Annotated in this window: 115 protein-coding genes (2 of these 115 cut by a window edge); 64 read left to right on the top strand and 51 right to left on the bottom strand. The window is 70.1% G+C overall.

Going from position 1 to position 108,719, the window contains the following annotated elements:
* Positions 1–132, bottom strand: partial view of a type I glutamate--ammonia ligase gene (gene glnA / locus ABDZ89_RS00860; protein ID WP_343775663.1) — the 5' end (the start) only. 1,239 nt of this gene lie to the left of the window's left edge; only the first 132 of its 1,371 coding nucleotides appear in the window; it begins with the start codon at positions 130–132; its stop codon lies off the left edge, out of view.
* 126 nt (positions 133–258) lie between these two features.
* On the opposite strand from glnA, the gene lrp reads away from it, so the two are divergent.
* On the top strand, positions 259–717 hold the full coding sequence (lrp, locus tag ABDZ89_RS00855; RefSeq protein ID WP_343775660.1) for an HTH-type transcriptional regulator Lrp: 459 nt from the start codon (positions 259–261) through the stop codon (positions 715–717).
* A 19-nt stretch (positions 718–736) separates the two neighbouring features.
* Here the strand turns inward: lrp and ABDZ89_RS00850 are convergent, their stop codons facing one another.
* Together ABDZ89_RS00850 and gap are read right to left on the bottom strand one after the other, a co-directional pair.
* Complete coding sequence (locus ABDZ89_RS00850) at positions 737–1,963, bottom strand: phosphoglycerate kinase (protein WP_343775658.1); 1,227 nt, start codon at positions 1,961–1,963, stop codon at positions 737–739.
* Positions 1,964–2,084: 121 nt separating this feature from the next.
* Entirely contained in the window at positions 2,085–3,137 is a 1,053-nt protein-coding gene (gene gap, locus ABDZ89_RS00845) for a type I glyceraldehyde-3-phosphate dehydrogenase (RefSeq protein WP_343775656.1), read from the bottom strand.
* 196 nt (positions 3,138–3,333) lie between these two features.
* On the opposite strand from gap, the gene ABDZ89_RS00840 reads away from it, so the two are divergent.
* Complete coding sequence (locus tag ABDZ89_RS00840; protein ID WP_343775653.1) at positions 3,334–3,714, top strand: Hsp20/alpha crystallin family protein; 381 nt, start codon at positions 3,334–3,336, stop codon at positions 3,712–3,714.
* A gap of 46 nt (positions 3,715–3,760) precedes the next feature.
* Here the strand turns inward: ABDZ89_RS00840 and ABDZ89_RS00835 are convergent, their stop codons facing one another.
* Positions 3,761–4,687, bottom strand: coding sequence for an ATP-grasp domain-containing protein (locus tag ABDZ89_RS00835; RefSeq protein WP_343775650.1), 927 nt, complete (start codon positions 4,685–4,687; stop codon positions 3,761–3,763).
* 101 nt (positions 4,688–4,788) lie between these two features.
* A complete protein-coding gene (gene eif1A, locus ABDZ89_RS00830) occupies positions 4,789–5,079 on the bottom strand; it encodes a translation initiation factor eIF-1A (RefSeq protein ID WP_343775647.1) in 291 nt (96 codons plus the stop codon).
* Between the two features lie 138 nt (positions 5,080–5,217).
* On the opposite strand from eif1A, the gene ABDZ89_RS00825 reads away from it, so the two are divergent.
* Both ABDZ89_RS00825 and ABDZ89_RS00820 read left to right on the top strand, forming a co-directional pair.
* Positions 5,218–5,397, top strand: a complete 180-nt coding sequence (locus ABDZ89_RS00825; RefSeq protein WP_343775645.1) for a DUF7470 family protein — start codon at positions 5,218–5,220, stop codon at positions 5,395–5,397.
* A gap of 96 nt (positions 5,398–5,493) precedes the next feature.
* The gene (locus ABDZ89_RS00820; protein ID WP_343775642.1) at positions 5,494–5,739 is read left to right on the top strand and encodes a DUF8151 family protein; all 246 of its coding nucleotides are present in this window, start codon (positions 5,494–5,496) and stop codon (positions 5,737–5,739) included.
* 28 nt (positions 5,740–5,767) lie between these two features.
* Here the strand turns inward: ABDZ89_RS00820 and ABDZ89_RS00815 are convergent, their stop codons facing one another.
* Positions 5,768–7,465: a cryptochrome/photolyase family protein gene (locus tag ABDZ89_RS00815; protein ID WP_343775639.1), complete on the bottom strand. Its 1,698-nt coding sequence runs from the start codon at positions 7,463–7,465 to the stop codon at positions 5,768–5,770.
* An 86-nt stretch (positions 7,466–7,551) separates the two neighbouring features.
* On the opposite strand from ABDZ89_RS00815, the gene ABDZ89_RS00810 reads away from it, so the two are divergent.
* From ABDZ89_RS00810 to ABDZ89_RS00795, 4 genes are all read left to right on the top strand, one after another.
* On the top strand, positions 7,552–7,749 hold the full coding sequence (locus ABDZ89_RS00810; protein WP_343775636.1) for a hypothetical protein: 198 nt from the start codon (positions 7,552–7,554) through the stop codon (positions 7,747–7,749).
* 117 nt (positions 7,750–7,866) lie between these two features.
* Complete coding sequence (locus ABDZ89_RS00805; RefSeq protein ID WP_343775633.1) at positions 7,867–8,844, top strand: aldo/keto reductase; 978 nt, start codon at positions 7,867–7,869, stop codon at positions 8,842–8,844.
* Between the two features lie 96 nt (positions 8,845–8,940).
* Entirely contained in the window at positions 8,941–9,096 is a 156-nt protein-coding gene (locus ABDZ89_RS00800) for a hypothetical protein (protein WP_343775630.1), read from the top strand.
* A 101-nt stretch (positions 9,097–9,197) separates the two neighbouring features.
* Positions 9,198–9,644: a hypothetical protein gene (locus tag ABDZ89_RS00795; RefSeq protein WP_343775627.1), complete on the top strand. Its 447-nt coding sequence runs from the start codon at positions 9,198–9,200 to the stop codon at positions 9,642–9,644.
* 137 nt (positions 9,645–9,781) lie between these two features.
* On the opposite strand, the gene ABDZ89_RS00790 is transcribed toward ABDZ89_RS00795, so the two are convergent.
* Positions 9,782–12,946 (bottom strand): adenosylcobalamin-dependent ribonucleoside-diphosphate reductase, encoded by a 3,165-nt coding sequence (locus ABDZ89_RS00790; protein ID WP_343775622.1) that lies wholly within the window; start codon positions 12,944–12,946, stop codon positions 9,782–9,784.
* Between the two features lie 425 nt (positions 12,947–13,371).
* On the opposite strand from ABDZ89_RS00790, the gene ABDZ89_RS00785 reads away from it, so the two are divergent.
* On the top strand, positions 13,372–13,614 hold the full coding sequence (locus ABDZ89_RS00785) for a DUF8029 family protein (RefSeq protein WP_343775620.1): 243 nt from the start codon (positions 13,372–13,374) through the stop codon (positions 13,612–13,614).
* Between the two features lie 30 nt (positions 13,615–13,644).
* Here the strand turns inward: ABDZ89_RS00785 and ABDZ89_RS00780 are convergent, their stop codons facing one another.
* Positions 13,645–15,912: a CDC48 family AAA ATPase gene (locus tag ABDZ89_RS00780; protein ID WP_343775617.1), complete on the bottom strand. Its 2,268-nt coding sequence runs from the start codon at positions 15,910–15,912 to the stop codon at positions 13,645–13,647.
* Complete coding sequence (locus ABDZ89_RS00775) at positions 15,909–16,160, bottom strand: Hsp20/alpha crystallin family protein (RefSeq protein WP_343775615.1); 252 nt, start codon at positions 16,158–16,160, stop codon at positions 15,909–15,911. The genes ABDZ89_RS00780 and ABDZ89_RS00775 overlap by 4 nt, the downstream gene beginning before the upstream one ends.
* Positions 16,161–16,364: 204 nt before the next feature.
* On the opposite strand from ABDZ89_RS00775, the gene ABDZ89_RS00770 reads away from it, so the two are divergent.
* The 4 genes from ABDZ89_RS00770 (at position 16,365) to ABDZ89_RS00755 (ending at position 20,105) form a co-directional block, all read left to right on the top strand.
* On the top strand, positions 16,365–17,135 hold the full coding sequence (locus tag ABDZ89_RS00770; RefSeq protein WP_343775612.1) for an alpha/beta fold hydrolase: 771 nt from the start codon (positions 16,365–16,367) through the stop codon (positions 17,133–17,135).
* 84 nt (positions 17,136–17,219) lie between these two features.
* A complete protein-coding gene (locus ABDZ89_RS00765) occupies positions 17,220–17,906 on the top strand; it encodes a DUF2391 family protein (RefSeq protein WP_343775609.1) in 687 nt (228 codons plus the stop codon).
* A gap of 147 nt (positions 17,907–18,053) precedes the next feature.
* On the top strand, positions 18,054–18,428 hold the full coding sequence (locus tag ABDZ89_RS00760) for an Hsp20/alpha crystallin family protein (protein WP_343775606.1): 375 nt from the start codon (positions 18,054–18,056) through the stop codon (positions 18,426–18,428).
* A 3-nt stretch (positions 18,429–18,431) separates the two neighbouring features.
* On the top strand, positions 18,432–20,105 hold the full coding sequence (locus tag ABDZ89_RS00755) for an ABC1 kinase family protein (RefSeq protein WP_343775603.1): 1,674 nt from the start codon (positions 18,432–18,434) through the stop codon (positions 20,103–20,105).
* Position 20,106: 1 nt separating this feature from the next.
* On the opposite strand, the gene ABDZ89_RS00750 is transcribed toward ABDZ89_RS00755, so the two are convergent.
* From ABDZ89_RS00750 to ABDZ89_RS00735, 4 genes are all read right to left on the bottom strand, one after another.
* Positions 20,107–21,012 carry an FkbM family methyltransferase gene (locus tag ABDZ89_RS00750; RefSeq protein ID WP_343775600.1) on the bottom strand — a complete coding sequence of 302 codons (906 nt, stop codon included), beginning with the start codon at positions 21,010–21,012 and terminating at the stop codon, positions 20,107–20,109.
* A gap of 25 nt (positions 21,013–21,037) precedes the next feature.
* Positions 21,038–22,186: a site-2 protease family protein gene (locus ABDZ89_RS00745; RefSeq protein ID WP_343775597.1), complete on the bottom strand. Its 1,149-nt coding sequence runs from the start codon at positions 22,184–22,186 to the stop codon at positions 21,038–21,040.
* Between the two features lie 197 nt (positions 22,187–22,383).
* Complete coding sequence (locus ABDZ89_RS00740) at positions 22,384–22,644, bottom strand: DUF7123 family protein (protein WP_343775594.1); 261 nt, start codon at positions 22,642–22,644, stop codon at positions 22,384–22,386.
* Between the two features lie 360 nt (positions 22,645–23,004).
* Positions 23,005–23,829, bottom strand: coding sequence for a molybdopterin synthase (locus ABDZ89_RS00735; protein ID WP_343775591.1), 825 nt, complete (start codon positions 23,827–23,829; stop codon positions 23,005–23,007).
* A gap of 132 nt (positions 23,830–23,961) precedes the next feature.
* Between ABDZ89_RS00735 and pyrH the strand changes: the two genes are divergently transcribed.
* From pyrH to ABDZ89_RS00715, 4 genes are all read left to right on the top strand, one after another.
* On the top strand, positions 23,962–24,681 hold the full coding sequence (pyrH, locus tag ABDZ89_RS00730; protein WP_343775589.1) for a UMP kinase: 720 nt from the start codon (positions 23,962–23,964) through the stop codon (positions 24,679–24,681).
* Entirely contained in the window at positions 24,678–26,393 is a 1,716-nt protein-coding gene (lysS, locus tag ABDZ89_RS00725) for a lysine--tRNA ligase (protein WP_343775587.1), read from the top strand. Before pyrH ends, lysS begins: the two co-directional genes overlap by 4 nt.
* Positions 26,394–26,645, top strand: coding sequence for a DUF7573 domain-containing protein (locus ABDZ89_RS00720; protein ID WP_343775584.1), 252 nt, complete (start codon positions 26,394–26,396; stop codon positions 26,643–26,645). It abuts the gene before it with no gap.
* 111 nt (positions 26,646–26,756) lie between these two features.
* A complete protein-coding gene (locus ABDZ89_RS00715) occupies positions 26,757–27,668 on the top strand; it encodes a sensor histidine kinase (protein WP_343775581.1) in 912 nt (303 codons plus the stop codon).
* On the opposite strand, the gene ABDZ89_RS00710 is transcribed toward ABDZ89_RS00715, so the two are convergent.
* The 4 genes from ABDZ89_RS00710 to ABDZ89_RS00695 all read right to left on the bottom strand — a co-directional run bounded on the left by ABDZ89_RS00710 (position 27,652) and on the right by ABDZ89_RS00695 (position 30,337).
* A complete protein-coding gene (locus ABDZ89_RS00710; RefSeq protein WP_343775579.1) occupies positions 27,652–27,786 on the bottom strand; it encodes a hypothetical protein in 135 nt (44 codons plus the stop codon). The genes ABDZ89_RS00715 and ABDZ89_RS00710 overlap by 17 nt on opposite strands.
* 105 nt (positions 27,787–27,891) lie before the next feature.
* The gene (locus ABDZ89_RS00705) at positions 27,892–28,185 is read right to left on the bottom strand and encodes a DUF5808 domain-containing protein (RefSeq protein ID WP_343775576.1); all 294 of its coding nucleotides are present in this window, start codon (positions 28,183–28,185) and stop codon (positions 27,892–27,894) included.
* A gap of 97 nt (positions 28,186–28,282) precedes the next feature.
* The gene (locus tag ABDZ89_RS00700) at positions 28,283–30,022 is read right to left on the bottom strand and encodes a bifunctional N(6)-L-threonylcarbamoyladenine synthase/serine/threonine protein kinase (RefSeq protein ID WP_343775574.1); all 1,740 of its coding nucleotides are present in this window, start codon (positions 30,020–30,022) and stop codon (positions 28,283–28,285) included.
* 9 nt (positions 30,023–30,031) lie between these two features.
* Positions 30,032–30,337 (bottom strand): 30S ribosomal protein S24e, encoded by a 306-nt coding sequence (locus tag ABDZ89_RS00695; RefSeq protein ID WP_343775572.1) that lies wholly within the window; start codon positions 30,335–30,337, stop codon positions 30,032–30,034.
* 149 nt (positions 30,338–30,486) lie between these two features.
* Between ABDZ89_RS00695 and ABDZ89_RS00690 the strand changes: the two genes are divergently transcribed.
* Positions 30,487–31,071, top strand: a complete 585-nt coding sequence (locus ABDZ89_RS00690) for a hypothetical protein (RefSeq protein ID WP_343775570.1) — start codon at positions 30,487–30,489, stop codon at positions 31,069–31,071.
* A 42-nt stretch (positions 31,072–31,113) separates the two neighbouring features.
* Here the strand turns inward: ABDZ89_RS00690 and ABDZ89_RS00685 are convergent, their stop codons facing one another.
* From ABDZ89_RS00685 to ABDZ89_RS00665, 5 genes are read right to left on the bottom strand one after another with little or no spacing between them, the layout of a single operon-like run.
* Positions 31,114–31,728, bottom strand: a complete 615-nt coding sequence (locus ABDZ89_RS00685; protein WP_343775568.1) for a GTP-dependent dephospho-CoA kinase family protein — start codon at positions 31,726–31,728, stop codon at positions 31,114–31,116.
* A 25-nt stretch (positions 31,729–31,753) separates the two neighbouring features.
* Positions 31,754–31,951 carry a transcription elongation factor subunit Spt4 gene (gene spt4 / locus ABDZ89_RS00680; RefSeq protein ID WP_343775566.1) on the bottom strand — a complete coding sequence of 66 codons (198 nt, stop codon included), beginning with the start codon at positions 31,949–31,951 and terminating at the stop codon, positions 31,754–31,756.
* Positions 31,951–32,526, bottom strand: coding sequence for a DNA-directed RNA polymerase (locus tag ABDZ89_RS00675; RefSeq protein WP_050026201.1), 576 nt, complete (start codon positions 32,524–32,526; stop codon positions 31,951–31,953). Before ABDZ89_RS00675 ends, spt4 begins: the two co-directional genes overlap by 1 nt.
* Positions 32,527–32,547: 21 nt before the next feature.
* The gene (locus tag ABDZ89_RS00670) at positions 32,548–33,018 is read right to left on the bottom strand and encodes a type II toxin-antitoxin system VapC family toxin (protein WP_343775563.1); all 471 of its coding nucleotides are present in this window, start codon (positions 33,016–33,018) and stop codon (positions 32,548–32,550) included.
* Position 33,019: 1 nt separating this feature from the next.
* Positions 33,020–34,264 carry a translation initiation factor IF-2 subunit gamma gene (locus ABDZ89_RS00665; protein ID WP_343775561.1) on the bottom strand — a complete coding sequence of 415 codons (1,245 nt, stop codon included), beginning with the start codon at positions 34,262–34,264 and terminating at the stop codon, positions 33,020–33,022.
* 161 nt (positions 34,265–34,425) lie between these two features.
* Between ABDZ89_RS00665 and ABDZ89_RS00660 the strand changes: the two genes are divergently transcribed.
* Positions 34,426–34,899, top strand: coding sequence for a DUF5810 domain-containing protein (locus ABDZ89_RS00660; RefSeq protein ID WP_343775558.1), 474 nt, complete (start codon positions 34,426–34,428; stop codon positions 34,897–34,899).
* 36 nt (positions 34,900–34,935) lie between these two features.
* On the top strand, positions 34,936–35,373 hold the full coding sequence (locus tag ABDZ89_RS00655; protein ID WP_343775555.1) for a DUF5809 family protein: 438 nt from the start codon (positions 34,936–34,938) through the stop codon (positions 35,371–35,373).
* 150 nt (positions 35,374–35,523) lie between these two features.
* On the opposite strand, the gene ABDZ89_RS00650 is transcribed toward ABDZ89_RS00655, so the two are convergent.
* The 9 genes from ABDZ89_RS00650 to ABDZ89_RS00610 form a co-directional block, all read right to left on the bottom strand.
* On the bottom strand, positions 35,524–35,790 hold the full coding sequence (locus tag ABDZ89_RS00650; RefSeq protein WP_343775552.1) for an elongation factor 1-beta: 267 nt from the start codon (positions 35,788–35,790) through the stop codon (positions 35,524–35,526).
* A gap of 1 nt (position 35,791) precedes the next feature.
* On the bottom strand, positions 35,792–35,971 hold the full coding sequence (locus ABDZ89_RS00645; protein ID WP_343775550.1) for an HVO_2753 family zinc finger protein: 180 nt from the start codon (positions 35,969–35,971) through the stop codon (positions 35,792–35,794).
* A gap of 111 nt (positions 35,972–36,082) precedes the next feature.
* The gene (locus tag ABDZ89_RS00640; protein ID WP_343775548.1) at positions 36,083–37,318 is read right to left on the bottom strand and encodes a tripartite tricarboxylate transporter permease; all 1,236 of its coding nucleotides are present in this window, start codon (positions 37,316–37,318) and stop codon (positions 36,083–36,085) included.
* Between the two features lie 164 nt (positions 37,319–37,482).
* Positions 37,483–37,677 carry a 30S ribosomal protein S17e gene (locus ABDZ89_RS00635; protein WP_006630244.1) on the bottom strand — a complete coding sequence of 65 codons (195 nt, stop codon included), beginning with the start codon at positions 37,675–37,677 and terminating at the stop codon, positions 37,483–37,485.
* Positions 37,678–37,771: 94 nt separating this feature from the next.
* On the bottom strand, positions 37,772–38,494 hold the full coding sequence (locus ABDZ89_RS00630) for a DUF447 domain-containing protein (RefSeq protein ID WP_343775544.1): 723 nt from the start codon (positions 38,492–38,494) through the stop codon (positions 37,772–37,774).
* A complete protein-coding gene (locus ABDZ89_RS00625; protein WP_343775541.1) occupies positions 38,491–39,486 on the bottom strand; it encodes a triphosphoribosyl-dephospho-CoA synthase in 996 nt (331 codons plus the stop codon). Before ABDZ89_RS00625 ends, ABDZ89_RS00630 begins: the two co-directional genes overlap by 4 nt.
* Positions 39,483–40,301, bottom strand: a complete 819-nt coding sequence (locus tag ABDZ89_RS00620) for a beta/alpha barrel domain-containing protein (protein WP_343775538.1) — start codon at positions 40,299–40,301, stop codon at positions 39,483–39,485. The genes ABDZ89_RS00625 and ABDZ89_RS00620 overlap by 4 nt, the downstream gene beginning before the upstream one ends.
* Entirely contained in the window at positions 40,298–41,350 is a 1,053-nt protein-coding gene (gene cofD / locus ABDZ89_RS00615) for a 2-phospho-L-lactate transferase (RefSeq protein WP_343775535.1), read from the bottom strand. The genes ABDZ89_RS00620 and cofD overlap by 4 nt, the downstream gene beginning before the upstream one ends.
* Positions 41,351–41,457: 107 nt before the next feature.
* Positions 41,458–42,351, bottom strand: a complete 894-nt coding sequence (locus ABDZ89_RS00610) for an isoaspartyl peptidase/L-asparaginase (protein ID WP_343775533.1) — start codon at positions 42,349–42,351, stop codon at positions 41,458–41,460.
* A gap of 128 nt (positions 42,352–42,479) precedes the next feature.
* Between ABDZ89_RS00610 and ABDZ89_RS00605 the strand changes: the two genes are divergently transcribed.
* From ABDZ89_RS00605 to ABDZ89_RS00580, 6 genes are all read left to right on the top strand, one after another.
* Positions 42,480–44,036 carry an HTTM domain-containing protein gene (locus ABDZ89_RS00605; RefSeq protein ID WP_343775531.1) on the top strand — a complete coding sequence of 519 codons (1,557 nt, stop codon included), beginning with the start codon at positions 42,480–42,482 and terminating at the stop codon, positions 44,034–44,036.
* Between the two features lie 54 nt (positions 44,037–44,090).
* Positions 44,091–45,107, top strand: a complete 1,017-nt coding sequence (locus tag ABDZ89_RS00600; protein ID WP_343775530.1) for a glycosyltransferase family 2 protein — start codon at positions 44,091–44,093, stop codon at positions 45,105–45,107.
* Positions 45,108–45,230: 123 nt separating this feature from the next.
* Positions 45,231–46,493, top strand: a complete 1,263-nt coding sequence (gene icd, locus ABDZ89_RS00595) for an isocitrate dehydrogenase (NADP(+)) (RefSeq protein ID WP_343775527.1) — start codon at positions 45,231–45,233, stop codon at positions 46,491–46,493.
* 315 nt (positions 46,494–46,808) lie between these two features.
* A complete protein-coding gene (locus tag ABDZ89_RS00590) occupies positions 46,809–47,792 on the top strand; it encodes a TAXI family TRAP transporter solute-binding subunit (protein ID WP_343775525.1) in 984 nt (327 codons plus the stop codon).
* 89 nt (positions 47,793–47,881) lie between these two features.
* A complete protein-coding gene (locus tag ABDZ89_RS00585) occupies positions 47,882–48,373 on the top strand; it encodes a DUF1850 domain-containing protein (protein WP_343775523.1) in 492 nt (163 codons plus the stop codon).
* Complete coding sequence (locus ABDZ89_RS00580) at positions 48,370–51,219, top strand: TRAP transporter permease (RefSeq protein ID WP_343775521.1); 2,850 nt, start codon at positions 48,370–48,372, stop codon at positions 51,217–51,219. Before ABDZ89_RS00585 ends, ABDZ89_RS00580 begins: the two co-directional genes overlap by 4 nt.
* A gap of 82 nt (positions 51,220–51,301) precedes the next feature.
* Here the strand turns inward: ABDZ89_RS00580 and ABDZ89_RS00575 are convergent, their stop codons facing one another.
* The gene (locus ABDZ89_RS00575) at positions 51,302–51,715 is read right to left on the bottom strand and encodes an Lrp/AsnC family transcriptional regulator (RefSeq protein ID WP_343775519.1); all 414 of its coding nucleotides are present in this window, start codon (positions 51,713–51,715) and stop codon (positions 51,302–51,304) included.
* A 96-nt stretch (positions 51,716–51,811) separates the two neighbouring features.
* On the opposite strand from ABDZ89_RS00575, the gene carA reads away from it, so the two are divergent.
* Together carA and surE are read left to right on the top strand one after the other, a co-directional pair.
* Positions 51,812–52,873: a glutamine-hydrolyzing carbamoyl-phosphate synthase small subunit gene (carA, locus tag ABDZ89_RS00570; protein WP_343775516.1), complete on the top strand. Its 1,062-nt coding sequence runs from the start codon at positions 51,812–51,814 to the stop codon at positions 52,871–52,873.
* Between the two features lie 184 nt (positions 52,874–53,057).
* Positions 53,058–53,927 carry a 5'/3'-nucleotidase SurE gene (surE, locus tag ABDZ89_RS00565; protein ID WP_343775514.1) on the top strand — a complete coding sequence of 290 codons (870 nt, stop codon included), beginning with the start codon at positions 53,058–53,060 and terminating at the stop codon, positions 53,925–53,927.
* A gap of 33 nt (positions 53,928–53,960) precedes the next feature.
* On the opposite strand, the gene ABDZ89_RS00560 is transcribed toward surE, so the two are convergent.
* Complete coding sequence (locus ABDZ89_RS00560) at positions 53,961–54,200, bottom strand: hypothetical protein (protein ID WP_343775510.1); 240 nt, start codon at positions 54,198–54,200, stop codon at positions 53,961–53,963.
* A gap of 354 nt (positions 54,201–54,554) precedes the next feature.
* Between ABDZ89_RS00560 and ABDZ89_RS00555 the strand changes: the two genes are divergently transcribed.
* A complete protein-coding gene (locus ABDZ89_RS00555) occupies positions 54,555–56,327 on the top strand; it encodes a glutamate--tRNA ligase (protein WP_343775508.1) in 1,773 nt (590 codons plus the stop codon).
* Between the two features lie 77 nt (positions 56,328–56,404).
* A complete protein-coding gene (locus tag ABDZ89_RS00550; protein ID WP_343775506.1) occupies positions 56,405–56,734 on the top strand; it encodes a 4Fe-4S dicluster domain-containing protein in 330 nt (109 codons plus the stop codon).
* Positions 56,735–57,160: 426 nt separating this feature from the next.
* Here the strand turns inward: ABDZ89_RS00550 and tmcA are convergent, their stop codons facing one another.
* Positions 57,161–59,470, bottom strand: coding sequence for a tRNA(Met) cytidine acetyltransferase TmcA (gene tmcA, locus ABDZ89_RS00545; RefSeq protein ID WP_343775504.1), 2,310 nt, complete (start codon positions 59,468–59,470; stop codon positions 57,161–57,163).
* 141 nt (positions 59,471–59,611) lie between these two features.
* Between tmcA and ABDZ89_RS00540 the strand changes: the two genes are divergently transcribed.
* Positions 59,612–60,058, top strand: a complete 447-nt coding sequence (locus ABDZ89_RS00540) for a UPF0179 family protein (protein WP_343775501.1) — start codon at positions 59,612–59,614, stop codon at positions 60,056–60,058.
* Positions 60,059–60,085: 27 nt separating this feature from the next.
* On the opposite strand, the gene ABDZ89_RS00535 is transcribed toward ABDZ89_RS00540, so the two are convergent.
* Positions 60,086–60,811, bottom strand: coding sequence for a guanosine phosphorylase (locus ABDZ89_RS00535; protein WP_343775499.1), 726 nt, complete (start codon positions 60,809–60,811; stop codon positions 60,086–60,088).
* Between the two features lie 186 nt (positions 60,812–60,997).
* Between ABDZ89_RS00535 and ABDZ89_RS00530 the strand changes: the two genes are divergently transcribed.
* The 5 genes from ABDZ89_RS00530 (at position 60,998) to ABDZ89_RS00510 (ending at position 65,864) form a co-directional block, all read left to right on the top strand.
* Positions 60,998–61,186 carry a hypothetical protein gene (locus tag ABDZ89_RS00530; RefSeq protein WP_343775497.1) on the top strand — a complete coding sequence of 63 codons (189 nt, stop codon included), beginning with the start codon at positions 60,998–61,000 and terminating at the stop codon, positions 61,184–61,186.
* Between the two features lie 98 nt (positions 61,187–61,284).
* Complete coding sequence (locus ABDZ89_RS00525; protein ID WP_343775494.1) at positions 61,285–62,769, top strand: PKD domain-containing protein; 1,485 nt, start codon at positions 61,285–61,287, stop codon at positions 62,767–62,769.
* Positions 62,770–63,116: 347 nt separating this feature from the next.
* Positions 63,117–64,460, top strand: a complete 1,344-nt coding sequence (gene hmgB, locus ABDZ89_RS00520) for a hydroxymethylglutaryl-CoA synthase (protein ID WP_343775491.1) — start codon at positions 63,117–63,119, stop codon at positions 64,458–64,460.
* 146 nt (positions 64,461–64,606) lie between these two features.
* Complete coding sequence (locus ABDZ89_RS00515) at positions 64,607–65,062, top strand: 30S ribosomal protein S19e (protein ID WP_343775489.1); 456 nt, start codon at positions 64,607–64,609, stop codon at positions 65,060–65,062.
* Positions 65,063–65,420: 358 nt separating this feature from the next.
* Positions 65,421–65,864, top strand: coding sequence for an MOSC domain-containing protein (locus tag ABDZ89_RS00510; protein WP_343776231.1), 444 nt, complete (start codon positions 65,421–65,423; stop codon positions 65,862–65,864).
* Between the two features lie 79 nt (positions 65,865–65,943).
* Here ABDZ89_RS00510 and ppc read toward each other — a convergent pair whose 3' ends face one another.
* Positions 65,944–68,646 carry a phosphoenolpyruvate carboxylase gene (gene ppc / locus ABDZ89_RS00505; protein ID WP_343775487.1) on the bottom strand — a complete coding sequence of 901 codons (2,703 nt, stop codon included), beginning with the start codon at positions 68,644–68,646 and terminating at the stop codon, positions 65,944–65,946.
* A 226-nt stretch (positions 68,647–68,872) separates the two neighbouring features.
* On the opposite strand from ppc, the gene ABDZ89_RS00500 reads away from it, so the two are divergent.
* Positions 68,873–69,712: a ubiquinol-cytochrome c reductase iron-sulfur subunit gene (locus ABDZ89_RS00500; protein ID WP_343775484.1), complete on the top strand. Its 840-nt coding sequence runs from the start codon at positions 68,873–68,875 to the stop codon at positions 69,710–69,712.
* Between the two features lie 144 nt (positions 69,713–69,856).
* Positions 69,857–70,189: a DUF8113 family protein gene (locus ABDZ89_RS00495; RefSeq protein ID WP_343775482.1), complete on the top strand. Its 333-nt coding sequence runs from the start codon at positions 69,857–69,859 to the stop codon at positions 70,187–70,189.
* 23 nt (positions 70,190–70,212) lie between these two features.
* On the opposite strand, the gene ABDZ89_RS00490 is transcribed toward ABDZ89_RS00495, so the two are convergent.
* The 4 genes from ABDZ89_RS00490 to ABDZ89_RS00475 all read right to left on the bottom strand — a co-directional run bounded on the left by ABDZ89_RS00490 (position 70,213) and on the right by ABDZ89_RS00475 (position 73,688).
* Positions 70,213–70,662 (bottom strand): DUF8060 family membrane protein, encoded by a 450-nt coding sequence (locus ABDZ89_RS00490; protein ID WP_343775480.1) that lies wholly within the window; start codon positions 70,660–70,662, stop codon positions 70,213–70,215.
* Positions 70,659–71,675, bottom strand: a complete 1,017-nt coding sequence (locus ABDZ89_RS00485; protein ID WP_343775477.1) for a DUF7490 domain-containing protein — start codon at positions 71,673–71,675, stop codon at positions 70,659–70,661. Before ABDZ89_RS00485 ends, ABDZ89_RS00490 begins: the two co-directional genes overlap by 4 nt.
* Before the next feature lie 69 nt (positions 71,676–71,744).
* Entirely contained in the window at positions 71,745–72,275 is a 531-nt protein-coding gene (locus ABDZ89_RS00480) for a DUF5817 domain-containing protein (RefSeq protein ID WP_343775474.1), read from the bottom strand.
* A 540-nt stretch (positions 72,276–72,815) separates the two neighbouring features.
* Positions 72,816–73,688, bottom strand: coding sequence for an inositol monophosphatase family protein (locus ABDZ89_RS00475; protein WP_343775472.1), 873 nt, complete (start codon positions 73,686–73,688; stop codon positions 72,816–72,818).
* A gap of 117 nt (positions 73,689–73,805) precedes the next feature.
* On the opposite strand from ABDZ89_RS00475, the gene ABDZ89_RS00470 reads away from it, so the two are divergent.
* Positions 73,806–74,063 (top strand): hypothetical protein, encoded by a 258-nt coding sequence (locus ABDZ89_RS00470; protein WP_343775470.1) that lies wholly within the window; start codon positions 73,806–73,808, stop codon positions 74,061–74,063.
* Positions 74,064–74,199: 136 nt separating this feature from the next.
* On the opposite strand, the gene ABDZ89_RS00465 is transcribed toward ABDZ89_RS00470, so the two are convergent.
* The 4 genes from ABDZ89_RS00465 to priS are packed head-to-tail and all read right to left on the bottom strand — an operon-like array spanning position 74,200 to position 78,503.
* Complete coding sequence (locus tag ABDZ89_RS00465) at positions 74,200–75,450, bottom strand: MBL fold metallo-hydrolase (protein WP_343775467.1); 1,251 nt, start codon at positions 75,448–75,450, stop codon at positions 74,200–74,202.
* Between the two features lie 25 nt (positions 75,451–75,475).
* On the bottom strand, positions 75,476–76,165 hold the full coding sequence (locus ABDZ89_RS00460) for a DUF998 domain-containing protein (RefSeq protein WP_343775465.1): 690 nt from the start codon (positions 76,163–76,165) through the stop codon (positions 75,476–75,478).
* A 9-nt stretch (positions 76,166–76,174) separates the two neighbouring features.
* Complete coding sequence (locus ABDZ89_RS00455; RefSeq protein WP_343775463.1) at positions 76,175–77,332, bottom strand: DNA replication complex subunit Gins51; 1,158 nt, start codon at positions 77,330–77,332, stop codon at positions 76,175–76,177.
* A 7-nt stretch (positions 77,333–77,339) separates the two neighbouring features.
* Entirely contained in the window at positions 77,340–78,503 is a 1,164-nt protein-coding gene (gene priS / locus ABDZ89_RS00450; RefSeq protein ID WP_343775461.1) for a DNA primase small subunit PriS, read from the bottom strand.
* A 105-nt stretch (positions 78,504–78,608) separates the two neighbouring features.
* Between priS and ABDZ89_RS00445 the strand changes: the two genes are divergently transcribed.
* The 8 genes from ABDZ89_RS00445 to ABDZ89_RS00410 all read left to right on the top strand — a co-directional run bounded on the left by ABDZ89_RS00445 (position 78,609) and on the right by ABDZ89_RS00410 (position 83,901).
* Complete coding sequence (locus tag ABDZ89_RS00445; RefSeq protein ID WP_343775458.1) at positions 78,609–78,833, top strand: hypothetical protein; 225 nt, start codon at positions 78,609–78,611, stop codon at positions 78,831–78,833.
* A gap of 62 nt (positions 78,834–78,895) precedes the next feature.
* A complete protein-coding gene (locus ABDZ89_RS00440) occupies positions 78,896–79,042 on the top strand; it encodes a hypothetical protein (RefSeq protein ID WP_343775456.1) in 147 nt (48 codons plus the stop codon).
* 426 nt (positions 79,043–79,468) lie between these two features.
* Positions 79,469–79,744, top strand: coding sequence for a PadR family transcriptional regulator (locus tag ABDZ89_RS00435; protein WP_004597247.1), 276 nt, complete (start codon positions 79,469–79,471; stop codon positions 79,742–79,744).
* Between the two features lie 188 nt (positions 79,745–79,932).
* A complete protein-coding gene (gene gatD / locus ABDZ89_RS00430; RefSeq protein WP_343775453.1) occupies positions 79,933–81,258 on the top strand; it encodes a Glu-tRNA(Gln) amidotransferase subunit GatD in 1,326 nt (441 codons plus the stop codon).
* Positions 81,255–82,364: a GNAT family N-acetyltransferase gene (locus ABDZ89_RS00425; protein ID WP_343775450.1), complete on the top strand. Its 1,110-nt coding sequence runs from the start codon at positions 81,255–81,257 to the stop codon at positions 82,362–82,364. The genes gatD and ABDZ89_RS00425 overlap by 4 nt, the downstream gene beginning before the upstream one ends.
* 55 nt (positions 82,365–82,419) lie before the next feature.
* Positions 82,420–82,632 (top strand): hypothetical protein, encoded by a 213-nt coding sequence (locus tag ABDZ89_RS00420; RefSeq protein ID WP_343775447.1) that lies wholly within the window; start codon positions 82,420–82,422, stop codon positions 82,630–82,632.
* Positions 82,633–82,705: 73 nt separating this feature from the next.
* Entirely contained in the window at positions 82,706–83,557 is an 852-nt protein-coding gene (locus ABDZ89_RS00415) for an SDR family oxidoreductase (protein WP_343775445.1), read from the top strand.
* Positions 83,558–83,634: 77 nt separating this feature from the next.
* Complete coding sequence (locus tag ABDZ89_RS00410) at positions 83,635–83,901, top strand: hypothetical protein (RefSeq protein ID WP_343775443.1); 267 nt, start codon at positions 83,635–83,637, stop codon at positions 83,899–83,901.
* A gap of 64 nt (positions 83,902–83,965) precedes the next feature.
* On the opposite strand, the gene ABDZ89_RS00405 is transcribed toward ABDZ89_RS00410, so the two are convergent.
* On the bottom strand, positions 83,966–84,166 hold the full coding sequence (locus ABDZ89_RS00405) for a hypothetical protein (RefSeq protein WP_343775441.1): 201 nt from the start codon (positions 84,164–84,166) through the stop codon (positions 83,966–83,968).
* 103 nt (positions 84,167–84,269) lie between these two features.
* On the opposite strand from ABDZ89_RS00405, the gene ABDZ89_RS00400 reads away from it, so the two are divergent.
* Positions 84,270–85,559, top strand: a complete 1,290-nt coding sequence (locus ABDZ89_RS00400) for a DUF6498-containing protein (RefSeq protein WP_343775439.1) — start codon at positions 84,270–84,272, stop codon at positions 85,557–85,559.
* Between the two features lie 6 nt (positions 85,560–85,565).
* Here the strand turns inward: ABDZ89_RS00400 and ABDZ89_RS00395 are convergent, their stop codons facing one another.
* Positions 85,566–86,093: an HPP family protein gene (locus tag ABDZ89_RS00395; RefSeq protein WP_343775437.1), complete on the bottom strand. Its 528-nt coding sequence runs from the start codon at positions 86,091–86,093 to the stop codon at positions 85,566–85,568.
* Between the two features lie 112 nt (positions 86,094–86,205).
* Between ABDZ89_RS00395 and ABDZ89_RS00390 the strand changes: the two genes are divergently transcribed.
* Positions 86,206–87,216, top strand: coding sequence for an A24 family peptidase (locus ABDZ89_RS00390; protein WP_343775435.1), 1,011 nt, complete (start codon positions 86,206–86,208; stop codon positions 87,214–87,216).
* 39 nt (positions 87,217–87,255) lie between these two features.
* Here ABDZ89_RS00390 and dnaG read toward each other — a convergent pair whose 3' ends face one another.
* The gene (gene dnaG / locus ABDZ89_RS00385; RefSeq protein WP_343775433.1) at positions 87,256–88,845 is read right to left on the bottom strand and encodes a DNA primase DnaG; all 1,590 of its coding nucleotides are present in this window, start codon (positions 88,843–88,845) and stop codon (positions 87,256–87,258) included.
* Between the two features lie 176 nt (positions 88,846–89,021).
* Here dnaG and ABDZ89_RS00380 point away from each other — a divergent pair, with 176 nt between their 5' ends.
* The 5 genes from ABDZ89_RS00380 (at position 89,022) to ABDZ89_RS00360 (ending at position 92,934) form a co-directional block, all read left to right on the top strand.
* Complete coding sequence (locus ABDZ89_RS00380) at positions 89,022–89,276, top strand: DUF3311 domain-containing protein (protein WP_343775431.1); 255 nt, start codon at positions 89,022–89,024, stop codon at positions 89,274–89,276.
* Positions 89,273–90,757: a sodium:solute symporter family protein gene (locus ABDZ89_RS00375; RefSeq protein WP_343775429.1), complete on the top strand. Its 1,485-nt coding sequence runs from the start codon at positions 89,273–89,275 to the stop codon at positions 90,755–90,757. The genes ABDZ89_RS00380 and ABDZ89_RS00375 overlap by 4 nt, the downstream gene beginning before the upstream one ends.
* Before the next feature lie 99 nt (positions 90,758–90,856).
* Complete coding sequence (locus ABDZ89_RS00370) at positions 90,857–91,321, top strand: hypothetical protein (RefSeq protein ID WP_343775427.1); 465 nt, start codon at positions 90,857–90,859, stop codon at positions 91,319–91,321.
* 211 nt (positions 91,322–91,532) lie between these two features.
* Positions 91,533–92,390 (top strand): YqcI/YcgG family protein, encoded by an 858-nt coding sequence (locus tag ABDZ89_RS00365; protein WP_343775424.1) that lies wholly within the window; start codon positions 91,533–91,535, stop codon positions 92,388–92,390.
* Positions 92,383–92,934 carry a cysteine hydrolase family protein gene (locus ABDZ89_RS00360; protein WP_343775421.1) on the top strand — a complete coding sequence of 184 codons (552 nt, stop codon included), beginning with the start codon at positions 92,383–92,385 and terminating at the stop codon, positions 92,932–92,934. The genes ABDZ89_RS00365 and ABDZ89_RS00360 overlap by 8 nt, the downstream gene beginning before the upstream one ends.
* A gap of 34 nt (positions 92,935–92,968) precedes the next feature.
* Here the strand turns inward: ABDZ89_RS00360 and ABDZ89_RS00355 are convergent, their stop codons facing one another.
* Complete coding sequence (locus ABDZ89_RS00355) at positions 92,969–94,444, bottom strand: MATE family efflux transporter (protein ID WP_343775418.1); 1,476 nt, start codon at positions 94,442–94,444, stop codon at positions 92,969–92,971.
* Between the two features lie 248 nt (positions 94,445–94,692).
* Here ABDZ89_RS00355 and ABDZ89_RS00350 point away from each other — a divergent pair, with 248 nt between their 5' ends.
* Both ABDZ89_RS00350 and ABDZ89_RS00345 read left to right on the top strand, forming a co-directional pair.
* On the top strand, positions 94,693–96,162 hold the full coding sequence (locus ABDZ89_RS00350; RefSeq protein WP_343775416.1) for a HEAT repeat domain-containing protein: 1,470 nt from the start codon (positions 94,693–94,695) through the stop codon (positions 96,160–96,162).
* Between the two features lie 85 nt (positions 96,163–96,247).
* A complete protein-coding gene (locus ABDZ89_RS00345; protein WP_343775414.1) occupies positions 96,248–97,984 on the top strand; it encodes a phospholipase D-like domain-containing protein in 1,737 nt (578 codons plus the stop codon).
* 24 nt (positions 97,985–98,008) lie between these two features.
* Here ABDZ89_RS00345 and han read toward each other — a convergent pair whose 3' ends face one another.
* Positions 98,009–99,949, bottom strand: coding sequence for a Hef-associated nuclease (gene han / locus ABDZ89_RS00340; protein ID WP_343775412.1), 1,941 nt, complete (start codon positions 99,947–99,949; stop codon positions 98,009–98,011).
* Between the two features lie 164 nt (positions 99,950–100,113).
* Between han and ABDZ89_RS00335 the strand changes: the two genes are divergently transcribed.
* The 5 genes from ABDZ89_RS00335 (at position 100,114) to ABDZ89_RS00315 (ending at position 104,029) form a co-directional block, all read left to right on the top strand.
* A complete protein-coding gene (locus ABDZ89_RS00335; RefSeq protein ID WP_343775410.1) occupies positions 100,114–100,629 on the top strand; it encodes a Mov34/MPN/PAD-1 family protein in 516 nt (171 codons plus the stop codon).
* Positions 100,626–101,078 carry an FAD synthase family protein gene (locus tag ABDZ89_RS00330; protein WP_343775408.1) on the top strand — a complete coding sequence of 151 codons (453 nt, stop codon included), beginning with the start codon at positions 100,626–100,628 and terminating at the stop codon, positions 101,076–101,078. The genes ABDZ89_RS00335 and ABDZ89_RS00330 overlap by 4 nt, the downstream gene beginning before the upstream one ends.
* 78 nt (positions 101,079–101,156) lie before the next feature.
* Positions 101,157–102,560, top strand: a complete 1,404-nt coding sequence (locus ABDZ89_RS00325) for a heme o synthase (protein ID WP_343775406.1) — start codon at positions 101,157–101,159, stop codon at positions 102,558–102,560.
* Positions 102,561–102,649: 89 nt separating this feature from the next.
* Complete coding sequence (locus tag ABDZ89_RS00320) at positions 102,650–103,729, top strand: sensor histidine kinase (protein WP_343775403.1); 1,080 nt, start codon at positions 102,650–102,652, stop codon at positions 103,727–103,729.
* A 57-nt stretch (positions 103,730–103,786) separates the two neighbouring features.
* Complete coding sequence (locus tag ABDZ89_RS00315) at positions 103,787–104,029, top strand: Rdx family protein (RefSeq protein ID WP_343775401.1); 243 nt, start codon at positions 103,787–103,789, stop codon at positions 104,027–104,029.
* Positions 104,030–104,342: 313 nt separating this feature from the next.
* Here ABDZ89_RS00315 and ABDZ89_RS00310 read toward each other — a convergent pair whose 3' ends face one another.
* Positions 104,343–106,826: a heavy metal translocating P-type ATPase gene (locus tag ABDZ89_RS00310; protein WP_343775399.1), complete on the bottom strand. Its 2,484-nt coding sequence runs from the start codon at positions 106,824–106,826 to the stop codon at positions 104,343–104,345.
* Positions 106,827–106,900: 74 nt separating this feature from the next.
* Positions 106,901–107,101 (bottom strand): DUF8131 family protein, encoded by a 201-nt coding sequence (locus tag ABDZ89_RS00305; RefSeq protein ID WP_343775396.1) that lies wholly within the window; start codon positions 107,099–107,101, stop codon positions 106,901–106,903.
* Between the two features lie 97 nt (positions 107,102–107,198).
* Between ABDZ89_RS00305 and ABDZ89_RS00300 the strand changes: the two genes are divergently transcribed.
* The 3 genes in view from ABDZ89_RS00300 to ABDZ89_RS00290 are tightly spaced (at most 6 nt apart) and all read left to right on the top strand, a layout consistent with a single transcriptional unit that may run on beyond the window.
* Positions 107,199–107,375 (top strand): hypothetical protein, encoded by a 177-nt coding sequence (locus ABDZ89_RS00300; RefSeq protein ID WP_343775394.1) that lies wholly within the window; start codon positions 107,199–107,201, stop codon positions 107,373–107,375.
* Positions 107,376–107,381: 6 nt separating this feature from the next.
* Complete coding sequence (locus ABDZ89_RS00295; protein WP_343775392.1) at positions 107,382–107,891, top strand: cytochrome c oxidase subunit II; 510 nt, start codon at positions 107,382–107,384, stop codon at positions 107,889–107,891.
* Positions 107,888–108,719 carry the 5' portion of a b(o/a)3-type cytochrome-c oxidase subunit 1 gene (locus ABDZ89_RS00290; protein WP_343775389.1) on the top strand. It continues 959 nt past the right edge of the window, so 832 of the gene's 1,791 nt are visible here — the first part of the coding sequence; the start codon lies at positions 107,888–107,890; the stop codon falls past the right edge of the window. Before ABDZ89_RS00295 ends, ABDZ89_RS00290 begins: the two co-directional genes overlap by 4 nt.

Genomic DNA, 108,719 nt, shown 5'->3' with positions numbered 1-108,719 from the left:
GTTCTTTACGACGCCGAGGATGTCGGTGAACTGGAGCCGCAGGAAATCGACGTTCTGCTCCTCTATCTCGTCGAGTACCGCCTGTTCTTCGGCCGTGAGGCCGCCGTCCGGTTTCGCGTGTTCGTCCGTCATGTTTTGGACGTTTGATTCGTTATCTCCCAGTATAAAGGCCTTATCGCTTGGCGCATGAACCGCCAGACTCGCAAAACTGCTGGACGTTCGTAAAATTCTAAACCCCTGGTGACGTGGTTTGGTGTGATGACGTACGAAAACCTCGATGCGAAGCTCATTAACTCCCTGCTCAGTAACGGACGCGCGAGCCTTCGGAGTCTCGGCGACGAGCTCGACGTCTCGGTGACGACGGTCTCGAACCATCTCCGCGACCTCGAAGAAGAGGGCGTGATTCGGGGGTACACGCCGATCGTCGATTACGACAAGATCGGCTACGACGTGACGGCCGTCCTCCAGCTCAAGGTGGAAGGCAGCGCTCTGCCGGACGTCACGGAGAAGCTGCGGCAAGAAAAACAGATGGTGAGCGTCTACGAGGTCACGGGCGATTACGACGTGATCGCGATCGGCAAGTTTACCGACACTGACGGAATGAACGATCAGATCAAGTCGATTCTCACGGACGCCGACATCCGCGAGTCGAACACGAGCGTCGTATTGAACGCGGTCACGGAAAACGAGCAGTTCGACCTCGACGTCGAGGAGTAGCGCTACCGAACCGGCGGTCCTACTCGTTCCGCTCCGCCGCCGCTTCGAGTACCTCTACCGCCGGGAGCGGCTCGCCGGTCAGGGCGCGAATGTACGCCCCGCCCGCGATCGAGACGTGCGAGAAGTCGTCCTCGCTCAGGCCGTACATCTCGATGGCCCGCGAGGTGTCGCCGCCGCCGACGACGGAGAAGCAGTCGGTGTCCGCTATCGCTTCGAGGACGCCGACGGTACCGTCCGCGAACCGCTCGTCCTCGAAGACGCCGAGCGCGCCCTTCACGAAGACGGCGTCGGACTCGCGGAGCGGCGGCTCGTAGTCGGCGACCGTCTCCGAGCCCACGTCGAGGTATCCCTCGGTCTTCTCGTCGATTTCGCTTACCGCGATCTCCGCGCGGTCGCCGTCGTCGTCCGGGTACGCGAGGTCGCTCGCGAGGTGGATCGCGTCGCCGCGCTCGTCGAGGACCGACTCGATCAGCTCGCGGTTGGCCTCCCACTGTTCGTCGAACAGCTCCGTGCCGCCCACGTCGTGGCCGACGGGGCGGCCCGCGGCGCGCAGGAACAGCTCGCCCGCGACGCCGCCGAGGAGGAACCGGTCCACCCGGTCGTCGAGGGCGTCCATCACGCCGATCACGTCCGTCGCCTTCGTCCCGCCGACGACCATCGTGACGGGGCCGTCGAACTCCCGGGTCGCGATGGCGGTGTTCGCCTCGTACTCCGTCTCCATCACGCGGCCCGCGTACGCCGGGAGGACCAGCGGGAAGCCGACCAGCGAGGCGTGTAACCGATGCGCCGCCGAGTAGGCGTCGTTGACGTACGCGTCGACGTGTGACGCGAGCGTCCGGACGAACTCCGTCTCGGCCTTCTCCTCGGGCGATTCCTCGGGCAACTCGTCGTCGCACATCCGGGTGTTCTCCAAGAGGAGCACCTCGCCCGCCCCGAGCGCGTCGATCGCGTCCAGCGCCTCGTCGCCGTACGTGTCGGCCACGAAGGCAACGTCGCGGCCGACGTGGTCGGCGAGGATCGCCGCGTGACCGGCGAGCGAGGTGAAGTCGTCGCGGCCGGGTCGCCCCTGATGGGCGAGGCACACGACGCGATGACCGGCGGCGGCCAGCTCGCGAATCGTCTCCGCGTGGCGCTCGAACCGGCGGTTGTCCTGCGGTTCACCCTCCTCGATCGGGGAGTTCAGGTCCAGTCGGACGAGGACGCGCGAGTCTGCCGGGAGGTCGTCGATGGTGTCGAAGGCGGGCATGGGTGATCGGTCGTCGATGAGGTACTTAACAAGTGGTTCTCCGGTGGCGCGCCGCCGGGCGGTCGGCCTGCTCGACGGACGGCCGCGGCCGGCCGGCTGCGATTCAGCCGCGGTCGACCGGTTACGCCTCGTCGTGGACGTACGCGGCCATGTCGAGCATCCGGTTCGAGAAGCCGTACTCGTTGTCGTACCAGGTGAGAATCTTCAGGAGCTTCCCGCCGGCGACGACGTTCGTCGACTGGAGGTCGACGTAGCTGGAGAAGGGAAGGCCGACGATGTCCGAGGAGACGACCTCGTCGTCGGTGTAGCCGAGGACGCCCGCGAGCGGGCCGGAGTCGGCGGCGTCGCGGAAGGCGTCGTTGACCTCCTCCTCGGTGACGGTCTCGTCGAGGCTGACGACGAACTCGGTGAGGGAGCCGTTCGGGACCGGGACGCGCATCGCCATTCCGTCGATTTTCCCCTCCAACTCGGGCAGGACCTTCTGGGCGGCGCCCGCGGCGCCGGTCGAGGTGGGGACGATGTTCTCGGCGGCCGCGCGACCGCGGCGGGTCTTCGCCTTCGGGCCGTCGATCAGGCTCTGGGAGCCGGTGTACGCGTGGACGGTGGTGAGGGTGCCGGCGTCGATGCCGAACTCCGCGTCGAGCACCTTCGCGACGGGCGTGATGGAGTTCGTCGTACAGGAGGCGTTCGAGATCACGTCGTCGCCGTCGTACTCGTCGTGATTGACGCCGTACACGAGCTGTTTGACCGGCTCGTCGCCCTTCGGGGGCGCCGAGATGACCACGGTGTCGGCGCCGCCGTCGAGGTGCGCGCTCGCGTCCTCGCGGGTGCGGAAGACGCCCGTACACTCCAGTGCGACCTCGACGTCGAGGTCGTCCCACGGGAGGTCTGCGGGGTCCTGAACGTTGAACAGCGGGACCGACGTGTCGCCGATCGTCAGGGTGTCGCCGTCGCGCTCGACGCCGTCGAGCCGGCCCATGACGGTGTCGTACTTCGCGAGATACGCCATGTCGTCGAAGTCCATCACGTCGTTGATGCCGACGAGCTCGATCCGCGGGTGCTCTAACACCGCACGGAACACGTTACGTCCGATGCGACCGAAGCCGTTGAGCCCCACTCGAACGACCTCGTCGTCGCTCACGTCGTCGCCGGCAGCTAGGTGCGATTTACTCATGTTCGAAAAAGCCGCGACCCAACTACTTAAATCTCGCTCAGTCGTCCAGAGATCGTCATAATCGTTCGAATTTGTTACGATCGGCCGAGTCGACCGGCGGCGACGGCGGGCGAACTCGTCGCCCCGCGCGAGACGAATTGCGGCCGAAACGGTGACCGACAGAAGGCTTATCGGGGTCAGCGACTTCACGTCCGGTATGGACAGAGACGACCGCGACGATCCGTTCGGAGACTTCTTCGAGGAGATCGAGCGGATGATGAACGACATGGCCAACGCGAACGGGCCGTCGGCCGACGACGCCGGGTTCGGCTCCGACACCCACGTCGACGCGTACACCACCGAGGAGTCGGTGCGTCTCATCGCCGACCTCCCCGCCGTCTCGAAAGACGACCTCTCCCTGCGATGCGACGGCGACGCGCTCACTATCTCCGCGGTCTCCGACCGGCGCGAGTACGACGAGACCGTCGAACTGCCCGCTCCCGTCGACGAACACTCGGCCGACGCGACGTTCAACAACGGCGTCCTGGAGGTCTCGTTCGACCGCGACGACGACAGCGCCTCGATCGATCTGGTCTGAACGGCGCCGCGTTCCGTTCTCCGCCCGTCGCTCCCTCCTGCCCCCGCTACACCCCGTTCGCCCGATTACTCTCGTCCGCAGTTCGCCGGATCAGCGCCGCGAGCCGGTCGTAGAAGTCCGGTTCGTACTTCGTCGCCACGTCGACCGTCGGCCGGGCGTTGGTCTCGTTGACGACGAGTCGGTCGTCCGTCGCGAGCAGGTCGACGCCGAGGTAGTCGATCCCGAGCGTGTCGGCCGCGCGCTCCGCGAGGTCGCGCGCCTCCGGGTCGAGGTCGACGCCGCGAGCCGTCGCACCCCTGTGGACGTTGTGTTTCCAGCGGCCGGCCGCGAGCGCGTCCGCGTCGAGTTCGCGCCGCACGGCCCCCGCGTATCCGCCGTCGACGACCATCGCGCGGTAGTCGCGCGCGTCGGGAAGGAACTCCTGTACCAGGTACGACTTATCGCCCGTGGCCCGGTAGTCGTGGATCAGGTTCAGGTAGTCGACGACGCCCAGAAGCGAGTCGAGGTCGCTCGCGGTCGCGACGCCCACGCCGCGAGTGGCGGAGTTCGGCTTGACGATGACCGGATACGAGAAGCCGCTAACGGCGTCGACGACGACCGACTCGTCGACGGGGTTCGACACCATGGCCGTCCGCGGCGTCGGGAGGCCGGCGGCGTCGAGCGCGGCGAGGACGCCCGCCTTGTTCCGCGAGGTCACGACCGCGTCCCGGCCGTTCACCCACGGAACGCCGAGCCGCTCGGCGACCACGGCGCCCTCCATGAGCCGAGTGGGGTAGACGAGTCCGACGTCGAACCCGTCGAACTCGCCGGGGCCGCTCGCGCTCACGGACACCGATCCGCGCTCTGCCCCCCCGGAGACGCGCAGCGCCCGCTCCTTCGCTCGGACGTGGGCGACCTCGATGCCGCGCTCCGCGAGGGGCTCGCGCACCCGTTCGAACGTCTCCGCGTCGGTCGTCACCGCGAGCCGGAGCATACGCTCGTTGCGGCCCGTGCGGACTTAAAAACGACGTGCGCGGCGAGACGGCGGCCGGTGCGCGGGCGGTCACCGCCGCCGCGGGCCCGAGGCCCGCCGACTCACTGGAGGTGGCCTTCCTCGCGGAGCTGTTCGGCCTCGCTCTTCTCGTAGCGCCACGAGATGTCCGCCTTCTCGTCTTGCCAGTCCCACGGCTCGACGAGGACGATGTCGTCTTCGCGGATCCACACGCGCTTTTGCATCCGCCCGGGGATGCGCGCGGTCCGCTCGTTCCCGTCCGCACAGCGCACCTTGACGCGGTTCGCCCCGAGCATCTCGACGACCTCCGCGAACACCTCGTCGTCGTCGGGCATCCGGAGGTCGTTTCGACCGCCACCGTCTCCGTTGCTCATGCGTACGCGGTGATACGCGCTCGCCGAAATAAAAGGGCCGCTCTCCGTCGCCGCGGTGCCGACGCGTTCCCGTCCACGTCGGCTCCGCCGCCGTCGAGAACAGTCCGATTTAAGAACGCTCGAGGGCGACGCGACGACATGCGAGACAAACTCGGCCTCGAAGGCATCGTCGGTCTCCTCCTCGTCGTCGCCGCGGTCGGTATCATCACCTACCGCGACCCGGTCATCGCCGGCGCGATGATGGTGCTCCTCGCCGGCTTGGCGCTGATCGCGAAGGGGCTCGCGGACACCGTCATGCGGTCGTTCGGACTGAAGTGACCCCCCGCGAGGGGGTCGGCGCCGGCGACCCGGTCGGCGAGACGCGGTCCACCGTTCTCCCGAAAGAGTCATAATCCGCGACCGCCCCTCTCGGCTATGGTCGAAGTACCTGCGGTCGCGGTCGAACTCGTCGAACTCCTCGCCGTCACGGTCGGCGCCGGCGCGGCGGCCGCGATCGGCGTCGTGCTCGAACAGTTCGGTCTCTCCGCGGTCTCCGGCGGCGACCTCGTGCTCGGCGCCTGGGCCGTCGTCATGGGACTGCTCGCGCTGTACGTCGGAGTCGTCGGGCTCGGGTACGAGCAGGCGCTCCCGCGGCTGCGCCGCCTCGCCGGCGGCGAGTAGTCGGTCGTCCGGCCGCGCCGCCCGACCCTTACAGCTCTCCGTCGCGCGCTCGCTCTCGCACCCGGTCTGCGCGCTCGCGGATCTCCGCCCACTCCGCGTCGTCTTTGCCGTCCACGTGGGAGTACATCAGTCCCATCCGTCCGGTACCACGAAGCGTCTCCTCGTTTTCCTTCAGGAAGTCCCAGTAGAGCGCGTTGAACGGGCAGGCGCCCTCGCCCGTGGTCCGCGAGACGGCGTACGGACAGTCGGCGCAGTGGTCGCTCATTCGGTTCACGTAGCTCCCCGAGGAGGCGTACGGCTTCGAGGAGAGCACGTCGGTGCCGAACGACCCCATCGCGACGACGTTCGGCGTCGTCACCCAGTGGTAGGCGTCGACGAACCCGAGGTGGAACCACTCGTTCAACTCGGCCGGGTCGGCGCCGTACACCAGCGCGAAGTTCGACAGCACCATCAGCCGCTCGATGTGGTGGGCGTAGCCGAACTCGCGCACGTGCTCGACCGCCTCCGAGAGACACTCCATGTCGGTCTCGCCGTCCCAGTAGGCGGGCGGCAGCTCCCGCTCCTGTGACAGCCGGTTCGCGTCGGCCAGCTCCGGCATCGCCTCGCGGTAGACGTGGCGCATGAACTCCCGCCATCCGATCACCTGCCTGATGAACCCCTCGACGGCGTTGAGCGGGACGGGGGCGGGCGCCTCGTCCGCCGCCGCCCCGTCACCGCCGGCCCCGCCGCCGCCGAACTCGTCGAGCGAGGTCGCCGCGGCGCCCCCGCCGTGTTCGGCCGGGTCGTACTCGCCCGGCTCGACTCCGCGCTCCGCGTACGCGCGCTCGACCGCTCGGACAGGCTCGCGCGGGTCCAGCAGCCCGAGGTTGATGGCGGGCGAGAGCAGCGAGTGCGAGAGGAACGGCTCCCCGCCGACCATCGCGTCCTGATACCGCCCGAACGCCGGGAGCCCCTCGCGGACGAACCGATCGAGCGCCTCGCGCGCCTCGGCGCGGGTGACCGGCCACGCGAACCCGTCGAGCGAGTCGTTCCCCCACGTGTCGAACCGCTCCCGAACCCACGCGTGGGTCTCGCGGGTCAGGTCGTCGGGTTCGAACGTCGGCCGGGCCGGGGGTTCCCACTCGTCCGGCGGGGTCTCCTGGTTCGCGTCGTCGTAGTTCCACTCCCCGCCGACGGGGTCGCCGTCGTCCATCAGCACGCCCGTCTCCCGGCGCACGTGTCGGTACCAGTTCTCCTGCCGGTAGGTGCGTTCTGCGGCGCCGTCGGGACCGATATCGGTCTCCTCCCCCCCGGCCCACTCGCGCCAGTCGGCCGGCGTCGTCCAGAACAGCTCGTTGTCGACGAGTTCCAGCGTGCCGCCGCGCTCGGCGACGAGGTCCCGGAGCCGCTCGCCGGCGCCGTGACTCGCCGGGCGCATGAGCCGCAGTTGCGGGCCGTCACCCCCGTCGCGGTCGGCCGCTCGTCGCTCGCGCTCCGCGAAGAACTCGTCGAGCCCCTCGCCGAACGACTCCGCCCGCACGTACGTCACGTCGAGGCCGCGATCGCGGAGCCGGTCGCGGAAGTGCCGCATCGCCGAGAACACGAGCGTCAGCTTGTGGGCGTGGTACGGTTTCCGGTCGGCGAACCCATGCGCCTCGATCATCAGCACGTCGTCGGCGTCGTCGAGGGCGTCGAGGTCGGGGTTGAGCTGGTCGCCGAGCAGCCAGCAGGTCGTCCGGTCGCTCACGCCGATCGATACGGGAGCCAGCGGTATAGCTCCGGTGGCGCCGCGTCATCCGCGGCTTTTTGTTAGCGCCTCGTCTCGGGCGACGCATGGACAACGTCCTCACGAACTGGCTGCTCGGCCTGATCGCCGCCCTCCTCGCCGTCCTAGTACTCGCTTCGACCGGACAGTCCTTCCTCGTCGCGCTCGCGCCGATCGCGAACGTGCTCGCGCTCGTGACCTTCCTCGCGTTCGTCATCCTCACGGGCGCGTTCCTCGTGTACACGGCGTCGTTTCGGGACCTGTAGCTCCGGAACCGGCACCGTCCGAAACGCCCGGCACGTGCCGCCGCGCCCGACGCGTCGATTACCGACGAGCGTCGCCCCCGCGCGTAGCTTTTTATTTCGGCTCGGAGTGATCGCGGTATGGAGTACACGACGCTCGGCGACACCGGCACGACCGTCTCGAAGATCTGTCTCGGCTGTATGAGCTTCGGGGACTCCGACTGGCGCGAGTGGGTCCTCGACGAGGAAGAAGGCAAAGAGCTGGTCGAACGCTCCATCGACCTCGGCGTGAACTTCTTCGACACCGCCAACATGTACTCGAACGGCGAGAGCGAGCGCGTCCTCGGCGAGGCGCTCGACGGGTACGACCGCGACGAGTTCGTCGTGGCCACGAAGGGGTACTTCCAGATGGACGAGTCGAACCCGAACTCGGGCGGCCTCTCCCGGAAGGCGATCGAACAGGAGCTGTCTAACAGCCTCGACCGACTGGGGATGGACACGATCGACCTCTATCAGATCCACCGCTGGGACTACGAGACCCCGGTCGAGGAGACGCTGGCGGCGCTCGACGACGCCGTGCGGCGCGGCGACGTGCGGTACGTCGGGGCCTCCTCGATGTGGGCCCACCAGTTCGCGGACGCCTTGCACACCAGCGAGCGCGAGGGGTACGAGCGGTTCGCCACGATGCAGAACCACTACAACCTCGCGTACCGCGAGGAGGAGCGCGAGATGCTCCCCCTCTGTCAGGAAGCGGGGATCGGCGTGATGCCGTGGAGCCCGCTCGCGCGCGGCTACCTGGCGCGCCCGCACGAGGAGGTGGACGCGACGCTCCGCGGCGAGACCGAAGACCACCTCTACGCGCACCCCTACCGCGAGGGGGGCGGGCCGGCGGTCAACGAGCGCGTCGGGGAACTCGCCGACGAGAAGGGCGTCAAGATGGCGCAGATCGCGCTCGCGTGGCTGTTCCACAAAGAGAGCGTCGACACGCCCATCGTCGGCACGACGAGCGTCGGACACCTCGAAGACGCGGTCGAGGCGCTCGACATCGACCTCTCGACGTCCGACCTCGAATGGCTCGAGGAACCGTACGAGCCGGTCCGCGTCTCCGGCCACGAGTGAGGGCGGCGCGCGCGGACGCCGCGCGCTCGTCGGCCTAAATCGTGTTTTAGGGATATGTCGACAACGTATTTTTATGAGAACCAGTAACACGCGTCTATGGCCGACGACGCAGACAGATCCTCCGTCCGATCGAGCACGGAGTACGCTCGCGCCCGGACGCGGTGTCCGAACTGCGGCGACCGCGTGCCCGCGGCCGGCCGGAACACGGAGGCGACGGAGTGCCCGAACTGCCACCGCATGGTTCGGACCTGACGCGGGCGGGCCGTCCGCGCCGCCGCTCGCCCCCGACTTATAAGCGCACCGTCGCGGACGCCACGGCAACCCTTTTCGGCCGCGCCGACGAACGCTCGCCCATGGCAGACGACGACGCGACCGACCCCGAGAACGGCGCGGCCGGCGAACAGGGCGACGCCCCCGAGGGCGACGACGGCGAGGAGAAGTCCTTCCGCGAGCGCGTCGAGGAGATCCGCGAGCGACGCGAGGAGGAGCGCGAGGAGGGCGACCGGCCCGACCCCGAGGAGATGATGGGCGGCGGCGGCCCGCCGGGGATGGGCGGTGGCGGCGGCGGGAACCCCTTCGCGCAGATGATGTCCGGCATGATGGGCGGCGGCGGCGGCACCGGCGGCGCGGGCGGCCCCCCCGGCATGGGCGGCGGTCCCGGCGCGCAGGGCGAGCGCGGCGGCCGCGGCGACGACGGCGGCAACGAAGAGCTCGTCCGCGAAGTGCGCCAGCTCCGCGACGAGGTCCGCGACGCGACGCGACAGCTCCAGCGCATCGCGCAGGCGCTCGAAGACGACTGACCCGGTGCGGTAGCGGTTCCTCTTAGTTCTCGCCCCCAGAGAGCGTCGCGTTCGCCTCTAGACCGACGAAGCCGCCGCTGACGGAATCCGGCGTTCAATAAAAGGAACGGCGTCGTCGGCCGCTCGTTACCGCCCGCTCAACACTCCGACCAGCCGCACGACTCGCACGTCTTGCAGCCCTCGGAGTAGTAGAGGTTCATGCCGCCGCACTCGGGGCACTCGGGCGACTCGCCCGCCGCGATGAGCTCCTGCATCGCGTCGTCCGCGCCCGCCGCGTCGTCCGTCTCGGCCGCCTCGGGCGCGTCGAGTGCGCCCTTGTCGGCCGCCGCGTCGGCGGCCGCGCCGCCGTCGGTCTGGCCCGGTCGGCCGGCCGACTCGCTCACCGCGCTCCCCTCGACGTCGTCGAGGCTCTGCTGTTGGGGGATCCCCTTGTCGACGTCGTCGTCGAGGTAGCGGCGCAGGGCGGTGCCGATCGCGTCCGGGATCGACTGGATCTGCTCGCCTTTGTCCCACGCGACCTTCGGGCTCCGGGTGCCCTGTAGCTCGTCGACGATCTCCTCGGGGTCGACGCCCGAGCGGAGCGCCGTCGAGATCACCTTCGCGAGCGCCTCGGTGAAGGAGTTCGTGTAGCCGCCGGAGTGGCCGATGTTCGCGAACAGCTCGAAGGGGCGGCCGTTCTCGTCTTCGTTGATGGTGACGTACAGCTTGCCGTACCCGGTCTCGACGCGCTGGGTGACGCCCGACAGGGAGTCGGGGCGCGGGCTGCGTTCGCTGTAGTCGATCTGCGGCTGCTCCGTCGCTTCGAGCAGGTCCGCGATCTCCGTGTCGATGGCCGCCTGGACGTCCTCGTTGTCGAGGAACGCCTCGATACCGCCGAACACCTCGCCGATCTGTTCGACGATCGTCTCCGCGGCCTCGCTCTCGTCGGCGAACTCGGTGTTCTGTGCGCGCGTCGTGAGCACCTGCTTCGAGCGGGTGCCGTCGCGGTAGTAGGTGACGCCCTTCCCGCCGTTCTCGTAGATGTACTCGAAGACCTCCTTGGCGTCGCCGAGCGTGGAGTCGTTCGGCGCGTTGACGGTCTTCGAGATGGCGGAGTCGACGCCCTTCTGGCAGGCAACCTGAACCCCGGCGTGGTCCTTCGCCGAGAGGTCGCCGGTGACGACGAACAGCTCGCCGATGGCGTCCGGAACCGTCTCCAGCCCGTCGACGCCGTCGAACTCGTTTTCTGCCATCTGCGTCTGCGCCTCCTCCTTGACGGCCTCGACGTCGACGTCGTTGGCCTCCAGGGTGCGCAGGAAGTAGTCGTCGAACTCGACGAGCATCTCGTCGCCCTGAACGTCGTCGGAGACGTTCTTGTAGTAGGCGACGTTGTAGATGGGCTCACAGCCGCCCGTCGTGTTGCCGATCATCGACGTCGTCCCCGTGGGGGCGATCGTCGTCGTGTTGTGGTTGCGGATCGGGAAGCCGTCCGCCCACTCGTCGGCGTCGAGCCCGGTGTAGTGTTCGAACCAGTCGCCGTACTCCGTCGGGTTCGCGTACTTCGAGTCCTCCCAGTCGTTGAACGTCCCGCGCTCCTCGGCGAGCTCGTGGGAGGCCAGCTTCGACTCGTGGTTGATGTGGGTCATCAGCTGGCGGGCGATCTCGTTGCCCTCCTCGGAGCCGTAGCGGACGCCGAGCTGGATGTACAGCTGCGCCAGCCCCATGATGCCGAGTCCGATCTTCCGCATGTCGCGGACCTTCTCTTCGATCTCGTCGACCGGGAAGTCGGACATCGTGACGACGTTCTCTAAGAATCGCGTGCCGTACGCGATCCGGTCGTCGAACTCCTCGAAGTCGATTGCCTCCTCGAGGAAGGCGTCGATCGCGGCCGCCTCGGAGTCGTACTCGTCGGCGTGCTCGTCGGACCAGACGCGCCAGTCCGGCGCGTCGAGGTCCGCGAGCGTCGAGAGGTTGATGTGACCGAGGTTACAGGCCTCGTACTCCTCGAGGGGCTGCTCGCCGCAGGGGTTCGTCGCGAGGATCCGGTGGTCCGGGTTCTCCTCGACGTCGAAGGAGTGCTCTTTGTTGATCCGCTCGAGGTAGACGACGCCCGGCTCGCCGTTCTCGTGGGCGCCCTCGATCATGTCGTCCCAGATCTCGGCGGCCGGGATCGAGAGCTCCTCGCCGACTTCGACGTGCTCGCCGAGCCCGAACATGTCGTAGAGCTCCTTCGTCTCCGGCGTCGCGACGTGGGCCTCTCCGGTGCGGGGGTTGGTGAAGGTGAACTCCTCGTCGTTCCGCAGGGCGTCCATGAAGTCGTCGGTGACGCCGACGCTGATGTTGAAGTTCGAGAGGTGGCCCTCGACGGCGTTCCGGAGGTGTTCCGGCACCTTGCCGTCGTCGTCGATAAGTTCGCGCGCCTCCTCTAAGGCGTCCGCGAAGGAGTTGTGCGTGAAGTCGTCGGGGTCGTTGAGCCGCAGCGAGTGGGCCAGCGAGACGTCTTTGTTCTTCGCGTGGATGAACTGGATGACGTCGGGGTGCGAGATGCGCATGACGCCCATCTGGGCGCCGCGGCGCGCGCCGCCCTGCGCGATCGTCTCGCACATCTGGTCGAACGTCCGCATGAACGTGATCGGCCCGGAGGCGATGCCGCCGGTGGAGCCGACCGCGTCGCCGTAGGGCCGAAGCTGCCAGAAGGCGTACCCCATGCCGCCGCCCGACTGGAACACCTCGGCCGCCTCCTTGGCGGTCTGGTGGATGTCGGTGATGTCGTCGCCCGGGGAGTCGACGAAGCAGGCGGAGAGCTGCTGGAGCTCGTCGCCCGCGTTCATCAGCGTGGGCGAGTTCGGCATGAAGGAGAGCGACTCCATCCCGTCGCGGAACGTCTCCGCGGTCGACTCGACGTGGTCGCGCACGTCGTCGGGCAGCTCGGGAACGACGGTGTCGTACGCGAACTTATTGACGTTGTCCTCCGTCAGCGTCGTCTCGACGTCGTCGCCGGCCGTGGTCCCCGTTCCGAACACTTCGGCCGCGAGCTCGTCGCGCCGGGGGTGGTCGGGCTTCAGCTGGTCGGGCGTGACCGTGACGTCGACGCCCTGCCGTCCGGCTTCGAAGACGGCCTCCGCGAGCGCGACGTTGCGCGCGACGCGGTCGAACAGCTCCTCTTGGTCCTCGTCCGGTTCGCCGTCGGCGTTCTTCCGGAGGTAGCGCGCGGGCAGGATGTTGTGATAGGCGTTGCCCGTGAGGCGCTCTTCCATCGTGTCGCCGGTGGTGCGTTTGATCGGCAGTTCGAGGTCGTCGGCGGTGACACCGTCGCTGCTCATTCGACGGTCACCCCGCTGGACTGGCGTGGGATCTGAATCATTTGTAGTGTTGGTGTACTGGCGAGGCGGGCCCTTGTAGGTTCGGATGTTCGGACCCGATCGGCGCGTATATGTCCGATTCGCTATGTAACGTCTGTGCCGCGCGTCTGACGCTAACTCCGGTACGTCACCAAGGGACGGGTTCCGGACACATAAGCGTAGCCAGACCGGAGTGAAACTGAACGGTACTCGGGGAAACCGCACGGAGGAAGGGGTCTCCCACCGGAAGAAAAGGGGGGTCGCCGCCGGCGTTTCCCGCGGTGTAGACGGACGTTGCCGTCGTCGTACCCGCCGTGTCGGCGCGTGTACGTCCGGATTTCCCGCAGATCTTGCCACGAACCTATCAGATTTCCATAACTGTCCCCGCGGTCCGGTCCCACAAGCTTATGCCCGGCGTCGCCGTGGGCCCGCACATGACCGCATCATCGCTCGCGCTCGCCGGGCTACTCGCGCCGGCACAGGCCGCGCTGCTCGGCAGTCAATTCGGCCAACTGCTCGTCGCGCTCGTCGCCGTCGCGCTCGTCATCGTCGTCGGAAAGTTCGTCCTGAAGCTGGCGTGGCGGCTCGTGACGATCGGGATCGTCGTCGTCGCCGCGTTCTACCTGCTGTCGGCGATCGGACTGATCTAAAAAACGCGGCCGCGAAGTCGGGAGCGCGCCTTACTGGAACGCCGCGCCCGGTTCGGCCTCGTCGCGGTTGACCTCCGACCGCTGGAACTGCTTTTCTATCTCCTCGTACCGCTCGCGCGTCTCGGGGGTGACGCTCGGGTTCACCTCGTTCAGCGCGTCCTCGAAGTGCGCCATCGTCACGCGGACGTTGCCGACGGACTCGCCGACCTCCTCCCGCGTGACGCTGCCGATGAACTCCCGGGAGGCGTTCATCGACGCCTCGCGAGCGACCGCCTCGATGTCGGCGCCGACGTACCCCTCTGTCTTGCGGGCCAGCGCGTCGAGGTCGACGTCGTCGGCCAGCGGCTTGCTGCGCGTGTGGACCTCGAAGATCCGGCGGCGCGCCTCCTCGTCGGGGACGGGCACGTGGACGTGCCGGTCCAAGCGACCGGGGCGCAGCAGCGCGGAGTCGATGAGGTCCGGACGGTTCGTCGTCGCGATGACGACCACGTCCTCCAGCGATTCGAGGCCGTCCAGCTCCGTCAGCAGCTGGGAGACGACGCGCTCGCCGACGCCGGAGTCGCCGGAGTTCTTGCCGCGCTCGGTCGCGATCGAGTCGATCTCGTCGAAGAACACGATGGTCGGCGCGTTCTCGCGGGCCTTGCTGAACACCTCGCGGACGCCCTTCTCGGACTCGCCCACGTACTTGTTCAACAGCTCGGGCCCCTTGATCGAGATGAAGTTCGACTCGCTCTCGTTGGCGACGGCCTTCGCGAGCAGGGTCTTCCCCGTGCCCGGCGGGCCGTACATGAGGACGCCCTTGGCGGCCTGCATGTCGAGCTCCTCGAACACCTCGGGGTACTCGAGCGGCCACTGGATCGTCTCGCGGAGCCGCTCTTTGGTGCCCTCGAGGCCACCGACCTGGTCCCAGCTGACGTCCGGAACCTCGACGAACACCTCGCGCAGCGCCGAGGGCTCGATGCCCTTTATCGCCTGCTTGAAGTCGTCCTCGGTGACCTGAATGCTGTTCAGCACGTCGGCGTCGATCTCGTCCGATTCGAGGTCGATCTCGGGGCGGATGCGCCGCAGCGCGTGCATCGCGGACTCCTTCGCGAGCGACTCGAGGTCGGCCCCGACGAAGCCGTGCGTGTTCTCAGCGTACTCGTCTAAGTCGATCCCGTCGGTCAGCGGCATGTTCCGCGTGTGGACCTGGAGGATCTCCTTGCGACCGTCGCGGTCGGGCACGCCGACCTCGATCTCGCGGTCGAAGCGACCGCCCCGTCGGAGCGCCTGGTCGATGGCGTCGACGCGGTTCGTCGCCCCGATGACGACGACCTCGCCGCGCTCCTCGAGCCCGTCCATCAGCGAGAGGAGCTGGGCCACGACGCGGCGTTCCACGTCGCCGCCGGCCTCCTCGCGTTTGGGCGCGATCGAGTCAAGCTCGTCCATGAAGATGATCGAGGGCGCCTCCTCAGCGGCCTCCTCGAACACGTCACGGAGCTGCTCTTCGCTCTCGCCGTAGTACTTCGACATGATCTCCGGGCCGGAGATGGTGTGGAAGTTGGCGTCGATCTCGTTGGCGACCGCCTTCGCGATCAGCGTCTTCCCGGTGCCCGGCGGCCCGTGGAGCAGGACGCCCTTCGGCGGGTCGATGCCGAGGCGCTTGAACAGCTCCGGGTGCCGCATCGGCAGCTCGATCATCTCGCGGACCTGTTCGAGCTCGTCGTCGAGCCCGCCGATGTCCTCGTAGGTGACGTCGGGCCCCTCGCCGGTCCCGCTCCCGGCCTCGCCGCGGTCGGCGATCTCCTCGGCGGAGATCTCGGAGATGCTGATCTCCGTCTCGTCGGTGATGACCACCGTGCCGCCCGGGCTCGTCTCGGCGATCTTCATCGGAACGGCCTGCGACTGGCCGCCCATCAGGCCGAAGCCCATCGACGTGCGGATCGTCTGTCCTTCGGTGACGGGCTGTCCGGAGAGCTTGTCGCGGATGAACGGAGCGATCTGGCCCCGCACCCGCAGCTGGCTGGGGAAGGCGATCGTGACCGCGTCCGCCCGCGAGACGTCGACGTCCTCGACGGTCACGCGGTCGTCGATCCCCACGTCGGCCTCCTGTCGGAGGCGGCCGTCGATGCGGATCACGCCGGTCCCGTCGTCCTCGGGGTAGCCGGGCCAGACGCGCGCGATCGCGGCGCCCTCGCCACCCTCGACGCGGACGATGTCCCCGCCGGAGAGCCCGAGCTCGTCGGCCGCGACGCGGTCGATCGCCGCGAGCCGTCGGCCGGCGTCCTTCTGTTTCAGGGGCTTGACGGTGAGCTTCATCGCTCGCCCTCCACGGTGAGCACCCCGTTCGTGACGCTCGCGGACGTGGCCGTCCCGGGCAGCTCGAACTCAGATTCGACCGGCTCGTCCGGTCCCTCAACGACGACGATCGCCGTCGTGCCGACGGTGTCGACGGTGACGGCCTCGTCGTCGACGCCGAGATCGGCGGCGACGATCCAGCCGTCGTCGTACTCGTACCGGCGGAGCAACGCGCCGTCGCCGGTCGATCGAGTTTGTATGTGATTCATCCTAACTACGAGTTAGTGGTGTAGATATTTAAAGCTGTCGCTCAAAACCGCAAGACGTGGCGCTATTCACTCGCTTCGGTAGTGTAGCGGTTCGGGGTCGAAATACGCCACACCCGGCCGCCGCCGGGGCGTTCGGTTCACCGATCTCGCTGCGGCCCCGGCTCCCTCCGGCGTTTATACCGCTCGGCGTCGAACCGTCTCGACATGGAACGGGTCACCCACGACGGTCGCGCGACGGCGTACCGCCGCTTCGACCGCGGCGGCGAGGGGCCGACGGTCTGTTTCGTTCACGGGAGCGGCGGCACGAAGGACGTCTGGAAGTCGCAGGCACGGCTCGCGGACCGATACCCCGGCGTCGCCGTCGATCTCTCCGGGCACGGCGACAGCGACGACGTCGGGACCGCGGCGGGCCCGGAGACGCTCGACGCGTACGCGGACGACGTCGTCGCGGTCATGGAGGCGACGGACGCGACCGCGCTCTGTGGCAACTCGCTCGGCGGCGCGGTCGCGCTCCGGATCGCTCTCGACCGCGACCTCGGGCTCGACGGGCTCGTCCTCGCCGGCACGGGCGCGAAGCTCGGCGTGGCCGACCCCCTCCGCGACGCGCTCGCGAACGACTTCGAGCGGGCCGTCTCGCTGCTTCACGCGCCGGGCCGACTGTTCCACGACGCGCCCGCCGAGTACGTCGACCTCTCCGAGGCGGCCATGCGTGCGTGCGGGCGAGAGGTCACGGAACGGGACTTCCTGACCTGCCACGCCTTCGACGTGCGGGACCGCCTCGACGGGATCGGCGTCCCGACGCTCGCGGTCGTCGGCGAACACGACGAACTGACCCCGCCGGCGTACCACGAGTACCTCGCCGACAACGTCCCCCGCGCCGAGTGGACGACGGTCCCGGACGCCGCGCACCTCGCGATGATCGAGCGTCCGGCCGCGTTCAACGACGCCCTGTCGGGCTTTCTCGACTCGCTTTGAGCGAGAGCGGCGCCGCTCTCGTACCGAGGCGCGCGAGCCCGCTCGTCAGTACCCTTTTGGCGCCCTCGCGCGTCCCGGCGACATATGGTCGACAGCGACGAGCGAGACCCCGACGCCGGTGAGGCGGAGCCGCAACCCCACGTCGACCACGGCCCCGCCGAACCCGACATCGACGACCTGCTCGCGAACCTCGACTCGCTCAGCGACACCGTCGACGACCCGCGCGAGCGCGAGAAGGTCAAACAGACCATCTCGCTCGTCGAGCGGATGCCCGGTCGCTCGGTGCTCACCGAGCGGATCACCAAGTACACCTCGCGGGACCTGGCCGAGTCGTTCGTGGGGGCGGTGCTGTTCGCGCTCCCCCTCCTCGTCGAGGGTGGCGTCTTCGAGATCGCGGCGTGGTTCGCCGCGACGACCGTCCGGGGGGTCCCCGTCCTCCTCTTCGTCCACGTCGGGTTCGTGCTCGCCGCCGTCGCCGGGCTCCTCTACTTCGCGGACTTCCGGCAGATCACGATCCGCCACCCGATATTCGGGCTCATTCCCCGTCGGTACGCCGGCGTTCTCCTCGTGTCGCTGACCACCTCGGCGGTGATGCTCCTGTTCTGGGGACGGCTCCACGAGGGCGACCCGACCGCGGCGGAGCGCGCGGGGCGGATCGCGGTCGTCTGGGCCGCCGCCGCGTTCGGCGCGGGGCTCGGCGACATCCTCCCCGGCGAATCGCAGGGCGAGGACCTCGGGAAGTTCGACCTCGACATCGGCGACGACGACTGACGACGACTGACGAGGGTCACAGGGGCCCTCGAGGCGGCCTGACGAACGCGCGGACGGCCGGCGGCGTCGCCATCGTCGGTGCGAGGTCACGCGGCCGGAACCCGCCCTTTCCACAGCTTTTTCGCCGCGGCGACCCTACCATCGTCCATGTCAGCGCTACGCGACGCGCTCCGGGACCTCCCGGACGCGGTGTTTGCGGATCTCCTCGAATCCGACGAGGGGTACGTGCTCGTCGTCGACCTCCCCGGCGCGACCGCCGAGACCACCGAGGTCCTCGTCGAGGACGGACGGATCGATATCGAGGGACGCCGCGACAAGGCCGTCCCCGACGGGTTCGAGTACGTCCGTGAGGACCGCCCGCTGTTCCTCGACGCCGAACTCCCCCTCCCCACCGACGCCGACGGCGCCGGAGCCGACGCCGAGATCGACCGGGGCGTCCTCGAGATCTCCCTCCCCAAGCGAGAGCGCGAGGTCTCTCGGAGCATCCCCGTCGACGACGCGGACGACGAGGGCGACGCCTGACGGGTGGTCACGCTGGTCAACCTTCGCGCGTACTGGCGGTTCGTCGTCGTTCTGCGGCAGTTCTCGCCGCTCATCATCACCTACTGGCGTGACAGTCGGCGGTACTTCCTGTTCGGCGGGAGCCGCGAGGTCGACGCCGAGACCCAGCGCGAGCGGGCCGCGGTCCTGCTCGACATCCTGCTCACGCTCGGCCCGACGTTCATCAAGCTCGGACAGATCCTCTCGACCCGGCCCGACATCCTGCCGCCGGCGTACATCGAGGTGTTAGAGGGGCTCCAAGACGACGTGCCGCCCGCCCCGTGGGAAGAGTCGAAGGTCGTCCTCGAAGACGAGTTCGGCCCCGTCGACGAGACGTTCGACGACTTCGACCGCGACCCGATAAGCGGCGCGAGCCTCGGACAGGTGTACACGGCTCAGTACGAGGGGAACTCGGTCGCCGTGAAGGTCCGCCGGCCCGGGATCGAGTCGCTCGTCGAGGCCGACCTCCGGACGATCCGCTGGTCGATCCCGCTGATCAAGCGGTTCACCGGCGCCGGCCGAGCGTTCTCGCTGGAGAACCTCGCGGACGAGTTCGCCAAGACGATCCGCGAGGAGATGGACTACGACCGCGAGCGGACGATGCTCGAAGAGATCCGCGGCAACTTCGCCGACAACGACCAGATCCGCATCCCGGAGACGTACGAGGCCGTCTCCGGGCCGCGGGTGCTCACGATGGAGTACGTCCCGGGCACGAAGATCAGCGACATCGACGGGCTCGACGAGGCGGGCCACGACCGGACGGCCATCGCGGAGACGCTCCAGGAGGTGTACCTCCAGATGATCATCGAAGACGGCGTGTTCCACGCCGACCCCCACCCCGGGAACCTCGCGGTCGCGGACGACGGCGCCGTGATCTTCTACGACTTCGGGATGGCGGGCCGCGTCGACCCGTTCATCCAGGAGAAGATCGTCGACTTCTACGTCGCGGTCGCCAGACAGGACATCGACGCCATCCTCGACACGCTGATCTCGATGGGCACGCTCTCGCCGGAGGCGGACCGCGAGGTGATGGGCAACGTGATGGAGCTGGCCATCGCCGACGCCAGCGGCGAGGACATCGAGCAGTACCAGGTGAACCAGATCATCGAACAGGTGGAGTCGACCATCTACGAGTTCCCGCTGCGGCTCCCGCCGAACCTCGCCTTGGTCCTCCGGGTCGCGACCGTCGTGGAGGGGGTCTGCGTCACGCTCGACCCCGACTTCGACTTCATCTCGACGGCGACCGACTACCTCCGCGACGAGGGGTACTACGAGCAGACCGCCCGCGACCTCGCCGAGGACGCCGGCAGGCAGGTCCAGCGGACCACCGAGGCGCTGTTCACGGTCCCGCCGAAGGCCGACGAGTTCCTCGACCGCGCCAACCGCGACGACCTGACCGTCAACGTCGTCTTGGAGGACGACACGAAGGTCTTAGAGAAGCTGGCGATGCGGATCGCCTACTCGGTGCTGCTCGCTGTCGGCGTCCTCTCGGCGACGATCCTCTACTCGTTCGCGGAGAACTGGCGGCTCGCGGCGGTCGTCCTCGCGCTGGCCGCACCGCTCGCGATCGCGCTGTACCGGTCGTTCCGGAGCAAGCGCGGCCTCCGCGCCACCCCGCAGTTCACCCGGCAGGGAATGAAGAAGCGCCGGGAGGACTGACTCACGCCTCCCCGTTCGGCTCTCTCGTCGGCCGACAGACCCACACGTCTCCCGCCTCCTCGACCGCGTAGCCCCGCGTCTCGAGCCACGTCAGGAGAGCCGCCGCGTCGGACTCCGCCGGCCCGGTCGCGGCTCGTGTCGACTCGTCGCCCGCCGGTTCGCCGTGGACTTCGACGACCACGAGCGGGCGACACGCCGCGATCGTCGCCGCCGCGCCCCGGAGCACCGCGGCCTCGCGGCCCTCCACGTCGACCTTGATCGCGTCCGGCCGCGGGACCGAGTCGAGTGGCTCGGCGCCCTCCGTATCGCCGGTGCTGCCCGGCTCGTCGGCCTCGTCGGCGCCGTCCGTCTCTTCACCCTCGCCCGCTCCGTCGCCGTCACCCACTCGCTCGACGAGGTCGTCGAGCCGGCGGATCGGCACTCGCTCGGTGCCCGCGACGCTCGCGCCCCACCTCGTCGCGAGGTCGCGGTCGAACGCGGAACACTTCGAGAACGTCGACCGATAGAAGGTCAGCGTCGCGTTCGCGTCCCCGAGGCCGGCCCGCCTGAGGTCGATCCGCTCCCCGAGCCCGTTCCGTTCGACGTTTCGAGCCAGCCGGTCAGCGCTCTCGCCGTTGGGCTCGAACGCGACCACGCGCCGGTCGGTACCGCGCGCTAGCGGGATGGCGTGCTCGCCGACGTGCGCGCCCACGTCGAGGATCACCGCGTCGTCGGGGAGTCGGTCGAGCGCCGCGAGCCCGGGGTCGTCGCCGTGCGGGTTCGTCGGCTCGTAGCTCCAGTACCCCCCGGCGACCGTGCGCTTCGGGGTGGCGACGCCGAGAGCGTACGTCAGGTCGGCGAGCCGGTACAGCGTCCGGAAGCCGAGCCGCTCGACGCCAGTTCGCAGCCGGGAGAGAACGGCGGTCACGGCGTCGATATCACCCGTTTCGCCGTCATGCGCCGACGACCTGGATCGGAACGAGGAGGAAACAGAGCGCGCCGACGGCGAACGTGGCGACACCGACCGCGAGCCGGGCGAGTCCCAGCCCTCCCTCGTCCGTCGGGTTCGCCGGACCGTTGAACGCGATCACCGCCGCGAACACGCCCCAGAACGCCCACAGCCCGACGGACTCGTTCAGCCCGAGGCCCCGCCAGAAGTGGAGGTACGCGGCGATCCCGAACAGGACGCCGGGGACGAGCGCCGCCACCGTCTCCTGCCGCGGGCCGACCATCGCCCGGACCATGTGGCCGCCGTCGAGCTGCCCGACCGGCAGGAGGTTCAGGAGGGTGAAGAACATCCCCACCCATCCGCCGATCACGACCGGATGCGCGGTGAGTTGCGGGTCCGCGTAGCTCGTCGGCCGGCCGAGGAGATCGGAGATGAGGCCCAAAAGCGGCGGGTTGTTGAACCGGATCATCGTCTCCGACGCGTTCGCGAGCTCCGCGGGCACCCGAATCGGGTCGAGCGACAGCCCGATCGCGGTCACCGTCACCGTCGCGACCAACCCCGCGATCGGCCCGGCCGCGCCGATGTCGAAGAGCACCTTCCGCGAGGGCATCCGTCCGCGGATACGGATGACGGCGCCGAGCGTCCCGAACGGGAAGACGAACGGGATGACGTACGGAAGCGAGACGGGGACGCCGTGATAGCGGCCGGCGGCGTAGTGGCCGAGCTCGTGCGTCATCAGCACCCCGAGGACGGCGGCGGTGAACGGCCACGCCTGAAGCAGGGTGAGCGGGTTCGATTGGATCTCCGCGAGCGGAACGTAGTACCAGCCGTACGCGCCCACGAACAGGGTCGACAGCACCGTGGCCGCGAACATGGCGAGGTTCACCCAGGGGATCCCGTCTCGCCCGCGGTCGAACGGCGTGGCGACGACGACGTGACCGCCCTCGACCGCCTCGACGTCGACCTCGTAGCCCGCCTCGCGGAAGTGGGGGGTCAGCTTCCGCAACAGCGTCCGCTCCGGGACGTACGACTCGCCGCGGTACCGCACGCGGCCGTCCTCCTGCCGGACCTCGTCGATCCGGAAGAACGTCCGGAGCGGTTCGGGACGCGGCGCGCCGTCAGCGGCCGTCGCCGCGTCCTCGTGTTCTGGCATCGTCACGTCGTAACTCGTCGGCGAGTATAAACCCCGCGTCGGCGGGTACGGGAACCGGAACCGGCCGGTCGAACCGGTCGGTGGCGGGGTCAAGCGGGCGGTCGGTCAGTCCGAAAAGCGCGTTACGGGGACCACGCCGCGGACCGAGCGCGGCGGGGATCAAGCGGGGTACGGTTCGTTCGCGGCCCGAGACCGATTCAGGCGGGCTCGACGCGCCACGTCGTCGCGCCCGTGTACGACCACTTCTCGACGGTGAGCTCCGTCGCGGAGTCGCGGAGCTTCACCATCAGGGCCCCGATCTCTTTCGGCGAGAGGTCGACATCCTCGGAGATGAACTTCCCTTTGAAGTACATCTCACCGTCCTGTGCGCGGTCGATCAGGTACCGCTTCAGCCGCTCTTCCTTACTGCGGTCATCGTTCGCGCTCGCGTTCGTGGAGGGGTTCGTCGTCGCGCTCATAGTACATCCCACGCTTGCCGCCGAAGGGTGTTATAAAGGTGACACCGTTGGGCGACGTTCAGGGGGTTTCACCGCGTTTCATCGAAACTCGCGGGCTAAAACGTGTCTGACGGACTCTTCAGAAACGTTTCAAAGCGCTTTAGAAATTTTATGCTCTGTTCTAAGGGCGTTTCCTCGAACGGAAACCAGACCACCGAGTCGCTCACCGATACCCCGCTCGCTCGCCAACTGCCAGCAAAAACAGCCGCATGCTGCTCCCTCCGAGGCGCCGACGCGGCCGCCGCGCGCTCGGTCGGGCGCTCCGACGCGGCCGGATCTGAAGCGACGGGTCGGGTGGGTCGGACCGATTAGCCCCTCCGTTCAGTCGCGGCGGTGTACCCAGAACGTCTCCGACTCCGTCGCCTCCTTCTTGAAGATCGGAACCTCGTCTTTCAGCCGGTCGATCCCGTCTTCGACCGTCCGGAACGCCTCACCCCGATGACCGGCGAGCACCACGACGAAGACGATGTCCTCGCCCGCCTCGATCACGCCGGTCCGGTGGTGCATCCGCACGTCGAAGACGCCGTCCCGGGCCGCGAGTTCGTCGGCGATGGCGTCCATCCGCTCTCCGGCGACCCCCTCGTACTTCTCGAACGCGAGGTGAGTCGTCCGGTCGTCGTCCGGGCCGTCGCGGGCGCGGACGCGCCCGGTGAACGTCGCGATCGCGCCCGATCGGTCGGCGTCCGCAGACGCCTCGACGCGCCGCACCAGCGCCTCCCGGGTGATCCACGGCTCCGCCTCGTCGAGGTCGGCGACGAGGGCGTCGAGGTCGACGTCGTCGGGTTCGGCCGCGGTCGCGAGGACCGTCCCCGGAACGCCCTCGGGGTCCGGGTTCGGACCGAGGAGGACCGCGGGCACGCGCAGCCGCGACGCGCCGACCGCGAGCAGGTAGTCGTGGTCGGGCGCGAGGCCGTCGAGGAGGTCGTCGAACCCCTCGACCGTCCCCCGACCGCTCCAGTTCCCGTCCCCGTCGAACGCGATCGCGGTGTCCGCTCCGGACGCGTCGTCGCTCGGCTCCGGTTCGGACCGGGGCGTCTCGTCCGGGTCGCCGTCGCGTTCCACGACCGCGACCCGCCCGTCGAGCCGCGCCGCCAGCCGCCGCGCCAGCGCCGACGCCCCGTCACCGACGATCGATATCGGTCGCATACCCGAGGGCGGGCCGCGACCGGCTTAGGCGTTTCCCGGTCGGCTCGACCGCTCCGAGAGTACCGCCCGTCCGCTTCCCGCCGCGTCCGGGCTTGACAATCCTTAAGACCGCGACAGGGGTAGTCGTCGCCAATGAGAGTCGTCGTTTCTATCGGCGGGAGCGTGCTCGCGCCGGACCTCGACCCCGAGCGCGTGGCCGCGTACGCCGAGGCGATCGAACGGCTGGTCACCGACGGCTGCGAGGTCGGGGTCGTCGTCGGCGGCGGGGGCGTCGCCCGCGAGTACATCGAAACGGCCCGCGACCTGGGCGCCAACGAGGTCGAACTCGACCGGCTCGGTATCGGCACGACCCGCCTCAACGCCCGGCTCCTGATCGCCGCCCTCGGTGACCGCGCGAACCTCGCGCCGGCGACCGACTACGAGGAGGCGGGCGCGGCGCTCCGCCGCGACGAGGTGGCGGTGATGGGCGGCGTCACGCCCGGGCAGACGACGGACGCGGTCGCCGCCGCGTTCGCCGAGTCGGTCGACGCCGACCTGCTCGTGTACGCCACGAGCGCCGACGGCGTGTACGACGCCGACCCCAACGCCGACCCGGACGCGACGCAGTTCGCGACCCTGTCGCCGGCCGAACTCGTCGAGGTGGTCCTCCCGATGAGCCGCGACGCGGGCGCGTCCGCCCCCGTGGACCTGCTCGCGGCGAAGCTGATCGACCGGGCGGGGATCCGCTCGGTCGTTCTCGACGGGACCGACCCGACCGCCGTCGTCGACGCGGTCCTCCGCGGTGACCACACCGGGACCGACGTCGTCCCGGTCGACGCCGACGAACCGAGCCGCTGGGCGGGGAACAGATGAGCGCGGACGACGCCGCTCCCCCCGAAGGCGACGACTCCCCACACATTCTCTCGGGGGGGTCCGCGCTCGACGACGGGGACTCCGCCGACGGAAGCGACGAGGCGTACCACGCCTTCTGGGCCGACGTGGTCGCCGACGAGGTCGAAGCGCGCGACCCCGACGAGCCGATCGTCATCAAAGGCGGCGTCTCGCCGTCCGGGGTCGCCCACCTCGGCAACTTCAACGAGATCATGCGCGGCTACTTCGTCGCCGAGGTGCTGCGCGACCGCGGCCACGAGGTCCGGCAGGTGTTCACCTCCGACGACAAGGACCCGCTGCGGAAGGTGCCGCGCAAGCTGGCGAACGCGGACGGCGACATCGTCGGGCTCGGCGAGGTCGACGCGGGCGCGCTCGGCCGCAACCTCGGGAAGCCGTACACCGCGATCCCGGACCCGTTCGGCGAGGCGGAGTCGTACGCGGCCCACTTCGCCGGGCTGCTCAAGGCCGACGCGGACCGGCTGAACGTCCCCGTCGAGATGCTCTCGAACACGGCGCTGTACGCCGAAGGCGACTTCGACGACGCGGTCCGAACCGTCCTCTCCGACGCGGACCGCGTCCGCGAGGTGCTCTCCCCGTACCAGGACAAGGTCGACGACGAGTACGTCCCGTTCAACCCGATCTGTGCGGAGTGCGGGAAGGTGACGGAGACGGTGACGGCGATCGATCTCGACCGCGAGACCGTCGAGTACGTCTGTACGGACATGGACGCCGGCGGCAACACCATCGAGGGCTGCGGCCACGAGGGCACCGCGACGTTCCGCGAGGGGAAGCTCCCGTGGCGGCTTGAGTGGCCCGCCCAGTGGGGGGTCCTCGGCGTCGACTTCGAGCCGTTCGGGAAGGACCACGCCGAGGGTTCGTGGCCCTCCGGCGTCGACGTGGCGCGAAACGTCTTCGGCGAGGAGCCGCCCGTGCCGATGGTGTACGAGTGGTTCACGCTCAACGGCGAGGCGTTCTCCTCTTCGGAGGGGAACGTCGTCACGGTACAGGAGCTGTTGGAGCTGCTCGAACCCGAGGTGCTGCGCTTCTTCTTCGCGCTCCACCCGAAGAAGGCCCGCGACCTCGACATCGGGCGGCTCGACCAACTCGTCGACCGCTTCGACCGGTTCGAACGCGCCTACTTCGGCGAGGTCGACGACGAGGACCTCACAGCGTTCGCCGAGCGCGCGTACCCGTTCGTCGTCGGTCGAGCGGACGACCCGCCGACGGAGAAACCCCTCAGGCTCCCGTACACGTTCGCGGCGGTCCTCGGGATGGTCGACGACCCCGACTTCCGCGAGCGCCTCGCCCGCGACGAGGGGCACGTCCCCCCCGACGCGGACGCCGACGCCGTCGACGCCGCGCTCGCCAGGGTCGAAAACGCGCGGAACTGGGCCGAGCGGACCGAAAACGAGTACGACTACCTACTCCAGACCGACCTCCCCGCGGTCGAGTTCGACGACGCGGTCGCGGCCGCGCTCGACGACCTCGCCGACTTCGTCGCCGCCGGCCACGACGGCGAGGAGATTCAGGCGGCGATGTACGAGACCGCTCGCGACCACGACGTCGAGGTCAGCGACTTCTTCGCGGCGGGGTACCGCCTGTTCTTCGACGACACGCAGGGCCCCCGGCTCGGCGAGTTCCTCGGCGAACTGGAGCGCGACTACGTCGTCGACCGCCTCCGGCGGGAGGCGTAGATGTCCGAGGACCGGTCGCTCGACGACTTCGCTCCGGACGCCGGCACCGAGGCCGGAGCCGACGGCTCGGAGGCTGCCGTTGACGACGGCTCGAACGCGGCCGTCGACGGCGACGTCGACCGCGTCGACCCCGCGAGCCCCACCTCGACGTGGCACGCCGACGGCGCGGACTGCGACCGGTGCGGCGAGCGGGTCGAACGATGCTGGCGCGACGGTGACGCCCTCGTCTGTGCGGACTGCGCGCCGTGGTGAACCCGGTCGCCGTCGCTGGCGGTCCGGGCGGGTCGCCGGTGAAAACTTAAGCCGTCGGCCGTCGAGATGTTTCCTGCGAAGAAAATCCACCGGGTGTAAAACTAAATATAAATGAAATATACCTCGGAACACCTCTTCGGGCGGTCGGCGACGGTTCTCACCGCCGTGTACCTCTGTGGCGGAGCGCTGTTCGCGCTCGCGGTCGACGTCGCGGTCGCGTCCGTGAGCGGGTCCGCGGTCGGGTGGACGCCCGCGCGCCTCGCGGGTGACTGGCTGCTGGTCGCCGGCTCGGGTGCGATCCTCTACGGTGCCGTCACCCACCATCGGCGGCGGGCGGAGGCCGCCAACCGGGAGCTCGAAACCTCGAACCAGCAGCTACAGGTTCTGAGTCGGGTCTTTCGGCACAACATCCGCAACGACCTCAACGTGATCCGCGGCTACACCGACCTGCTGGCGGACCGGATCGACGACGACCGGAGCCAGCAGTGTCTGGAGACGATCCGACAGACGACCGACGACGTCGTCGCCATCAGCGAGAAGCTCCGAGCGATCGAGGACGCGTCCCCCGACCACCCCGAGGGCCGCGTCGACCTCGTCGACGCGGTCGACGAGGCGGTCGGCGTCGTCGACGCCGGGAGCGCCTCGGTCAGCGTCGAGGCACCCTCCGAGGCGTGGATCCGCGCCGACGACTCCGTCGCGTACCCGATCCGCGAGGTGTTCGAGAACGCGGTGACGCACAACGACGGCGCGACGCGCCGCGTGGAGGCGACGGTCCGCGAGAACGGGACGACCACCTGCCTCGAAGTCACCGACAACGGGCCGGGGATCCCGCCGGACGAGCGCGCGGTGTTACAGGCCGAAGAGGAGACGCCCCTCTCGCACGCGAGCAGTATCGGACTGTGGCTCGTCAAGTGGCTGTGTGAGACGCAGGGCGGCACCGTCCGGTTCGCCGCGGACGACGACGGCACCACGGTCCGCCTCCGGTTCGAGTCGGCGTCCGAGCCCGCTAGTCCAACTCGGTGATCGTCACGGCGTACACCGCGCCGCAGTTCCCGCATTCGACGTGGACCCCGCGGCTGGTCTGACCCCGAGTGAACTCGGAGATCTCCTCCGAACACGAGCATTCGAACTCTACTTTCATTACCCGAAATACAGTCTACTCGTATTTAAAAGAAACCGATGCGGAATCAACGTTGAGACCGCCGACCACGACGCGGACGAGGCCGGCACCCCCTCGCGGTTAAGATCAGTCGTCGTCGACGATCACTTCGACGGGCCCGTCGTCGTCCCCGTCCGCGGACTCGTCGACGGCGGCCGCTCCGCCCGACTGTTGCTGCTGGTAGTAGAGCCCGCCGGCGACCGCGAGGACGATCCACGAGCGCCAGTTGGCGAGGTTCAGCGTGTACCCGATACCGAACGGCTTCTCGACGAGCATTCCCTTGTCGGGCTGCCAGTACGACGAGAGCAGCCGCCCGAGGCTCGGACGCTCGAAGTTGTACGGGATCCCGAGAACCTCTCCGGACGACGGTTTGTCTGCCATATCCGTACGTCTATCCGCCGGCACCATAAATCGTGGCGCCACCGATCGGCGATCGAACCGCGGACGTCCACACGACCGATCGGCCGATCCCCCGCCGTCAGCGGTAGCGACCACGGTTCGCCACGTCCCGAAGTCGGTCGAGGACTTCGCCGTCGCCGGTTGCCTCGTACCCGGCTTCGAACGCCGCGATCAGGGGCTCGGGATCCGTCGCCGTCGCGCGGACGGACCCCTCGAACACGTGGAGGTCCATCGCGTGGTCCTCGACGTGGCCGGTGTGGAAGCCGAGTCCGAAGTCGATGAGATACGTCCGCGACGCGGCGTCCGGCCTCGCGCTCGGTCCCGCGTCCGCGGCGTCGCTCGACTCGCCGTCCGTCTCCGCGTCCCCCGCGCCGCTCGACCCCACTCGCACGTTCCGGGTCGTCGGGTCGCCGTGGACGATGCCGGCGCCGTGAAGCCGTCCGAGGTGGCGGCCGACCGCCTCGGTCCATCGCTCGTCGAGCGCGGCCGCGAGGTCGCGCTCGCCGACGTGCTGAAGGGTCAGCGTTCCGGCCGGGAGATCGACCTCGTACACGAGCGGCGTCGGGACCCCCGCGCGGCGCGCTTCGCTCGTCAGCCGGGCCTCAGCGACGGTCCGGTCGCGTCTGAGCGTGCGGTCTAACTCGGGGTGCCGGTACGACTTCGGGACGCGGCGCTTGATCACGCGACTGTCGCCGCCGTCCCCGTCGACCGTGACGGTCGCCTCCGCGCCGCGGTGATCGGCCGTCGGCGCGCCTCCCGAGTTTGCTCCGGTATCCCCGGGGACCCGTGCGACCGACTCCCCCGACCGCCACGTCACCGGCACCTGGTCCGGTCGGAAGTTCGGGTCGACCGCGGACTCGGCGATCGGGAGCGTGTCGCCGGCCGCGGCCATCTTCGCGCCCAACACGGCGATCATCCCGGCGTTGTCGCGGAGGAATCTCGGCTCCGGCGCGTGGAAGTCGGCGTCGCGAGCGTCACACATCGCGGCCAGCATCTCCCGCAGCCGGTCGTTCTGGGCGACGCCGCCGCCCAAGACGAGTTCGTCGGCGCCGGTCAGCGACAGAGCGCGCTCCGCCACCTCGGTGAGCATCGCGAACACGTGCTCTTGGAGCGAAAAGCAGATCTCGCCGGTCGGGACGCCGGCGTCCGCGGCGTCGTTGGCGGCCGAGCTGATCCCGGAAAACGAGAAGTCCATCCCCTTGACGACGTAGGGCAGATCGAGGAGATCAGCTCCATCAGCGTCCGCTTCCGCCTCGGAGGTGTACTCCGCGGCCGCCGCCTCGACCTTCGGCCCGCCGGGGTGGCTCCAGCCGACGTGCCGGGTGAACTTGTCTATCGCGTTGCCGACGCCCGCGTCCATCGTCTCGCCGAGGACGCGGTACCGCCCGTCGTGGAAACCGAGCAGGTGCGCGTTCGCCCCCGAGGCGTTCAGACAGACGGGGTTATCGAAGCCGGAGCGGTGGCGACCGATCTCCAGGTGCGCCACCATGTGGTTGACCCCGACGAGCGGCACGTCGAGCGTCCCGGCGAGCGACCGCGCCGCGGTCCCGACGATCCGGAGACAGGGGCCCAGCCCGGGACCTCGCGAGAACGCGACCGCGTCGACGGCGTCCGGGCCGTGTTCCGCCTCGGCCGCGGTCAACACCCGGTCGACGACCTCGGGGATCGCCTCGGACATGTGTTCGGCGGCCTCGCGCGGGTGAATGCCGCCGCTGTCCGGTTCGTAGGGGTCGGATTCGATGAGAACTGAGTCGGTCTCGGCGTCGTACAGCGCGGCGCTCGCACACCACGCGGTACCTTCGATGCCGAGAACCCGCATCCGGCGGCGTTACGCTTCCTCGGCGTCCGCGTCCTCGTCGCCGATCTTGTTGCGTTCGAGCATGTGGTCCTGTTCGACGTCTAACGCGTCGGCCGCGGAGTCGTACACCTTCGCGTAGCCGACCGTCTTGCGCATGCCGAACTTCGTGTCGAGCTCGTGGACGACGACCTCCTCGGAGTCCTTGTCGAGCTTGGCCGCGAGCGAGTCGCGGACCGAGAGCCGCGAGGGAGTCGCTTCCTCGTGGGTCGTCTCGAAGCGGATATCGGTACGGTGCAGCATCGGATTCTCGTCCTCGGAGATGATATCGACGTCCATGGTTCAGTTAAGCGTATATCCCCTCGAAAGCTGTAAAAGGATTTCGAAGCGGGGGTGTCGCCGCCGAACTGCTCGCCGGCGGTCGACCGACCGTGCGGTTCGGCGTCAGGGTTTCACCGCTCCGGACCGTGATTCACGTTATCACACGGATGCCCGACGACGACACCCGATTCGATCCGGCCGACCGATCGCGATACGAACTCAAGCGGGCGGCGAACATCGTCGTCCCGATGTCCCCGATCCGGAAGGCACGGATCTGCGGCGGCCTCGCGCTGATCGCCGCGCTCGCAGCCCCGCTCGTCGCGACGCTGCCGGCGCCCGTCCGGGAGGCGGCCTTCACCGGCCCACCGGCGTCGACCTCGCTCGGCGTCGCGGCGGTCGCCCTGTTCGGCACGGTCGCGGCCGCCGGCGCCGGTCTCGGCCTCGTCACGCTCCAGCGCCGCCTCGCCCGCGGTCCGGAGCCGAGCGACGACGACATCTGGACCCTCCTCGCCGCGGAGGACGCGCTCACGGGCGTCGGCTTCGTCACCGGCGGCCTCGGCGTCGTCGGCGGCGTCTCGCTCTTGGCGAGCGGTCACTGGGGGCTCGAAGCGCTCGACGGCCTCCGGCGCAACGGGATCGAACCGTACCTCTCGCTCTCGGCGGCTCCCGTGACGCCGTGGCTGGTGAGCGCGGTCGGCCTCGTCGCCGGGCTGGCCGTCCTCGGCGCGAGCGTCGTCGTCGAGCGCGACTGAGGTCGCTCGACAGAACGAAATGGTTCGTCGCCGTCCCGGCCGCTAGGCCGACTCTCCTTCGTCGAACCCGCTCGGATCGACCCGGAGCGCGTCGCACGCGGCCGCCGTGTCGCCCGACAGCCCCTCGAACAGCTCCCGTGCCTCCCTCCGGGCCTCGGGCGTGATCGCGACGCGGACCATCCCCTCACCGGGCTGGCCGTAGACGACGGTCGATCCGACCGGCGCCGCGAGCATCGCCGGCAGCGCCGCCAGGTCCTCCTCGCCGGTCACCTCGATCGTCACCGGCTCCCCGGCCGCGAGCGCCTCGGCGAGCGCGTCGAGCAGCGCCGTCGACAGCCCGGCAGCCGGATTCTCGACCGCGATCCGTCGCTCCTCCGTGGCCGCGAGCGCGGTCTCTATCTCCGTGCGGACCGCCTCGCGCTCCGTCTTCCCGTCGACGAACGCCACGTCCGGAACGCGACCCGCCTCTCGGAGGTGGTAGGTGACCACGTCGCCGACCGCGATCAGCGGTGCGGGGTCTCCGGCGGTCGAGCCGTACCGCTCTCGGGTCTCGTCGACGGCGTCCAGAAGGGCGGCGACGTCGGTCGTCGCCGGCCCCAGCGGCTCCTTGAACGCGTCGCGAAGGGACTCGGGCAGCGTGAGAAGCGGCTCCGTCATCGGTCTCTTCCCCGAACGCGGACGGTTACCGGACCTTGAGCGCGTACGCGCCCGACTCGGTGACGTTCATCTCCTCGGCGATCTGGCTGTCGGCGGGCTTGGTAATGATGACGTATCCCGCCCAGTCCTCAGTCAACGACGACGACCCGCAGTGTTCGCAGGTCTGGGCGTCGGGGTCGTTGACGTGGTGGCACTCCCGACACGCCAGGCGGTCCTCTGCCATCAGTCGGCCTCCTCACCGGTCTGCTCGCGGTGAAGCCGTTGGCCCTCCAGCCACTCGTGTTTGCCGAGGCCGGGCTGTTTCGCCGTGAGCCCGATCTTCGAGTCGCGAGGGTTGCGCTCGTCGATGCTCTTCGTCACGACGCGGACGCGCACGGCGTCGTCGACGCCGAGCGTCTTGTCGGAGTCGGACGAGGCGAGCTGCTGGTTCGCGCCGTCGAACGTGAGGTACTCGTCGGTGATCTGCGAGACGTGGAGCAGGCCGTCCACCGGACCGATCCCGACGAACGCGCCGAACTCGACCGTCTCGACGACGGTACCGTCGGCGACCTCCTGCATGTCGGGGTCGTAGGTGAGCGCGTCGAACTCCGCCTCGTAGTAGACGCCCGGCCGGTTGTGTAACACCGCCCCGTCGCCGATGTCGTGAACCTCGATGACGCTCACGACGCTGCCGACGTCCTCGTCCATCCGTCCTTCCAGCTTGTCTTGGAGCAGAGCTTTCACCCGCTCGTCGGTGACGTCCGCCAGGTGCTTCGGCGGGACCTCGACCGTGTCCTTGAGTCGAACTCGTTTGTACATGTTGTTGGTTGTCCGCGGCCGCTAGGGTTCCGTTATCGCCAGTGTGTTCCGACCCCTTAAACCGATTACTGGTGCGTCCGCGGCCAGTACCCGGTTCGCGAGGGGTCGATCGTTGGTGACGACGGCGTCGACCCGGCCGGCCGCGGCCAGGGCGACGAGCGCGTCGTCGGCGTACGATTCGTCCGTCTCGACCGTCTCCGCCCGCTCGGCGAGGTCCGCACCGACGCTCGCTGCGGTCGCCTCCGCGCCGTTGCCGCTCTGGAGGTCGGCGAGTTCCGCGACCACCGGCGCCGGAACCACCGTCTCGTACCCCCCGAGGAGCCGATCGAGCTCCTCGAACAGCCGCAGGCCGGCCTCGACCGGCGCCATCAGGGCGCTCGCGTCGAGTGCGACGACCGGGACGCCGTCCGACTCGTCTCCGGCGAGGTCCTCGGCCCGGGCGTCGCCCGCGGCGGTCGACTCCGGACCGTCCGCGCGGGCGTCGTCGGCCACGCTACGCGAGCGTCCCGACGCCGATGAGCCGCCAGCGCGCGCCGACGCGTCGGTTGATCGCGATCTGTGCGCCCTCGTCGGCGCAGACGGGTCGCTTGAGGCTCACCTCGCACTCGCCGTCGCGCGCGCTCGTCACGGCGCCGACCGTCGTCGCCGTGCCGACCGTGAGCATCAACGGCTCGCCGGTGCTGATATCCTCGATGTCGCTCTCGCCGCTCTCGTCGTCCTCCTTCCCGACGACGCGGTCGAGCAGGTCGACCGTCATCTCGAACTCCTCGCGGGTCGGGGGGAGCGTCCCCGGCTCGCCCGCGACCTGCCCGGCGAGCGCGTCGCCCTTCGTCAGGCTCGGGTCGAGTCCCGTGCCGACGCCGAGGAGCCCGCCGGGGTGGGCGGTCTCGACGTCGCGGTTGCCGGCCTGTAGCGAACGGACGGTCGTCTCCAGCGGCCGCCACTCGGTCTGTCCCTCCTCGTCGACCTCGCGGCCGGGGCGGATCTCCAGCCCGTCGCCGACCGACAGCTCGCCGCTGACGAGCGACCCGCCCACGACGCCGCCCTTGAGGTCCTCTGCGGTCGCGCCCGGACGGTTGATGTCGAACGAGCGGGCCGCGTACATCCGGGCGCTCTCGCCCGGGTCGCGGTCCGGCGTCGGGATCTCCGTTTCGATCGCGTCGATGAGCAGGTCGAGGTTGACCTCCTGTTGGGCCGAGACGGGGACGATCGGCGCGTCCTCGGCGACCGTGCCCTCGACGAACTCCTGGATCTGCCGGTAGTTGTCGACGGCGCGGTCGCGGTCGACCAGGTCGACCTTGTTCTGTGCGATGACGATGTTCTCGATCCCGATGAGATCGAGCGCCATCAGGTGCTCTTCCGTCTGGGCCTGGGGGACGTCCTCGGTCGCGCTCACGACGAGGACCGCCCCGTCCATGATCGAGGCGCCAGAGAGCATCGTCGCCATCAGCGTCTCGTGGCCCGGCGCGTCGACGAACGAGACCGTTCGGATCGGCTCGCTCGCGGACCCGTCCTCGCACTCCTCGTCGACGGTGTAACACTCGGGCTCGTCGACGCCGGGACAGCGGCGGAACGTCGCGTCCGCGTACCCCAGCCGGATCGAGATACCGCGTTTCATCTCCTCGCTGTGCTGGTCGGTCCACGAGCCGGACAACGCCTGCACCAGCGTGGTCTTCCCGTGGTCGACGTGACCGACGAGACCGATGTTCACCTCCGGTTGTGTGTTGGCTTCAGTCACTGTTGGACCTCCTAACGGAGTAGTCTTACCCGAAATTCGCTTCGTGCGAGTGATAAAGTTGCTGTTATAGCGGCGAGAGACGCGCCGACGGCCCCGCCGACTCCCGGCGCGGCGACCGGTTCGACGCCACTTTACGGCCCACGGTCGTAGCTAGTCACGACATGGGATACGCGTGCCCCGTCTGTGACACCCCGCAGCGCGACGGCGAACACCTCGCGCACCACCTCGCGTTCACGGCGATGCTCCACGGCGACGACCACGAAGCGTGGCTCGACGAGCGCGTCACCGACTGGAGCGAGCGCGACCCGGCCGGACTCGCCGCCGACGTGACGCCGCACGCCGACGATGCCGAGTACAACGAGGTGTTCGAAGACACCGTCGCGCGCGGGCGCCCCGACGTCGGCATGGGATCGGGGGGAGCCGCCTCGGGCCACAACCACGGTCACGGCCACGCCCACGACGGCGATCCCTCTCCCGGAGCCGGTGTTCCGGACCCCGAATCGGTCGACGACCCCGCCGTCGCGGAGGCGATCCGCGAGGCGCGGGAGCTGACCCGAGAGGCGGACGACGCCGACCCCGCCGTCGCCGACACCGACGACGCGAACGACGAGGCCGCGGCCGACCGCGATCCGTAGCGGAACGCCCTTCCCGGACCCCGGCCAACCCCGAGTATGGAGACCAGAGGCACCTTCGCCCCCGAGACGCGTGCCGAGGCGCTCGAACGGTACGAGGAGGTCGGCCCCGTCGCGCAGGTGGTCGTCCGCGAGGCGACCAAGGCGATGTCATTCGGCGCCGACGAGTACGACGAGCGAGTCACCCCCGAGGTGATCCGGACCGCCCGAGACGCGACGTTCGCGGAGCTGCTCGCGGTTCACGTCGGGGACGCCGACGAGTTCGACGCCTGGCTCGCCGACAGCGGTTTCGACGAGGACGACGTCGTGCGGATCGGCTCCGAGAACGTCGACAACGTCGTCTGGCACCCGATCCCCTTCGCCGACACCGTTATCGCCGCGACGTATCAGGAGGAGCCGGACGCGGCCGCCAGCACCCTCCGGCGCAACGCGTTCGGGCGCGTGTACCGCGAGGAGTTCTACGAGTCCGGCCGGTAGCGGGTTTTTCTCGACCGCGACCGGCGACGAGTTCCACCGTTCAACTGCGAGCGTGACGGCTCGGCGTCTCACCCCCCCTCGCGAAGCCCGCCGCTGTTCGAGACGGCCGAACCGCAAAAAACCGGGACCGCAGGCGCCGCTCGGTTCGCCTCAGAGGCGACCGACGTTCTCGACCGCGACGGACTCGACGTTGTCGACCTGCGAGAACGCCTCCTCGACGGCCTCCGTGCCGCCCGCGCCGTCGGGGACGATGACGGTCGGCAGGAGCGCGACCAGGCCGAACGCGACGTCGTCGCGCTCGAAGCCGCGGATCTTCGCGCCCTCGGGCAGGACTTCTTCCAGACGGTCCTGAAGGTCGTCGAGGTCGACTTCGGGGCTGTTCGGCATGACCTTGATCTTCGCGGCAACGTCACCCATCTCAGGGCCCCCGGAAGCCGCAGTCGTGGCACTCGTAGAGGTTGCTCTGCTTCCGGCACTTCGAACACCGGTAGATGGTGGTGCCGCAGTCCGGGCAGGAGAACCGCGCGGCGTTCATGCCGGACACCTGAATCCCACAGGAGACGCACTGCGGAGTGCTCTGAGAGTCGCTCTGGCTCATACACCTACTCACCAGCGCGCGACTTTTAACCGTTGTTCTTTCCCCCAGCGGGCCGTGCGGCCCGGTACCGTGCCCCTCGCCGACCGAAGCCGAGGCGGTCCGTGCCCGTGCTCACCCGACGATCAGCGGCCCGATGAGCACGCCCATGAGGTGGACGCGCCGCGCGCCGACCCGCGGCGGGAACAGTCCCAACGCCCCGGCGACGAGGAGGACGCCGACCCCGAACCCCCCGGCGAACGCGTACGAGAGCAGCGCGAGCAGCCCCAACACGCCGACCGAGAGTCGAGTGTAGTCGGCGTTGCCGACGACGCGGAGGTACGGGTCCCCGACCAGAAGGACGAGCGCGAACCCGAAGCACGCGGCGGTCGCGGCCGCGACGATCAGGATCGGGAGCGCGAACGGCACGCCGGCCCGGTCGAGGGCGACGGTCACGCCCGTCCGCGGCGTTCCGAGTGCGACCAACGCGAACAGTGCGAAGACCGTGTTCGCGGTGTTCGCGCCGCTCGTCGCCACGACGAAGCCGCGGTCGGCCGACTCGCGCGGCACCGCGGGCATCGCGGCCACGGCGGCGATGGCGGCCGACACGCCCGGAATGTAGCCGACGACGGCGCCGGCGAGCGAGCCGGCGCCCGCGCTCGTTCCGAGGTCGCGCGCGTCCATCGCGATCCGGGGATCGGCCTGCGGCGGCACGCCCTCCCCGCCGAGCGCGTCGACGAGGACCGGCACGCCGAACAGCCCGGCGAACAGCGGCGCGAGAACGCCGCCGACCGACAGCGGCGCCGCGGGGTCGGCGTCGAGCGTCGCGAGTCCGAGCGCGGCGCTCGCGAGGAACGCGACCAGTCCGCCGACCGCGGCCCGGCGCGACGACTCCGTGAGCACGAGGACCGCGACGACGCCGGCGAGTAACACCGGCAGGTGCGCGCGCATCGGCGGGTACCACCGCAGCATGAGCCACGTGATCGGGACCGCAAGCGGCACCGCGAGCGCGACGGCCAGCCCGGACCCGACCGCGGAGAGTCGGACGGCCTCGCGCCCCCGGCCCGCGATCACAAGCCGGTGACCCGGGAGCGCTGCGACCGCGGTCGCGGCGTCGGGCACGCCCAGCGCGAGGGCGGGGACGATGTCGAGGAACGAGTGGACGACGCCGGCGCCGATCATCGCGACGCCGACGAACAGGGGATCGGCAGGCACGGACGGCGCGAACCCGGCCAGAAGCAGTGCGAAGTTGTTGGCGTGGAGCCCGGGGACCAACCCGCTCGCGGTGCCGAGCGCGACGCCGCCGAGCAGGAACCCGAGCGCGCCCGCAGCGAACGTCGGGTCGACCACCGGCCGCACGAGCGCGTCCATCGAGGCGGGATGGCCGCGGCTTCCGAGATAAGGGTCGGGGGCGTCCGGAAACCGGCGTCGGAGGTGTCCGGCAACCGGCGTCGGGGGCGTCGGTTAACCGGCGCTGGGGGCGACCGCGAGAGCCGTCGCTCGCCGGCGACAGAACGAATCGGTAGAGAACTCGTTTACGCGTGCTGTGCCGCCTGCGACTTCTTCTGCGTGACGTAGCCCGCGATTCGGTTGCGAACGCCCTTCGACTCGACGGTGGTCAGGGCCGTGACGCTCTCCTTGTTCGTCTCGAAGTCCGTGTTGAACGAGTCGGGATACCGCTCCAGCAGGGCGTTCCCGAGCTGCTTGATGTACTTGGGTTTGATGGCCATACCGAGCGGTACCGGCGGCCCGAACTAAAAGGGTTCGTTCCGCCGCGAGCGGCCGCGAGGCGCGGTCACCGCGGCGGCTCGGTCGCGGTTCTCGTCACGACCCGCGCTCGTCGGCGTCACTGCCGCCGACGCCCTCGTCGGCCGAGGCTCCGCCGGCGGGGCCCGAGTCCACCGTCCGCTCCCGCCAGCCGACCGCCTCGTCGATCCGGTCGAACGCCTCGCGCTCCGCCGGCCCCCCGCACCGCTCGACCACGTCGGCGAAGTACCGGAGCCGGTCGAGCAGCTCAGACGTGTCGAACGCCGGCACGTCGAGCCGCGAGGCGGCCACCGTGGCGTCGACGACCGCGCCGAACCCCCGGTTCACGGTCGGAACGCGCTCGGTCACCACCGCCGACTCGACGGGCTCCAGTTCCCACGTTCGGATCGTCGTGTCCCCCTCGGTCGTCGCGTCCGTCTCCTCGACCCGGACCTCCGCCCACGCGTCGGCGCTCGGGAGGACCGGGTCGTCGGCCTCTCTGACCGTCAGCGCGGCGTCGACGAACGTCCGCGGGTCGACCGTGAACTGGACCACGCCGCCGCCGCGCTCGGTGAAATTCCGCCACGTGCGGGTGCGCCCGTACGTCCTCGCCGTGACCGGATCCCCCGGTTCGACCGGCGCGTGGAGCCCCAGCGCCGCGACGTTCCACCGGTCGTTCGGCCCGCGCGTCGTCACGACGGACTCGGTGACGCCGCGGAGCGGAACCGGCCAGCCGTCGGGAACGACGCCCGCCGGACCGGCGTCGTCGCGGTCGCGGCCGTCCTCCGGGTCCGTCGTCACGGCGCCACCTCCGCGCCGCGCCGGAGCGCGACCAACAGCGCGGCGCAGGTGAGGTCCGCGGTCGTCCCCGGATTGATCCCCTCGGCGACGAACGCGTCGGCGAGCGACTCGGCGGCGTCGAGGTCGGCGCCGTGGACCGAGGCCGCGTCGACCCCCTCGACCCCGGGCCTCGTTCCGGCCCCGTCCGTCGGCTCCGTCCCGAGCAGCGCGGCCGCCCGCTCGCTCGCATCGCGGGCCGCCTCGGCCCCTCGGGTCGACGCGACGAGGGTGTCGGGCTCCGCGGCGAGCAGGCCGAGGAACGCCCGCGCGGCCCGGTCCGCGAGCGGGCCCTCGTCGGTCAGGAGCCACTCGGCCGCGCGGAACGTCCGCGGGAACCCCTCGGTCCACTCCGCGGCGTTCAGGTCGGGCACGCGGTCAGGATCCTCCGGGTCGGCGGACAGCGCCAGCACGTCCCGCAGCGTCGCCCCGCGTTCGCGAATCGCCGACTCGGCGTCGCTCCCGCGCCGCACGTCGAGGTCGTCCGCTCCCGGCGGCGGGTCGTCGACCGCGACGTCGACGGCCTCGAACGCCCGGTAGAAGGCGACGGCGTCGTCGACCGTCGTCGCCCGGCAGACGGCGTCGACGCCGTCCGGCGAGAGGCCGCGGCGGGGGTCGACGGCCGCCCGGACCAGCGGGACCAGTAGCAGCAGGCACCCGAACTGCGTGTTCGTGCCCGCACGCGTCGCCATTCCGGCGACGGCCCGCTCGAAGGCCTCGCCGACAGAGGCGGGTCCCTCCGGGACCGTCACGCCTGCGGCCCGCTCGAGTCCGGGACGAGCGCCGACGGCGCCGCCGAGGAACGACTCGAACCGGAGGTCGGCGAGGTCGCGGTGCCGGTCCACGTTCCCCGGCTTCGGCGTGCCGGCGACCTCCAGCAGGAGCGCGAGCGTCGCGTCGTCGACGACGCCGGCCCTCCGGGCTTCAGCGTCGGTCTCGGTGTCCGAAGGGATCACGGCCGCGCCTCCGGTCCGGACTCCGTCTCGGCGTCGCGCTCACGCAGCGTCCCGCGCCGCCACGCTTCGACCGCGTCCGCGACGCGCCCGAGGACCGGCGGGTCCTCCGTCGGCCGTCCCACGCTCACCGCGTCGGCGCCGCGGGCCGCGTACTCGGCCACCGTCTCCCGGCCGCGGACGCCGTTGTTGGCGACGAGCGTCAGGTCGGCGAGCGGGCCGTCGCCGGCCGGTGCTCCGCCCTGTGTCCTCGCCGAGAGGGCCGCTATCACCGGCACCGAGTCCATCGCGTCGACGTGGAGCCAGTCGGCGCCCGCCGCGGCCGCCGCCTCGGCGACGGCGACGAGGTCGACGCCGGAGACCCCCGCGCGGACCTTCACGCTCGTCGTCGCGCCCGTCTCCGCCGCGGCGGCGACGTACCGCGCGAGGCGGTCCGGCTCGCGCAGGAGCGACTCGCCGCAGCCGACCGCGCGCAGTTCCGGCTGCCGGCAGTGGGCGTTGATCTCACAGACCGCGCCCCGGCGGGCACAGACCGCCGCGACCTCGCGGACGGGCTCGACCGCCGCGCTCCGGACGTTGATCCCGGGTCGGACCGGAGCGTCCGCGAGCGCGTCGAACTGGTCCGCGACGAACGCCACGGGGTCGGCCGGGAGGAACTCCTCGCGCCCGCGGGCGACGAGGTCGCGGGCCGCGGCGCGGCTGGGCGGGTCGAGCGCGACGCCGCCGAGGAGGGCGACGTCGACGCAGTCGGCCGCCCGTTTCGCCCACTCGGCGTCCGCCGCACCGCTGAGGCTCGCGGCGACGAGGAAGGGGGTCACCCCGCGCCCTCCCGCGGCGTCGACGCGCCCGCCGCGTCGCCCTCGACCGCCTCTAACGCTCGCTCGCAGGCCCGGGCGACGCGCTCGGCGTCGTCGCCGTCGTCGATCCGCGTGTCGGTGCGCTCGACGTGGCGCGCGATGTCGGTCGGGTCCGCCTCGTCGAGGACGAACGCGTCCGCGAAGGGGTACGCCGCCGCCACGCCCGCGGTCGAGGGCTCGCGGCCGACGCCGGCCATCAGCGCCCCGGCCGGCCCGGAGAACACCTCGTCGCCGACGAACGGCGAGACGGCGACCACGGGGGTCTCCCGGAGCGCGCGCTCGAACCCGGGGAGCGCCAGCATCGGTCCGAGGCTCGTCACCGGGTTCGAGGGGCCGATAACGACCGGCTCGGCGAGCGCCTCGCGCACCGCCTCGGTCGGTTCGGCGTCCTCGGACCCGCGGAACTCCACGTCGGCGACCGCCGGCTCGGCGCGGCGCGCGACCCAGTACTCCTGGAAGTGGATCGTCTCGCCGTCCTCGGTGTGAATCAGCGTCGCGACCGGGTCGTCGGACATGGGGAGGAGGTCGACGTCGAGGTCGAACGCCGCGGCGAGCGCCCGCGTCGCGGCCGTGAGCGATTTCCCCTCGTCGAGCAGGCCCGTGCGAGTGACGTGGACCGCGCGGTCGCGGTCGCCGATCTCCATGAACTCGCCGACCCCCGAAAACCGCCGCCATCGGGCGATCTCGCGGCCCGCGGTCTGGGCCGCGTCGTCGAGGTAGCGCGGGGTCCCCGGGTCCCCGTCGATCGCGTCGCCGGCGGCCGACGCGAGCCGGGAGAGCTCTTCGTGGGTCGCGGTGGTGTCGCCGTCGATCCCCCACCACGTCTCCCGGTCTAAGACCCCGCCGCCCGCGAACAGCACGGTGTCGACGTCGGGACAGACGAGGTGGCCGCCGATCTCGACGTCGTCGCCCGTGTTGGCGACGACCGCGGTATCGGCCGGGTCCCACACTCGGGCCGCGCCGTCGAGGAGCTTCGGCGTGCCCGTCCCCCCGGCGAGGAAAGTTACCATACCGGCGCAAGGCGGCGGGCGGATTTGTATCCTCGCCTCCGCTGGCGGCGCGGCCACCGTCGTCGGCCTCGATTCCACCGTCGTCGGCCTCGATTCCGTGCCGGATCTCAGCGCTCGGCCACGCTCGTCTGCATCCCCTCGGTGTTGAACGAACTTCCGGCCTCGTCGTCCCCGAGAACGATAACGCCCGCACCCGATCCGGTCTGCTCCTCGAACTCGTCGATCGCCCGCTCGGCCGCCGCCTGCGCGCCGAGGCCGTCTTCGAGGTGCCCCACGGCGCGCCGCGAGAGCGTCACGCGAGCGATGTCCTCGCCGGCGCCCGTCGCGCTCGCGCCGCCGGCCTCGGTACAGAAGAAGCCAGACCCGACCTGCGGCACGTCGCCGACGCGCCCGGCGAGCGCGAACGATCGGCCGCCCGTCGAGGTCACCGCGGCGAACGCGTCTCCGTCGGTCGCGACCGCGCCGACCGTGTCGTGGTCGGGGGCGTCGTCTTTGGACCGCTCTCCTGCCTGATCGTCGCCCGAGCCGAACCGCGAGGCGAGCCAGTCGAGGTGCTCGCGGGGGCCGCCGCAGGGCGGGTCCTCTTCCTCGTAGCGCTCGCGCGTCTCGTCGGTGAGCAGGTCGACGCCGGTCTCGACGCCGAACTCGTCGGCGAGTTCGACCGCGTGCTCGCCCGAGACGAAGACGTGCGGCGTCTCGTCGCGGACGACGCGAGCGACGCTCGCCGCGCGTTCGACCCCCGGCATCGAGCAGGCGGCCCCGACCTCGCGGTCCGAGGTCATCACGCCCGCGTCGGTCCGGACGACGCCGTCCGACTGGACCGCGCCGCCGACGCCCGCGTTGAACCGGGGATCAGACTCTAAGACGCCGACGGCCGACTCCACCGCGTCGAGCGGCGTCGCGGCGTCGGCGCCGCGCGCGGCCGCCTCGTCGAGGACCGCCTGTCTGGGCTCCGGGTCGTCCGGGGCGCCGCCGGCGCCGCCGTGAGCGATGATTCGCATATCGGTGGCTTCCGCGGCGGCCACATAAACGCCCGGAACCCGGCGACGGGGGCAAGTCCTCGCCGCCCCTCGCGGCCTCACACGACGCCGCAAGACCTATTCCCGCCGCTGGGCGACTCGGGACCACCGTGACGTCAGTCGATCCCTCGCGCGGCGACCTCGGTCCTCGCCCTCGCCTCCGGTTCGCGCTCCGCCGCCGGCTCGGGATCGACGCCCGCGCGCTCGCGTCGTTCCGGATCGCGCTCGGCGCCGTCCTCCTCGTCGACCTCGCGCTCCGCGCCCGCAACCTGACGGCCTTCTACACGGACGCGGGCGTCCTCCCGCGGTCGACGCTGGCGGAGACGTACCCCCTCGCGGCCCGGCTCTCGCTCCACGCCGTCTCCGGCGGGTCGTGGGCCGTCGCGGCGCTGTTCACCGTCGCCGCGATCGCCGCGCTCGCGCTCGCGCTCGGCCACCGAACCCGAGTCGCGACCGCGGCCTCGCTGATTCTGCTCGCGTCGCTTCAGGCACGCAATCCCTTCGTCCTCAACGCCGGCGACACGCTCCTCCTCCAACTGCTCGGCGCCGGCCTCCTGTGCCCCCTCGGCGCTCGCTGGTCGGTCGACGCGGTCCGGCGTCGCGGCTCGCGGGCGTCGGGTGCGCCCTCCGAGTCGGTCTCGGACCCGGGGAACGGGCGTTTCGTCGGTCCCGCCTCGGCGTTGCTCCTGACGAGCGTGGTCGTGGTGTACGTCTCCAACGCCGTCGTGAAGTCTCGCGGGACCGCGTGGCTCGAGGGCGAGGCGATAGCGCGCGTCTTCCGGCTCACCTACCTCCACGGGCCGCTCGGCGGGTTCGTCCCCGAGTGGTCGGCACTGCTCGCGGCCGCCACCTACGGCTGGGTCGCGCTGCTCGTCGCCTCGCCGCTGCTGGTCGCGGCCGCCGGACGGGTCCGGGCGGCGCTCGCGGGGACGCTCCTCGCGGCCCACCTCTCGATGGCGTTCACGCTTCAGATCGGCGTGTTCTCCGCGATCTCAGCCGCCGCACTGCTTCCCTTCCTCCCCCCGTTCGTCTGGGACCGGACCGAGCGGGCGGTCACCGACCCGGCCGACCGCCTCCGCCGATTCGCGGACCGTCGGTTCGTCTCGGCCAACCCCCCGTCGGCGTCGCTCGCGGCCCCCTCGCTCGCCGTCGCCGCGATCGGAACCCTTCGGGACCGGGTTGCGGCCGCCGCCCCAGCCGTCGCCGCGCTCCTCCTCGTCGCGCTCGTCGCGTGGAACGGGATGGCGCTCGGGCTCGTCGAGACGCCCGATCCGGTCGCCTCGGTGTCGGATCCGACCGAGAGCGGCTGGGACATGTTCGCGCCGAACCCGCCGGCGACCGACGCGCTCGCGTTCGCGACCGCGACGACGGCCGACGGCGGCCGGATCGACGCGCTGTACGGCGACCGCGTCGCGCGCGACCGCCCTCCGTCGGACGCCCGCGGATACCCGACCGCGCGCTGGCGGAAACTCCTCACGCTGCTCGCGGAGGACCCCGACCCGGACCGCGTCGAACCGGTTCTCGGGCACCTCTGTGACCGCGCTGCGGGATTCGCGGACGACGAAGGGCGGGTCGACTCGGTTTCACTCTCGGCGGTTCGGGTCAACGTCGAAGACGGAGAGACGCGGGTCGTCGAACTCGGGTCGCGCTCGTGTCCGGCGAGCTGAGGAATCACTCAACCGATGCCCGCGTTTATGTTTCGACCGCTCGAAGCGCCCGACGTGACCGCTTCGGAACCGTCCCGGGCCTCGACGCCCACGCCGGTCTCCGTGCTGCTCCCGACCGTTCGCTGGACGGACGCCTGCGAAGAGGTGGCGGACCGGCTTCGCGGCCCGGCGACCTTCGACGAGGGGAACGCCGAGACCGACCCCGCCAACGGGGACGCCGAGACCCACCCCGCCGACGAACTGCTCGTTATCTGCGACTCCCCGGACGACCCCGTCGCCGACCGTCGCGGGGACCTCCCGCCGCGGGTGCGGATCGTCGTCGCCGGCGAGCCGGAGGGGTGTTCGGGGAAGGCGAACGCGATAGCCGTCGGGATGGAGGCGGCCGCGAACGACCGGATCGCCTGGACCGACGACGACTTCCGCCACCCGCCGGAGTGGCTGGCGACGCTCGACGCCGACTACGACCGGCAGGGACCGACCACCGAGATACCGGTGTTCGTCGGGCGTGACCCCCTCGCCCGTCTGTTCGAGCCCGCGTACGTCATCGGCGGGACGCTCGCGGTGTTCGCGGCGGGGGTCGCGTGGGGCGGCGCGGTGATCTTCGAGCGCGACGACCTCCGAGACGGGGAGGCGGCGTTCCTGCGCGACCTGCGACGGACCGTCAGCGACGACGGGACGCTCACCGAACACCTCGACGTGACCCCGGCCGACCGCACGCGGCACGTCCGGGCGGGCGGCTCGCTCCGCGGGTCGCTGGAGCGGTTCGTCCGCTTCCTGACGATCACTCGGTACCACGCCCCGCTGGCGACCGCGTTCAACGTCCTCTTCGGCGTCGCCATGGCCGCGCTCTGTCTGCTCGCGCCGGTCGCGGGCGTGGCGCTCGTGACCGGGCTCGCGGGGGCCGCGTACGCCCGGTTCGGGATCCGGCGCGCGACGTTCCTGCTCGCGGCGCCCGGCGTCTTGATCGCGCCGCCGCTGATGGCGTACGCGTTCGCCCGCCGGACGTTCGTCTGGGGCGGGCGGCGCTACCGCTGGCGGTCGATGTTCGACGTCGAGGTCGAACCGGTCTGAGTCCGGCACGCCCCCGAGCACCCCGGAAATCGACCGGGAGGAGAACCGGCAAACGCTGCGAGCGCGACGCTCCCGCCGAAAACGGCAGGCACTTTAGGGGGGCACAGGAATCCACGAACGTTCATGAGCTACGATAAGGTCGACGTCCCCGAAGACGGCGAAGCGATCACGCTCGCCGACGAGGAGACAGGCGAGCTGAACGTTCCGTCGAACCCGATCATCCCGATCATCCACGGCGACGGGATCGGCACCGACGTCGGACCGGCCGCACAGCAGGTACTCGACGCCGCTGCGGAGGCCACGGGCCGCTCTATCGCGTGGATGCGCGTCTACGCCGGCGCCAGCGCCCGCGACAAGTACGACGAGAACCTCCCCGAGGACACCGTCTCCGCAATCCGCGACCACCGCGTCGCGATCAAGGGACCGCTGACGACCCCCGTCGGCGCCGGCTTCCGCTCGCTGAACGTCGCGCTCCGGAAGACGCTCGACCTCTACGCGAACGTCCGCCCGACCTACTACATCGAGGGCGTCCCGTCGCCCGTCAAGAACCCGGAGGAGATGGACATGGTCACCTTCCGGGAGAACACCGAGGACGTCTACGCCGGCATCGAGTGGGAGGCCGGCACCGACGAGTCAGAGCAGGTACGCGACTTCCTCGAACAGGAGATGGAAGTCGCCGACGTGATCCACGACGGCCCCGTCGGCATCGGCGTCAAACCCATCTCCGAGTTCGGCTCGAAGCGCCTCATCCGCGAGGCGGTCGACTACGCGCTCGCGAACGACCGCGACTCGGTCACGCTCGTCCACAAGGGGAACATCATGAAGTTCACCGAGGGCGCGTTCCGTGACTGGGGCTACGAGGTCGCAGAAGAGGAGTACGGCGACGACGTCATCACCGAGGACCAGCTCTGGGAGGAGCACGACGGCGAGCGGCCCGAGGGCACGCTCGTCGTTAAGGACCGCATCGCGGACAACATGCTCCAGCAGCTGTTGACCCGCACCGACGAGTACTCCGTCATCGCGACGATGAACCTCAACGGCGACTACATGTCCGACGCCGCCGGCGCGCAGATCGGCGGCCTCGGCATCGCGCCCGGGATCAACCGCGGCCACGGTCGCTGTCTCGCCGAGCCGGTCCACGGCTCCGCGCCCAAGTACGCCGGCGAGGACAAGGTGAACCCCACCGCGATGATCCTCTCGGGCCGCGAGATGCTCGAGTACCTCGGCTGGGGCGACGCCGCGGACCTCGTTCGCGACGCCGTCGAGGAGACCATCGCCTCCGGGAAGGTCACCTACGACCTCCACCGGCAGATCGAGGGCGGCGAGAAGCTCGCCACCAGCGAGTTCGCGGACGCCGTCGTCGACAAGATCGACGAACTCGCCTGAACGAGCGTTTCGCGCGCCCGGACGAAGATACGTCTCCGGGAACGCCGACGCGCCTTCGAGAACGCCGACGCGCTGGCGCGACGAGATGCGACGAGCGGTTCCGGCCGAGCTCGAAGCACACGCCGACTCGTCAAAAGAATGAAACGTTCAGGCGGTTCCCGTTCCGGCCGGTCGAAACCTCGTCGTCCGTCGGGGTGAATCTACTCGAACGACGTTTGAAGGGCTCTCTGTCGGTTTTTGAGGTGTTTCTGCGAACTCAGACGCTAACACACCACATGCTTAGTTATATATATCCGTAATCTAATTTCATAGCGTATGTCTTCACACCGTACACGACGCAGATTCGTCAAAGCGACGGGTGTCGCCGGCGTGGTCGCACTCGCTGGCTGTAGTGGAAACGGCGGCGACGGAAGCGACGGAAGCGACGGCGGCGACGGCGGCGACAGCAGCCGTCTGACCTGGCACGCCGGGGGAACCGGCGGGACCTACTTCCCGCTCTCGAACGAGTTCAAGACGGTCGTCGAGGCCAACACCGACTTCTCGCTGAACGTCCAGTCGACGGGCGCGAGCGTCGAGAACGTCGGCAGCCTCGCCGACGGGTCGGCCGACTTCGCGCTGATCCAGAACGACATCGCCTCGTTCGCGAAGAACGGAACGGGTATCGACGCGTTCCAGGACAACGCGATCGAGAACCTCCAAGGCGTCGCGACGCTGTATCCCGAGACGATCACCCTCGTCACGCTCGCGGGCAACGACATCTCCTCGGTCGACGACCTCAGCGGCGCGACGATCAACACCGGCGACCTCGGGTCGGGCACGCAGGTCAACGCCGTACAGATCCTGGAGTCGCTCGGCATCTCCGAGTACAGCGAGCAGAACGCCGGCTTCTCGCAGGCGTCCGAACAGCTCGCGAACGGCGACATCGACGCCGCCTTCGTCGTCGGCGGCTGGCCGGTCGGCGCGATCGAGGACCTCGCGAACACGAACGACCTCGAGATCGTCCCGATCGCGGGCGACAACCGCGAGGCGGTCAAGGAGGACGCCTCCTGGTTCGCCAACGACACCATCCCCGCCGGCACGTACACCGGCGTCGACGAGGCCGTCGAGACCGTCGCCGTGCAGGCGATGATCGCCACGAACGCCGAGGTGCCGGCGGACACCGTTCAGGCGGTCACCGCGGCCATCTTCGACAACCTCGGCGAACTCACGATCAAGACCGACTTCATCACCGTCGACAGCGCCCAGGACGGGATGTCGATCGAACTCCACGAGGGCGCGGCGGCGTACTTCGACGCCTGACCGCTCGCGTCCCGGTCGGTCCGCCCGGACCGTCCGTGTCTGACTCACCAACTATTTCACACCAGATCCCACGATAACCACCCGAAACCATGGGTAACCGTTCTCGCTTGGCGGCGGGCGCCGCGCTCCTCGTAGCCGTGGCGCTGGTCGGCGTCGCGGCGACGGCGCCCGTCGGGGCCGTCCTCGTCGTCGAGGACATCGAGACGGGCGAACGCTACCTCTCGGAGCCGGTCGACTCCGGGAGCACGGTGGCGCTCGAGTACACGCACAGCGTCGAGAAGTCACGCGTGTACGACGAGTACCGCGTCGACGGGCGGACGCTGGTGAACACGCGGATGGAGTTCGAGTCGTACGGCTGGGGGCTCCCCGCGCGAGTCAACGTCACGAACGTGAACGGGACCCTCGTGTACGAGCCATCGGAACCGATCACGGAACTCGAACGGCTCTCGGTCTCGCCGGGGCGAATCGCCGGCCACACCCTGATCGTCGACGGCCGAGAGCACGACCTCGTCGCGGTAACCGACGCCAACGACGTCACGCTTCACATCGAACGACGGTCGCTTCTCGAGATGATCCTATGACTACCACGCACCGAACCGACGGCGGCACCGACGATCCGAACGACGGCGGCCCGGGTAACCCCGGACCCGACGGGGGGCCGGACGGCCCCGGCGGAGGTACGCCGTCGGACGACGACGAGGCGATCTCCCGCGAGGAAGCCGACGAGCTGATACAGGAGATCGAGCGTCGGCGCTCGCTCCGCGGCGTCGCGGTGGTCGCGGTCGCGGCCATCGGCATCCTGTTTTCGACGTTCCAGATGTTCCTCGCGGCCCGCAGTTTCACTTTCACCGTGTGGCTGCCGACCGTCGAGCTCGCCGGGATCTCGCTTGCCCCGTTTCAGGTGTCGCTCCAGCTGCTCCAGGCGAACGCGATCCACGTCGTCTTCGCGCTCGTACTCACCTTCCTGATGTTCCCGGGGAGCACTGGAGACGGTATCGTCGCCGGGAACCTCGGGCGCGTCGTGCCGGCGCTCTCTCGACAGTTCGGCGAAGACAACCCGCTCACCCGAGTCGCCGCGGGCGTCCGGTCGGCGTTCCGGTGGGCGTTCCTCGATCCGGACCGCGAGCGGGTGACGCCGTTCGACCTCCTGTGTATCGCGGCGGCGGGCCTGGCGGCGCTGTACTTCCTGACCGAGTTCTCCGAGATCCAGAACATGCGCGTCTTCGGCATCGACTCGGGGCGGCCGATCACGGAGGTGTACGGGTTCTTGGACCTCTTCCTCGGCAGCGTTCCGTTCGTGAGCGAGTACTCCTACGCGATGGCGCTGGGCGCGATCGGCGTCCTGCTCGTGTTAGAGGCGACGCGTCGAACGCTCGGCCTCCCGCTGATGATCATCGTCGCCAGCTTCATCGTCTACGCGCGGTGGGGGTACCTCATCAGCGGGAGCACGCCCTTCATCGGGCTGCTCGCGATCCCGGAGCTCACCTGGCCGGACATCGTTCAGAACCTCTGGTACAACACCGAAAACGGCGTCTTCGGGATCCCGGTGACCGTCTCGGTGAGCTTCATCTACATCTTCATCCTGTTCGGTTCGTTCCTCGAGATGAGCGGCGCCGGTCAGTGGTTCATCGACCTCGCGTACGCGCTCACCGGCGGCCGAAAGGGCGGTCCGGCCAAGGCGAGCATCCTCGCCAGCGGATTCATGGGAACGATTTCCGGCTCGTCGATCGCCAACACGGTCACGACCGGCGCGTTCACCATTCCGCTGATGAAGCGGTCGGGCTACTCGCCCGAGTTCTCCGGGGCCGTCGAGTCGTCCGCCTCCTCCGGGGGGCAGATCCTCCCGCCGGTGATGGGCGCGGCCGCCTTCCTGATGGTGCAGTACACTGCGACGCCGTTCGCGGACATCATCATCCTCGCGACCATCCCGGCCATCGTCTTCTTCTTCGGCGTCTGGGTGATGGTCCATCTCAAAGCGGTCCAAGAGGGGATCGGCGGCGTCGAGGGCGAAGACACCGTGAGCCTCTGGAGCCACCTCAAGCGCGGTTGGTTCTACCTGGTGCCGATCGGACTGCTGTTGTACTACCTCATCATCGAGCGGCTCTCCGTCTCCCGCTCCGCGTGGTTCACGCTGGTCGCGCTGGTCGCACTGATCGCCTTCATCGCGGCGTACAGCGAGGAGACCCGGCTCCGACTCGCCGGGATCCTCGCGGCGATCGTGGGCGTCGAGGCGGCGAGCCACGTCGTCGCCGGCGTCCCGCTTACCGGTCTCGTGACCGGTTCTGGCGGGGCGGGGCTGCCGATCGCGGACGCGCTCACCGCCGTGACCGCCGGTCTCGAGTGGTACGTGATGCTCGCGGGCGTGTTGACGCTGCTGTCGAAGCCGGACCTCGACGCGTCCCTTTTGGAACTCAACCCCGCCATTCGGGACACGGCCGAGGACATCGGCGAGCGCACCGGCCGGGACCTCGGCGACAGCCAGCCGTTCAAGCTCGGGACGTTCGTCGTCAAATCGATGGACGAGGGGGCTCGGACCGCGGTCCCGGTCGTGATCGCGGTCGCGGCCGCGGGGATCATCCCGGGCGTCATCAGCGTCTCCGGGCTCGGCCCGAACCTCACCTCGCTGCTGTTGGCGCTCTCTGGCGGCTCGAAGGTGGTCATGCTGCTCGTGACCGCCTTCGCGAGCGTCGTCCTCGGCATGGGGATGCCGACGACGGTCACGTACATCATCCTCATCTCGATGCTGGCGTCGCCGCTCGTGGAGTTCGGCATTCCCCTGTTGGCCGCGCACCTGTACATCCTCTACTTCGGCGTGATCGCCGACATCACGCCGCCGGTCGCCGTGGCGGCGTACGCCGCGAGCGGCGTGGCGAAGTCCGACCCGTTCCAGACCGGGGTGAAGGCGTTCTCCCTGTCGCTGAACAAGGCGATCGTTCCGTTCGCGTTCGTGTTCGTGCCGGGGATCGTCCTGCTCAGAGAGAAGGCGAACGCGGCGGACCTCCCCATCCGCGAGCGGTACCGCGTGGTCGGCTTCTCCGACCTCGCCGAGCTGTCCTACTCGGTCCCCGAGATACTCATTCCCGTCGTCGGGGTGTTCCTCGGGGTGATCGCGCTCGGCGCCACCGTCATCGGGACGCTGTACACCCGGGTCGGCCGGCCCGCTCGGACGGCGTTCGCGTTCAGCGCCCTGCTGTTGATGGCGCCGGGGATGCTCTCGGACTCCGTCTTCGACCTGCTCGGGCTCGTCGACGTGACCGTTTCCGTCGACGCGCTCCTGCTGGACCTGACGCTGCGCGGGATCGGATTCGCGCTGTTCGCGCTGTTCGCCCTCCGGAACCGCCGGGCGTTCGACCGCGAGGACGGGCGAGCGACCGGGACCGACGCGACCCGCTCGGCCGACTCCGCCGCCGACTCCGAGTCGGCGTAAGCGACTCGCTCGGGCGGTTTCGGTTCTCGGCGGAGCCGGACCCAGACCGTCTCGTCCGGCGCGGTCTTCTCGTTCGGCCCGGTCAGCCCAGCCGCTCGTCGAGGATGAGCCGCGTCTTCGTCGACTTGACCTCGTCCATCTCGCGGGCCTGCGAGATCAGTTCGTTGACCGCGCGCGTGTCGACCGCGTCGACGACGAGGACGATGTCCTCCTCGCCGGAGACCTGCCAGACGAAGTCGACCTCCTCCCAGTCGACCATCCGCTCGCCGACGGCGGCGGTGTCGACGTTCATCTCCACCGATATCTCGATCATCGCTTTCACGTTGCCGGTGCGGGTCGTGACGGTGAACCGCTCGATGATCCCCTCGTCGGTCATCCGGTCGACGCGGTTGCGCACGGTCCCCTCGGAGGTCCCCACCCGGTCCGCGATCTCCGTGTACGGGGTCCGCGCGTCCCGTCGCAGGATCGAGAGGATGCGTCGATCGAGGTCGTCCATACTCGACTCTCTCGGTCCGGCGTCTTACCCGTTACGAATATCGTAACGCAACTTCGAACGACGCATTTATTACCTTTTGAGCGTACGTTTCTCGTAATGTCGGACGCCTACATCGCGCTGGCCGACGGACGCGTGCTCGAAGCGCGCGCCCGCTCGCCGGGGCGCACCCGTGGCGAACTGGTGTTCACGACCGCGTACACCGGCTACGAGGAGTCGCTCACCGACCCCTCCTACGCCGAACAGATCCTCACCTTCTCGTACCCGCTGATCGGGAACTACGGCGTCCGAAGCGAGCGATTCGAGTCCGACTCGGTCCAGCCGCGCGCCGCGATCGCCCGCGAGCTGACCGACGACGTCGCCGACTGGCTCGCCGACGAGGACGTGCCCGCCGTCGACCACGTCGACACCCGCGAGATCGTCACCACCGTCCGCGAGGAGGGGGCGATGGCCTGCGGGATCGCCGCCGGCCCGGACGCGACCCCCGAGGACGCGGTCGCGGAGATGGAGGCGTGTAAGCCGATGAGCGACCACGTCGACATCGGCGCGCAGGTCTCGGTGACCGAGCCGACCGTCCACGAGGGCGACGGGGACGCCACCGTCGCGCTGCTCGACTGCGGCGCGAAGGGCTCTATCATCTCCTCGCTCACCGAGCGCGGCGCGGACGTTCACGTCCTCCCGTACGACGCGACCCCCGAGGACGTGGCCGCCGTCGAACCCGACGTACTCTTCGTCTCGAACGGCCCGGGCGACCCCGAGAACTTCGTCGCGGCCCAGGAGGTCGTCGACGCGTTCGCGGGCGACCTCCCGCTTGCCGGCATCTGTCTCGGCCAGCAGGTGATCACGAGCGCGCTCGGCGGTTCGACCGAGAAGATGGCGTTCGGCCACCGCGGCGTCAACCAGCCGGTCAAGGACCTCCGCAGCGACAAGGTCGTGATGACCACCCAGAACCACGGCTACACGGTCGCGGACACCGGCCCGCTCGAGGTCACGCAGGTGAACGTCAACGACGACACCGTCGAGGGGCTCGACAGCGAGGAACTCGACGTCATCACGCGCCAGTACCACCCCGAGGCGAACCCCGGTCCGCACGACTCGCTCGGCTTCTTCGACGAGGTGCTGGCGATGGCGTCGTCCTCGCGTCGAATCGCCGCCGACTGACTCCTCGCCACGCCCGCCGTTCGGCCCCGCTCCCCGGTTCCCTCCGCTGACCAATCGGAGTACCACCCGGCCGACGTTCGCTGTCCTCGCGCCGCTCGCGTCCCTCGCCTCACCCGGCCCTCGACTCACCCGGCGGTCGCCGGAGACCGGCGACGTTTTCTCTCGTCCCCTCGCACGGTCGCGTATGCCAACCGAGATCCTGCTCACCAACGACGACGGGATCGACGCCGTCGGGATCCGGGCGCTCGCCGACGCGCTGTCGCGCGAGTACGACGTGACGGTCGTCGCGCCCGCGACGAACCAGTCGGGCGTCGGCGGCGCGCGCTCGTGGTGGGAGACGACGGTCGAGTACACCGAGACGGACCGCGGCTACGCGGTCGAGGGGACCCCCGCGGACTGCGTGGCGGTCGCGGACGTGGCGCTCGAACTCGACCCCGACGTCGTCGTCTCCGGCTGTAACCACGGGCCGAACATCGGCGCCCACATCCTCGGTCAGTCCGGGACCGTCGGCGCCGCGATGGAGGCCTCCTTCCTCGGAACGCCCGCCGTCGCGGTCTCGCTGTACGACCGCGGAAACCTCCCCGTGCCGCCGACGCTCGACACCGGGGACTTCGCGGTCGCCGGCGAGGTCGTCGGCGACCTGCTCGACCGGATCGACGACGGTCGACTCCCGTTCGGCGCCGACGTGTTGAACGTTAACGTCCCCGCGGCTGACGACGAGGCGGCGGTCGAGCCGACCTACCGACTGACCGAGCCGGCCCGGGGCTTCGACGTGATCGAGTTCCGCCCGGGCGAGGAGGGACCGGAAGACGAGAACGTCCCCGAGGGCTGGGAGTTCGGCGAGCGCCGCGGCGAGATGGGGATGGAGCTCCGCGACCGCTTCTGGCGGGAGTTCCTCCGCGGCGACGTCGCCGACGATCCGGGGTCGGACCGGCGCGCGGCGGTCGAGGGCGAGGTGAGCATCTCGCCGCTGTCGAGTTCGCGCGCGGTCGCCGGCGAGCGGGCGGGCGACCTCGTCGACTCGGTTCGCGGCGCCGAGACGGGCGCCGATTAGCTCCGACGAAACCCCACGGACCGGAGAAACGGGTCAGCGACGCCGTCGGGGTCGCCGCTGACCGCCGGCGAACTCGGCGGCGAGCCGCCCGAGGTACCACACCACCACCAGTCCGATACCGAACCCGACGCCCAGCGCGGCGAGCAACTGGAGCGGAGAGGGGTCCAACTGGAGGGCGAGCAGCGGCGGCGAGGCGGTGACGATCGCGAGCAGTACGAGCTTGATCTTCCGGTTCCCGGCGTCTCGCTCCGCTTCGGAGATGGGTCCTACCACCGCGACCCCCTCGACCGCGTTCCGACGACCGTCGACGCTACGCTCATGGCCGAACCACGACCCCGGCGACCATCAACCCGGCGAACCGGTTCGGCCCGTCGCGGTCGCGACCGACGAACCGCGCCGTTCGCCTCTTCGCGGTAATAAGTCTCGCGACCGTTCACGGTGGTATCGGAACATTACCGCCGTGAACGGTCTCGGCGGTTTAAGTCCGTCCGACGGTTTCCTCCGACTACCCCTACCCGCCGTCCCGGGCCGCCGGGCGGACGCGCCGAACCGAGCCGTGCGTCGGTCCGGGACACCCCTGACCGCCGTTTCGCGGCGTTTTTGACCCGACCCCGACAAGCCACGCCCATGGACGACGAACTCCGCGAGCGCGTCGCGGCGGCCGGCGAGGCCGCGGCGCTTTTCAACGCGCTCAAACACGGCAGCGACCCGGACGTGGGCGCGATCATGGGCCCGATCATGGGCGAGAACCCCGAGTTCCGCCCGCACGGCGACGAGATTCCGGGCGTCCTCGCGCCGATCGTCAACGAGGTCGGCGAGATGGACGAGGCCGAGCGCCGCGACCGGCTCGGCGAGCTCGCGCCCGAGCGGCTTGCGGAGCTGGAGGCGGACGACGAGGCGGACGACCGCGTCCTCCCCGACCTGCCGAACGCCGAGGACGGCGAGGTCGTGATGCGCGCCGCGCCGAACCCCAACGGCCCGTGGCACGTCGGTCACGCGCGGATGCCCGCCGTCATCGGGACGTACAAGGAGCGCTACGACGGCGAGTTCATCTGCCGGTTCGACGACACCGACCCGGAGACGAAGCGGCCCGACCTGGACGCGTACGACGCCATCTTGGAGGACATCGAGTACCTCGGCTTCGAGCCCGACCGCGTGCTGAAAGCGTCCGACCGGCTGGAGACGTACTACGATCACGCCCGCGAGCTGATCGACGCCGGCGGCGCCTACACCTGCTCGTGTTCCGGCGAGACGTTCTCCGCGCTCAAAAACGACGGCGAGGCCTGCCCGCACCGCGACAAGGACGCCGAGACGGTCCGCGAGGAGTTCGCGGCGATGGTCGCCGGGGAGTACGACTCCGGCGAGATGGTCCTCCGAGTCCGGACCGACATCGAACACAAGAACCCCGCGCTGCGCGACTGGGTCGCGTTCCGGATGATCGACACCCCGCACCCGCGCGAGGCGGCCGCCGACTACCGCTGTTGGCCCATGCTCGACTTCCAGTCGGGCGTCGACGATCACCTCACGGGCGTCACGCACATCATCCGCGGCATCGACCTGCAAGACTCCGCGAAGCGCCAGCGCTTCGTCTACGACTACTTCGGCTGGGAGTACCCCGAGGTGCTCCACTGGGGCCACGTCCAGGTCGACGAGTACGACGTGAAACTCTCCACGTCGACGATCAAGGAGCTCATCGAGCGCGGCGACCTGACTGGCTGGGACGACCCGCGCGCCCCGACGATCCAGTCCATGCGCCGCCGCGGCATTCAGGGGCAGGCGCTCGTCGACTCGATGACCGAACTCGGGATGTCCACCTCCGACGTCGACCTCGCGATGTCGTCGGTGTACGCGAACAACCGCGATCTCGTCGACGACGAGGCGAACCGCTACTTCCTCGTTCGCGACCGCGAGGACGATCCCGCCGTCGAACTCCCGATCGTCGACGGCGACGTGCCCGCGCCCGACGCGGGTCATCCGCGGTTCCACCCCGAACACCCTGAACGGGGCGAGCGCGAGGTCCCCGCCGGCCGGGTGGCGGTCGAGTCTTCGGACCTTCCGAGCGAGGGCGAGCGCGTCTGGCTCAAGGGGTACGGCTGCGTGCGGTACGACGGCGACGAGCTCGCGGCCCTCGACGCCGACATCGAGGTGGTCCGCGAGGGCGACGTGGACGTGATCCACTGGGCGCCCGTCGACGAGGGGCTCGACACGCTCCTCCGCACCGTCTCCGGCGACGTGCGTGGCGTCGCCGAACCCGCGGTCGCCGACGTCGATCCCGATACGGTCGTCCAGTTCGTGCGCGTCGGGTTCGCCCGGATCGACGGGTTCGACCCCGAGGCGACCGACGAGCCCGACGGGCCGAACGGCGAGGAGGACCTGCTGGCGTACTACGCGCACTCGTAGCGCGGTGTCTCGCCCTCCGACCGACCGAATTCGTTCGCCGCGGAGTTTAAACCCGCGACCGGCGAACGACGGGTAAGATGGCCATCGACTCGAACTTCGAAGCGAACCGCGAGCGGGTGGGCGAAGAGGACGGCGTCGCCGTGTGGGGGCCCGTCGAACCCCCGGAGAAGCAGGGCATTCGGGGCACCCACGTCGCGGTCGACTTCGACATCTGTCTCGCCGACGGCGCCTGTCTGGAAGACTGCCCGGTCGACGTCTTCGAGTGGGTCGACACGCCCGGCCACCCGGAGTCCGAGCGCAAGGCGAACCCGATAGACGAAGACCAGTGTATCGACTGTATGCTCTGTGTCGACGTCTGTCCGGTCGACGCCATCGACGTCGACCCCGGGCGCGAAAACCGGTTATAAATCGCCGTTGGCGGCGTGGTGTCGACTTCTCACGTCCGAGTTGTTCTTTTATAAAGAGTCGACCGCGGATCGACGGCCAACCCCGCCAAAGTCCCAGCAGCTCGGCTATACGGCTCTGACTGAGAACCGGCGGTGAACACCGCTGAAGCCCCAGCCGTGAGGACGGCGCACGCTCGTTGTCGCCCGAAAATCTTCGATTTTCGGGATGACGAGAGAGCTTCGCTCTCTCGAACCACGCGCTTCAGTGGCTCGCTCCGCTCTCCTTCCAGTGCTAACGTCGCCTGCGCCGTCCTCACGGCTGCCCCTTCGAGTCCCGCCCCGCACAGCACTGCCCCGCGCCTCACGCCTCCCCAGCCTCGTCGCCGGTGGCTACGCCGCCGGCGACGCCACCGCAGATCTATTCATAAGTAGTCGTCGCCGGTTCGCTCACTCATTCATAAATCGCTCCCGTTCCCCCCGCGCGAACTCGGTCCCGTAGCGCTCGACGAGCGGGACGTAGGCGTCGCCGAGCGCGCGCAGACACGCGCCCGTCGAGACGAATCCGAGGTCGGCGGCGACCGCCTCGGACGGGCGTCCCTGTAACACCTTCTCGACGAGCAGGCGCTCCTCGCGCTCGCTGAGGGGGTCGTCGTCGCCCTCGGGGCCCTCTATCAGCGCGGCGAGCGCGAGGTCGCGGAACGCGCCGGGCGCCGTGTCGTACATCCCCGGGCCGAAGGAGGCGCCGACCACCGAGCGCCACTCCGTTTCGGTGAGATCGACCGGGACGGGCGCGGGACACGCCCGGAGCGCTCCCCGGATCACGTCCGGGTCGACGCCGCGGTGCGCGTCGGAGAGGCCGTCGCGCTCGCGGTCGCGGAAGGCGACGGCGTGACGGTCGAGCAGGTCCCGTCCGGCCGCCGTCTCCGGGCGGAGCATGACCGCGGAGTGTTCGCCCGAGGCGTCGTTGCGCGTCGTCGAGAGGTGGACCGTCCCGTAGCCCGCGCGCCCCCAGAACCGGAGCAGTCGCGGCGTCGCGCCGTAGCCGACCGAGAAGTAGTCGACGGGATCGGTCTCGCCCCCCTCTGCCCCGAACTCCGCGTGGACCTCGTCGAGCAGCCGCGAGCCGAACCCCGCGTCCCGGAGCGCGTGGTGGGTCGCGATCCGGACCGTCCGCAGCCCGCGCGGCTCGGCGGCGCTCTCGTCGCGGAGCTGACTCGTGAGCACGTCGGGGACCATGTTCCCGCGGACGCGCTCGCCCTCGTACATCCGCCGTCTGGTCTCGGCGTCGAGCCCGCCCTCGCGAGCGAGCAGCGCGACCGCGACGACGCGCCCCTCGACGAGCAGCGCGCGCGCCACGAGGTTCGGGGCGTCGAGCAGCCGCGCGAGGTCGTTCGGCTCCGTGCGGTAGTGAGCGGCGACGAGCAGTCCGAACGCCTCGGAGAGCAGGGTCTCGTCCGCGAGCAGGTCCTCGGTCGGGAGCCGTCGGCACGTCGCCGCCTCGACCGTCGCGTCCGCGACCGCGGCGTCGACCGCGGGGCGGGCGTCCAACAGCAGTGCGCGCGCCGCCCACGCCTCAACCGGGTCGTCGCGTGCGTAGCGGATCGGCTCGTCGAGCCGCACGTCGCGGACCGCGAACGACGAGTCGAGGAGCCGCTCGTGGAACCGGACCGCGAACCCGCGGCCCGCGCCCTCGTAGCCGTGGACCGTCGTACAGAACGCGACGGCCGGGGCGTCGAGGAACGCCTCCAGCAGGCGAACCGGCAGCGCCGCGGCCTCGTCGACGATCACGGCGTCGACCTCGCCGGCGACGTCCGCGGCCGCCGCCGGGGTCAGGAACCGGACTCGGCCGCCCGCGGCGGTGCGAAGCTCGCGCCCGTCGTCCCCCCCGATTTCGTCGTCGCCCTCGTCGGCCTCGCTTTCGATCAGCTCTCGCGCTCGCGCGAACACCTCCGCGGCGTTCCGGAACGCGGGCGCGGTGACGAGCACGTCGTCGCCCCCGAGCGCGAGCGCGCCCGCCGCCAGCCCGGCCGCGCTCGACTTCCCGCGCCCCCGGTCGGACTCGACGACCACGGCGGAGCCGGGCTCGGTCAGCGTCTCGAAGGCCCGCAGCGCTCGCGCCTGATCGCCCGTGAGACACGACTCGTACGCGGTCGCGGGGAACGCCGCGTCCGGCGGCGCTCCGTGCGACGCGGCCGTGTCGGCGCCTCGGTTCTCCGCGTCCCCACCGTCGGCTCCGGTGAGCCCGTCGCGTTCGAGAACGTCCGCCGCGCCACCGTCGCCGAGCGCGACGATCCCGATCCCCGGGTGCGTCCGGAGCGTCTCGACGAGGCGCTCGCGGAACCGACCGGTCACGTCGTCGCGGCCGTACGGCGGGACCGCGAGCGACTCGTCGAAGCGGTCGCGGGTCGCCGGCCACTCGTCGAGCGCGGGCGTCAGGAGGATCAGGAGGCCGCCGCCGTCGACCGCGCCGACCGCGCGGCCGAGCGCGTTCGGGACGAACCGCTCGTGGCAGTCTAAGACGACCGCCTCGCGGGTGCGCCCCAGCAGTTCGTCGGCGTTCCGCGGGCGCGTTTCGTCGAACCGGAACCCCTCGCGCGTCGAGACGAGCGAGACCGCCTCGTCGTCGACCCCGAGCGACTCGACCGCGTCGTACGCCGCGTCGACGCCGCGGTCGCGGCCGCCGGCGAGCACGAGCACGCGCCGCTCGTTCGTCCGCCGGGCCTCGGCGCGTAGCTCCCGCGTGACCTCCGCGATCATCTCCCTCGTGGTTGCCGAGGGGCGGTCATGTGTCTTCCCCTCCGGGCGCGCCGCGCTCCGGACGACGACAGCCGGCTCGGTCAGTTTCCCCTGCCCGGTGGAGGCGGGAGGCTTACGGCCGCTCGGCGCGTCGCCTCGGACATGACGACGGTCACGCTCATCGGGACCCGGCTCGCCGACGTGGGCCGCGAGTTCGTTTACCAGGGCGAATCGACGGACTGCGAGGGGTGTCCCTACCGCGGGCAGTGTCTCAACCTCTCCGAGGGGACCCGCTACCGGGTGACCGGCATCCGCGAGAACGCGCAGACGCTCGACTGCGCGGTCCACGACGCCGGCGTCCGCGCGGTTGAGGTCGAACCCGCGTCGGTCCCGGTGAACGTCCCGTCGAAGCGCGCGTACGCCGGAAGTAAGGCCTCGCTCGCGGGCCCCTGCCCGCACACCGAGTGTCCGAGCCACGGGTACTGCGTCCCGGACGGGGCCGACTTCGACGAGGAGCGTGTCATCGACCAGGTGCTGGGCGAGCCGCCACACGAGACGTGCGCGCTCGACCGAGACCTGACGCTCGTGGAGTTCCGCGCCGAGGAGTAGCGGCCGTTCCGGTCGCGTCCGGGTCGGCTACAGCGACGCGACCGCGTTCAGCGTGATCCGGATCGCGCGTTCGACGTTGTCCTTCGCCTTCTCCGGCAGTTCGTCGTCGGAGTCCGCGCCCTTCTGCGAGCCCGCCACGAGGTTGCCGTCGACGGTACAGATAGCGCCCGCGGCGAGGCCCTTGCGCCGCGCGAGCGAGAAGACGGTCGCGGCCTCCATCTCGATCGCGAGCAGGTTCGCGTCGTTCCAGTCGTCGACGTACTCGTCGCTCTCGTTGTAGAAGGCGTCGTCCGAGACGATCGGCCCGACGTGGATCTCCTCGTCGTTGTCCTCCGCGGCCCCGACGAGTCCGGTGAGCACGTCGTAGTCCGGGACCGCGGGGTAGTTCGCGGACTCGTACCGCTTGCTCGTCCCCTCCTCCTTGGCCGCGCCCGTCGCGACGACCATGTCGCCGACCTCCATGTCGGCCTGCAGCGCCCCGCAGGTGCCACACCGGACGAACGTCTCGACGCCGACCCGCGAGAGCTCCTCGACGGCGATGGCGGCGGAGGGGCAGCCGATCCCGGTCGAGCAGATCGTGAGGTCGGTCCCCTCGTAGCTCGCGTTGACGACCTTGTACTCGCGGTTCTCCGCGACGACCTCGCTGTCGTCACAGAGGCCGGCGATCCGGTCGACGCGGCCGGGGTCCCCGGGGATGACCGCGATATCGTGGACGTCGCCTTCTTCGACCAGCAGGTGCGGCTGTTTCGCCATACGCGCGGCAACAGCCGCCGCGCGCAAAAACCGACCGGTCGGCGGGCGCGGTGAGGCTCACCAGCGCATTTTGATATCGCGGTATGAGATTTACGAGCGGTCCGAAACGGTGTCGTCAGCGCCCTCGTTTCGCCGGTCGGTCCCGTCGATCGACCGTTTTACCCGCCGACTCCGTCAGGTCTCGGTATGCCAGACGCCTCCGCAGACCTCGGCTCGACGCTTGCTGCCCTCACGGCGGCGTTCCTGCTCGTCACTGCCGCGGCCGGGACGCTGCTCGGCTTCAACTGGACGCAGGCGGTGTTGCTCGGCGGGATCGCTGCCGTCGTCGCGGCCGCGTCGGCGTGGCTGACGGCTCGGCGGGCGGACGCGGACTGAACCCGTCAGCCGCCCCGCGTTCCGGCCGCGGGTGAGCGAATATCGGGACTGAGAGTCCGACGGTGGCATTTATACCTACCCGCCGTCGACACCGCACAATGCGATTCAGTCGCGACCGTCGGGGCCAGTCGGTCGTGGTCGGGACGGTGATCCTGTTCGGGTTCCTGATCGTCGCGCTCTCGTTGTATCAGGTACAGATCGTTCCGCAGGAGAACGCGGAAGTCGAGTTCCAGCATTTCGAGGAGGTACGAAACGATCTGGTTGATCTGCGGGCCGGTATCCTGACTGCGGGTCAAGCTGATACCCCTCAATTCAAATCAGTCGAGTTGGGAACGAACTATCCAGTTCGTCTCTTCGCGATCAATCCGCCTCCACCGAGCGGAACGCTTCGAACTAGTGACTCGTACAACGTAACGATAACTAACGGATCCACCAATGTCTCAATTCCCTCTCGATTCGTTCGATACCAACCCGGATACAACGAGTTGTCACGCTCTCCGATACGGTACGATAATTCCGTTCTCTACCTCGACGCTCGCGAAAACGGTGGAAATATTGCCGTCATCGAAGAGCAAAGTATCGTCGATAACTCAACCGTTCGACTCACACTGCTACAAAATGAATTTCGACGCAGTGGCACACAGCAGGTAAATGTCGAACTCTACCCGACCGATACGCTATCTTCAGAGGACATTCCGGCCGGAGATCTCAATATAACGCTCCCTACCCGGATCAACGGTTCGGAGTACTGGGATGGGGCAATCGGTGATGAGCCAGTCTACACCGGCGTCAAGAACGACCACTACGACAGTGAGGTCCACGCGCTTACTCTCCAAGCAAACTCGAGCGAAGTCCGAGTGAATACAGTCGGTATACAGACGAAACCCAACGAAGGTGGGGCAAAAGCAAACATCCAGTCACCCACTGTCACAGACCCTAGTGAGCCTGACTCACAGATCTCAATGCGGGTTGACGACCTCAGCAACCGACGGGACAACAACCCCGAATTCTACGTCTCGTACGAGTTTAGTGGGCAAGCCGACACCGTTGAGATCTCTGCGTCTAGTACTTCTTCAACCGCAAGCGACTCCGTCACCTCTCCGGACACCAGAGGTGGCGTCTCGCTTACTCCTAGCTTCGGCGACGACGAAGAATTCGCCGTAATCGTCAGAGCGATCGATGGAGGAAGCACAGTCGCTCAGCGAACCATATTCACATCTGCTGACACACAAAACCCGACAGAAAACGACGATCTATCGCGTTCGGGAAGCGCCACCATCGACGCCTTAGACATCGAGGACCGTTCGAATCCGAGTAGCAATAAAGTTCGTTACAGGTTTACATACGATGTCTCTCCCGGCGGGTCATTCTCCGAAATTAGGTTCGACGTGCTCAGTCGCGACGGTAGTGGTGCGTCCGGTTCGACGACTCGCACGCAGCGTAGTGCGAACAATATCGACGTTAATCCGGGCGACGGGACGAATAGTCCGTATAAGATCTCGGTCCTTGTATTAGACACAGATGGAGTTGTCGTCGACAGTCGCATCACTGACGACTCCGCTGACGATAACGACCCTCCCTGAATGTACCATCCACAGTTCGAATCAGGGGCGTTCTCGACCGTTTTCATGACTAATACGCCTCTGCCCGGAAATAACGCGTGAACCTGACCGAACAATCGAGAGAGAACGTCCAGCCACGACGACCGTCAAAGTCCGGTCGCAGCGACCGTACCGGTCGTAGAAACTCATGCTGGCGGCTTACTGACGAGGAGCGCGGACGAGGTAGTTCACCAGCTGACGGTCATTTTCGAGCGGTTGGTGTACCGTTCGATCCCGAACTCGCCTGACGGCCGGTCCCTCTCAACTTTCCACGATCGACGTAAACCACCATCGACAAAGCCATATGGCGGCCGTATGAACGACCGTGTATGACCGCAGTCGGGATCGACGGCATCGAGATCTGGACCGGGAAGCTCAAACTCGACCTGCCGGGCACGTTCGCGCCGGAGAAGGGCGACGACCCCGAGAAGTACACGAAGGGGCTCGGACTCACCAACTCCTCGTTCCCCGACGTGTACGAGGACATCGTCACGATGGGCGCGAACGCCGCGAAGCGGCTGATGGACCGCAAGGGGCTCGTTCCCGAGGACATCGGGCGGATCGACGTCGCCACCGAGTCGGCGTTCGACCATTCCAAGCCGGTGTCGACGTACATCGCCGGCTGCCTCGAACAGGTGTACGACGGCGACTTCACCCACGCCAACAAGGGCGAGCGGAAGTTCGCCTGTCTCGCCGGCACGCAGGCCATCGACGACGCGTACAACTGGATCCGCGCCGGCCGGAACCGCGACCGACCCGCGATCGTTATCACGACGGACACGGCGCTGTACGCCCGCGGTGACCCCGGCGAGGCGACGCAGGGCGCCGGCGCCGTCGCGATGTTGATCGACGAGGACCCCTCGATCGTCGAGCTGTCGACCGATCAGGGCTACGGGTCGAAAGACGAGACGGACTTCCTCAAGCCGAACCAGCAGTTCCCCAGCGTCGACGGGAAGCGGTCGGTTCAGGTGTACCTCTCCCGGATGCGCGAGGCCCTCGAAGACTACGAGTCGGTCACGGACGCCATCGAACTGGAGGACTTCGTGTACGCCCCGTTCCACACCCCGTTCCCCGGGATGGTTCGGAAGGCGGCGCTGTTAGCGTACCGGCACGTCATCCGCGACACCGCTCACGAGGACGCGCTCGCCGACGAGATCGGCCGACAGCCCCGAGAGGAGGAGTTCGACGACCGCGAGGCGTACGAGGATGCTATCCGCGGGTACATGGACGACCTGAAGACGACGGAACAGTACCAGACGTGGTACGACACGGCCGTCGAGCCGACCCTGGAACTCTCCCGTGAGGTCGGAAACTGGTACACGAGCTCCGTCCACATCGCCCGCGTCAGCGCGCTGCGCGACGCGCTCACCCGCGACCGGGAGTTCGTCGGGAACACCCTGCTCGTCGCCTCCTACGGCTCCGGCGCGCAGGCCGAGATCCACGCCGAGACGATCCGCGAGGGGTGGCGCGAGGAGATCGAGGGCCTCGACATCGACGACCAGCTCGACGACCGCTACGACCTCTCGTGGGACGAGTACGAGGACGTCCACGACGTCCACGAGTACGACATGGACGTGGAACGCGAAATCGAGGAGTTCACCCAGCCGGACGGGGAGTTCGTCTTCACCGGCTGGGGCCGGATGAACGAGCGGATGTACGACTACGTGGAGTAGTCGCCGCCGCGTCTCGCTGAGCGGTCTCGCCGCCCCTTCCGCGATCCGCGAGTCCCCCGCAGCGGCCCGCAACCCCGTGAAAACGGCTCACACGGTGTGTGGCCGATACGATGGTTTTAAACGACGCTGGCGTGAATCGACACCCAATGGTAACCATCTACGACGTGCCGGCGGACGACCTCATCGAGGCCGTCGCCGCGCGACTCGAGGACCGGATCGACGAGCCCGACTGGGTCGAGTTCACCAAGAGCGGCGCCGGCAAGGAGCTCCCGCCGGAACAAGAGGACTTCTGGTACGTCCGCTCCGCGAGCCTCCTCCGGAAGGTCGCCCAGAACGAGCCGGTCGGCATCGAGCGGCTCGCGACCGAGTACGGCTCGAAGAAGCGCGGCTCGAACCGCTACTCCGTCCGCCCCGGCGAACACGAGGGCGGCTCCCGAAAGCTCATCCGCTCGGCGCTTCAGGCGCTCGAAGACGACGGGCTCGTCACCATCGCGTCCGGCGAGGGTCGCCGCGTCTCCGACGAGGGCGAGGCGTTCCTCTCCGAGGTCGCGACCGAGGTCTTCGAGGATCTCGACCGCCCGGAACTCGAACGCTACGCGTAACGCGGTCTCTCCTCCGACGTTCGTTCTCCCGCTGAACCGACGGTTTATTGTTCGGTTTCTGCTGTCTCACCCGCTTAGCGACCGCTGTTCCTCGCTGCGGCGGTGATCGGCCGCTCTCACCTTGTACATTGAATATCGCTATATCAAATGCTGTCGGGGCGGCGATCTCGTCTGCGGACCGGACCGGTCGGAGCGTCGGGGTCGCTGCCGGTCGGCGTTCCGTCGCTCAGTGGACCGCACGCCGCGGCGTGGCCCGCCACCGGGGAGTCAGGTTCTTCGCGCTCCGACGCGTGTCGGCGTCCATGACGCAGGGGGAGCCACGGCGACGAACGGGAACCGAGTCGGCGCGGTCGAGCGCATCCACACCGCCTCGGGGACCGGCGGTGATCCGGAACCGAGGGAGGCCGTCGAAGCGGTCGCGGACCGCGGACTCCGGGGTGACAGCTACTTCGACGGCGACGGGATCTACAACGAACGGGAGGAGTTGAAGCCGAGCGACGTCACGCTGATCGAGGCGGAGGCGCTCGCGGCGGCGGCCGCGGAGTTCGATGTCGACCTCGGCGCGGGCGCCCATCGGCGCAACGTCACGACGCGCGGCGTCGCGCTCGACGAGCTCGTCGGCGAGCGGTTCCGGGTGGGTGAGGCCGTGCTCGAGGGAGTCGGCCGCTGTGAGCCCTGCGGGTACATGGCGTCGCTCGCGGACCAGTCGGACGCTGCGACCGCGCTCGACGGTCGCGGCGGGCTCGACGCCCGCATCGTCGAGTCGGGGACCGTGGCGGTCGACGACGACGTGATCCGGTAACGGGGGCCGTTTCGGGGTCGGCGCCGACGGCTGTCGTGACGCCGTGGAAGGCTACGCGGCCGACCTCGTTCGACCCCTACTATCCGGTGTTCTTCATTCCGGCGGCGATGCCGTTGACCGTGAGCCGCAGGGTTCGCTCCTCTTCGTCGGTGCGGTGCGTCCGGCCGAGCAGGTTCGCTTGCAGGAGGTTCAGCGGGTCGACGTAGGGGTTCCGCCGGTCGAGGCTCTCTTCGAGCCACTCGCGCCGGAGGAGCTGGTCGCGCCCGCTGATATCCAAGACGAGTTCGCGGCCGCGCTCGTACTCGCCGACGAGTTCGGGGAAGAAGCGCTCCCGGAGTTCCTCGTCGGCCAGGTCGGCGTACTCGGCGGCGATCTCGGGCTCGGTGCGCGCGAGCGCCAGCGAGGCGTTGTCGAGCGTGGTCCGGAAGAACGGCCACTCGTCGAACATCTCGCGGAGCGTCTCCATCCCCTCGTCCTCGCCGACCTCGTCGAGGTAGGCGTCGATGCCGGAGGCGATCGCGTACCACCCGGGGAGGATCAGCCGGGTCTGGGTCCACGAGAACACCCACGGGATGGCGCGGAGGTCCTCGACGCTGCGCTCGCCCGACCGCGAGGCCGGCCGCGAGCCGAGGTTGAGATCCTCGACGACCGAGATCGGGGTCGCCTGTTCGAAGTAGGAGACGAACCCGTCCGTGTTCAGCAGGTCGCGGTACGTCTCGCGGGCGGCGGGCGCCATGGTCTCCATCGCCTCGACCCAGCGGTCGGGGACGTTCTCGACCGGTTCCTCGTTCGCCTCCTTCCGGGCGCGGATCTGCGCGTCGAGCATCTGTTCCAGTTCGCGCTCGGCGATCCGCGGGTTGGCGTACTTCTCGGCGATCGCTTCGCCCTGCTCGGTGAACTTCACCTGTCCGGTGACGGTCTCGTTCGGGAGCGCGGTCAGCGCCTCGTTCATCGGGCCGCCGCCGCGCGAGATGGAACCGCCGCGGCCGTGGAACAGTCGGAGGGTCACCTCCTCTTCGCGACAGAACCGGGCGATCCGACGCTGGTTCTCGTAGAGGTCCCAGTTCGCCGCGAGGAAGCCGTTCTCCTTGTTGGAGTCGGAGTAGCCCAGCATCACTTCCTGGACCTCGCCGCGGGCCTCCAGCGCGGTCGCGTACGCCTCGTTCTCGAAGAGGGTGCCGAGGATGCGCTCGGCGCCGTTGAGCGCCGACTCGGTCTCGAGCAGCGGGACGACGTCGACCGCACAGTGGTCGGGCAGCGAGACGACGCCGACCTGGTCGGCCAAGAAGAGCACCTCGAGGACGTGGCTGGGCTCCTCCGTCATCGAGATGCAGTAAGTGTCTATCGCCTGCTGGCCGTACTCCTCTTGCCACTCCGCGAACGACGCGAACCGCCGGAGGACGCGCTCGGTCGTCTCCGAGACGTCGCCGGGCTCGTCCACGTCGACGACCGGCTCGTCCTGGAGGATCGCCTCCGTGAGGAAATCGACGCGCTCGGACTCGTCCATCTCCCCGTAGTCGACGCCCTCCGTGGCGACCGCCTCGGCGACGGCCTCGGTGTGGTTCTCGCGGTGGTCGCGCAGATCGAGCGACGCCAGCGTGAGCCCGAACGTGTCCACCTGCCGACGGAACGGCTCGACGAACGACTCCAGCACCGACTCCTGCCCGTCCTCGCGCAGCGACTCGGCGATGACGTCGAGGTCGTCGAGGAACGCGTCGCCGTCGGGGTACTCGCCCGGGCGCACGTCGTTGACGCGGTCGAGCCGCTCGCGCATCAGCCGGAGCTTCTGGCGGTACGGCTCGTCCGGGTAGCGCTCGCGGGCCTCCTCGACGACGGTCGGGAACCGCTCGGCGTCGGCCGCGAGCGACCGCGCCAGGGCGTCGCCCTTCGCGTACCGGTCGCCGTCCTGACTCAGGACGGCCGAGAGCCGCTTACACCGGTCGCGGTACTTCTCGACGGCGACCTCGCGCTGGCGTTCGAGCGTCTCGTCGGTCACCTCGGGCGTGACGAACGGGTTGCCGTCGCGGTCGGAGCCCGCCCACGAACGGAACTCGAAGAGCTTGGGGCAGTCGATGTCGTCGTACTCCTTCGAGATGGTCTCCTCGAACTCCTCGTAGGCGTCGCCGACGACATCGAACAGGGTGTTCTCGAGGTACCACTGGACGTTACGCGCCTCGTCTTCCGGCTCCGGGGGTCGCTGCCGGACCTGCCGGGTGCCCCACAGGCTGGTGACCTCGGCGGAGACGTCGCGCCAGACGGCGCGCCGCTCGCGTTCGGTGAGGTTGCGTTCGTCGAGCTCCTCGAGGTGGTTCGCGATGGAGCGGAGCTTGGACTTCACGGTCGACCGCCGCGCCTCGGTCGGGTGGGCGGTGAACGTCGGCTCGATGAGGACGTCCGCGAGCAGCTCCTCTAACTCGTCGGCCTCGACGCCCGCCTCGGCGAACTCGGCGATGGTCGCGTCGAAGGAGTCGTGGAGGGCGGAACCGTCGTCGGCGTTCCGGACCGCGCGGACCCGCTCGCGTTCCTCCGCGAGGTTGATGAGCTCGAAGTAGGTCGTGAACGCCCGGGCGACGACCTCCTCGCGGGTCGTCGAGAGGCCGTCGACAGTTTCGTGGAGGGCGTCGCGGTCCGAGGCGTCCCCGCGTCGGTACCCGATCGCTGCGTTGCGGAGCGCCTCGACGGTCTCGTACGCATCGGTCGAGGCCTGTGCGGCGAGAACATCCCCCACCAGCGCCCCGAGTTCTCGAACGTCCGTCCGCACGTTCCGATTGTGCAACTTCATACCACACGTCTCCGGGTGCCGGGGGTTAAAAACCGCGGTCTAGACGAATGTTTGCCTCGGCGCCGAGTAAATTCCGCACGAAAGTTCCTGTGGGTCGGTGACGCGCCGACCGTACGGCCGTCGGTGAACCCGGCCGCTACTTCGATGGGAGCGGTCGCGGCGCGTCGATTCCCGCCGCGATGGAGGGTTCGTCACCCTTTTTACCGATCCACCCTCAGTTCCGGCCATGAGTGCGTCCGACAAGTATCCGTCAGAGTCCGGCCGGCGCCGCTTCGTGAAGGGCGTCGTCGGCGGCGCGGCCCTCGCGGGGGTCGGCGCGATGGGGTCGGCGACCGTGAACACCCTGACGACCGCCGGCGGCGTCGGGGGCGGGTCGACGATCGCGACGACCATCGCGAAGACCGGCGGTCCCGCGCCCCGCGGCCTCCCGCAGATCCCGCTTCAGGTCAACGACGACGGGTTCATCGAAGGCATCTGGCCCGAGACGACGACCGTCACCCAAGAGGGACAGGAGATCGAGGTCGCCCAACAGGACCTCGGCGGCAAGACCTACGCCGGCGCGTGGTTCCAGTACTGCGGCGTCGAGTCTCAGGAGAACGTCCAGCCGAACTTCGAGTCCGATAACGTGTTCCGGTCCGCGAGCGGCCCGCCGTACGACTGGCAGTCGGAGACGTACTCGGCCGGCGACAAGATCCACGTCGACGACTTCGAGGACTACACCGAGTGGGGCAACGGGATCGGCAGCGACGGCGTCGGTAAGCCGGCCTCCGTCACGTGGCGCTCCGAGGACGCCGACACGAACCTCAACGCGGTCGTCATCCGCTCGCCGCAGATCGAGGAGGCGGCCAAGAACGACGAGTGGCTCCAGGCCTCGACCGATCAGGGATTCCTGGCGTACCTCAACGTCTGTACCCACTTCTGTTGCATCCCGGGCTACAAGGTGTTAGGCGAGTCCGCCCGCTACGACGCGGCCGACGGGACCTACTGCGTCTGTCACCAGTCGGTGTACGACCCGTTCACCTTGGAAGAGTCGCTGTTCATCGCCCGCCCCCGGCCGGAGGAGTAGCGCCGCGTCGCGCTCGCCGACCGGTCCGGTCCCCGCCCTTCTCTGCTCTTTCACCGTTCGAACCCGAGTTCGACCCCTGTACGGGCCTTCACTCGACTCGCCGTCGCCACGGCGCTTTTACCGCCGCCCGTCCGAGTCGCGGGTATGAGCGACGACACCTCCGGAGACGACGACGCCAGCGACGACGAGTTCGAGACGGAACTCGCCCGCGCCCGCGACCTCCTCGACGGCGACGGGATCGACGCGGTCCACGTCGGCGTCGTCCGCGACGGCGAGGTCGACACCACGTTCGCCCAGCGCACCGACGACGAGCCCGACGGCGCCGGGCTCAGGGCGCTGGCGCTGCTCGCCGCCCACGTCCGACTGGTCGCCGCCGAGGCCGGCGTCGAGCCCTCCACCGTCGCCGGCGACGCCGCGACGCTCGCCGGACAGGTGGAACAGATCCCCGCGGACACCGACCAGATCCCCGACGAATAGCCGCCGACCGCTTGCCGTGAGGGCTACTCGCCCGAGCCGCCGGACTCCGTCGCGCGGATCCGACGGAGCTGGTGGGCCACGCCCGCCAGCGCGACGAGCAGGACCGCGAGGTTGAACACCGCGAGCGCCGCGGACTGGTACGCCGAGTCGAACCAGATGCGGATCGCGTTCCCGGACTGGCTGTAGAACCCCCAGCCGGCGACCACCGCGAGCAGCGACAGCGCCGCGAGGCCGACCCGGTCGAGCAGTCCCCGGAGGCGGTCGGTCGAGAGGCGAGTGACCCCCGACGAGTCGGCGGCCTCTCGCTCTTCGTCGGTGTCGGTGCGGCCGGGGGCGGTCGCCGTGCGGTCGGTCGCGTCGGTGTCGTCCGTCATGTGTTGTGATGGGTCGCGGTCTCGACTGCGGTCGGTCGGTTCGCCGCTCGATCCGAGCGGGTCCTCGCTCGCGTTGTCCGCGGGCGGGTCGGCGGTCATCGTCGCCTCCGTGCGGTCAGCGCCGCCGCGAGGAGCGCGACGAGCGCGACGACGGGACCGAACCCGGGCGTCGAGTCGTCGCTGGCGTCCGGGCTCTGGTAGCCGTCGTCGCCGGCCCCGTCGTCTCCCGCCTCACCGTCCTCGCGCTCGAAGTCTTCCACGGAGAACTCGACGTCGCGGACCGTCTCGTCCGCGGTGATCGTCTCGCGGGGGTTCAGGTTCGCAACGCCCTGGGTCTCGTCGACGAGCACGTCGTCGTCGAACAGCGCGGCGTCGACGTAGTAGTTGTACCCGGCGGGGACCTCCACGGTCGCCGTCACGGTGTCGGTGCGCCCGGGGCGGACGGTGCCGACCGTCTCCGTCGCCTCCGCGGCGATCACGTTCGACTCCGACTGCCGGAGGAGCACGCGGAGGTCGACGTCCTCGGAGGCCTCGTCGCCCCGGTTCGTCACGGACACCGACGCCGACAGCGTCGCCGTCCGGTTGTCGGCCTCGACGACGCTCACCGCGACAGTGGGCCAGACCGTCCCATCTGTGAAGCCGACCTGCGTGTCCGCGTAGTCGGGGGTGAGCGCCGCGACGCCCGCGATGCGGGTCGTCTGCTCCTCCCGGCGCTGGCCGTCGGCGAAGACGACGGTCTCGATGCGGTAGCCGCCCTCGCGCTCGATGTCGACGGTGCCGTTGACGGTGCGTTCGCCCTCGTAGTCGACGTCGCCGACCGTGACGGTCGTCTCGTCGACGAGGAGCCCCGACTCGCTGCCGATCGCGCGGTGGCGGACGGTGACGTTCTCGACGGCTCCGCCCCGGTGCCGGAGGTCGGTCCCGAGCCGGAGCTCCGCGGTCTCGCCGCGTACCTCGCCGGGCGCGACCGTCGCGCCCGCGATGTCGATCCGTCCGGGAGGCTCGTCCGTCTCGCGCGGGTCGGTGAGCGCGTCGGGCGCCGCGACGGCGCCGACCGCCCCGAGGACGAGGAGGGCGACCGCGGCCGTCAGGAGGGCCGTGCGGGTGTCCATGTGCGACCCGTTACGAGCGTAATATAAGTGCTTTGTCCAGTCGCCGGTCCGGGCCCCGCGAAACCGGGCTTAGAGGGCGCGATACCGGCCGTTCGACTCGGTGAGCTCGCCGCGGCGCGCGAGGCGGGTCAGGATCTCGCGGGCCTTCTCCGCGGGGACCCCCGCCTCGCTCGCGCGGTCGACCACGGCCGCCTCGGTGGGCTCGTCGACCGCGTCGACCGCGTCGCGGACGACCTCGGTCCGGCTCCGCGAGTCGCCGCCGCCGCCCGCCGCCCGGTCGCCCGCCTCGTCGACCGCGTCGGCGTCGATGCCCGACGCCTCCAGGTACTCCCGGTCGTTGACGCCCGCGTCGTCGACGGCGGCCTCGAGGTCGGCGACGTGGTCGACCTCGGCGAACGCCGCGCTGTCGCCGCGCTTCTTCGCGAGCAGCGCCGACCGCGCCTCGCGGGCGGCCGCCCGGTCCTCGGACTCGAAGAAGCGCTTGAGCTTGGCGGTCCGGTGGGTCTTCCCGCACCGCGAGCACTTCGCCGTCTCGCTCGTCTCGGGGTCCGTGACCAGCCACATGTTGGCGCACTCGTTGCAGCCGACGACCGCGTACATACGCCCCGGTTCGCCGGCCCCGGATTTGAACCCTCGGCTCCGGAATACGACCGCTCCATTAACCACCCAACACCATGCCGCGGCGCGTGCCGACGAGCGCTCGAAGGGCGCGAGTCGCACGCGCGAGGGAGTCGGGCGCTCCGAGGGCGACCGAAGGGAGCCCGAAGGATGCGCCCGACGAGGTTGGGGAGGCGTGAGGCTGCGGTTGCGGTGCGGTCGGGCGGGACTCAAAGGGGTAGCCGCGTGGAGGGGGCACGCTCGCTGTCGTTCGAGACGCCTTCGGCGTCTCGTGATGACGAGAGAGCTCCGCTCTCTCGAACCACGCTCCTCAGTCGTTCGCTTCGCTCACTCCTTGCGGTGCTTACGTCGCCTGCCCCCCCTCCACGCGGCTGGGGCTTTGGAGGCGTTCTCCACCGATCCGCTGTCAGATATTTATAAACGAGCGGCTGGGGATTCGGAGGTCTTCACCGTCGACCGATCGCCAGCCTCGGCTTGGTTCCCATCGACACGAAGTCGACTCGCGACCGCCCCGAAAATCGCTTACGAGTCCGATTCGATCTCGTTCGCGGCCGCGAGCACCTCGTCGTGGAGGGTCCCGTTCGAGGCGACGAGCCCCGTCGAGTCGTGGCGCCAGCGGTCCCCCTCCAAGTCCGTCACGCGACCGCCCGCCTGCCGAATGACGAAGACCCCCGCAACCGTGTCCCACGGGTTCGCGCGGAGGTTCGTGAGCGTTCCCTCCAGCCCGCCGGCCGCGACGGTCGGGAGGACGACCTGCGCGGCGCCGAACCGACGCATGTCCGAGAAGCGGGTGACGATCGCCTCGCAGGCGGCCGCGTACTCGTCGCGGGCGTCGTAGTCCCACCAGATCGTCGGGTCGACGGTCGCGCGTCGCGGGTCAGCGGTGTCGCTGACGGAGATCGGCTCGTCGTTGCGGTACGCGCCCGTGGCGTCGGCGGTGTAGGTGTCACCGAGCGCGGGCGCGACGATTGCGGCCGCGACGGGCTCGCCGTCGACGACGGCCGCGACCGCGGTCGCCCACACGCGGATGTCGCGCACGTAGTTGTTCGTGCCGTCGATGGGGTCGATCACCCACGCGGCTCCCGCTTCGGGGACGGTCTTGCGCTCGTCCTCCTCCTCGCCGACGACCGCGTCGTCGGGGAACGACTCGCGGATCGACTCGATGACGGTGCGCTGGGCGGCGCGGTCGGCCTCCGTCACCACGTCGTCTTCGCCCTTCGTCTCCACCGCGATGTCGCTGCGGAAGCTCTCGCGGGCGACGGCCGCGCCCGCCTCCGCGGCGCGTCTCGCGACCGCGGCGCGCTCGGCGACGTCGTCCGCACGGTCCGCGACGGGCGGGGCCGCCTCGGCGTCCCGTCCGGCCGCGTCGGCGTCGGACTCGTCTGGATCGGTCATGCCCCCGGTCGGCTCTCCGACGGCGTATAAACGTCGATCCGCGACCGGGCGCGAGTCGGAATTAACTCAGTTCCGAATCCGAGTACCTATAAGTAGTTCCAACCTGATGAGACGTATATGGAACCTCAGGAAGCGGTCCGTCAGCTCGAGTACACCATCGACGCCTCGCTCGACGAGATCGGTCAGCGCGCCGCCGCGGGCTACCGGCCCACGTTCGAGCGCGTGGCCGAGCGCGCGGACGGAAGCGTCGTGTACGACCTCGCGGGCGAGCTCTCTCAGGAGGTCGTCGACGGCTCTTGCCCCACGCCCGCGGAAGCGAACGCGGTCGCCGAGCGCGTGCTCGACGACTGGGCGTACACCGACGGCGGGGAGTAGCGGCTTCCGGCCCCGCTAAACCGGTCTGAGGACCCAGTTTTTTCGAAATCGGGATCCCCGGTCATTGTTGCTCGAGCGTCGGCCGTCGCGCGACGTTCGTATCGACTGTCTTCGGTTCTCGCCAGTGTGACCCGCCTCACACCTCGATCCGCTCCCCGATCTCCGGCGCGCTCGCCGCGACCCCGTCCGCACGCAGGTCCGCGGCGAACGCTTCGCACCGGTCGCCGTGGTTCACGAGCACCCGCGCGTCGCGGTACTCCTCGAGGAACGACTCCAGTCCACCCCGGTCCGCGTGCGCGGAGAAGTCGTACGACCCGACCCGCGCGCTCACGGGCTGAACCCGCCCGTTCAACTCCAACTGACCGCGGTCCTGTAGCTCGCGTCCCGGCGTCCCCTCCACTTGGTACCCCGTCAGCGTCACCAGGTTCGTCGGGTTCGCGCGGATCTCGGGGAGATACGTGTGGACGGGGCCCCCGGCGAGCATCCCGGACGTGGTGACGATCAGCGCGTTCTCGGCCGCGATCCGCTTCCGCTGGCCGTCGCGTCCCGTGACGAACCGCGCTCGCCCCATCGCCTCGCGGAACGCCTCCGGGTCGCGCAGGAACGAGGGGTACCGCCGGAGCATCTTCGTCACGCCGACGCCCATCCCGTCGACGTACGGCGTGAGCCCGTTCGCGGCCGCGACGAGGAGGAGCTCCTGCGTCCGACCGATGGCGAACGCGGGCGCGACGACGGTCCCGCCCTCCCACGTCGTCCGCTCGACGCGGTCGCCCCACGACGACTCCACCGCGGCGCGGTCCTCGTGGGTCACGTCGGCGTAGGTGGACTCGCACACCACGACGTCGGCGTCGGGCCGCGCGGTCGTCCCCGCGACGAGGCGCTGGTCGTCGGTGTGGAAGTCGCCGGTGTACAGCAGCCGCGTCTCCCCGTCGTCGACGAGGACGTGTGCCGACCCGGGGATGTGACCCGCCGAGAACAGCGTCACCTCGTAGCCCCCGTCGTCGACCCCGCCGGCGACCGCGAACGGCTCGTCGTATCCGTGACGGCGTTCCACCTCGCCCAGCCGAGCGACGTGTTCGGCGCCGAACGGACACAGCGGGCTGTTGCCGTGGAGCTTTAGCGTGTCCTCGGCGAGGGTCCGCGCGAGCTCGCCGGTCGGCGGCGTCCAGTGGATCGCGGGCCGCCGGTCGCCCTTCAACAGCGCGGGGACGGCGCCGACGTGGTCGAGGTGCCCGTGCGAGACGACAACCGCCTCCGGCTCGGGGTCTCGGACGGGGTACTGCGGCGGCTCGGCGGTCATGAGTCCGTAGTCTACGAGTAGCGCGCCGTCGACCAGGAGGGCGCTCCGGCCGACCTCGCGGGCACCGCCGAGGAACTCCAACTCCATCGATCGCCCGTAGCCACCCGCGCGGTTAGTGTTCGTCGGTCGGGCCCTGTGACGCGCTCTGACGGGGCCGAACCGCCTCGACGACGGGCGCCGGTCCGACGACCCACACCCACGCGGCGAGCATGAGCGCGCCGGGCAGCTCCGGCAGCGCGAGCCCCGTCACCGGCCACCACCCGGCGGCGAACGTCGCCCAGACCGCGACGTGAGCGACGGCGAACGCGAGCGCGACGCGGCCGGTCGTCCGGTCTCGCCTGAGCCAGCCGTCGACCGCGAAAACCAGCGTGATGAGCCCGTAGAACCCGACCGCGGCCGGTCCGTGTAGCGGTTCGGTGAGATCGAAGACGCCGACCCCCGCCATCGCGACCATCGACAGCGCGAGGAGGAGCGTTCGGACCGCGCCGCCGACTCGCTCCATCGTCCCGTCGCCGCGGCCGCTCGTCTCGGCGAACGCGAGACCCGCCGCGTAGCACGCGCCGACGGCCCCGCCGCCGATCAGCCCTCGGTTGAACGCCGCGGCGCTCCGCTCGCGGACCCCCAGATCGGAGAGCGCGTCGGTCGTCCACGAGAAGGTCGGGTCGAGCGAGACAGCGAGCGCGATCCCGCCGAGCGCGAGGAGCGTCGCCGCGGCGCCCAGCAGGGCCGCGACGCGCTCGATTTCGCGGTCACCGGCGCTGCCGCCGGAGTCCGACCGATCACCGCCGAGAAGAGGCGGCATCGACCGCGCTCAGTCGATGCGCTCGGCCGCGTCGCGCTGGACGAGCGGGTCGGCGTTCTCGACCGGGAGCGACACGACGTCCTCGCTCGCGAGGTCGTACTCCCGCTCGTCGACGCCGAAGATGGCCCCGACGTCGCGGGTGATCCGCACGGTCGTCCGGTCGGTCGACGCGTCGGACCCGGCGCCCGGAGCGGCGCCCGCCGGTGATTCGGGCATCGAGCCACCGTCCGTGGTCGCTCCCGGGCCCTCTTCCGCGTCGTCCGCGGGAGCGTCGGCCGTCAGCCCGTCGGCCTCGCCGGTGTCGTCGGTCTCGTCGCCGACGCCGACCGCTCCCGGCGGTGCCGGTTCGGGGGGGACCGGCGTTTCCGCCTCCCCGTCCGAGGCCCCGTCCCGTGTCGTCTCCCGGGGGCCGGTTTCGGCGTCGTCCGGGTCCGGAGCGCTGGATACCGCGTCGCCGTCGGCCAGGTCTGTCGAGCCGTCGCCGCCGGTCGGGTCTCCTCCGTCGCCGCCCATCGCACCGGCGAGCGCGCCCGCGTCGGCGGACGCGCTCGCGTCGGCGGACGCGCCCTCTGCGTCAGCCGTCTGCGAGCCCGCACTCGTCGGCTGCCGGTCGGTCGACGCCGACTCCCGGGCGGCCGGTGTCGGCTCCGAACCCGCGCGGTCCGCCTCCGCCCCGCTCGCCTGCGCCGACTCCTCCGCGAGGGGCGGGGCGTCCGCCGTTCCGGGCTCGTCCGACACCGGGGTATCGTCCGGCACTGGAGTATCGTCCGACACCGGAGACTCGCCGGCGAGCACGTCGAGCACCTGCGATTTGTTCGCCGTGATGCGCTCGACGAGGTCGTCGAACAGCCGGCGTTCCTCGGCCGTCATCCCGTCCTCGTCGACCGACATGTCTGCCGCGGCGAAGGAGGCGAGCTTGACCACCTTCCCGACGCGCCGCTCGTAGAGCGCCTCGGCGACCTCTTCCGCGGTCTCGACCTCGTCCGAGAGCCGGCGGATGTCGTCGTCCTCGAAGGGGTTCTCCACCTGCTCGGCCCGGCGGTCGCGGGCGGCGCGCAGGTCCGCGACGTACGCGCCCACGTCGTCGTAAAACGAGTCTCGCAGGTGCTGGAGGCTGTCCTTCCGGCGTTCCTTCGCCTGCGCGGAGCGGAGTTCGTCGAGGTTCATTCGTCGGTCATGGTTCGGGGGCTTTCCGCGCCTCGCCGCGGGCCATCAGGAAGACCCCCGCGTACTCGGGCACGGTGTTTCTACCGGATTGGACTGTAACGCGCTCATCGTTTAATTCTACCGTCCGGTCGGCCTCGGTCTCGATCCGGATCTCGCGGCCGACGAACCGGTCCGGGACCGCGTCGCGCAGCGGCTCGAAGTCGTCGAGTTCCTCGCGGTCGAGCGGCGTGACGACGAGTCCCGAGCCGCCGTGAAGCGTTCCGGGCAGCCTGATGAGCCGACGGGTGTCGGTGGTGACCGGCTCGTCGATCGGTGCGGCGTCCTCCGCGGCGACGCGGGCGGCGAGCGCGGAGACGAGCCGGCGCACGCCCGGGCCGCCCGCCTCGACGTTGCCCTCGCGGACCGCGGTCGGGTTCCGTTCGAACGCGCCGCGGATCGTCTTCGCGCGCCCGTCGCCGATCCCGTCGAGCTCCGTCAGTCGCTCGCGCGCCTCCTCGTCGTCCATCTCGCGGAGGTCGTCCGCGTACTCGATCAGGGCGTCGTGGACGCGCGCGCCCCAGCCCCCCTCGGTCCGAAGCACGCGCTTCGTCGTCCCGCGGTCGGAGACGGTCCGGATCAGGCCGTCGGTGTCGAGGTCGATGGCGCGCACGTAGTCGACGATCTCGCGGCGCGCGTCGCTGTCCAACTCGCGGACGCTCTCGTCGCGGACGTGGACGTGGTATCCCCGGCCACCGGAGAAGACGACGGTCACGTCCTCGAACGCGAAGTCGTCGTCGATGAAGTCTAAAAGCCGCAGGAGGGCGTCCTTGCACGCCGCCAGCATCTCCGGGTAGGAGGTGGTCTCGGGGTCGACGCCCGGGAGGTGGTCGGCGTCCAAGTCGAAGACGAGGTCGGCGTTCCGCCACCCCTTCTGCCCCATCGTCGCCGCGCCGGGATCGTCGTAGCGCGCGGCCGAGAAGTAGGCGTGGCGGGGCGCGTTGTCCGCGAAGAACGTGTCGACGTCGCCGAGGTCGAACAGCGACTGGTGGCGGACCATCGTCGTTCCGGACCCGGGCGTCCACGGGATGTGGCCCCACTCGCGGAGGTTCGCGTCGGGCGGGAGCGACAGCGAGACCGACCGGTAGTAGTCGCCGAACCGCCCCCGGAGGTACTCGCGAGTCCGGTCGTTCATCGTCTCCCTTCGTACCCGCGGTCGACGTATCAACGTTACCGTTCGCGGGCGACCGTCGACGGTATTTTGCCCGCCGGGATCGTCCGCCTCACACGGCTGATCCCCATGCTCGACGAGATATTCGACGTGCTCATCGGCGAGGTAGCCAAGCTGGTCCCCGACGTCGTGTGGGGCGCCGTGTTCCTGATAACCGGCGCCCTGACGGCGATGATCGGCGTGGCGATGGTACTCGAAACGACGACGCTCGACGGGTCGGTGCGTCTCGGCGGCGTCCTGACCGCCGTCGGCGTATTGCTAACAGCCGGCGTGCTCGTCGCGTGGTACCGATAACTCTCAACCGCCCCGATCCCCTCGGCCACAACACTATCGGGGACGGCTCCGTATCACTTCACATGCGCTCCGAAGAGGAGATCAGAGAGCAGTACGAGTTCCTCCGCGAGCAGTTAGCGGACGAGGAAATGAATCACCGCGGCGTCGAGGAGCTGTTCACTCACTACAAGCGCGCGCTCGGCTGGGTGTTAGAAGAAGAACACATGTGAGCGGCGTACGACACGTTTATCACTCCCGACGGTGTATCGTCGGGTGACGCTTCGTCTGGAGGGCCGAAGCGTCAGCGGGGACCAATTGGCAGGCCCGACGCGGCTTTTTTCCGCGTCGGGCGTGCCTTCTTCCGATACTCGACCAGGTAGCGACGGCTTATCGCTCGTCGCGTCGTTCGACCGCGCGCCGCGCGCCTTCGGTGACCGGCCCCGACACACGCGTACTGACCGCCGACTCGACACACATATCTCAGTTGAGAGTAACAACCTCAGACCGCCGAAGACGGCCCCGCTCTCCCGTGACAGTTGCGGAGTTGACAGAACGAACCCGTCTGTTACGACGACGCACAACCCGCTGTTTGGTCGTACGGAGACTGATATAACGGTATATTTATTTATTCTCGAAAGGTATGTCTCGACAGTTGTATGTACGACCTCACAGGTTTCCAGCGTGACCTGCTCTACGTGATCGCGGGGCTCGACGAGCCGCACGGGCTCGCTATCAAAGAGGAACTCGAAGAGTACTACGAGAAGGAAATTCACCACGGCCGCCTCTACCCGAACCTCGACACGCTCGTCGAGAAGGGACTCGTCGAGAAGGGCCAACGCGACCGCCGCACCAACTACTACACGCTGACCCGTCGCGGCCGCCGCGAGATCGAGGCGCGCACCGACTGGGAAGCGGAGTACATCGAGCACTGACGCGGCCGGCCGCCACCCCCGCACCCAGCCGATAGCCGCCGGCTCGGCTGTCCCCCCTTCTCTGTTTCCCGTTCCCGCACCGTCGTCGCGTCCTCAAAGCGCCTCGCTCGACCGCTCCGTTTCGGCCGCGTCCGCCGAACCGACCGCGAACGGTTGGATTCAAGTCCGCCCCGGCGGAACCCGGTCGTATGCAACCGGGAGATCGCGTCCGCGTCGAGCGCGGGGGCGTCACCAACGAGGGCGTACTGCTCCCCTCCACGACGCGCGACCACCTCGTCGTCAAACTCGACGGCGGCTACAACGTCGGCGTCGACCGCGAGGCGGCCGACGTCGAGGTAGTCGAGTCCGGCGTCCGCGAGGTAGACCCCGCGGCGGAGACCGACGACGCGGGCGACGCGACCTCCGAGATCACCTTCGACGACGACCTGCCGACGGTCTCGCTCATCTCGACCGGCGGGACCATCGCCTCCACCGTCGACTACCGGACCGGCGCCGTCACGGCGCAGTTCGACGCCGAGGACGTCCTCCGGGCCGTCCCGGAGCTCGCCGGCCGCGCGAACTACCGCGGTCGAGTCGTCGCGAACATCCTCTCGGAGAACATGGATCCGTCCATCTGGCGCGAGCTCGCCGAGGCGGTCGCCGAGGAGGTCGAGGCGGGCGCCGACGGCGTCGTCGTGATGCACGGCACCGACACGATGCAGTACTCCGCGTCCGCGCTCTCCTTCATGCTCGACTCGCCGGTGCCGGTCGTGTTCACGGGGAGCCAGCGCTCCGCGGACCGCCCCTCCTCCGACAACGTGATGAACGCGGTCTGCGCGGTCGAGGCCGCGAAGGCCGACCACGCCGAGACGCTGGTCTGTATGCACGCGGCCCCCTCCGACGACGCCTGCGCGCTCCACCGCGGCACGCGCGTCCGCAAGAACCACACGTCCCGCCGGGACGCGTTCGAGACGGTCGGTGCCCGACCGCTCGGACTGGTCCACTACGAGGCCGCCGCCGAGGCGGGCGCCGACGGCGACGCCGCCGACGCCGCGATCGAGTGGCGCCGCGAGCCGCTCCCGCGGGGCGGAACCGACGGGAGCGACGAGGGCGCCGACACGGCCGACGCCGTCGGCGTCGCACCCGACCTCGACGGCGACGTCGAACTCGTCAAGTTCACGCCCGGGATGGACCCCGCCGCGTGGGACTACCTCGACGACAAGGACGGCGTCGTGATCGAGGGCACCGGGCTCGGCCACGTCCACACGGACCTGATCCCGCGGATCGAGGAACTCGTCGACGGCGGGACCGTCGTCGCGATGACGAGCCAGTGTCTCGAGGGGCGGGTCTGCGACCGCGTGTACGACACCGGCCGCGACCTGCTCGACGCCGGCGTCGTCGAGGCGGGCGACACCCTCCCGGGGACCGCGAAGGTGAAGCTGATGTGGGCGCTCGCGAACCGGTCGGACCCGGCCGACGCGATGCGCCGCGACCTCGCCGGCGAGCTGACGGCGGAGTCGCAGCCGTGGCGATGAGCGGGTCGGGCGAGGAGGGGAGCGACTCGGGCGACGAGGCCGCCGCGACCCCCGACGCCGCGCCCTCCGGTCGCGATGTCGGGGTCGTCGTCCGCGAGGCCCGCCCGGCGGACGCCGACGCGGTCGCGGCGTTCACCGGCGACACGTGGGGCGAGCGCCACGAGGACTACATCCCGCGCGTCTTCGCCGACTGGGCCGAGTCGGACGACCCCGACCGCGGCACGTTCGTCGCGACGCTCCCGGCCGAGGCGGTCGACGCCGCCGGCCTCGACGGACGAGAGGCGGACGACACCCTCGCCGAGGGCGACGGGACCGGCGCCGCCGCGGCCGGCGAGCCCGAGGCTGTCGTCGGCTGTATCCAGGCCGTCTCGCTCTCCGAGTGGGAGGCGTGGGGGCAGGGGATCCGCGTCGACCCCGCCGCCCGCGGCCACGGCGTCGGGACCGCGCTCTCGGAGGCCGCGCTCGACTGGGGCCGGGAGCGCGGGGCGACCGTCTGTCGCAACATGGTGTTCTCGTGGAACGTCATGGGGCTCGGGCAGTCGCGCGCGGTCGGCTTCGAGCCCGAGACGGAGTTCCGGTTCGCGGAGCCGGAACCGGACGCGGGCGTCGACGACACGGCAGGAGCGAGCGACGCCGACCCGACGCCAGTCGGCGACGCCGACCCGAACGCGGCGTGGGCGTTCTGGACCGACAGCGACGCCCGCGACCACCTGCGTGGGCTCGCGCTCGACCCGAACGAGTCGTGGGCCTGCTCTGAACTCACCCGCGAGCGGCTGGCGACCGCGGCCGCCGACGGGCGGCTGATCGGGGTCGCCGACGCGGACGCGTTCGTCGGCTTCGCGGTCCGCACCCGCGTGTCGGAGCGAGAGGCCGACGGGGAGACGGTCCGGACCGCGACCTACGGCGTCGCCGCGTGGCGCGACGTCGACGCCGCGGGAACGCTGTACGACGCGGTCGCGGCCGACGCCGGGAGCGTCGACGCCGACGACGCCCGCGTGCTCATCCCCGAGACGGTCGAGCACGTGAGCGACACCGGCGCGAACCGCGTCGCCGTCGCGGGCGAGCCCGACTTCGTGATGCGCGCGGACCTGACCGGCGGCGAGTGAGCCGCCTCCGGTCCCGATCGAAGGGCTCACGGCGGTAGAGCCGAACCCGACTGCCATGAGCCTCTTCGGCGTCGCGCTCCCGTGGTCGCTCCCGCTCACGCTCGTGGTCTACGGGATCGTCCTCGCCGTCGCCGTCTGGATCTACCGCGACGCCAAGGCCCGCGGCAGCCGACACGCGCTCGGGTGGGCGGTCGCGACCGTCGTCTTCGCCATCGTCCCCGTCCTCCTCTACATGTACCTCCACCGCGACGTCGGACCGGCGCGCTGAGCCGCCCGGGTCGCCGCCGTCGTCCCGCGGTCCCGACACCGAGAATTATACCGCGGGTCTCCGAATGAGGACCATGGCACCTGCGGCACCCGATCTCTCGGGATCGACGGCCTTTATCACCGGCACGACTCGCGGCATCGGAAAGCAGCTCGCGCTCGCGCTCGCCGACCACGGCTGTAACGTCGTCTCGACGGGGAAGACGACGGACGACGACGACTCCGAACTCGCGGGGTCGATCGAGCAGACGGCCCGCGAGGTCCGCGACCGCGGCCCCGAGGCGCTCGCGCTCGAACTCGACCTCCGCGACGAGGACCGCGTCGAGGCGGTCGTCGAGGAGGCGATCGATCACTTCGGCGAGGTGGACATCGTCATCAACAACGCGAGCGCCATCCAGCTGGCGAACGTCGCCGACCTGTCGGGCGACCGGTTCGACCTCCTCACCGACGTGAACGTCCGCGGGACCCACCTCGTCGCGCACGAGTTCGCCGATCACCTCGCCGACCTCGACGAGGCGTGGCTCCTGTCGAACTCCCCGCCGGTCGTGACCGACCGCTCGCCCGGCAAGGCGCCGTACGCGTGGTCGAAGCTCGGGATGTCGTTCATCACGCTCTCGCTCGCCGAGGAGCTGGCCGGCGAGGGCGTCGGCTGTAACACGTTCTGGCCGGTGACCGCCGTCGACACCCGCGCGACCCGTTACTTCGGCCTCGGGACCGAAGACGACTGGCGCACCCCGGAGATCGTCTCCGACGCGGTGCTCGAAATCCTCTCCCGCGATCCGGCGGCGTGTACGGGTAACAGCTTCTACGACGAGGACCTGCTCCGCGAGGCGGGCGTCACCGACTTCTCCGCGTACAACCTCACCGACGGCGACCCGGTGCCGATGTCGGCGCAGATGTTCGACCCCTCGTTCGAACGCGAGGCCTGACCCCTCGCGGCCGTCGCCGAGGCCTCTCGTTCGAAGCGGCCGAAAGCATTTGTCCCCGGCCGTCGCCACGTGTCGCCATGGCCAGTGACGGAGAGCCCTGGGTGTCCCGTTGGATCGTCGCCGCGACGGTCGCGACCGCGCTCTTCACCGCGGTCGGCTACGCCGTCGGCCTCCCGTACGTGAACCACGCCGCCGGCGTCGCCGCCGCGGGCGCGACGTACGTGCTGTACCGGTGGGGCCAGCACCGAGAGTCCCCCTCGGAGCGGAGCGAGGACTCCGACAGACGGCGCCGCGAACGGGAGACGGAGGCCGAGGCCGGGAGCTACGGCGGCGGCGGAGCCTGATTCACGGCAGTCACGAACCGCGAACGAGCTCTCGCGCCCGAATCCGGGCCCGCCCCCGCTCCGCTCAGTCGAAGGCGTACGCCGCAAGTCCGAGTCCCACGATCCCGGCGCCGACCCCGCCGACGCCGGCGAGGGTGCGGTAGGCGCCCAGCCGCGCGCCCCCGAGGAACTGGACGGTCACCGCGGCGACGGCGAGTGCGATAACGACGGCGACGACGAGGATCGCGACGACCGCGAGCCACCCGAGACCGGACCCTCTCCGCATACTCACGCGTCGGTCCGCGAGCGACAACTTTCTTTCCCCCCGTCGCCGGACGGCTCTCGAGGTTCCAGACCGCTTATGTGTAGCGACCCGGAACGACCGACGGATGCCCTCCGCCCGCTCGCCCGCTCGGCTGCGTGCGCTCGGTCGCGGCCTCGCTCGCGGTCGCCGGCCGCGCGCCCTCTCTGTGGCGCTCGCCACCCTGCTCCCGCTCGTCGGCGTCGTCTCGCTCGGCTGGAACGCCGCGGCGCTGATGACGCTCTACTGGTTCGAACTCGGGATCGCCTCCGGGTGGGCGCTCGTCCGCGCGCTGTTCGCCGGCCGCCCGTCCGAAATCGACCGTCAGGGGCTGGTCCTCGGTCCGCTCGCGCAGCGACGGGTCGGGCTGTCGGTCCCGTGGACCGGCGTCGAGGTCCGGCTCTCGTCGCTGCTCGTCCTCCCGGTCGCCGCGCCGATCCTCGCGGTCGTCTGGACGGTCGTCGGCACGCTCACGGTCGGCGTCGTCGCCGACGGCGGGCTGGCGCCCGAGGCGCTCGACACCGTGACGCTCGCGGTGATCGCCGTCTTCGTCGGAGAGGGGGTCACGACGCTCGTCGAGTACTTCGGTCGCGGCGAGTACCGCGACCACAGCGCCCAGACGGCGATTCAAGGGGTGTTCGCTCAGGGTGCGGCGATCTTCCTCGGCGCGCTGTTCACCGTCACGATCGTCGCCGCGGGAACGCTGGAGGACGACACGCCGATCTCCGCGCTCGACCCGGACGCGATCGGGCTCCCCCTCCTGCTCGGCATCGTCGCGGTGAAGTTCGCCTTCGACCTCGCGAGCCTGTACGGCGACCGGCTGGCCGCGTTCGACGAGTCGTCGGCACTCGATCTGGGGTTCTCCCACGAGCCGCCCGCCCCGCAGCCGGCCGACGGTTCGCTCGCGGGGGCGGTCCGGACCGTCCGCCAGCCCCGCCGCGCTCGCCTCGCGGGAGCGTTGACGACGCCGCTCGGTCACCCCGGACTGTGGTACTTAGCCGCCCTCCCCGCGCTCGGCGCCGCGCTGTTCGCGCTCGGCGGCGAGTGGGGAACCGTCGCCGCCCTCCTCGCCGTCGCGGTCGCGCTCCCGCTCGCCCTCGCCGCGCTCGACCACGAACTCCGGTACGGGCTGGTCACGTACCGCGTCGGCGACGACGCGCTCGTCGCCCGGGACCGGCCGTTCGGCGTCGACCTGTGGCGGGTCGAGCCGTGGGACGAGACGGGCCTCCGGGTGGAACGCGGTCGGCTCGACCGGCGGCTCGGAACCGAGACCGTCGTGATCGAACTCCGCGACGACGAGTACCGCATTCCGGGGCTCGCCGACTCGGAACCGCTCCTCGACGTCTTCGAGCGGGCGCCGGACCGACCCGACGAGTGACCGCGATCAGTCGCGCGCGTCGTCCCGACCGTACAGGGGGTGCGTGTCTCCCGCGAGCCGCTTGAACGCGAGGATGATGCCGGCGTGGAAGGCGACGAGGACGGTCACGCTCGCGACGATGATCGCCACCTCGGCCGGCGTCGAGAGGAGCCCGAGCGACACGATGAGCGTCGTGGCACACGCCGGGGGGTGGACCGTCCCGGTCGCGATCATCGCCCAGCTGGTCGCCACGAGCGAGACGACCGCGCTCGCGGTCAGCCGGAGGCCCGCGGGGGAGAACGCGGTGAGCGTGGCCGTCAGCGCGGCCCCGTCCGCGACGACCGTCCACGCGACGATCCCCGCGAGCCCTCCGATGAGGTGGCTTCCGACCACGCGGACGGCCCGCTCGCGCTCGCTCCGCCGGTCGAACGCGAGGACGAACGCCGACGGGCCGAGGCTGGGAAAGACGAACGGCCGACCGGTCGCCCACGCGACGGTGCCGAGGACGGTGAACAACAGCCCCGCGTAGAGGCTCGTGCCGAGGCGACGGCGCATTGCGACCGGGTCGGCGGTCGACCCACAAAAGCCCCGGCGAACTAGCCGAGAAAATATCGATCGCGATACCCGAACCCGAACGCCTAATGCGGGCGCCGTCGGCCGTGGAGACATGTTCGCGACGCTGCCGGACGTCCTCCGACTGCTCGTCGTCCCCGTGTTCGCGTGGGCGGCGCTCCGGGACGTCCGGACCCGGCGCCTCCCGAACCGACTGTGGCCGCCGCTGTACCTGCTCGGTGCGGTCCTCCTCCTCGCCGAGGCCGTCTCGCTGTGGCCGTTCGCGGGGTTCGACGGGCGGATATTCCTCGTCCGGGCGGCGATCAGCCTCCTGTTCGTCGCGCCGCTCGGGTACGCCTTCTGGTACCTCGGCGCGTTCGGCGGCGCCGACGCCAAGGCGATGATCGCGCTCGCGGTGCTTTTCCCGACGTTCCCGACCTACGAAGTCGGCGGTCTCCTCTTCCCGCTCGTCGACACCGACATCGGCGTGTTCTCCCTGACGATCCTCACGAACACGGTGCTGATCGGCCTCGCCTACCCGGTCGGCCTCGCCGCGCTCAACCTCGTCCGCGGCGAGGTCTCGTCGAACATGTTCTTCGCGCGGCCGGTCGCGACCGACTCGCTGCCCGACCGACACGGTCGACTGTTCGAGGACCCGGACGGGCCGACCCGGAACGGCCTCGATCTGGACGCGCTCCGGATGTACCTCCGCTGGCGGGGCCTCGCGCTGGCGGACCTGCGAGGCGACCCCGACGGACTCTCCGACCCCGACTCGGTCGGCGAGACGTTCGATCCGACCGACGGCGGGACCCACGTCGGCCCGCGGACCGACGGCGGAACCGCGGTCGACGCCCGGACCGGCGGCGACGCGGACGGAAAGCCCGGCTCTCGTCGAGAGTTCGACGACCCCTGGGCGGCCGAGCGCTTCCTCGGCGACATCGACCACGGCGCCTACGGCACCGACGCCGCGACGCTCCGCGACGGCCTCGACGTCGTCGCCAGCGAGGACCGCGTGCTGGTCTCGCCGGGCATGCCGTTCGTCGTCCCGATGGCCGTCGGACTCGTCGTCTCCCTCTCGTACGGCGACGCGCTGTTCGCGCTGCTCGGCGCCGTCGGACTGGTCTGAGTAGCGGCGGGCCGCGGCGGTCGGGCTCGCCGCCCCGACTCAGTTTTCGGGCCCGATGTCCGCGGCGGCGAGGACGCGCGTTCCGACGGGCCGTTTCACGAACTCGCCGAGGTCGCGGCCGACCAGCCGCCCGACCCCGCGCTGGGCCGCCACGTCGAGCAGCCGCTGATCGACGGTCCCGTCGACGACGACCGCGTGCGGCGCGGTCCCGGCGCCGTCCAGCGCGTCGAACGCGTCCGCGGCGTCGACCTCGTCGAGGACCTCGAACTCGTCGCCGAGGAACCGAGCGCGTCCGGTCCCGCCGTCGACGACCTCGCGGACGTGCGCCCCGATCGATCGCGGCTCGTCGGCGTCGGCGGCTCCGTCGCCTTCGGACTCGCTACCCGGCGCCGCGCTCGATTCGTCGTTCGAGCCGGCGGAGTCCACGCTCGACCCGTCGTCTCCCGTCGTCGAGTCGCTCACCGCGCTCGATCCGGACTCGCCGTCGGTCGGTTCCGACTCCGATTCGTCGATCGGTTCCGGTTCGGGCTCGTCGGCCGACGGTGCCTCGGGGTCGGCTGATTCGGCGGGTTCGTCCGTCGAGTCGACGGCCGTCGACTCGGCCGCGGGACCCGGGGTCCCGCTCGGTTCGGTCGCCGAGGGATCGGTCGGAACCGCTCCCCCGTCGCCCACGCGGGCGACCGAGCCGCCCCGGCCGTCGTCGCCGGACTCGTCGTCGCCGTTCGCGTGCCCCGGGCGGACGCTCCCGTCGCCCGCGGTCGCGTCCCTCGCGTCCGTTCCGTCGTCGGCCTCCTCGTCGCTCGCGGCCGCTCGGAGGTCGGCGGCGTCCGCGAGGCTGGCGTACGGGACCTTCCCGCGGAGCGCCTCGAAGACGGCGTCGCGGCCGAGGTCCTCGACGGACTCGCCGGGCGGCGCGAACGCGACGTAGTCGACCTCGCCGACCTGCGAGAGCTCGCGGAGGATGAGCTCGCCGCCACGGTCGCCGTCGAGGAACGCGGTGACCGTCCGCGACTCGGTGAGGTCGGCGACCGCCTCGGGGACGTTCGTGCCCTCGACCGCGACGGCGTTTTTGATCCCGCAGTCGAGCAGCGTCAGCACGTCCGCACGGCCCTCGACGACGATCACGGCGTCGGAGTCGCCGACGCGCGGTCCCGCGGGGAGCCCCCGGTAGTCGACGATGCCCTCGACGCGCGCGGCGTCGCGGACCTCGTCTAACACGTCGCTGCTGGCGAGGCTGGTCTCGTCGAAGCCGCCGGCGACCAGCTCCTTGGCGCGCTCGACGACTTCGCGGCGCTTGGCCGCCCGCACGTCTTCGATGCTCGTTATCTCCACGGAGGCGTGACAGGGACCGATCCGGTCGATCGTCTCCAAGGCGGCCGCCAGAATGGCGGTCTCGACCTTGTCGAGGCTCGACGCGACGGTGACTTCGCCGAACGACTGGCCGTTCTCGGACTCGACCGAGACGTCGATCCGACCGACGCGCGAGGACTCCTGGAGGTCCCGGAGGTCCAGCTCGTCCCCGAGTAACCCCTCCGTTTGCCCGAACACCGCGCCGACGACGTCGCTGCGCTCAACGACGCCGTCGGCCGCGATGGTGGCGTGTATCAGGTATTTTTCTGTGTCTTTCATGATGGGTGAATGGTGATATCGGGCGGCAGAAGCCGCCCACGTTACGTTTCGTCCCTCGGGGAAAATAGCTATCGCCACGCCCTCCGTCGGCGTTCATTGAAGAAAAATATTCTCCAATTATGTCTATCGAATCTATTCGATACTGACTAGTGTCTATAGATATTCTACTACGTTACATGACGCGTTTACGGAGCGATCTCGTCTGGATACCGACGTTCGCAATACTGGTCGCGTTCGCCGTCCCGTGGCCGCTGTGGGGCGTCGACCGCGTCGTCGCGGGGCTGCCGGTGTGGATCTGGTGGCACGTGGCCTGGCTCGGCCTGTGTACGGTCCTGTTCGCGCTGTTCGTCCGGAGCGGCGCGTGGGAGCGCGGGATGGGCCAGCGCCCCGGTTCCGGCGCGACCGCCGACCTGGAGGGTGATCGGCCGTGACGCTCGGCCTCTCGCTCGGCATCGTCGTCGGCTACCTCGCCGTCGCGCTCGCGCTCGGCCTCGTCGCATACCGCGTCTCGGAGACGACCGCGGAGGACTACTACCTCGCGAGCCGGTCGATCGGCACGCTCGTGCTGTTGTTCACGACGTTCGCCACCCTGCTGTCCGCGTTCACGTTCTTCGGCGGGCCGAACCTGGCGTACCGGGCCGGTCCGGAGTGGCTGATCGTGATGGGCACCCTCGACGGCGTGCTGTTCGCCGTGCTGTGGTACGTGATCGGCTACAAGCAGTGGCTCATCGGCGCCCGCAACGGCTACGTGACGCTCGGCGAGATGCTCGGCGACCGGTTCGGCTCGACCGGGTTGCGCGCGCTGGTCGCGGGCGTGAGCCTCCTCTGGCTGTTCCCGTACGTGATGCTCCAGCAGATGGGCGCCGGCGAGGCGCTCGTGGGGCTCACCGACGGCGCGGTTCCCTACTGGGGCGGCGCGGCGCTGATCACCGGGTTCATGATCCTCTACGTCACGGTCGCCGGCCTCCGCGGCGTGGCGTGGACGGACACGCTCCAGGGGCTGTTCATGCTCTCCGTCGTCTGGATCGCCGCCGCGTGGGTCGTCTCGGCGCTCGGCGGCGTCGGCGCCGCGACCGAGGGGATGCTGGCCGCCCGGCCCGAGTTCGGGAGCTTCGGCGGCGGGGCGTACACGCCCGGGTTCATCATCTCGACCGCGATCACCATCGCGTTCGGCGTGACGATGTTCCCCCAGATCAACCAGCGGTTCTTCGTCGCGAAGTCGGCCGCGACGCTGAAGCGGTCGTTCGCGCTCTGGCCCGTCCTCGTCCTCCTGCTGTTCCTCCCCGCGTTCATGCTCGGCGCGTGGGCGGCCGGGACCCCCATCCAGGTGCCCGAGGGCGCCAACGTGCTGCCGGTCGTGCTGAACGAGTACGCGCCCGCGTGGTTCACCGCGCTCGTCATCGCCGGCGCGATGGCCGCGATGATGTCCTCGTCGGACTCGATGCTGCTCTCGGGGTCGTCGTACTTCACCCGCGACCTGTACCGGCCCGTGGTGAACGCCGACGCCTCCGATCGGCGCGAGGCGTGGGTCGCACGGGTCGGCGTGGCGGCGTTCGCGGCGCTCGCGTTCGTCGCGAGCCTGTTCCGCCCCGGGACGCTGATCGAGGTCGGTGGTACCGCCTTCGCCGGATTCGCGCTCCTCGCGCTCCCGGTGATATCCGCGCTCTACTGGCAGCGGACGACGCGCACGGGAATGATCGTCGGCGTCGCTGTCCCGCAGGTCGTGTACCTCGCCGTGGTGCTCTCGGCGGTCGTCGACGCCGTCCCGACGCTGCCCCGCACCGTCGCCGGCGGGTGGGACGTGGCGCTCGGGCTGATGGCGCTTTCGGCGCTCCTCACCGTCGGCGTCTCGCTGCTCACCGCGCCGTCCGAGGAGGGCGACGCCTCGCGGTTCGCGGTCGCGAGCGACTGAGTCCCGCCCCGGTATTGCTCGACTACCATCGGTAATCTGTACTTGATCCACATACGTCTATATTTTATACTTAGAACGCGTCATATGTTCAGGAATACTATGACACGCATTTCTCTCATCTTCGTCGCCGCCATCCTCCTCGTGAGCGCGCTGGCCGGCGGTGCGGTCGCCCAGACCGACGACGGCGACGACCTGTACGAATCGCTCGAAGAGATGGTCCCGGCGTACAACGCGAACGCGGACGCCGTCGACCTCGGACCGATCAACCTCGCCGGAACGACCAACGTCTACATTCAGGACGGCGACTCCGAGGCGGTGTACTCGCTCACCATGGACGATCGGAACCGCATCACCGCGCTCGAAGACAGCCGTAGCGAGGACGCCGTCCGGAAGATAACGACCGACCGCGCGACGCTGGCCGGTATCGCCGCGGCCGACAATCCCGCGGCCGCGTTCCGCGACGCCGTCGCCAACGACGACATCGTGATCAGCGGCGAGGACGGACAGGTCGTCGAGGGCGTCAAGTGGGCCGTGGTCAACTTCTTCAAGGGGTTCTTCCTCTGAGTTCGGTCCGCTGACAGCGACTGACGGGTTGCCGTCGACGGCTTCGATCAGCGCGGGCGATAACATCGATCAGCACGGTCGATGACATCGATCAGCACGGCTGACGATCCCTCTCCGTTACCGGTCAATCACCGCGAAATACTCGTCTCCGTCGTTCCGACCGCACGGGTATCGGCGAAAGCCAAAAGCCGGTCTATCCCCGACTCATCGTATGAACGAGCCAGGGACCGAGGGCGTGCTGTTGGACCAAGAGACGCTCCGCGGTCGGCTCGACGACGCGCCGGCGTGGCTCCGAGACCACTACCGGACCTTCCGCGAGTCGATGCTCGGCGAGCGCGACGGCTCGCCGTTCCCCTGTTACTTCGGCATCGAGGTCGAGCGCGAGGGCGACCTGCTGTACGCCGCCTGCGAGTCGACGACGGACCCGGCCGCGCTGTTGCGCCTGCGCGACACGCTCCTCGAGTACCTCGACACCTACGAGGACCACGCCGACCGCGCGCCGCTCGCCGTCTTCTTCAAGCCGCCCGAAGGCGACCGCGGCGAGGCGCACTACCACGAGCGCCTCTGGCACGTCTTGGAGTTCCTCCACGTCCACGACCCCGAGCCGTGGCCCGAGGACATTCCCACGGACCCGGACACGCCGCGCTGGGAGTTCTGTTTCGGCGGCGAACCGCTGTTCCCGACCTCGCGCGCTCCGTTCTACGACGACCGGAAGAGCCGATACTCGCCGGTCGGGCTAGAGATCACCTTCCAGCCGCGAGCGGTGTTCGAGGGGCTCACCGCCGACACCGACGCGGGCGAGCAGGCCCGCGAGACCATCCGCGGCCGGATGAGCGACTACGACGGCGTCTGCCCCCACGCCGACCTCGGCGACTGGGGCGCCGAGGGCGACCGCGAGTGGAAGCAGTACCTGTTCCGCGAGGACGCCGCCGCGAGCCCGGACGCCTGTCCGCTCGACCCGACCCGCGACCACCCGAAGGCGCCGGCTCCCCTGCTCGAACCGGGCGCGTGGCGCCGGTTCGCGAGCGACCCCGACGCGACCCACACCGAGGGGCTGGGCGATGACTGACGACGCCGTCCTCCTCCTGATCGACTTCCAGACCGGCTTCGACGAGCCGGGGTGGGGCGAGCGCAACAACCCCGGCGCCGAGGCGGTCGCCGCGGCGCTCCTCGACCGCTGGCGCGCCGACGGCCGACCGGTCGCGCACGTGCGACACGCCTCGACCGAACCGGACTCGCCGCTGCGCCCGGACGCCCCCGGCTTCGCGTGGAAACCGGCGACCGCGCCCCTCGACGGCGAGGCCACCTTCGAGAAGTCGGTCAACGGCGCGTTCCTCGACAGCGGGCTCGACGCGTGGCTCCGCGAGGCGGGCCACGAGTCGCTCGTCGTCTGCGGGCTCACCACCGATCACTGCGTCTCGACCACGACCCGCGAGGCCGAGAACCGCGGCTACGACGTGCGACTCGTCTCCGACGCGACCGCGACGCACGCCCGCGAGGCCCCCGACGGCGAGCGGATCGGCCCGGAGACCTCCCACCGCGTCGCGCTCGCCCACCTGAACGGCGAGTTCGCGACGGTCGTCGAGAGCGACGACCTGCTCGGCGAGCGCTGACCGCGAGTAGCCCTCCGCGATCCGGATCGCCCGGTCAGTCGCCGTCCGCCGCCTCCGCGGCTCCGCTCCCGCCTCCGCCGCCGCTCGCGCGCTCGGCGGCGTTCGCGAACATGCCGCGTCGCGTCGTGTACAGGAAGTACCCGCCCAGCCCGGCGAAGCCGGCGACGTTCGAGACCGCGACGGCCCAGAAGACGGCCTCGACGCCCCAGCCCAGCCCGGGCGCCACGGTGACGCCGAGCGCGCCGAACGTCGTCGCGACCGGGACGGCCGCGACCGCGACGGGGAACCGGATCGCCCAGTACTTGATCAGGTCGGCGACGAAGGAGGTCCGCGTTCGAGAGGCGCCGTTGAAGCCGGCAAGCAGCGTGTACGTGCCGCCGAGCGCCCAGTAGGTGGCGCCGAGAATTCGGAGGTACGTCACCGCGAGGTCCCGCCCGGTCGCGGAGAGGTCTGGCGCGAGCAGGTCGGCGATACCGCCGGCGAACAGGAACTGAACGGCGCCGAGCGCGAGGAAGCCGACGACCACCTGCGCGGTGCCGACGGTCGTCGTCCGCCGAGCGCGCGCGGGTGCGCCGGCGCCGAGGTTCTGCCCGATCATCGACTGGGCCGCCTGCTGGATCCCGAGCGCCGGGACGACGGCGAGCGTCGCGACTCGCGCGCCGACCGTGTACGCGGCGACGCCCGGCGCGCCGCCGGCGATAGCCACGAGACCGACGACGAACACCCGGACTAACTCGCTCACGCCGCGCTGCCCGCCGAGCGGGAGGCCGACCGAGACGACCTCGCGGACGGTGTCGGCGTCGAACGCGAGCGCGTCCCGCGTGAGTCGGAAGGTGTCGCGGCCGATCCCCGCCGCGTACCCGAGGATCCACAGGAGGCCCGCGACGCCGGCCAAAACGGTGCCGAGCGCGGCGCCGGCGACGCCGAGCTCCGGGGCGGGACCGACGCCGAAGATCAGCGTCGGGGCGGCGACGAGGTTGACGAGGACGCTGACGAGGCTCACGTGGAACACCGCCCGAGTGTCGCCGTACGCGGTGAAGCAGTTCTCGACGGTGTCCCCGACCGCGCCGACGGGGAGGACGGCGATCACGATCGCGAGGTACGTGGCGGTCGTGCCGGCGAGCGCGGGGTCGGCCCCGAGGAGCGCGACCAGCTCCTCGGCGTAGACGACCACAGGGAGCGCGACCGCCGCCGTCACCGCGAGCGCGACGAGGGCGCCGTTGACCGCCACGCGCCGCGCGCCCGCCTCGTCGTCCTCGCCGGCGCGCTGCGCGACGATGATCTGGGTGCCGACCGCGCCGACCACGACCGTCGCGCCGAGCAGTGACTGGATCGGGAGGCTGAGGCCGACGGCCGCGACCGCGTCCTCGCCGACCCGCCCGAGCCAGAACGTGTCGATCAGCGCGTTGGCGACGTACACGAGGTTCTGGGCCACGAGCGGCGCGGCGAGGACGAGCAACACTCGCCCGACGGGGCCGTCGGTGAGCGCCTCGCGGTCGACGTCGAACATCGAATCGTTCCGGTATTAGGCGGCGGTAATAAAAGCGTGCTGGTCGTGAACACAACTCCCGCGGTGAGCGCCCTCACTCGTCTCTCGGGACGCCCGCGTCCCGCGGTTCGCGCGGTGTCCGCGTCGAGCGTTCGGGGCGTGCTCCCGTCGCCCGCTTCCCACAGGACGCTGTCTTCCGGCCTCGTACGCGGCCGCCCGCCGCCCGCGAAGGGAAACCTCTTAATGGACTACCGCGGAGTTTGTGGTATATGAGCAACGGCGACGACGACCCGGCCGAGGCCGACGACGGGGCCGACGCCGCGGACGACGGCGGGGACGCCGGCGGGCAGGCGGAGACGGCCGCCCCGACGCTCCCCGAGGACGTGACCGAGGAATCCCTGAACGAGTACCTCGACGAGATCGCGGACCGGCTCGACGCGGCCGAGACGGAGGCCGACCTCGACGACGTGGAGGCGCTCTTAGACGACGCGGCGGACGCCATCGAGGAGGCCGACCTCCCCGAGCCCGACGAGGACGACGAGGACGCCGACGACCCCCGCGGCGACCTCGAAGCCCGCGTCGAGGAGCTCCGCGAGGGCGTCGACGAGGCCCGCGGCCCCTACGGCGACGACGTCGTGGACGCCGTCGAGACCGCCGCCGGAACGATCGGCGACACCGAGTGGACCGCGGCCGGCCACGACGACGTCGCCGACGCGGTCCGGGCCTTCCTCGACGCGGCCGCCGACGCGGTCGAGTCCGACGCCGCGGACGCCGCCGACCGCCTCGAAGACGCCGACGACGCGCTGGACGAGCCGGCGGACGACGAGTCCGAAACCGCGGAGTCGGCCGACGACGAGCCGGCCGCGGCGACCGAGGCCGTTCCGATCGATCGGCTCGTCTCGGCGCTCGACGCCGCCGCCGGCGCGGTCGCCGACGCCGACTTAGACGCGGACGCTGACGCCGACGTGATCGCCGCGCTGCTTGACGCGACCGACGACCTGGAGGCCGGCCTCGACGACGCCGAGGAGTGGGACGACCTCGAAACTCACGAACAGCTCCGAGCGCAGGGGTACTACGACGTGCTCGGCCACTACAAGGACTTCCCCGTCGAGTGGGCCGCCCTGAAGGAACACGAGGCGCGCGGCAACGTCGACATGATCCTCCTCGCGCTCGACTCGCTCCAGTCGGACTTCATGGAGCGCCACTGCCTGGAGGCGTTCGAGCGGATGGGCAAACGCGGGAAAACCGAGGCGTCGGTCGAGGAGATGCTCGGCCGCGCCGAGAAGCGCAGCCAGCCCGCGATCCGGATCCTCGGGAAGATGGCCGCCGCGGAGGCGACCGAGACGCTCGTCGAGTACGTGCCGGAGGACTCGAACCCGCAGCTCCAGAAGGTCGTGTTCAAGGCGCTCGGCGAGATCGGCGCCGCGGAGGCCGTCCAGCCCCTCGCCGACCAGCTCGACCCCGACGGCGACACCGAGGACCTGGTCCGGCCCCACGCCGCCCGCGCGCTCGGACTGATCGGCGACACTCGCGCCGTCGCGCCGCTCACCGACGCGCTCGAAGACGACCCGTCCGACGACGTCCGCGCCGCCGCCGGCTGGGCGCTCCGCCAGATCGGCACCCGCGAGGCGCTCGAGGCCGTCGCCGGCCACGCCGACGAACACTCCTTTATCGTCTCGACCGAGGGCGAGAAGGCGCAGCGCGCGCTCGACGAGGCCGAACCCGCGGCGACTGCCTGACCGGCGCTCTCCCTTCCCGACCGCGACGGATCTCCCTCCACGCCGACCGCGAACCCTTTTGTGCGATGTCGGAGCCACGCTCTCCGTGTCGTCCAGTCGTCCGCGTCGCTCGTCCGATGTCGCGGTCCGCCGTCCGTTCCGCACGGCGGTGCTCGTCCTGCTGATCGCGGCGGGAACCCTCGCCCTCCCTCCGATCGCGGTCGCCGGCGGCGGTTCGGTCGTGCCGACCGAGGCCCCGTCGACGGCCGGAGTGGCCTCGCCGAACGAATCGGTTCCGCCCGACGCCGCCGGCGAGCCGCGGATCGTCGAACTGTACCCGAACCCGACGACCGAGGAGAACCGCGGCGAGTACCTCGTCGTCTCCCTGCCCGAACGGGGGAACTGGTCGCTCTCCGACGGCTACTACGACGCCGCGATTCCGGCGAACGCGAGCGGCACGGTAGTTCTCTCGGCGGACCCGAACTGGACCAAGTCCATCCTCGCGTTCGCCGGGACGGGCGTCGGCGCGACCGACGCGCGCTCGGTCCGCCGCCTCGGCGACTACTTTCCGCTGTCGGCCTCCGGGGACCGAATCGAACTCCGACGGAACGGGAGCGTCGTCGACGTCGTCGCCTACGACCGGGCTTGGGAGGCGCACCGCTGGCGCGCCGACTGGGGCGAGTGGCGACCGCGCGGCTACCGACCGCGCTCGCCCCGGTCGACCGAGGACGCCGCCGTGACGCCGTTCGTCCTCCCCGACAGCCCCGGGGTTCCGATCGAACCCCTCCGGACCGCGGACGACCGCCTCTACGTCGCCGGCTACACGCTGACGTCGGAGCGGGTCGCGGCCGCGCTCGTCGTCGCCGCCGACCGCGGGGTCGACGTGCGCGTGCTGATTGAGGGGTCGCCGGTCGGCGGGTTCCCCGCCCCGAGCGCGCGGCTGCTCGACGGGCTGACGGCCGCCGGGGTCGACGTGCGGGTCCTCGACGGCGCCGCCGAGCGGTTCCGCTTCCACCACCCGAAGTACGCGGTGGCGGACGACCGCGCCGTCGTGCTCACCGAGAACTGGAAGCGGTCCGGCACGGGCGGCCGGAGCAACCGCGGCTGGGGCGTGCTCGTCGGGCCCGGCGGCGCCGAGCGGAACGCGACCGTCGCCGACGACCTCGCCGCGCTGTTCCGGAACGACTTCGCGGCGCACGACGCCCGCCCGTGGCGCGGGTTTCGCGCCGACACCGAGTTCCACGACGGCGGCCGGGCGAACGGCTCGTACCCGACGCGGTTCGCGGCGCCGACGGACCCGACGGCGGCGAACGTGACCGTGCTGACCGCGCCCGGCAACGCCGCCGACCGGATCGTCGCCCGTATCGACGCGGCCGACGAGCGGGTGTTGGCCATCGTGCCGCGCGTGGGCGGTCCGGACGACCGGATCGTCCGCGCGCTCCGTCGGGCGGCCGACCGCGGGGTCGACGTCCACCTGTTGCTCTCGGACGCGTGGTACGACTACGAGGCGAACCGTGCGCTGGCGGAGAACCTCTCCGCCGAACCGATCGCGGTCGACCTCGCCGCGCCGCGCGGCCGCTACGGGAAGGTCCACGCGAAGGGGCTCGTCGTCGACGACACGGCGGTCGTCGGGAGCCTCAACTGGAACCCGAGCGCGCGGACGGAGAACAGAGAGGTGTTACTCGCGGTCGAGAGCGAGTCCGTCGCCGACTTCTACGCTCGCGCGTACGCGGCCGACTGGCGCGGCGGCGGCGTTCACCTGCCGGTCGGACTCGTCGTCGGGTTCGCCGTCGCGCTCGCGGGAGCCGGAGTCGTCGCTCGGCGGGCGATCGCGTTCGAGTGAAAGCGAGCCGACCGGGCGGCGCGGTCAGTCGTCGAGCGCGATGGTCGACGAGAGCGCCTCGTCGATCTCGGCGCTCGCCATCTTCTCGACGAGCGCCTCGATGACCTCGCTCCGGCGGCCCTTCACGAACTTGATCGAGCCGACGACCAGGTGACCGCCGCCGGAGACGCCGGCCTCGGGCAGCTCGTCGTTCAGCTCGGTCACCATGTTCGGGATGTCGAGCCGCACGCCGTCGGACCGGAGCACGCAGAAGTCCGGACCGTAGCCGATGGTGATGACGGGGTCGCCCGTCTCCTTCACGCGGGCGTCGTGGAGCTCGCCGGTCGTCTTCCCCGGCGCGGGGTAGGTGAACCGGTGAGCGTACTCGTCTAAGTCGATCCGGTAGAGGTGCGCCCCGGAGGCGAGCCGCTCGTGTTCCACGTGGTCGTCGACGGCGTCGAGCTGGCGGTCCACGTCGCGCTCGGCGCGCTCGGAGAGGAACTCGACGAGCTCCTCGTGTCGCTGTTCGTCGTCACAGCCGACGTTCAGGGCGTCGTTGACCAGCGTCTTCCCCTCGGAGTAGCGGAGCCAGTGGGCGGCGTAGTCGAGCGCCTCGCCGATGTCGAGGAGGTCGGACTCGTCGTACCCGGCCCCCTCGGCCAGCGCGACGTAGTCGTCCATCGCCTCCGCCTTCGAGCGGTCGGACAGGCCGGCGACCGCCGGCACGTGTTCGAGCTCCTCGGTGAGCGACGGGTCGATGAGGCGGGCGAGCTCAACGCACATCATCCCGGTGGTGACCCGGTAGTCCTCGCCGTGGAGGTAGGGGTTGACGTGGGCGTCGAGCAGCGGCTCCACGGCCTCCGGATCGGGATGGTGGTGGTCGACGGCCGCGATGGGGATGTCGTAGTGCGCGAGGTTCTCGTAGGCCGGCACGTCCTCCTCGGTCGACCCGTTGTCTACCATTAGCAGGAAGGGGAGCTTCTGCCCGTGGCGGGCGCGCCCTTCCAGCGCGAAGTTCAGGTCGCGGGTCACGTCTTCCATCTCGTAGTAGGGCGCCTTGCTCGGGAGCCGCTTGAACAGGTGTCGCGGCGCGTCGGCGTCCTCGTGGACCTGCTCGACGAAGTTCTCGACGGCGAGCTGGACCGGAATCGCGGCGCACATGCCGTCGCCGTCCGCGTGGTGACGGACGCGCATCGGCCGGCCGGCGAGGACGGTCCGCCGGATCAGCCGCGCGAGTTCGCGGAGGTCCTCGTGGATCGGCTCGAACGCCTCCCACTCGACGAGCGGGTCGACGTCGGCCGGGGCGGCGCGCTCGTCGAGGGCGTCCTCGTAGCGCGACCGGGCCTCGGCGGCGCGCTCGTCGGGCAGCCGCGCCAGCGAGTCGACTTCCAGCTGGAGCGCGTTCTCGCGGCTCTCGATCGTTCCCGAGACGTGGACCATGTCGCCGACCTCGACCTCCGGGTACGCCCGGACGCCGGCCGACTCGAAGGCGGCACAGGAGAGGACGCCCGAGGCGTCCGCGACGGCGAATATCGTCGGCCCGCCGGTCTGTTTCGCCTGAACGACTTCGCCCTCGACGGTCACCTCGTCGCCCGGGGTGAGTCCGCGCACCCGGGAGACGGTCGGTTCGTGGGCGACGGTCTCGGTCCGGTAGTCGTCGGGGGTCACGTCGTCGAACGCCACGTCGCCGTTCTCTTTCACCTCGGTGAGGCGGACGACGAGCCGGTCGCCGACCGCGTACTCGCCGTCGAGGTTCGACTCGTGAACGAGACCGCTCACGGCGTCGGAGAGGTCCACGAAGACGCCGTAGTCGACGACGCCGTTGACCTCGGCGTGGTAGAGGGCGTCGACCTCGGCGTCTTCGAGCGTGCAGTCCGGTGCCAGATCGTAGACGACCTCGCCGGTCGCCCCCTCCGCCCCATTGGCGTCGAGTTCGGGGCTCGAATCGCCCCGCGTGCCGGAATCCCCGGCGGTGTTTTCGCTCATGGGAATATCATCCGCGAGGGGCGGAGTTAAGCCTGTTCTCTCGGCGCTCGGAGCGCCGACGCTCCCGCCGTCGGACCGCGGCCGCGGTCGGATTTCGCGGCGGTCGGCGCCGCCGCGTCTCACGGTCCGGAACCCCTATGAGGCGACGGCGACTTATCTCGTTCATGCGACTGTTCCGCTCGGACGAGCTCCTCGGTATCGCCCGAGAGGCCCTGGACTTCGTGCTCGAGGCGAGCGAGGAGACCCACCCCAACGAGTACATGGGCTTCCTCCGCGCGGACGACGCCCGGAAGCTGGACCTCGACCGGGACGGGCAGGTGATAACCGACGTGCTCGTCATCCCGGGGACGGAGTCGAGCCCGACGAGCGCCAGCGTCCGCACCCACATGAAGCCGAACGACATGCGCGCGGTCGGGTCCGTCCACTCGCACCCGAACGGCGCCCTCCGCCCGAGCGACGCCGACCTCGCCACCTTCGGGCAGGGGAAGGTCCACATCATCGTGGGCGCGCCCTACGGCTGGGGCGACTGGAAGGCGTTCGACAACGAGGGCCGGCAGACGACCCTCGACGTGCTCGACGTGGAGGTACCGGACGAGCACTTCTTCGATTTCACGCAGGAGGACATCGACCGAGAGCTCGCTGACCGCGACGACGGCGGCTTCCTCTCGTGGTTCCGATGACGCGGGTCGTCGCGCAGGGGACCTTCGACCTCTTGCACCCCGGCCACGTTCACTACCTGGAGGACGCGGCGACGTACGGCGACGAACTCCACGCCATCGTCGCGCGCCGGCCGAACGTCACGCACAAGCCCGCCCCGGTGCTCTGCGGCCGCCAGCGTCGCGACATGGTCGCGGCGCTCGACGCGGTCGACGAGGCCCACCTCGGCGACCCGGAGGACGTGTTCGTCCCCATCGAGCGGCTCGAACCGGACGTGATCGTGTTGGGCTTCGATCAGCACCACGACGAGGCCGACATCGCCGCGGCCCTCGACGCCCGCGGCATCGACTGTCGGGTCGAGCGCGCCTCCGGCCGAGAGCCGAAATACGAGGACGAACTGCTCTCCAGCGGCGACATCGTCGACCGGATCGTCCGGGAACGAGGCGGCGGTTCGGCCCCCGAGCGGGACTGACCGCTCCGGCCGGTTCGGCCCCGGTCCGTTCCCCCGAAGCGCGGAACCTATATGCATTCGTTCCGTATCCGACGCCACGTGACGCTCCCAGACAGATTCCCCGCGGTGTTGGCCGCGGCCGCGATGGGCGTGTACCTCCTCGTCGTCGTCGGGGCGACCACTTCCCTGACGGAGGCCGCGACCGCCTGCGGCGGCTGGCCGGCCTGCGGGAACGGCGCCGCCCTCCCGACGGCGACCGAGGGCTGGATCGCCCTCGGGCACCGCGTCGTCGCGGTCGTCGTCGGTGTCCTCGTCGCCCTCTCCGCCGCGCTCGCCTGGCGCGACGGCGCCGACCGCCGGGTCCGCGCGGCGCTCCTCGTCGCCCTCGTCGTCTACCCCGCGCAGGCCGGCGTCGGCGCGCTCGTCGCCCTCGGGGACCTCCCGGCCGCGCTCGGCTCGGCGCACCTCCTGCTCGGGATCGGCATCTTCGGAGCCGTCCTCGCCGCGCTCGCGTGGTGGCTGGAGGCCGAGACCGGCGACGCGGCCGACGCGCCGGACGACTTCGAGCCCGGGACCGACGACCTCCCGCCGATCGAGGACGCCCCGGAGCCCGATATCCCGTCCGCGACGCTCCCGCGCCTGAAGGCGACCGCGGCGGCGTACTTCCGGCTGATGAAGCCGCGACTGATGTGGCTCCTCTGTCTCGTCGCCGCGGCCGCGATGGCGCTAGCGGGCGGCGACGGCTTCACGCCCCGGGTTGTGGCGGCGACGCTCGCCGGCGGCGCGCTCTCGATCGGCGCCTCCGGGACCTTCAACCACGTCCTCGAACGCGACGTGGACAAGCGCATGCAGCGGACCAGCGACCGGCCGCTCGCCACCGACCTCGTCCCCGTCCGGAACGCCTTCGCGTTCGGCGGACTCCTCACGCTCGTCTCGCTCGGACTGTTCTGGACGGTGAACCCCCTGACGGCCGGGCTCGGCCTCGTCGCGATCGTGTTCTACAGCGTCGTGTACACGCTCGTTTTGAAGCCCAACACGGTCCAGAACACGGTCATCGGCGGCGCGGCCGGCGCGCTCCCGGCGCTCATCGGCTGGGCCGCGGTCACGGGCGAGGTCGGCGGCGGCGGCCTGCTGCTCGCAGCGGTGATCTTCCTGTGGACGCCCGCGCACTTCTACAACCTCGCGTTAGCGTACAAAGACGACTACGAGCGCGGCGGCTTCCCGATGATGCCCGTCGTCCGCGGCGAGACCGCGACCCGCCGACACATCCTCTGGTACCTCGGCGCCACGCTGGTCGCCGCGGTCGCGCTCGCGGCGGCGGCGGACCCCCTCGGCGCGCTGTACGCGGTCGTCGGCGTCGGCGTCGGAGCCGTCTTCCTCTGGGCGGTCGTCCGCCTCCACTACGAACAGACCGAGGACGCGGCGTTCCGCGCGTTCCACGCCTCGAACGCCTACCTCGGCCTACTCCTGTTCGCGGTCGTCTTCGACGCGCTGGTCGTCTGAGACCGTTCGCCGCGCGGTCCCGTGATATCACCGCTGACACCTCGAAGTGCGTGGTTTATATGGACTCGTGAACGAGTTCGCATAACTGAATGGACATAACGTCGAGTGCGGCCGGACGTAAGCTGTGGCCCGTTTGGGGGCTCAGCGTCGTACTCTCCGTCCTCCTCCTCGCCGAGGCCGCGATCGTCTCCGCCGGAGCCACTCCCGTCCCGGGTGGTTACTGGGTCGGGTTCGCCTCCTCGATAGTGGTCGTGCTCGGTGTGGGCTACGTCATTTACTGGGTCCCGCGGTCCGAACTCTCTACCCCTCGGTACCGGCGGATCAACCGCTGGTGGCTCGGGGGCGCGTCGGTGTACCTCCTCGTCAACGTCGGATTCATGGCGACGCTCCCGATCGAATCCGCGTTTCAGGTGTTCGGCTGGATCCGCTGGGCGATCGGCTTCGGCGGGGGTATCGGGCTGCTCATCGGGCTGTTCGAGGCGAGGGCGATCGAACGCGAGGTCACGGCGGAACGGAGCCGCGTCCGGGAGGCCGAACTCCGCCGCGAGCGGGACCGCCTCGAGGAGTTCGCGAGCGTCGTCTCACACGACCTCCGGAACCCCCTCAACGTCGCGCAGGGTCGGCTCGATCTCGCCAAGCGAGCGCACCCGGACGACGAACACCTGGCCGTGGTCGAGCCGGCTCTCGACCGGATGGACGAGATAGTCGAGGAGACGCTGACGCTCGCCCGCGAGGGGAAGATCGTCGACGACACCGACGACGTCGACCTCGACGACTGCGTCCGCGAGTGCTGGTCGCGCGTGGACACGGCGGACGCGACGCTCAGCGTAGACGGGCCGCTGACGGTGCGAGCCGACCGCGACCGGCTGTCGCACGTCCTCGAGAACCTCTTTCGGAACGCGATCGAACACGGCGGCAGCGACGTGACCGTCCGTGTGGGTCCGCTCGGCGAGGACGGGTTCTACGTCGAGGACGACGGCGTCGGCATCCCGGGGGAGGACTTCGAGCGAGTTCTTGAGACCGGATTCACTTCGTCGGCCGACGGGACCGGATTCGGCCTCGCGATCGTGGATCGGATCGTCGAGGCACACGGGTGGGAACTCCGGATCGGCGACGGACCGGACGGCGGCACGCGGTTCGAGATCAGCGGCGTCGACCGTCGGTCGTAGGGGTCAGCGAGCGTACGCGCTTCTATTTAAGTTCATTCGGCACGAACCGGGGGACGCATGACACGCGTCGAAATCGAGTACTGCGTCCCCTGCGGCATGTTGAACCGCGCGCAAGACGTCTCCGAGGCGATCCTCAAGCAGTTCGGCGAGGGCGTCGACGAGGTCGCGCTGGTGACCGGCGACGACGGCGTGTTCGTCGTCCGCGCCGACGGCGAGGTCGTCTTCGACAAGACGGAAGACGAGTACGACGTCGACGCCATCGTCCGCGCGATCAAGCCGTACGTCGGCGCAGCGGCGTAATACGCGGTCGTTTGTTTATAGCCGGTTGTCAACGGATCAGCGGTGAAGCCCGCCAAAGCTCCGGCCGCTAGCTCATAGATCGTCGGTGACGGATCGACGACGAACTACTCCAAAGCCCCACCCGACCGCACAGCACCGCATCTTTCACCTCCCCACCCGACCGCACAAGCACCGCACCTCTCACCTCCCCAGCCTCGTCGCTGGCGCCAACGGCGCCAGCGACTCCCTCGCGCGTGCGACTCGCAGCCTACCGGCCGCTCGTCGGCACGCGCCACCTTTCATTTCCGAACCGTCTAGTCCGCGGCGTCGCGCCTCAGTCGTCCCTATAGACGGCGCGCGCGGAGTTGGTCACCACCAGGAGGCTGCTTGACGCCATCGCGAGCGCGGCCAGCAGGGGGTTGAGCGCGCCGGTCAGCGCCAGCGGGATGGCGACCGCGTTGTAGCAGAACGCCCAGCCGAGGTTCTGTTTCAGCCGCCGGTTGGTGCCGCGCGTGACGGCGAACAGCTCCGGGACCGCCGAGAGCCGGTCCTCCAGCAGCACCGCGTCGGCGGCGTCGGCCGCGAGGTCGGTCCCGGAGGCGACGGAGACGCCGAGGTCGGCCGCGGCGAGCGCCGGCGCGTCGTTGCTCCCGTCGCCGACCATCGCGACCGACCCGTCGGCGCCGAGCCGGCGGACCGTCTCCGCCTTCGCTTCCGGCGGCACCTCGGCGAACACCTCGTCGATGGCGGGGTGGTCCGCGAACCCCCTCGCGGCCGCGGGCGCGTCGCCGGTGAGCACCACCACGCGCCGCCCGTCCGCGTCGAGGTCGGCGACGACCGACTCCCACCCCTCGCGCACCTCGTCGCCGACGGTGAGGACCCCGCGCGCCCGACCGCCCCAACCGACGTAGACGGGGACGTTCCCGCGGTCTCGGGCGGTCGCGGCGACCTCGCGGAGTCGGTCGGGGACCGTCCAGCCGCGCTCGTCGAACAGCGACCGGTGGCCGACGACGACCTCGTCGCCGTCGACGCGGCCGGCGACTCCCCGGTCGACGACGTCGACGTCGGTCGCGGCCGGGCCGGCGAGCGCGTCGGGCCCGCCTTCGGGGTCTTCCTCCGTCCCGCCGTCGACTTCCCCTCCGGCCTCCCCGACCGCTTCGCCGATCGAACCGCCGTCGGCCGCGGCGGCTCCGCCCTCCGTCCGTCCCTCCTCGCCTCGGCCCGTCTCGTCGCCCGACACGCCGGAAACGATCGCCTCGGCCACCGGGTGGACCGAGGCGCGCTCGACGGCGGCCGCGCGCTCGCGGACGCGGTCGACGGGCGTCTCCCCGTCGCCGGTCGCGTCGAGCAGTCGCATCTCGCCGTCGGTGAGCGTCCCGGTCTTGTCGAGGACGACCGTGTCGACCGCGGCGGCCTCCTCGAAGACGGCGTCCGAGACGATGACGATGCCGCGCTCGGCGGCGTCGCGGATTCCGGCGGCGACCGCGAGCGGGGTCGCGAGCCCGAGCGCGCACGGACACGAGACGATGAGCACCGTGAGCCCGACGAGCGCCGCGTCGACCGGCGCCGACCCGAGCGCGAGGGTGGCGACGGCCCCGACGACCGCGACCGCGAGCACCAGCGGGACGAACACCGTCGCCAGCCTGTCGACGAGCCGCTGGACGCCCGACCGGGAGCTCTGGATCTCCCACAGCAGCCGCACGAGGGTGTCGAGCGTGCTCGTCGCGTCCTCGCCCACCTCGACGACGACCGGCGCGTCGGTGACGACGGTGCCGCCGCGGACCGCGTCGCCCTCGCGCTTCGTCGCCGGCAGCGACTCGCCCGTGACGAGCGCCTCGTCGACCGCGGCGGTCCCCTCCGCGACGGTCCCGTCGAAGGGAACGCGCTCGCCCGGCCGCACGAGGAGCCGGTCGCCGGGGGCGACGGCGTCGGCGGCGACGGTCTCGCCCGCCTCCGTCCGCACGGTCCGATCCTCGGCCGTCGTCAGGTCGGAGAGTAATCCGGTCGCCCGGCGCTTGATGACCGACTCGTAGTGGTTGCCGGCGGTGACGACCAGTATCACGGCGATGGTCACGTCGAAGTAGAGGTCGGTCCGGCCGAGCAGGAGCGCGAGCGTGCTGTAGGCGTAGGAGCTCCCGGCCGCGAGCGACACCAACAGGTCCATGTTCGGCTGTCGCGCCCGCAGGCTGACGTACGCCCCGCGGAGGATCGGGTACCCGGTGTAAAACAGGACGATGGAGGTGAACACCCATATCTGCGCGAAGAGGTAGGTCCCGCTGACCCCGCCCAGATCGAGGATCGGGTCGTAGCCGAAGTAGGTGGGATACAGGAAGAGGACGTACCACAGCATCGCCATCATCCCGAAGAACCCGCCGCCGATCAGGAACCGCACGACCGCCACGTCGTCGGACTCCGGCTCGGGGTCGGCGCGGTCGCTCGCGGTGTAGCCGGCGACCGAGAGCCGGTCGGGGAGGTCCTCGGCGCTCACGGCGTCGGGGTCGTAGTCGACCCGGATCGTGTCGGTCGCGTAGCTCGCCTCCGCGGCCGCGACCCCCTCCTGTTCGCCCGCGGTCATCTCGAGGAACGACTCGCAGGTCGCGCAGTGCATCCCGTCGACGTGGAGGAACGTCGTCTCGCCGTCGAACTCGTCGTCGGGCGTCGCGTCCGGTCGTCGCTCGTCGAGCGCGTCGAGGTCGTCCACGTCGTCGAGCGAGCGCGCGACGGCGAGACACCCCCGACAGCAGAACTCGCCGTCGACGTCGGGGGCGACGTGCGGGTCGTCCCCGACCGGGAGATCACAGAGCGTACAGTGTGACATGTGTGGTTGCGTCCGGCGCCGCACTGGATGGTTCGCGGACCGAGTCCGGCGGTTTCTCGGCGCGTCCGCGTCGATTACGCCCGGTCCGGCTCCGCCTCGTCGCCGCTGATCCCCGGCACGCTGCCGCCGGTCGCGATTCGGAGGCTCACCCAGATGAGCAGGACGTTTATCAGCGTTACCGCCACGACGAACTCCGCCCTGTCGGCGATGAACACCAACGCGGGAACGAGCCCGCCGAGGACGAGGAGTACGGCCTGCTGTAACGAGAGCTTCATAGGCTCAGTACGCCTCGGGTCGTCATAGATAGGGGCAAAGTTCCCACGAGTTGGGAACAAATAGATCGTATATATCACGACGGTTGTAACCGCTGGTATGGCTCGAAGCGAGACCGCACACGCTGGTACCGACGACGTGGGCGGTGACGGAGAGGAGTTCGACCCGATCGGCACGCTCACGCTCATCGGAATCTACTTCGTGATCCTCGTACTCGCGTGGGTGTACATCTACTACGTGGAGTTTCTCGGACGGGATCTCGTCGTCGTGGGGTGATCAGACGTGCACATACACGCCTACGAGAAGCTCTGGCTCGCGCTTTCGATCGGGTTGATCCTCGCCCTCATCGGCACCGTGACGTACGGCGCGGTCGGCCCCGGCGTGGCGATGGTCGCCGACACGCAGCCGACCATCGACCCGACGGCGCTCGACGAGGACGAGCGGTTCTCGGAGCCTCGCGTCGAGCAGGTGGGCGAGAACGAGTACGAGGCGTACGTCGTCGCCCGCCAGTTCGGCTTCCAGCCCGATCCGATCGTCGTGCCGGCGAACAGCACCGTGACGTTCTATATCACCTCCGCCGACGTGATCCACGGGTTCGAGGTCGCCGGCACGAACGCGAACGCGATGGTCGTTCCCGGCGAGGTTTCCGAGATAACGGTCAAAGTCGAGGAGCCACAGGAGTACGGCCTCATCTGTAACGAGTACTGCGGGGCCGGACACCACGTCATGGAGGGCAAGATACACGTCGTCAGTCAGTCGGAGTTCGAGAACCGAGGGGGTGACTCGGCGTGAGCAACGCCATCGAGTCCGAGCCGACGTTCGTCGATAAGTTCCCCGACGAGGCCCGCGTCGTTCGCGCGGCCTTCCTGAGCGCCTTCTTCGCCCTGTTCCTCGGCGCCATCTTCGGGATCATCCAGACGCTCCACCGGACCGACGTCGCCCGGATCATCCCCTCGACGGACTACTACACCGTTCTCACTGCCCACGGCGTGTTCATGGTGATCAGCTTCACGATCTTCTTCCTCGTCGGGCTGTTCACTTGGGCGCTGACGCGCAGTCTGGACCGGCCGCTGTTGAACATCAAGATCACGTGGACGTGGTACGGACTGATGGCGGCCGGTATGACGCTCACCGGAGTCTCGATCCTCGCCGGGTTCGTCGACTCGATCGACATGAGCGCGGACGTGCTGTTCACCTTCTACGCGCCGCTTCAGGCGCATCCCCTGTTTTACACGGGACTCGTGGTGTTCATCGTCGGCACGTGGATCGCCGGTGCGGACTGGTTCCGGACGTTCCTCGCGTGGCGGAGCGACCACCCCGACGAACGGATCCCGCTCCAGACGTTCATGGTGTTGACGACGATGACGATGTGGTACATCGCCACGTCCGCCGTGGCGGCCTCCGTGCTGTTGTTCCTGCTCCCGTGGTCGCTCGGCCTGATCGACCAGGTGAACCCGACGCTCACTCGGACGCTGTTCTGGTTCTTCGGTCACCCGGTCGTCTACTTCTGGCTGATGCCGGCGTACATGCTCTGGTACACGGTGCTGCCGAAGATCGCCGGCGGTCGGCTGTTCAGCGACCCGCTGGCTCGGGTGGTGTTCGTGCTCTTCGTCCTGCTCT

This window comes from Halorubrum ejinorense (genome assembly GCF_039522565.1).
Lineage (GTDB): Archaea > Halobacteriota > Halobacteria > Halobacteriales > Haloferacaceae > Halorubrum > Halorubrum ejinorense.
This window is presented reverse-complemented; position numbering and strand designations above follow the sequence as displayed.

Bases quoted from the DNA above. Each gene is read 5' to 3' on its own strand.
- tmcA (WP_343775504.1), bottom strand. From the start codon at position 59,470: ATGATCGCGGAGGTCACGCGGGAGCTACGCGCCGAGGCCCGGCGGACG.
- ABDZ89_RS00380 (WP_343775431.1), top strand. From the start codon at position 89,022: ATGACGCGTTTACGGAGCGATCTCGTCTGGATACCGACGTTCGCAATA.
- ppc (WP_343775487.1), bottom strand. From the start codon at position 68,646: ATGAAGTTGCACAATCGGAACGTGCGGACGGACGTTCGAGAACTCGGG.
- ABDZ89_RS00775 (WP_343775615.1), bottom strand. From the start codon at position 16,160: ATGAATCACATACAAACTCGATCGACCGGCGACGGCGCGTTGCTCCGC.
- ABDZ89_RS00655 (WP_343775555.1), top strand. From the start codon at position 34,936: ATGGAGACCAGAGGCACCTTCGCCCCCGAGACGCGTGCCGAGGCGCTC.
- ABDZ89_RS00465 (WP_343775467.1), bottom strand. From the start codon at position 75,450: ATGGAGTTGGAGTTCCTCGGCGGTGCCCGCGAGGTCGGCCGGAGCGCC.
- ABDZ89_RS00770 (WP_343775612.1), top strand. From the start codon at position 16,365: ATGGAACGGGTCACCCACGACGGTCGCGCGACGGCGTACCGCCGCTTC.
- ABDZ89_RS00480 (WP_343775474.1), bottom strand. From the start codon at position 72,275: ATGTACGCGGTCGTCGGCTGCAACGAGTGCGCCAACATGTGGCTGGTC.
- ABDZ89_RS00360 (WP_343775421.1), top strand. From the start codon at position 92,383: ATGACTGACGACGCCGTCCTCCTCCTGATCGACTTCCAGACCGGCTTC.
- priS (WP_343775461.1), bottom strand. From the start codon at position 78,503: ATGAACGACCGGACTCGCGAGTACCTCCGGGGGCGGTTCGGCGACTAC.
- ABDZ89_RS00765 (WP_343775609.1), top strand. From the start codon at position 17,220: ATGGTCGACAGCGACGAGCGAGACCCCGACGCCGGTGAGGCGGAGCCG.
- ABDZ89_RS00810 (WP_343775636.1), top strand. From the start codon at position 7,552: ATGGACAACGTCCTCACGAACTGGCTGCTCGGCCTGATCGCCGCCCTC.
- ABDZ89_RS00470 (WP_343775470.1), top strand. From the start codon at position 73,806: ATGGAACCTCAGGAAGCGGTCCGTCAGCTCGAGTACACCATCGACGCC.
- ABDZ89_RS00475 (WP_343775472.1), bottom strand. From the start codon at position 73,688: ATGACCGATCCAGACGAGTCCGACGCCGACGCGGCCGGACGGGACGCC.
- ABDZ89_RS00405 (WP_343775441.1), bottom strand. From the start codon at position 84,166: ATGCGGAGAGGGTCCGGTCTCGGGTGGCTCGCGGTCGTCGCGATCCTC.
- ABDZ89_RS00540 (WP_343775501.1), top strand. From the start codon at position 59,612: ATGACGACGGTCACGCTCATCGGGACCCGGCTCGCCGACGTGGGCCGC.
- ABDZ89_RS00710 (WP_343775579.1), bottom strand. From the start codon at position 27,786: ATGAAAGTAGAGTTCGAATGCTCGTGTTCGGAGGAGATCTCCGAGTTC.
- ABDZ89_RS00300 (WP_343775394.1), top strand. From the start codon at position 107,199: ATGGCTCGAAGCGAGACCGCACACGCTGGTACCGACGACGTGGGCGGT.
- ABDZ89_RS00695 (WP_343775572.1), bottom strand. From the start codon at position 30,337: ATGGACGTCGATATCATCTCCGAGGACGAGAATCCGATGCTGCACCGT.
- ABDZ89_RS00425 (WP_343775450.1), top strand. From the start codon at position 81,255: ATGAGCGGGTCGGGCGAGGAGGGGAGCGACTCGGGCGACGAGGCCGCC.
- ABDZ89_RS00390 (WP_343775435.1), top strand. From the start codon at position 86,206: ATGTTCGCGACGCTGCCGGACGTCCTCCGACTGCTCGTCGTCCCCGTG.
- gatD (WP_343775453.1), top strand. From the start codon at position 79,933: ATGCAACCGGGAGATCGCGTCCGCGTCGAGCGCGGGGGCGTCACCAAC.
- ABDZ89_RS00660 (WP_343775558.1), top strand. From the start codon at position 34,426: ATGGGATACGCGTGCCCCGTCTGTGACACCCCGCAGCGCGACGGCGAA.
- ABDZ89_RS00635 (WP_006630244.1), bottom strand. From the start codon at position 37,677: ATGGCCATCAAACCCAAGTACATCAAGCAGCTCGGGAACGCCCTGCTG.
- ABDZ89_RS00675 (WP_050026201.1), bottom strand. From the start codon at position 32,526: ATGTACAAACGAGTTCGACTCAAGGACACGGTCGAGGTCCCGCCGAAG.
- ABDZ89_RS00370 (WP_343775427.1), top strand. From the start codon at position 90,857: ATGACACGCATTTCTCTCATCTTCGTCGCCGCCATCCTCCTCGTGAGC.
- ABDZ89_RS00850 (WP_343775658.1), bottom strand. From the start codon at position 1,963: ATGCCCGCCTTCGACACCATCGACGACCTCCCGGCAGACTCGCGCGTC.
- hmgB (WP_343775491.1), top strand. From the start codon at position 63,117: ATGACCGCAGTCGGGATCGACGGCATCGAGATCTGGACCGGGAAGCTC.
- ABDZ89_RS00495 (WP_343775482.1), top strand. From the start codon at position 69,857: ATGAGCGACGACACCTCCGGAGACGACGACGCCAGCGACGACGAGTTC.
- ABDZ89_RS00805 (WP_343775633.1), top strand. From the start codon at position 7,867: ATGGAGTACACGACGCTCGGCGACACCGGCACGACCGTCTCGAAGATC.
- surE (WP_343775514.1), top strand. From the start codon at position 53,058: ATGCCAACCGAGATCCTGCTCACCAACGACGACGGGATCGACGCCGTC.
- cofD (WP_343775535.1), bottom strand. From the start codon at position 41,350: ATGGTAACTTTCCTCGCCGGGGGGACGGGCACGCCGAAGCTCCTCGAC.
- ABDZ89_RS00640 (WP_343775548.1), bottom strand. From the start codon at position 37,318: ATGGACGCGCTCGTGCGGCCGGTGGTCGACCCGACGTTCGCTGCGGGC.
- ABDZ89_RS00720 (WP_343775584.1), top strand. From the start codon at position 26,394: ATGTCCGAGGACCGGTCGCTCGACGACTTCGCTCCGGACGCCGGCACC.
- ABDZ89_RS00440 (WP_343775456.1), top strand. From the start codon at position 78,896: ATGCGCTCCGAAGAGGAGATCAGAGAGCAGTACGAGTTCCTCCGCGAG.
- ABDZ89_RS00650 (WP_343775552.1), bottom strand. From the start codon at position 35,790: ATGGGTGACGTTGCCGCGAAGATCAAGGTCATGCCGAACAGCCCCGAA.
- ABDZ89_RS00575 (WP_343775519.1), bottom strand. From the start codon at position 51,715: ATGGACGACCTCGATCGACGCATCCTCTCGATCCTGCGACGGGACGCG.
- ABDZ89_RS00760 (WP_343775606.1), top strand. From the start codon at position 18,054: ATGTCAGCGCTACGCGACGCGCTCCGGGACCTCCCGGACGCGGTGTTT.
- ABDZ89_RS00580 (WP_343775521.1), top strand. From the start codon at position 48,370: ATGACTACCACGCACCGAACCGACGGCGGCACCGACGATCCGAACGAC.
- ABDZ89_RS00350 (WP_343775416.1), top strand. From the start codon at position 94,693: ATGAGCAACGGCGACGACGACCCGGCCGAGGCCGACGACGGGGCCGAC.
- ABDZ89_RS00485 (WP_343775477.1), bottom strand. From the start codon at position 71,675: ATGGACACCCGCACGGCCCTCCTGACGGCCGCGGTCGCCCTCCTCGTC.
- ABDZ89_RS00550 (WP_343775506.1), top strand. From the start codon at position 56,405: ATGGCCATCGACTCGAACTTCGAAGCGAACCGCGAGCGGGTGGGCGAA.
- ABDZ89_RS00610 (WP_343775533.1), bottom strand. From the start codon at position 42,351: ATGCGAATCATCGCTCACGGCGGCGCCGGCGGCGCCCCGGACGACCCG.
- ABDZ89_RS00525 (WP_343775494.1), top strand. From the start codon at position 61,285: ATGCGATTCAGTCGCGACCGTCGGGGCCAGTCGGTCGTGGTCGGGACG.
- ABDZ89_RS00740 (WP_343775594.1), bottom strand. From the start codon at position 22,644: ATGAGCGCGACGACGAACCCCTCCACGAACGCGAGCGCGAACGATGAC.
- carA (WP_343775516.1), top strand. From the start codon at position 51,812: ATGTCGGACGCCTACATCGCGCTGGCCGACGGACGCGTGCTCGAAGCG.
- ABDZ89_RS00410 (WP_343775443.1), top strand. From the start codon at position 83,635: ATGGCCAGTGACGGAGAGCCCTGGGTGTCCCGTTGGATCGTCGCCGCG.
- spt4 (WP_343775566.1), bottom strand. From the start codon at position 31,951: ATGGCAGAGGACCGCCTGGCGTGTCGGGAGTGCCACCACGTCAACGAC.
- ABDZ89_RS00585 (WP_343775523.1), top strand. From the start codon at position 47,882: ATGGGTAACCGTTCTCGCTTGGCGGCGGGCGCCGCGCTCCTCGTAGCC.
- ABDZ89_RS00530 (WP_343775497.1), top strand. From the start codon at position 60,998: ATGCCAGACGCCTCCGCAGACCTCGGCTCGACGCTTGCTGCCCTCACG.
- ABDZ89_RS00320 (WP_343775403.1), top strand. From the start codon at position 102,650: ATGGACATAACGTCGAGTGCGGCCGGACGTAAGCTGTGGCCCGTTTGG.
- ABDZ89_RS00690 (WP_343775570.1), top strand. From the start codon at position 30,487: ATGCCCGACGACGACACCCGATTCGATCCGGCCGACCGATCGCGATAC.
- ABDZ89_RS00780 (WP_343775617.1), bottom strand. From the start codon at position 15,912: ATGAAGCTCACCGTCAAGCCCCTGAAACAGAAGGACGCCGGCCGACGG.
- ABDZ89_RS00420 (WP_343775447.1), top strand. From the start codon at position 82,420: ATGAGCCTCTTCGGCGTCGCGCTCCCGTGGTCGCTCCCGCTCACGCTC.
- ABDZ89_RS00490 (WP_343775480.1), bottom strand. From the start codon at position 70,662: ATGACCGCCGACCCGCCCGCGGACAACGCGAGCGAGGACCCGCTCGGA.
- ABDZ89_RS00365 (WP_343775424.1), top strand. From the start codon at position 91,533: ATGAACGAGCCAGGGACCGAGGGCGTGCTGTTGGACCAAGAGACGCTC.
- lrp (WP_343775660.1), top strand. From the start codon at position 259: ATGACGTACGAAAACCTCGATGCGAAGCTCATTAACTCCCTGCTCAGT.
- pyrH (WP_343775589.1), top strand. From the start codon at position 23,962: ATGAGAGTCGTCGTTTCTATCGGCGGGAGCGTGCTCGCGCCGGACCTC.
- ABDZ89_RS00745 (WP_343775597.1), bottom strand. From the start codon at position 22,186: ATGCCAGAACACGAGGACGCGGCGACGGCCGCTGACGGCGCGCCGCGT.
- ABDZ89_RS00500 (WP_343775484.1), top strand. From the start codon at position 68,873: ATGAGTGCGTCCGACAAGTATCCGTCAGAGTCCGGCCGGCGCCGCTTC.
- gap (WP_343775656.1), bottom strand. From the start codon at position 3,137: ATGAGTAAATCGCACCTAGCTGCCGGCGACGACGTGAGCGACGACGAG.
- ABDZ89_RS00535 (WP_343775499.1), bottom strand. From the start codon at position 60,811: ATGGCGAAACAGCCGCACCTGCTGGTCGAAGAAGGCGACGTCCACGAT.
- ABDZ89_RS00715 (WP_343775581.1), top strand. From the start codon at position 26,757: ATGAAATATACCTCGGAACACCTCTTCGGGCGGTCGGCGACGGTTCTC.
- eif1A (WP_343775647.1), bottom strand. From the start codon at position 5,079: ATGAGCAACGGAGACGGTGGCGGTCGAAACGACCTCCGGATGCCCGAC.
- ABDZ89_RS00700 (WP_343775574.1), bottom strand. From the start codon at position 30,022: ATGCGGGTTCTCGGCATCGAAGGTACCGCGTGGTGTGCGAGCGCCGCG.
- ABDZ89_RS00555 (WP_343775508.1), top strand. From the start codon at position 54,555: ATGGACGACGAACTCCGCGAGCGCGTCGCGGCGGCCGGCGAGGCCGCG.
- ABDZ89_RS00415 (WP_343775445.1), top strand. From the start codon at position 82,706: ATGGCACCTGCGGCACCCGATCTCTCGGGATCGACGGCCTTTATCACC.
- ABDZ89_RS00795 (WP_343775627.1), top strand. From the start codon at position 9,198: ATGGCAGACGACGACGCGACCGACCCCGAGAACGGCGCGGCCGGCGAA.
- ABDZ89_RS00790 (WP_343775622.1), bottom strand. From the start codon at position 12,946: ATGAGCAGCGACGGTGTCACCGCCGACGACCTCGAACTGCCGATCAAA.
- han (WP_343775412.1), bottom strand. From the start codon at position 99,949: ATGAGCGAAAACACCGCCGGGGATTCCGGCACGCGGGGCGATTCGAGC.
- ABDZ89_RS00455 (WP_343775463.1), bottom strand. From the start codon at position 77,332: ATGAACCTCGACGAACTCCGCTCCGCGCAGGCGAAGGAACGCCGGAAG.
- ABDZ89_RS00835 (WP_343775650.1), bottom strand. From the start codon at position 4,687: ATGCTCCGGCTCGCGGTGACGACCGACGCGGAGACGTTCGAACGGGTG.
- ABDZ89_RS00840 (WP_343775653.1), top strand. From the start codon at position 3,334: ATGGACAGAGACGACCGCGACGATCCGTTCGGAGACTTCTTCGAGGAG.
- ABDZ89_RS00825 (WP_343775645.1), top strand. From the start codon at position 5,218: ATGCGAGACAAACTCGGCCTCGAAGGCATCGTCGGTCTCCTCCTCGTC.
- icd (WP_343775527.1), top strand. From the start codon at position 45,231: ATGAGCTACGATAAGGTCGACGTCCCCGAAGACGGCGAAGCGATCACG.
- ABDZ89_RS00400 (WP_343775439.1), top strand. From the start codon at position 84,270: ATGCCCTCCGCCCGCTCGCCCGCTCGGCTGCGTGCGCTCGGTCGCGGC.
- ABDZ89_RS00645 (WP_343775550.1), bottom strand. From the start codon at position 35,971: ATGAGCCAGAGCGACTCTCAGAGCACTCCGCAGTGCGTCTCCTGTGGG.
- ABDZ89_RS00305 (WP_343775396.1), bottom strand. From the start codon at position 107,101: ATGAAGCTCTCGTTACAGCAGGCCGTACTCCTCGTCCTCGGCGGGCTC.
- ABDZ89_RS00335 (WP_343775410.1), top strand. From the start codon at position 100,114: ATGCGACTGTTCCGCTCGGACGAGCTCCTCGGTATCGCCCGAGAGGCC.
- lysS (WP_343775587.1), top strand. From the start codon at position 24,678: ATGAGCGCGGACGACGCCGCTCCCCCCGAAGGCGACGACTCCCCACAC.
- ABDZ89_RS00735 (WP_343775591.1), bottom strand. From the start codon at position 23,829: ATGCGACCGATATCGATCGTCGGTGACGGGGCGTCGGCGCTGGCGCGG.
- ABDZ89_RS00820 (WP_343775642.1), top strand. From the start codon at position 5,494: ATGGTCGAAGTACCTGCGGTCGCGGTCGAACTCGTCGAACTCCTCGCC.
- ABDZ89_RS00395 (WP_343775437.1), bottom strand. From the start codon at position 86,093: ATGCGCCGTCGCCTCGGCACGAGCCTCTACGCGGGGCTGTTGTTCACC.
- ABDZ89_RS00800 (WP_343775630.1), top strand. From the start codon at position 8,941: ATGGCCGACGACGCAGACAGATCCTCCGTCCGATCGAGCACGGAGTAC.
- ABDZ89_RS00515 (WP_343775489.1), top strand. From the start codon at position 64,607: ATGGTAACCATCTACGACGTGCCGGCGGACGACCTCATCGAGGCCGTC.
- ABDZ89_RS00310 (WP_343775399.1), bottom strand. From the start codon at position 106,826: ATGTCACACTGTACGCTCTGTGATCTCCCGGTCGGGGACGACCCGCAC.
- ABDZ89_RS00685 (WP_343775568.1), bottom strand. From the start codon at position 31,728: ATGACGGAGCCGCTTCTCACGCTGCCCGAGTCCCTTCGCGACGCGTTC.
- ABDZ89_RS00785 (WP_343775620.1), top strand. From the start codon at position 13,372: ATGCCCGGCGTCGCCGTGGGCCCGCACATGACCGCATCATCGCTCGCG.
- ABDZ89_RS00705 (WP_343775576.1), bottom strand. From the start codon at position 28,185: ATGGCAGACAAACCGTCGTCCGGAGAGGTTCTCGGGATCCCGTACAAC.
- ABDZ89_RS00355 (WP_343775418.1), bottom strand. From the start codon at position 94,444: ATGTTCGACGTCGACCGCGAGGCGCTCACCGACGGCCCCGTCGGGCGA.
- ABDZ89_RS00445 (WP_343775458.1), top strand. From the start codon at position 78,609: ATGCTCGACGAGATATTCGACGTGCTCATCGGCGAGGTAGCCAAGCTG.
- ABDZ89_RS00330 (WP_343775408.1), top strand. From the start codon at position 100,626: ATGACGCGGGTCGTCGCGCAGGGGACCTTCGACCTCTTGCACCCCGGC.
- ABDZ89_RS00460 (WP_343775465.1), bottom strand. From the start codon at position 76,165: ATGCCGCCTCTTCTCGGCGGTGATCGGTCGGACTCCGGCGGCAGCGCC.
- ABDZ89_RS00590 (WP_343775525.1), top strand. From the start codon at position 46,809: ATGTCTTCACACCGTACACGACGCAGATTCGTCAAAGCGACGGGTGTC.
- ABDZ89_RS00435 (WP_004597247.1), top strand. From the start codon at position 79,469: ATGTACGACCTCACAGGTTTCCAGCGTGACCTGCTCTACGTGATCGCG.
- dnaG (WP_343775433.1), bottom strand. From the start codon at position 88,845: ATGAAAGACACAGAAAAATACCTGATACACGCCACCATCGCGGCCGAC.
- ABDZ89_RS00315 (WP_343775401.1), top strand. From the start codon at position 103,787: ATGACACGCGTCGAAATCGAGTACTGCGTCCCCTGCGGCATGTTGAAC.